Source organism: Saprospira grandis DSM 2844 (genome assembly GCF_000275825.1).
Classification (GTDB): domain Bacteria; phylum Bacteroidota; class Bacteroidia; order Chitinophagales; family Saprospiraceae; genus Saprospira; species Saprospira grandis_A.
Map to the genome: position 1 here is coordinate 2,801,928 of NZ_JH719942.1, position 115,343 is coordinate 2,917,270.

Consider the following 115,343-nt stretch of genomic DNA (forward strand, 5'->3'; position numbering starts at 1 on the left):
TGACTTAACCAATATCTCATTTAGTTCAACAGGAGAGGAGGATAAGAAAGCAGATATAAAGCTTATTCGTGATTACAATGTCAAGACAGCTAAAGAGACATTTACAGTTCTTGTTGATGGAGAAGAGATGTCTCTGCTATCAACTGATGATGAAAAACATATTTTGTTAATCAATATCTAGTGCCTTTAGAAATAGCAAAGTTTGTCTTTTTGATGCAGAAAAATAGCAGAAATAGCCTCGTTAAAACCAAAGGATCAGGCTTTATTGATCAATAAGGCTTTTGGTCAAATATTAGGGCTAGATACATATGAACATCTACTAGCAGATTTAGATATTTATAAAGGGATTGAGCAGAAAGCTGTAGCCAGTAATGATGTTAAATTAAGCATTACCAACCTTGAGGCAGAACTAGCTAAGGTTAAGCTTCAAATCAAAGAGATAAAAAAGGAGCGGAGTAATATTGAAGAAAAAGTATCAGAGTTAGAGGAGGATATTAGTCTATATACTAATGAGCTAATTCGACGAGGACATGGATCTCTTGGTGAAAATATTGATGAGCTTCGGGAAAAGGAACAACAGTTAAATGTTGAGTTAGAAAAAGCCTCTACACGTTTTAATAATGCCACAGAGCTAATACCTCTATCTATTATTGCTCATAAATTAGCTGAGGCTTGCGAACATATTGATAAGGAGGAACAAATTCAGAATGCAGTAATAGAGAAAAATGCAATTGCTGAGAAAACAAAAGAATTTACAGATAAGCTTTTTGGTCAAGCTCCATTGATGCCAGAAGATGATGATATTAACATAGAGCAAAGATTTTTTTATTATGAGTTTGTTTAAAAATTTCGTTTTAGGAAAATAAGTATAAAGGCTAAATAGTGTAGACTCGCCCAGTTGTCGGCTTTTCTTTCAAAACGAATGAGTAAAATTTTGAATGCGTCAATCCATGCGTTAGTTCGCTCAACAGAAAAGCGTTCTTTGTAAAGTTCCTCATCTATAATATCTTGATAATAAGCTTTTTTTCTATTTCTTTTGTTGTGGTCAATATTAGGGATAATGCCCATTTTTTGGCAGTTTTCTCTAAGTTTTTTGCTATCAAACCCTGCATCAGCATTCATAAATAAACCATCAGGAGAGATGTCTGAAAGCTGCAGATCGGCAAGCATTTTTTGGAAATGACTCTCGATTTCAAACAAATCATTATGGTTTCCCGCAAAAGGCGGAGACATAGCGATTGGCAGCCCATTTTTATCTGTGAGAAAGAGAGCATTTGTGGTTTTGGACTTTTTTCGGCCCTGATAACCCACAGCTTCGCCCCCTCTTTTCGCTGGGGTATGACTTCCGTCAAGCTGTATACTAGATAAATCTAAACAAGATTTTTCATGGGCTAGAAATTGGATCCACACTTTTTGCCAAATACCAGACTCGGACCAGCTATTGAAGTAGTAATATACTGTTTGCCAGCAAATTAGAACTTCGTCAAAAAAAGATTGTATCGGTAATTCTCTCCACTGACAACCTGTTTTAAGCCTATAAATTATCGCTTTAACAATTTGCCACAGAGGCGCTTTGGTTTTTCGAGCCAATTTTTTTTCGGGAAAAAATGCTAATATTTTTTCCGTAATAAATTCTTTTGATAAATTCACAACCATGTTGCAAAGCCTTTTTTTGTTTTTGTCGTAATCAACAATAATAAGCGCTTTGCAGCATTTTTTTTTGCCTTAGTCTAGCTGCTGACTAAAAAATTTAAACAAGCTCTATAATAAGGCAAAGGATTTACTTGGACAGCTAGAAAATAGCTCTGAAAACTTAGACATAGAAATTGCTTTTGAACATGATCTTGATAAATCTGAAATAAAGCATATTCGGCAAGTATTTCAGTTTATTCAGGGCAACTCTAAAAGTACTTTTGAGGCTATTTTTAATAGCTATATGAGAGCCAATAATGACTACCAAGAGGCTCAAAAACAGCTGAAATTTGCAGAGTCTGCTTCAAAAGATGCTTTTGTTAAGGACTTTAGGCAGAAGAAACAAGAGGCTGAAAATATCAAAGCAGAGTACAATAGAACTTTGGGGGCTCGAGATAGTGAACTTCACAGTCTTGAGTTTAAGCAAAAAGAGATTAAGGCGGAAATCAAAGCAACCTTAAATAAGGTTCAGAAGTCCGAAGCTGTAGAGAAAAAACTAGAAGTTGTTAAGCGCTATGAAAAAACGCTACGTGCTTTCATTAAGGAGCAAAAGGCTATCAAGGCAAAAGTACTAGAAGAAAAGCTTTTGACAGAACTTAAAAATTTATTCCAGAAAAAGGCTTTTATCTATCGAGTAGAGGTCAATATTTTACCCCAGTTTGGTTTAGAGGTTAAGCTATTTGACAAGTCTGGTAAAGAAATAAGCCAAGCCTCAGATATGTCAAAAGGAGAGCAGCAATTATACATATCAGCATTGCTTAAGGCAATTTTATCAGAATCAGTGCATAGTTTGCCAATGCTTATTGATACTCCCTTGGGGCGTTTAGACCAAGAGCATAGAAATAATATTCTAGAGCATTATTATCCATCAATTTCTGATCAAGTGATTATTTTCTCTACTGATACAGAGATTAGAACAACTGATTTTGAAAAAATCAAAGAAAATGTAGCTAAGACTTATCGTCTACAACACACAGATGGTAAGACAGAAATTCTTGAAGGTTATTTTGAACATACTGACGCATGAACCGAATAAAGACAGCAGAAAGAAATAAACAGGTTGTATATAATCTAACCAAGCATAGGTTTGGGTTTAAAGATGAAAAGGTTATTGCTCAAATTGCAATAGCTTACAGTATACAGCTTAACAAATTCTTTTCTCAGGAGGAACTTGACGCTCCTGCAGATAATAAGGGAAAAGAGTATCCTGACACCCTTTTAGGTGAGTTTAATAGAACTACCAATGATTCAATATATAGAGTCATACTAAATCAGCATTATAGTCGAAAGCTTGATGAAGATGAATTTACTAAGTTGATCAAACTTCATATGGATCATGGCTTAGATGTTTTGAATAGAGAGATTTTAGAAAATAATCAAGGTAGGAATGCACATATTGATTTACTATTAAGCATCATTAACAATGGCCTAAGCTTAGTAAATCCAACAGAGTTTATAGGGGAGTCTCAAACTATAAAAAGCTCCTATAAACCGCTTGCTTTCAATGGGTTGATAAAGGTTGAGCTAGGTAAGGACTCAGAAAGTGGAGAACCTGTAGTTCTAAGAATTAACGATGAAAATAAATTTGATAGCCAACATTTTGCTGTAGCTGGTATGAATGGTTCTGGAAAAACAGAACTTGTTAAGGATATTCTCTATCAAATTAACAAGCAATCAGAAGGGACCGTTAAATATGTATTCTTTGACTATAAAGGAGAGGGAGATGGAGGAAAACTAAAGTCATTCCTTGATGAAACCAACTGTAGTTTTATAGATATACAAAAGGAAGCATTTGATTTTAATCCTTTAGGATTTATCAATATCTCAAATGAAAGAGAGCGAAATTACCATATCAAAACTTTTAGAGATACGATTGCTTCTATCGATAAGAGAATTGGGGTAAAGCAAAGGAATAGTTTGGAAATTGCTATTAAGAACGCATTTGATGAAATGGCAACCTCTGGAGAAATACCAACTATTGAGAATGTATACTCTCATTTAGAAGACTACTACTCTTTATCAAATAGCAAAGAGGATACGCTTACTAGTATTGTTAGGGAGTTGTCTGAAAGTATTTTTAAGAGTGAGTGTAGCTCTGGTGAAACACTACTAAATCAAAATACTTATATCAACCTACCACCAACATTACCAGATGTAGTTCGGCAGGCTTCAGTCTTCCTTATTCTTAATTACATCAAGAATAAGTTCATTGCTTGTGATGATGTTGTTGCTTCTTCAGACAGGGTTAAGCCAATAAGATATGTCGTTGTTATAGACGAAGCACACGCTTATCTTAAGCAGAAAAATATGGCTTCAGTCTTAGAAGACTTACTGAGAATGATTCGTTCTAAAGGTGTTATTGTTGTTATGATTTCTCAAGGTGTACAAGAGTACAAGCAAAAGGAGTTTGATTTTGCTTCACAAGTTAAAATTCCAATTCTCCTCAATGTTCAGAGCAAAGACCTAAAAACAGCTAAGTCATTTTTAGGGACTCCAGCAAACTCGGCTCCTTTAAAAACAGCCTTGAATAATTTAGGTAGTGGTCGAGGAATCATTTCAGTGGAAGCACCCACTTTGTTAGATATAAATATGTATTGGCAACGAAGTAAGTAACTAATAAAACTATATAACATAATGAGTACAAAAATAAATACAGAAGCTCTTTTAGAAGAGGTAGGAACCTTAGCTAAGCTAGAACAAGTAGGTAGAATTGGAGAAGTTATTTTAGAATCTTGTGAAGCAACAAGTATTGAAAATAAAATGTCATCTTCAGAAATTTATGAAATATATCGGCAGCTACTAGAAAAAGAACCAAATTTACCAGATATATCTAAAAATACTTTTGTTGTTTACTTATCAAGAATATCTAGTGACCAACATACAAAAATTATTTGCCCAGGACATAGACAAGGCTATTTCTTAAATGAACTGGTAACAAAACTTGAAGAGTTAGAAAATGATATTGCTTTAAATAATTCAGAAGCAACAAGGGCTGCAATTCAGGAAAAAGACTTGTATCCAATATTAAAAGAGTGGCTTTTTAAGAAGAATTATGATCGAGTGGCGGATATTTCTGCTTATCGCGCAAATGGAAAGTGGGGAAACCCTGATTTAGTCGCATTAAGCATTGAAGAGCTTTACGGAGCTACAGAACTAGAAATAACAACAATAGAGGCTAAATTATTTGAAGATCAATGGGAGCAATGGATTTTTGAGGCAATAGCTCATACAAGATTCTCCAATCGATCCTATTTTGCATTCCTTTATCCTGAAGAATGGATTTCTAAACTAGACTCAACAGATTTGAAGCTTTATGCAGAACATTTTAATATTGGAATCTTAGTTTTGGGAATAGATGATGACAAATATTTAAAAATAAAGTCTAGAGAGGAGACTCAGATTACTTCAGAAGAGGTTACTGTTTTAGAGTATCATCAAGCTCCTTATAATAACACACATGTTAAACTTAGGAAGAAGTTTTTAAGCTCATTAGATATATTAGAGGATAAGAAAAAGCTTTATAGCTTTGGAACAGATTTAGATTAACTTTCGGAAAAGACCAAGAGGGACTACCTTTTGGTCTTTTTTATTATGGTATTACCAGATCCTCAAGCGGCGAAGCCGCTATGGCCGAAGGCCAAGGCCTAGCGATGTGCAGCAGTGGCCCGCAGGGCCAGACCAAGGCAGCGAAGCTGCCGAAGGGCCGAGCAGACCTGCGAGCTGCGAAACGTAGCGCCGACGACCGAAGGGAGGCGGAGGCCCCAAAACAACATCGAGCTGCGACAACAAGAACTTTAGTTCGTCTTCGACGACCCAAGGGAGTAAACGTAGCGCCGCAAGGCGAAGCCGCAGCGACAACAAAGACTTTAGTCTGCAGTTCGACGACTGAAAGGAGTAACGCCCCAAAATAATAGCATCCAGTATATATTTACATTAACTAGCAGCAAGCCCTATTGGGGGAAAAGCAATTGGGGCCAAGCCGCTGCGGGAGCAGTGATTTCGAGGAGGAGAATAGCCCCCTCTTTTTGGCTATCGATTAGTTTTAGGGGAAGTTGTTTTTGGTCCTGATAATAGGCCTGTACCAAAGGGGGGAGCTCCTCCCAGCTAGTATTGCTTTGATAGCGACTAAAGCCATTGAGCAATAAATAATAGCGGGTATTGGGCTGGGGCTGTTCTTGCGCCGCCTGCTGGTAGTCCCAAAAAAGGACCTGAGATTGGGGGGGAAACTGCATATAGTATTCGCCAAAATTGCGCTGTACAGGATTGCTAATGACTATGGCCGCCTGCTGCTGATCGGGAGAGAAATGCCGCAGGATTAGTTCCCGCTGTTCGATATAGCCTTGGGTTTGGGCATATTGCATACTTTGGTAAGTGGGGTAGGCCAAAGCCAAAATAAATAGCGAGATAGAGAGCGCCCTTGCCCCAACCATCAAGCGCTGGGGAGAAAGCGCAAAAAGCGAAAGCGCCAAGGCCCAGCCCCCAATAGATAGGGCATTGCCATAGTCCAGCCAATAGGCCAGGCCGGTCCAAAACCATAAGGGCAGTAGTAGTCCAAACGCATACTGCTTGCGCTGCCAAAAGGCCTGTAAATAAGGGGCGGCGGCAATGGCGGCCAAGGGGGCCAAATATAAAAAGTGACGGACATCCGTGCCGCACATGGGCACATAAGCCTTATAAGAAATCGTCATGAAATAGGCCGAAAAAACACTGAGGCCCAAGCTAAGGCTCCAAAAGGCAGACTCGCTGTCTATTTTCCAGAGCCTGCCTTTTAGGAAAAAGAGACTGCCTAGGCCCATGCCCAAAACAGGCAGCAAACCGCTGCGAAGAAATAAAAGGCCCAAACCATAGCTAATGCGCTCTAGTAAATGGGAAATCGGGAGTTGGTCGTAGCTGCAGGGATTAAAATAACTGCCCAGCTCGATCGCTTTGAAGCGATAGAGGAAACTGCCTGTTTGTCCATAAATCACCCCAAAATAAAGGGCAAAAAAGAGGATCGAAAAGCCAATCGCCCAAGTCCAAAAGGCGAGATATTGGCGGCGGTAAAGATCTAAAAGAAAGAAGACAAAAAAGACCGGCAAGGATAAGATAATAGTCTCTTTGGCCCAAAAAGAATAGAGTAAAATCAGGCTAAAGCTCAGGGCATAGGGCCAGCTTGGACCAGCCTGCCGCCTAAAGCGGAGTCGCCAAAGACAGAGAAAAAGGCCTAGGGTCCCTAAAGCGACTAGAATATCGGGCATGACCTTATCCGAATAAAATAGGCTCCATTCATTGAAGAAAAAGAGCAGAACGCCCCAGATGCCGGCCCCTTTCCAACGGCCCCCCAAGCTCCAAAAGATCAGTAGAGCCGTAGCGCCCGTGATGAGCATGGCGGGCAGGGCCCCCGCAAAATCATTGATGCCAAAAAGGGCATAGGAGAGGGCCGTGGGGAAGATCGTCCCCCAGCGATAGGCATAGTGGTCGTCGCCTAAATGAAACTGCCCTTGTACCAATTGAGCGGCCTGATACATATAGCCCATGACATCATCATAGCCATAGTGACCATAATAGCCAAAGAAATAATGCCCCAACAACAGGAGCGAGAGCAGGGCGCTAAGGCCCAAATAGGAGAGAAGTGATTTCATGCTGCTTGTTCTTGGGCCAAAGGTAAGCAGTGAAGGGCAGAAGAAAAAAAGAAGATATAGATTGCTGTGGGGGAAAACCCTCGGCTAGCAAAAACGGTCCGCAGGGCAAGTTAAAAGCTGTGGAGGGTTTCAACCCTCCACGCTATGGATGTAGGTTGGTTTTTGTTGTCTGGCTGTGGGTTTCAACCCAGAGGTATTATAGTAATTCAAAAGACCTGTAGGGTTAAAACCCTCGGCTCCTAATGAGTAAGGTTGGAGCAGTCAATCATCGCCTAGGGACAAGCCCCTAGGCTAATCCAATGGAGTCAGCCCTGACGAGGGCCTCAACTGCTAAAATATAGGGCTTGGCTCCATCATTATAGCAAAGAAGGGGCTGAATCAAAGGCCCTCTTTAGAGGGCTGCCTGAAAAAGCTAGCCTAGGGGCTTGTCCCTAGGCGCAGAAAAGGGCTGTGGGTTTTAACCCAGAGGTTTAACAATTCCTAATAACTAAAGTATTCATTTTTAAGGACCTGTAGGTTAAAACCTACAGCAAGTGGGTGGCCAATAGGGATGATAAAAAAGGAGCCCAGGGTTAAAACCCTCGGCTCCTAATGAGTAAGATTGGAGCGGCTAATCATCGCCTAGGGACAAGCCCCCAGGCTAATCCAATGGAGTCGGCCCTAAAGGGCCTCAAATACTAAAATATAGGGCTTGGCTTAATCATTATAGCAAAGAAGGGGCTTATCTAAAGGCCCTCGCAGAGGGCTGTCTGAAAAAGCGAACAAGGACTTTCTCCGTCAGTTCGCTCAAGTTTACAACTCTGGGCTTCAGCCCAGGGCGCTAATCACAGCAATTGTTTTTACCCCTGAATTTTTTGTGTGGAGTTGTTTTATGGCCATGGGCTGAAGCCCATGGTTGCTGGGCTATGCAAACTGGCGGGCTAAAGCCCTTGTTTGCTGATGGAGCCTAGTGGAACAGAAAATCCCCTCGGCTGAGGGGATGCTGTTTTTTTAATTAGCCTAGGGGGTTGGGTATATTTTTTAGGGATAAAAAGGTGTAACTTAGGACTTGTAAAAAAAAGAGGTCATTTTACTAAACAAATTACCCATGGGCCAATTATTATATACGATAAAAGAAGTTTTTCAAAAAGAAGGATACCTTTCTGCCTTTAAGAAAGTAGATTATTACATCCCCCTATATCAGAGAGGTTACAAATGGACGTCTAAACAAGTGGATAAATTGCTTGATGACATCCATCGATTTGAACCAGAGGGAGCAAAGTTTTACTGTTTACAAAATATTACACTTGTTCCAGAGGGTACTTGTTTTAATGTTGTTGATGGTCAACAAAGACTGACAACTTTAGTGCTTCTATTGTCTTACTTAGGAGATAAAAATCTTGTTAAGGACAAGCTTAGATTTCCTAAACATTCTATTCGACGTTATACCAATGATTTCTTAAAAGAGATAGTCACTAAGGAGGAGTCTGTATTTCCAAACTCCTCTTGGGAAGATTTTATTCTAACAAGACAATACTATGATCGTCAAGATATCTACCACCTATTTGGGGCATACAAAGCTATTGAAAGTTGGTTTGAAAAAAAGAAGTTATCTAATAATAAAGATAAATCTAAATTTAGTGATAAAATTTTAAACCATGTAAAAATAATTATTAACAAAATTGATAAAGAAGGCAATATTAGTGAAGAAAAAATTTTTGGCAATCTAAATTCTAAAAGAGTACCGTTAGATGGTGCAGATTTAGTTCGAGCCATTATTATTACTCGTGTAGCAAAAGAAGAAGGGGAAAGAGAAGGAGATATAAAGAATATTGTCCGAGTCAATGAGAAGCGAGTAAAAATAGGTTGGCAGCTTGATCAAATCAATAATTGGTGGAGTAGAGAGGAGGTAAAAAACTATTTTACTCAATTTATTAGTATTAAATCCGAAGAAGCTGGAATAGGGAACAAACTTTTTAAAGAAAATAAATATCCCATTAACTTATTGTATTTATTATTTGCTGAAAAACAAGGGGAAAGTGAACTCACCTTAGAGTTAATTGAGCGTTATAATAATAATGCTATAGCATTATATAAAGAGCTTTTAGAACTCAATAACAGCCTAAAAGATTGGTTTGAAGATAGGGGATTATATCACTATTTGGGCTTTTTATTTTTTAATGATAATCGTCCAAAAAATAAAGGTGGAATCAGCTTTTATAAAATTTGGGAAATTTGGAAATCAAGCAAAACTCGATCTACTTTCAAGATACTCTTAAAAAAGAAAATGAGAAGGCTCATCAAAAAAGATGAGGGAGCTTTAGATTTTACCAATATGGAAATAAATTGGTACGATGATAAAGACAAGACCTCGGTGAAAATTCTAGTTCTTATGGATGTGATTCACTGTTCCCAGTTTGAGGGACAGGCTTTCCTACCTCATACAGCCTTTACAAAAGCGAATAATGACATTGAGCATATTTTCCCTCAAAACCCTGCCGAGATCAATAAGAAAAAAGATTACATCCATTTTCTCAATACTCATATTGTTCCCAAAGAGAAGCAATTCGATCTAGCTAATTTTGACTCAAAAAAAGAAGATGAAAAGTACTTGCTTAACGTAGATAATTTCATTGAGGAACATATTTCCGCTATTAAAATTAACTCTATAGGAAACCTTGTTTTATTATATTCTTCCTTAAATAGAAGTTTGGGAAATAAAGCATATACTTATAAAAGGGCAAGAGTTGTTGAATACTTCAATAAAGGGCATTTCATTCAGCCCCATACTTTTAAAGTGTTTGTGAGGTACTTTAATAATGAACTACATGAAAATAAAGATTTGGACTATTGGACGAATCAAGATATAGAAGCCAATGCTATAAAAATTACCCAAACCATTCAAAACTTTTTCAAAACAGAGACAGATGACCAATAAAAAATCTATGGAAGAAGTTTCCATTACAAGATTAATAGAGAGATATGACTTAGTTGTTCCAGAAATTCAAAGAGAATATGTCTGGGGTAATAATGAATATGAAATTTTGGATATATTCCTATCTGACATAAAAGAAGGGCGCAACAATATATCTAGAACCTTTAATATGGATACAAAAATCCAAACACTCCTTGAATTGGCTAAAAGTGCGGACGATAATACTCGAAATGTTCTTTTAGAATCCGTAGAAACACTTAAATCGGACAGCATTAAAAACAATAGCATTAACATTGGGTTCCTATACTCTTATAAACCAAGCTATTATATTAACAATGATAGAGATGAAGATGTTTATCTTATTGATGGGCAACAACGATTCACTACTTTGTTCTTGATTTTGTTCTATTTCGGTTTGAAAGAAAATAGATTAAATGATTTCTTGGATCTTTTTCGTTTTAATTCTTCTTTGGAGAAAATCGCCTTTGATTATCGAGTAAGAACGTTAACGCATCATTTCATCATTGACTTACTAAGTTATACCCAAACACTAGAAGACCTTCTTGAACTAAAAGATAAGAATTGGTTCTTAGCAAATTATCAAAATGATGTAACCGTTCAATCAATCGTAGGGTATTCAGAAGATAAATCAAGAAGAGGAGCCTTTCCTATTATTCATCAACACTTCAAAGATGACAAAACAAACTATTTTGACTTTGTTAAGGACAATATCAAATTTTGGCATTTTAAAACAGAAGAATCTTCACAGGGAGAAGAACTGTATATTACCATGAATTCTCGAGGGCAAGAATTAGCTGATAATGAAACAATCCGAGCTAAGCTTTTTGAACCGCTATCTCCTAAAGAAGCTATAGAATGGAGTGAAAAATGGGAAGAATGGCAAGACTTTTTTTGGAAAAGGAGGAATAAAAAATCCTTGAACTCTAGTGCAGACAATGGCTTTAATGAGTTTTTACGCTGGGTTCAAATCATCAAAATGTCTGTGAGGCTGGATAAAGAAAAAAAAGAGGCTTTATCAGAGAACTCAATTGAAGATGTAATTCAATGGGATACAGTAAAAAAGCTAGATGTCAATTACTTATCCCTTCAAGAAATTTACTTGTATTATAAGGTTTTATGCTATTTGTTTGAAGATTTTAATTTAGATGTTGAGCTTTTGAAATCTAAATATAGTGGTTATTCTAACTTTGATCTTTTAAAGACTGACTGCCTGTCTCCAACTAAAGGTACTATTTCCCAAATAGAATGTTTTCAACTATTGCCAGTCTTACATTACTGCAGCAGAGTCCTAGAAGCTAATGAGAAAATAAACGCCCCCAATTTATTTCGACTAATAAGATTTTTCTTCAATTTGAGCAGAGATACTACCATTAAAAAATCAGCACGTAAGCTGACTATAAATGCTATTGAAATAGTCGATAAGTTAGCAGTTAATGCAGATGTATCAGACATTATTGGCTTGACGGATGAGGTGTCTAAGACTATTCTTGATTCTGAAGAAAAAATAAAGTTTGAAAAATATAAAACCTCTTCTAAGAGAAGAGAATTAGAAGCTTTATTTTGGGAGGCCGAAGATATAAAACAAGTAGAGGGTAAAATTAACCACTTAATTGAATTTGTAAATAATTCTACAACAAGTGATGCTGATTTTTTACCTTCTTTCAAAAAAATTTTAGATTCTTATAAAGAGCTAATTCATTCCGAGGAAGAAATATGGGGCGATTTATTACCAACAGGGGTTTATCATGAAAATGAGCATCGAGTCTATTACGACCAAAAATGGTACAAATCGGATGACTTTTTAAGCTTTACTGAAGATAGAAAATTAGCTAAAGGTCTTACTTTAGATGAATTTCTTATAAATAAAAGAAAAGACTTTATTAAGCAAAGATATCTTAATGCGGATAACTTAAGAGCTGAAACTACTCTTAAATATCAATTGTACCTTTATTATATTTTACACCAAAATATTCTTAATCAGTGGAGATGGAATGGGCGGAATTTTGGGGTTTACTATCAAGAAGAAGTACCTGATGCTGTTTCTCTTTTTAATAATAATAGAATTTATCAATACTATAAGACGCGATGGCGTAGAGGACATACAAATGGAATATGGTTGCAAGATCACTACATCCCCAAAACAAAATACTTTGGCCGCCTCATTACTTGGGCGTCTAAATAAATAGTTGTTCTCTAATTATAGGCTAGACTGTAGCTGAATGAAATTTGCCAGTTATTGCTTAGCCCCCAGACTGTACAAAGAGGGCGGTTGGTTAAAACCAACCGCCCTCTTTGTATTAAGACTCAAAACGGCTATCGAGTTCTTCAAAATTGTAGCGAATAAAGCAGCGGCGACCTCTAGGCGATCGCTCTGGATTTTGGCAGGCAAAGAGTCGATCAATTAGGGCTTGCATTTCCATGGGGCTCAGCCGCTTGGGTTGTTGTTTGGCCATGCGCATAGCCATGGATCTGGCCATATTTTGCTCAAAGGAAAGCGAGAGCGATTGGCCCAATTGATATTGCTCTAAGATTTCTTCTAGCCAGCCATCTTCTTCGCCCAACTGCTCTAAATAGGCGGGCACCGAAGAGATCACAAAGGTAGTTTCGCCCATGGGGACCAGCTCAAAGCCCATTTTCTTGAGTTCGGGCAGCAGCTCTTGTAAGAGCTTGGCATCGCGCAAATTTAGGCTCACACTAATGGGGAAGAGGCTGTGTTGTTGGACCAGCCGCTTATGTTCTAGCCGCTGCAAATAATCATCATAGAGGATGCGCTCTAGGGCGGTCTGCTGATGAATCAATAAATAACCTGCTCTTAATGGGCTAATCATATAGCCTTGGCCCAAATAAAAGAGCTCTTGTTTGGGGCCTTGGCCCATTTGCAGGGTCTCTTCTTCTTCCTGTTCAAAAAGCGGGCTTTGGGTAGACAACTTGGAGGGTAGGGGCTGTTGTTCTTCTTCCTCATCTTCTAGGCCCGCATAGAGCTTCTCCCAATGCGCCAGATTGTTTTTCTCCTGCTCTGTTTTTTGAGGCGGACGATAACCGCCGCCACCACCGCTAGTTGTAGACTTTGAGCTGCTCGTCTTATTGGAAAATAGCTGCTGTTTTTCCATCTGTTCCCGCTCCAATTGCTTACTAATGCTCGATTCCTGATCAAAATCAATGCTGGGCGTCACATGATGCTGGGCCAAAGCATGGCGGGTACACACACGGAGGTAGTTATAGATCAGGCGCTCATCCTCAAACTTAATTTCTTGTTTGCTAGGATGGACATTCACATCAATTTTGGCCGGATCTAGCTCAAAGAAAACCACATAAAGCGGATACATCTTTTGCGGCAAGAGGTCCTCATAGGCCTGAAAAAGCGCATGCTGCAAATAATTACTTTTGATATAGCGCTGATTGACGTAGAAATACTGATCACCACGCATCTTGCGGGCAAAATCGGGCTTGCCCACATAACCCCAAATCTTAATAATATCCGTCTCCTCCGCAATAGGAATCAAGGCTTGGGCGTACTTCTTCCCCAATACCTGAATAATCCGCTGTTTGAGGTTGCTAGCAGGCAGATGAAACTGCTTTTGGCCATTGTGGTGCAAGGCAAAAAAGATATCGGGATGAGCAATGGCAATCTGCTGAAACTCATCGAGAATATGCTTAAACTCTACCTTATCAGACTTGAGGAAGTTGCGTCTAGCAGGAATGTTGTAAAAGAGGTTCTTGACCGAAATACTGGTCCCCGCTGCCGCCTGACAAGGCTCTTGCGAGATCAGCTCAGACCCCTCTACTTGTAGACGAACGCCCAGTTCCTCACCCCGCTTTTTGGTCCGCATTTCTACCTGGGCCACCGCCGATATAGAGGCCAGCGCCTCCCCCCGAAAGCCCATCGTATGCAGATTAAAAAGGTCTTCTGCCTTCTGAATCTTAGAGGTCGCATGCCGCTCAAAACTCATCCGAGCATCGGTCTCACTCATCCCAATGCCGTCATCAACCAACTGAATGAGGGTTTTTCCCGCATCATTAATGATTAGCCGAATGTTTTGCGCCCCGGCATCAATGGCATTTTCCATCAATTCTTTTACCACAGAAGCGGGCCGTTGCACCACCTCTCCGGCGGCAATTTGGTTGGCAATATGGTCGGGCAACAGGCGAATAAGGTCTGCCATAAGGAATATAAATTAAGAAACTAGGAATTGGGAAACCAAAAGTTAAGCAAGCCGGGCAACCAGCGCTCTAGGGCCGCATAGGCCGCAGCCGTCAAGATGCCCAAGATAATTAATAGACGCAAAATACCACCAGACCAAAGCCCACGATGCTCCCGCTTGGCAATCTCTCTGGCCAAACGAAGCTCTTCACGAATGCGCATTTTAGTCACTTCGCGGTCAATATTTCCCGTCTTTCGGCCTTCCGCTGCACGTACGCGGTTCTCCAAGGCCTCTTTTTCCGCATCATAAAAACGCGGCTGATAACCAAATCCACGAGGCTGATGCCCCCCTAGTTTGAAGAATTTAAGCATAATGGTTCCTCTATTAATTGGAATGAAGATAACGAACTTATCTTAAACTAAAAAGCTTTGGCAATTCTCTTAATATCTAAAGTGATTTTAGCTTTTTCTTCTGTTTTTTTTGGGGCCTCCGCAGCAAAGCTGCGGCGCTACGTTTCAGGGCTCGCTATTCGCTCGGCCCTTCGGCGGCTTTGCCGCCTCGGTCTGGCCTGACGGCCACCCTTGCACATCGCTAGGCCAAATGCCCCAGCTTCGCTCTGGGCCTCCCAGCCATAAATAATAAGATTATTTAGACAGAAAACTGGCAATTCTAAAAATAAAAACTTACCCTATTGTTATTAAGTTATTTACGACAAAAACGACAGTTATGAAATTGCCTTCTTTTTATGTTCTTTTCTTCTTGCTTTTTGCTGCCCTTCCTCTTTTGGGCCAAAGCCTTCCTGCAGAGGTCATCGCCGCCGATAGTCGGCTCGCCAAGGCCTCCGAGGCCATGATTGCACATTTGGTCAGTCGGGCCCATGCCTATCATATTTGTGCCGAAAAGCCAGAAATTAGGGCCAAAATCAAGTCCTTTAATCGCCGATCCCAAAAAGCAATCAAGGCCTATAATAAAGCCAAAACCACTAGCAAAAAACTAGCGGCTAGCAAAGAATTACTGCTGCTCATTGAGCTACGGCTTGCCATTTTAGACTGCTTGCCCTATCATGACAATGCGGTGCTCTCTCCTGAAGCAGAACAAGCAGAGTTTTGTAAGCTGCTCGGACGCAGCCATATACCAGAGCTGGACCGAGAATATATGCTGGCCCAACTTGAGCTAAATCTCTATATTTTAAAGCATTTGCCCGGCCGCAAGAAAAAGAAATGGCTGTTGCAGTATGCACAGCAAAGTATTGACTTTATAGAGGCCATGCATGAAGTGAATAAGGGCCTGAAAAAACGAGACTAATCGCTAAATCTCCAAATATGCCCCTGGGCCGTACCCAAATACCAAAACTGCCCGTCATGGGCCAAGGATAGAATTTCTTCGCCCTCCAAACCAGCCAGTTTTTGCCAGTTTTCTCCGCCATCATGAGAGAGGAGCAGGGCCCCATCTTTTCCCCCTACGGCCAGACGGTTTTGGTCTAGGGCCAAAATAGAGCGCCAGCGGTATTTGGGGCTCATGGTGCGGCCAGACAGCAGCTTTTGCCAGCTTTCTCCGCCATCTTCGGTTTTATAAACACTGCCATAATCGCCCGCTACAAAGGCGTTTAGGCTGTCTGGCCAACTGATGGCCCTAAAGTAGTTGCCTTGGGGCGGCATGGGGGTCCAGTTTTGACCATGATCCTCTGTTTTTAAGATCAGGCCATAACCAACGGCTAGGGCTTGGCCATTGGGCCGACCCGCCAAATCGCTAAAGCTGTGCAAAAAGCTATCGGCTTGTAGTAGGTTGGGGAATTCTCCATTGCCCCTTAGGCGATGGATGCGCCCCTGGCCCAGATTTTCGCCAGCAACGAGAATACCCGCAGAGTCAGAAAAGAAATGGCCCGCAGAAAAAAACTCCCAGCCAGGCATATAGAGGCCCGACCAAATTCCGCCTGCTCGATAATAAACCGTGTTGCCAATGGGGTAGGCATATAGTCGGTCTTCTAGCCATTGTAAATCTCGTACGGCATGATCGAGCAGGAGCAAGCTATCCCAACTAGGGCTATCTAAGGCGGTGGCCCAAACTCCTCCTTGGTCAAAAAGGTTGCCCAAACCAATATATAGGCTATCGCCATGAAGCAATAGACTATTTACGGGCAATTGATTGGGGGCCAGCCATTGCGTCATGGGCCGTTCTATGGGCGCTACCTTTTGGCAGGCCAAGCAGCTCAAGCCGAGCAAAAAAAGTAGAAATTTATTGTAGGCCATATTTATCAATCAGGTATACCCAGGCGGCAATACCGGCGGCGCCTAGTTCTAGTTCTCTGCGATGCACATTTTCAAAAACATCAGTTCTAGAGTGGTGATAGTCAAAATAACGTTGAGAGTCGGGACGAAAGCCAAAAAGGACTACACCCAACTTTTTGAGGGGACTAATATCGGCCCCAGAACCTCCGGTAGTGAGTTCATAAAAGCCATAAGGGGCAACCAAACTTCTCCAGTTTTGGGCCTTGGCATAGGCGGGTTTTAGAATATGAGGCAGGGCATCCATGGCAAAGCCTCTAGGGGCATGTCCACCTCCATCAGATTCAATAGCGGCAATGTGTTTTTCGCCTTTGCGCTGGGCTTCGGCAGCATATTTTCGGCCACCCGCTAGGCCACTTTCTTCATTGGCAAAAAGCACGCAGCGAATTGTATGTTTGGGCCGAATGCCTAGGGCTTTAAAGCTATGCAGGACCTGCATAGCATGCACACAGCCGGCTCCATCATCATGGGCCCCTTCGCCCAAATCCCAAGAGTCGAGATGGCCGCCAACGACAATAATCTCATCGGGATAGACCGAGCCCTTAATTTCGCCAATTACGTTATAGGTTTTTCGCTTGCCCAAATCTTGGCAATTTAGCTCGAGCAAAACCTTGGCCTTGGGTTCTTGGGCCAAAAGGGCCGATAGTTTATCGGCGCTTTGGATCCCTAGGGCTGCGGCAGGAATTGGCTTTTCTTGTTGAAAAATGGTCACGCCAGAGTGGGGAACATCATCATTTTTGAGGGTAAGAGAGCGAACTAGGGCGCCCAGGGCTCCTTTTTGGGCGGCCACTTTTGGTCCAGAGGTCCGTTGTGAGCCTGCGGCCCCATAAGCGTGAAACGTATTGATCTTTTTGGGGTCCATAGGCCCATTAAAAAAGACAAACTTACCTCTAACTTGGCTACTGGGCAGTTTGCGCAGCTCGTCTACGGATTTCACCTCGATGACTTCTGCCCTTAGGCCCAAATTTGGGGTGGGGGCCGAGTAGCCCAAGGCCACCACAGAGAGTTCCAAATCGCCTAGAGTATTAGATTGGACCACTTTACATTTTTCTATGTTTCCACGGCTCCAGTGGCGGACCTCCACCTCTTGGGTCCAGACCTTATCGCAGCCAATACTATCTAGAATTTGCTGGCTGTATTCTACGGCGGCGGCGCCAGCGGCAGAGCCTGCTACTCTATGGCCTACTTCTTTGCAGAGGTAGTGCAACCATGGGTAACATTGTCCCTGGGTCAAAACATGATCAAAGAATTGAGCAACCTGTTCTACTTCCTCATCTCCGGTTTGGCAAGATGCCTTTGGGCCAGATAAAAAAAGAGAGCAGAGGAAAAGAGCAAAAAGGGAGCGCATAATGTGGAGAATTTAGGCAAGAAAAAGAAATACGGTAGGCCGTTTATGGAGTTCGGGTAGTTCTCCTTTTTTCCATTCGGCTACAGTTTGGCTTTTAATATATTGGCTGGGCAGGCTAATATCTGCGGCCACGCAAAGTCGGCAATGCTTGGGTAATTGGGCCAAAAGGTCCTCTAGCATGGCCATATTGCGGTAAGGCGTTTCGATAAAGATTTGGCTACGGCCTTCTTTTTTAGATTGGGCATAGAGCTGTTTAATTTTTCTTTGGCGATCTCCTTTTTTGATGGGCAGATAGCCTTCGAAGCCAAAGCATTGGCCATTGAAGCCAGAGGCCATAAGGGCCAATAGGATAGAGGAGGGGCCAACTAAGGGGACCACCTCGATGCCTTTGGCATGGGCCATTTCGATAACGGCGGCGCCGGGGTCGGCCACGCCGGGGCATCCTGCTTCAGACATCAGGCCGATGCTTTTGCCCATCTTGAGGGCGGGTTCTAAGAAAGAGGGCAGTTCGGCTAGGTCGGTGCGTTTGTTGAGTTCAAAAAAGGTCATTTCTTGAAAGGGGATGGGGGTTTTCCAATTCTTGAGAAAGCGGCGGGCGGTTTTGCCTCGCTCCACAATAAAATGGTCCAAACTATGCACCACTTGAATCACTTGTTGTGGGACAGGTAAATAATCGGAGGGGCCCAAAGGGACGGGAATAAGGTATAATTTAGCCGGCATAAAGGCAGAGGGTTGAGATAGTTTAATGCCTACAAGATACGGAAGTCCGTCAAATTCTTAAAACAGAGGGCTAAAAGCGGCAGAACTCTTTTGCTGCAGGGCCAAGCTTTGGGGCTTGGGCGGTGGTTGAGGGATGCTTTGTGCAGAAAACTGAGCATAAGGATGCTTGGACAGAAAGCTATCTTGATAGGGCTTTATGACAAATAGCCATATTGATTTTCTTAGTGGGCATAAGCGGATTGTGCCTAGCCCAATGCTTCTTTTGATAAATTGAGCAATTGCTACAGGGTTGTTTTCGCAAGACGGCTCTATTTTATTACCTTTAACTGTTGAAGGTATGCAATAATGGAACTCATCTGCAGAGATATGAATACCAATGTAATGTTTCATTGTATTATCTTTTTTATTGCCGGCCTAAAAATTTTAGGCTAAAGTGCTTGGCGGCTAGCCCTCGGCTGAGGGATGGATAAGGGTGGCCCGCAGGGCCAGACCGAGCAAAAAAGCGCAGCTTTTTTGCGAAGGGCCGAGCAGACCTGCGAGCCCTGACACAGCCCGACCCGCCCGCAGGGCGGGGCAGCCCCAAAATAAAAAAAGATGAAAATACATTTTGCTACATCCTTGATTATCTGTTTGTTGTTGCTTGCTTGTACTGTAGAGCAAGCCCAAGAACCGCTTGTAGAAGGGCCAGAAAAAGCGCCCAAAACCGCAGACAGCAGTTTGTATATATCGACGGATGGGCGGGGAGCCAGCCTGAGTCTGAGCAGTCGAGAAGGAGAGTTGAAAGCGGCGCCAGATTGGGGGGCAAAGAGCTTGCGAAGCTACCATAAAGGCAGTAGTTTTCGGTATTTGGGGCGGATGAGCAAGGCCGAAAGTTTGATCCGTTTAGAGGGGGTGGACCATAGGGAGCCTTGGCTAGAAGTAGAGGCGGCGGATGGCTATAAGGGCTGGTTATTTGGGGGTTGTTTGAGTTTTGACAGTCTACCCTCGGAGGATTTGCGGCGGCTTTGGTTAGATCGTCGTTTATACTTCTTTTTTGGCGATGAGTTGGCTGCGGAGGTCAAGCAATATCAGCGGGAGGCGGCGGAAATTCGGAGTTTGCCGGCTTTTCGGATGATGTATAAAAAGGGGGGGAACTTAGAAATGGCTTTGGAAGAGCGGGTGAATGAGGCCTTGGCTTTAAGTTCGGCAGATAGTTTGGCGAATTTCTTTTGGTTGCAGCATGTATTGCCGGGTTATTTGGTCTATTTGCCGGCCCCCAAAACCGAATATCAGCTTTATCGGGATTATAGATATTGGGGGAAGTTGGCTGGGCAGACGGCAGACAGTTTAGATGACCAATTGGTGGAGTTTTTTTATGCGGCCTATCCTTTAGACAGTTTGGGTTATTCTTTGGGGAGTTGGAGCATTGCCTTATTGGAAGAAAATCGGGAATACAGCTTATTGGGGCGGGGGCAGCATTTGGCCCTTTTTGAGCGACTGGATGCGCTTTATCAGAGCGATTTGAACTTAGAGGAAGCCTTAGATCCTTTTAAGCAAAAGCTATTGGATGATATTTTTTTGACGGAGCACTACTGGTTGAGTCGGGAAGAAGTTTTGGCGGAGCTCCAAGCTATTTTGGCGGCGGACTTCTCTTGTTTGCAAAAATCGGAGAAAGTAGAATTATCGGCACGCAAGGCTATGTTGGCCCAGGGGCAGGCAGAATTTGGGGGCTTAGAGAAGTTAGAGTAGGGGGGAGTTAAAACAAAGGGCGTACTAAATAGCCTTTTTGTTTGAGGCTGCGCAACAGCCCTTGGCTGCCAATCAGGTGATAGAGGCCAAGGACCATTAGGCTAGGGCCTTTTTCCATGAGTTTTTGCATACGGGGCAAAATGGTTTGGTTGCGTTGGAGGAGGATGACTTTTCTGCTTTTGCCCGAAACCTTTTGTTGTTGTTTGAGGAGGTAGGGCAGATTATTTGCGGCATAAGCGTCTAGACTTTGCTGAAACTTTTTCCATTGTTTGCCTCTTTGGCAGGCAAATTTTTTGAGGGCCCAAATTTGTGGGGGGAGGGGCAGGTTTTCAAAAACCGAGAGCATTTCTTCAAAGGTCTCTAGATTTTCAATTTGCAATTCTTCTGTTTGGGCCAACTGCAAGAGATAATGGTCTAGGGCGATGGGATAATCCTTGGCGCTTTTCCATTGGTTATAGAACTGAGGGATGATCATAGGGCGGCTATGGACCAATTGGTCCAGCAAAAAGGGCATGCCTAGTTCTTGAGTAAAGAGTTGTTGGAGTTTGCGCCAAATGCTAGGCGAAACCAAGTCTGAAAGTTCTTGTCCTTGGGGAAGTTGTTGGGCCAAATGCAGTTGAAGCTGTTGTTCTTCATTTAGGGTTTGGCTATCAAACTCTAGGGCAAAGTAATCCACCTCTTTAAGCAAAGAGGTCAGTTGTTCTAGTCCGCCAAAGACTCTTTGGTCGGTACTGTGCATACTGCCCAAGACAAAAGAGGGAGGCACTTGGCCTCCCTGCTTTATTTCCCATAAAAATGCTTGATGCATAGGGTTATTTTTTCCATTTAATACCACAGCCGGCGCTAGGATATTGTGTTTCGCTAACGCTTTGTTTAGCGAGTACAGCATCTAGGGCGGCTCTTAAATCTGCGCCAGTTAGTGGCGTTCCGCTATTGGGGCGAGAATTATCTAGACGGCCACGGTAGGCCAGTTTTGCTTCCCCATCAAAGAGGTAGAAATCGGGCGTACAGGCGGCATCATAGGCTTTGGCTACGCTTTGGTCTTCATCATAGAGGTAGGGAAAGTCCCAGCCTTCTTCTTGGGCCAGTTCCTTCATCTTTTCGGGAGAATCATCTGGGTAGTTTTCTACATCATTGGAGCTAATGGCGATCAAGCTAATTCCTTTAGCTTGATAGTCTTGGGCTAGGCGTTTGAGCTCAGGCAAGATATGGATGACATAAGGGCAGTGATTACAAATAAAAAAGACTAGGGTGCCTTGATCAGATTGCAGTTCGCTTAGGCTTTTCGGTTGGCCCGAAACGGTATCGGGCAGTTGAAAAGCTGGAGCTGAGCTGCCTAGGGGGAGCATATTAGAATGCGTAAGTGCCATAATTCTTTTTTTGTGAAGGGAGTAAGCTCCACTTCAGTTTTAGATGTTCTTCTCTCTTAAAAGCGGAGAGGGCTGCATTTGTTTAAGGGCTAAGGATTAAATAAACCCTAAACAAAATTCTTATGCCAACTCTCTGCTAGGGGAATTTCCCATTTGCTTTCTAGTTCGGCTTTAGTTTGGACCAAATTATTGAAAACGGGGCTATCCGCTTTGATTTTACCTTCGGCAAAGGCTGCGGCAAAATCAGTAGAGGGCAGCCCTTCAATTTGGCCCGCTTCATTGCGGTAGAGAAAGAACATCCGCTCAAAAAGGTCTTGGCCAGTAGCTTGGCTCATCTCCTTCATAAAAGCAACAGATTTGTCAATAGAACAGCCACTAGCATCGGCTTGTTCTTCATCGACCATCAGGACCACAAAGTAATCCTGTAAAATTCCGCCCCAAGCTTTAAGTTGTCTTTGGTGGCTCAACCAAGCGCTGGCAAAGGCTTGTAGTTTGGGGTTCCATTCTGCCTGTTCTTCTGCAGTAAAAGGGCGCTGGCCCTGATAAATCCAAAGTCGGCTATTGGGCGAAAAGGCATCAAAATTGGCCATAAGGCTTACAGTTTATTGGCTTCTACAATCATTTCAGAAAGGTCGAGGACCATAATAGGACTTTGGCGCTTGTCATTTTCTGCTTTGAGTCCATCCTGAAGCATAGTAATGCAGAACGGACAGTTGGCCGTAACATAGTCGGCCCCTGTAGCAATAACTTCTTCGGCCCGCTCCATATTAATTCGCTTATCACCAGGCTCATTTTCCTTGAACATCTGAGCTCCACCAGCTCCACAGCAAAGTCCCTTAGAGCGAGAACGTTGCATTTCAGTCAATTGGCCATCAATTTTTTCCAAAATAGCTCTAGGCGCTTCATAAATATCATTGGCGCGGCCCAAGTAGCAAGAGTCATGATAAGTAAGGGTCTTACCTGCAAAACTACCGCCTTCTACAGTCAATTTACCTTCCGCCAATAGGTTTTGAATGAGCTGCGTGTGGTGCAACACCTCTACGCCTTCTAGACCCAAAACGGGATACTCATTTTTTAAAATATTGAAGCAGTGCGGACAAGTCGTCACGATCTTCTTCACATTATACATCTTGAGCGTTTCGATGTTTTGCATGGCTTGCATCTGAAAGATGAACTCGTTCCCAGCCCGGCGAGCAGGGTCTCCAGTACAACTCTCTTCTTTGCCCAAAATGGCAAATTCTACTCCCGCCGCCGAAAGCAGCTTGCTAAAAGCAACAGTTACTTTTTTGGCTCTATCGTCAAAGCTGCCTGCGCAACCTACCCAAAAAAGGACTTCGGGCTCTTGGCCCGCAGCAGCCATATCGGCCAAGATGGGAATATGTAGTTTCTTTTTAGTAGACATTTATCATTGATATTTGGTGGTTCTGATTTTTGCTTTGCCTATATATGAAAATATCGGATGATTATACCCTAATTTTCTAGTAAAATACAGCACTTTGTGTAAAAATGTTTTGATTAGTTGACTAATTAGTCGATTCCTGAGGCTTAAATTTCTACCCTTTAAAAATAGCTAAGTCGATTAAATTAAATTTTTTTAAACCAAATTAAACGAGGCTTACACTTCTGATTTTCAATGATTTGTATTAGTTTCCCGTTTAAATCCCGTTTAAATCCCGTTTAAATCCCGTTTAAATCCCGTTTAAATCCCGTTTAAATTAAACGAGTTGCCATTCTCGGTTTTCATTTAGCTTTATTAGTGAGTTGCGCTTCATCTTTTGCAACATATTTCTGATTTTATTTTCTTTCTGTTTGGGAGCTAAAATTTCAGGTAATTTATCGAGTAGTAGTTTCTTAAGGTCAGCGCTACTGGCTACTTGAAATTTATTCAAATATTGAAGAATTAGCTGTTCATAAAAGGTATCGTCAATCCCTCTCTGCTTTATATACCTTGCTTTATCTCCCGATGCTTTAGCTACTTCTGAGGAAATATGAAAGTTGGGCTTTCTTCCCTCAATTAGTTTCTTGGCTTTTAAGGATTTAATTTCCTCATCCGTTAATAGTTTTTGCTTGGCTACCTTATCCAGCAGAATAATTTCCGCTAATGATAGTTCGGGGAGCTGGGCAATTTTTCGCGCATATTTTATATCAAGCACCTTAGCCGTAATTTTTACCTTTACCTGATTGTTGCTAAGATCATAGTCAGGCAAGGGAAAGTATTTGTTTTTCTGAATGACAAACATTCGCTTAATGCCGCTACCAATGGTGTCAATCATATTTAGATTAACCATAGCATTAGCTAAAAAGGAATTGCGATATCTAGATTCAGGGGCATCTGCCTTAATTACTTGTTCTACAGAAACAGGAATAAATGATCCCATATTAGAGAATATGAGTTCACCGGCCTCATTTTCTACAATGTTTATTTTTCCACCTAAGCTGTAATCCTGATGCGCAATACAATTATTTAATGCCTCTCTAATAATATAAGGGTCGTATTGATCAACTTCATCAGGGAATAAGGAACCGTCTTTTATATAACGGTATTTTAAGTTCCGAATCTTTGACTTCAGGTTCTCTACTTCTAATAAGAGTGGACAAGAAAAGTGTTGGTAGTCCTTTTCTAAATTATCTTTGTCTTTTAATATCCATGATATCTTAGCTGTTGCAGGAGAAATGAAGTGCTCCGACTCCGGCTTAGCCAATAATAAAATAGCGGCATGGGTTAATTGACCTTTAATCGTAAGTTTGGCTTTATTTAAAAAAGTGCGATCACTCCAAGTTGGTATCTGTTCTTTTAGTTTAGGGTTTTTTATCGCAAACATTTCCCTCGCCTTCTGAATTGCTGCCAGATCCAAATCATCTAAAGTCGCTTGCTCAATAATCTGGGCAGACCAATCATAACTTTTGTTTTGATTCCGAATATTTTCCAGCTCATTTAAATTTAAAGCACCCAAACTTTCTCCATCTCTTCCATACCAAAAGCCCTTCCATGAAACTGGGTTACCTTCTGGGGCAGCAGGAATTTCAAACATTAAAACATCTCGTCCCTGGTAATTTACCCGATGTACATTTACAAAGGATAGCTTGGGACTACTGTGGTTCGCTATTTCTGCTTTGTAATCATTGATTTGATGATCGTTTATTATTGTACCAATAACAGTTTTATCATTCTTTACACCAAAGACTAACCAGGCCTGAGACTTGCCACTTAGGTTGGCTTCGTTACTTAGGGCAGAGAAGTATTTTCTCAGTTTGTTTTTATCATACTGCCTTCTTGCTTCCTTAAATTCTACTACTTCATTTTCGGTAGTAAGCGACAATAATTTATTCAGCAGATCGATCATTTCGCTGTCTTTTTACGGTAAAATAGAGGCTTTATTTATCACTTATAGAGAACTACTGCACTCATTTTAATTAAAATGACCTAGGCTCTCAAGTCTCCACCTCCAACCTAGTTTTATTTACAACTGCTCAATATCCAGCTTTTTTAAAAAAAAATTATAGCAAAGCGGGCCTTTTCTTCCCCAGAATAAGCCCACCCAAATGCTAGTCTTCTCTCTCGTTTTCTTCTCGCATCATCTGGTTGTATTCCTCCGATTTGCCTCTAGGAATAGAAAGACTTTCCCAAGGATCTTGTTTAAAGATGCGAGCAAAAAGTACAATCTGGCCAATATGATAGCTATAATGGGCTAGTTGCCGGTCTATCGCCTGCCAAACATAATGCTCCTCGCCATGAATGTAAATATTGCGGTCCCAGTCTTTGGCCTTCAACTGATCTAAAGCATTAAAAAGAAAAAGCCAACCCTCCTCCCAATAGTCCATCACCCCTTTGCGGTCCTTGAGGTATAACTCAAATTCATTGTCTCTGTTTCGCCAGTCTTTCTCGCCATCTGTGTTCAAAAAATCGGTCCAACGAGAACGCATGTTGCCCCAAAGATGCTGCACAATGATGGCTATGCTGTTTTGATCAGCAGAAAATTGCCGAAATAACTCGGCCTCGGGCAGCTGCTGCATAGCCCTTTCTCCCAATGCTTTGTACTGACGAAACTGGATTTTCTTAAATTCCATCTGGGTCTGAAAAAGAGCCAATTCCTGAACCGTATAAGGGTTGTCGTCTTCCTCTTCCTCCAATGGCAAAGGCGCCATCGCCAACATATTGGTCAATTCCTCCAGTAAAGAAGTAGGCTCCTGCCAAACTTCCTGCAATTGTGGCCCCAACTCCAATAGCTGTGGCTCCGCAGGCCCCTCCAAGGCCCGGTCCAAGAGGCGTAGCTTCCAAATTTTTCCGTTCAATACCAATAAGGCCTCATCCAAATCCCCCCAAAGCTCTGCTAGACTCAATTCTAAAATAGATTGCTCTTGCTCTCTTTGAGCCGGCCCCGCCGTGATTTTTTGCTCATTAAACAAAAAATGAATGTCCTCTTCCCGATAAAGGTCCAAGATCGTTTCTAAAGAGTTGAGCATGAGGCTGGCCTCAGAAACTTCAGGCAATGAAAACTCTGCCCAAAGTTGCCCATCCTGCAAAAGTCGAATGTGATAATGTGTGTGCATAGGATTAACTTGAGTTCAATGACAAAAAACTAATAAAAAACTTGGATTTTCGCAAAAGGCCCGCTTTCTTTGCCCTTATTCCTTAAAATCACTTGATTTAGAGCGATTAAGATAATTAAAGATGCAACAAATTCTATCACAGCGCTATTATTATGCTGCTCTGCTCCCATTAGAGTAAGCGCTTTATGGCCTGTCTAAAGATACATTTATACTTTAATACAGCCCGCTTTCTCTAGGCAGAAAGCGGGTTTTTTTATGCAAAAAACAATGATTCAGCAAAATTATGAGGCTTACCAAGCCGAAGATCAAGCCGTTTGGCAACTTCTGTTCAAACGCCAATGGGAAAACCTTCAAGATAAGGCAGTCGCCGAACTCTGGCCCAGCCTGAAGGCCGCCCAACCCAGCCTAAATGGCCAAGAAATTCCTAACTTTAAACAACTTTCTCCCCTGCTCCAAAAAGAACAGAATTTTAGTATCGAACTGGTGCCCGGCCTGATTCCCGTAGAGGCGTTTTTTGCCCTGCTCGCCCAACGCCGCTTCCCCTCTTCTACCTGGCTCCGAAAAATGGAGGAACTCGATTATCTCGAAGAACCCGATATGTTTCACGATACCTTTGGCCATATTCCCCTGCTCTTTAATGCCCAATATGCCAATTTTATGCAGGAGTTTGGCCGCATCGGCCTGCAAGTCGCTCATCTGCCCCAAGCCGTGGCCGCTCTCGAACGCCTCTACTGGTTTACTATCGAGTTTGGCGTTTGCCAAAATGCTCAAGGCCAAAAAATTTATGGCGCAGGCATTTTGTCCTCTTTCGGCGAAAGTATCCAGGTCCATAAAGGCCAAAATTGTGAGTTCCGCCCCTTTGTACTCGAAAGCGTTTTGAAACACCATTTTAATAAACACGAAATGCAGTCGGTCTATTATTGCCTAGATGATTTTCAATCGCTTTTTGGCCTGCTCAAAGAGGTAGAACAACGCTTGCTGACCTTGGCCTAATTTGCTCATTATTAGTGGGTTTTGGGGCCCGCGGCCAGCTTCGCTGGCCGCCGCTATGCTCCACAGCTCGCAGGTCTGCTCGGCCCTGCGCGGGCTGCGCCCGCTGGGTCTGGCCCTTTGGGCCACTGCTGCGCAGCGCTGGGCCGCTCATCTCCCTTTTTCAGGCCAAAGGCCGCTCTTCGGCCCCCTAAAGTTTGTAGCTTTTCCATTGCCCGTTCTGGTCCTTAATCCTAAATTGGCGACTGGGGCCCGCCTGCCGCTTCTGGATGTTTGCATATACAGCCCTTAAGGCCACTTCTTGTTCCCGATAATAGGCAAAACGCATTTTGGTCGGCAGGCAGTCTAGATTGGCTTGCTCCTCAGAACGAAGAATGAAGGCCTGACAGCCATAACCACAAACTTTTTTGGCTGGACAACTTTCGCAATCATACCAGTTTTCTGGCTTTTGTGCATGAAAATTGGCAATTTTTTGGGCCAATTCCTTTTTCTCTTTTCGGCTGGCTTGCCGCTGCTCAGAAAGATGGCCAAAATAATAAGCAGGCTCGTTCCAAGCAAAACGCCCACAAGGCAATAAATGCCCCTCTGGCGTAATCCCCAAAGCCGAACGACCCGCCCCACAGGTTTTTTCATGGCAAAGGGTGGGCTTGGCTTGCTCGGGCTCAAAATAACGGCCCAACTCTAAGGCAATATTGCTCTCTATCAGGGCCTGCCCTTGGGTGGCTATCATATAATCAATAATGGCTTTTTGGGCCATAAAAATTTGCTCGGCCTGCAGTGGGGGCTGCCCATGGGCAGCCCCCACTGGCGTGACCACATTGGCCTTAAAAGAGCGCTGCTTGGCCTCGCCCCACAGCCATTCGCAAAGGGTATAAAAGTTGGGGTAGTTGCTGCTGTTGATAGTGGCCAAAACCCCCGCTTTGACCTTGGCGGCCTGCAGCCGCCTAAAGTTCTTAAAAACCTTGGTCTCGCCTCCCCGCTGGCTATCGTCGAGCAAGAAAACGGGCTGGTCCAAACTGACCCCCAAAGCTATCTGATAGCGCCGAAACAACTGAATATACTCCTCTTTAAGACGGACCAAATTGCTTTGCATGGCAAAATGAACCGTTTTTCCCCATTTTTTGGCCTGGGCCAAGGCATAATCTAGGCCCTCCTCATACCAAGCAATGGGCAAGAGGGTAGGCTCTCCTCCATGAAAGAGAAAAGTGAGTTGAGGAGAAGAAGTTTGGCCCAAACTCAAATCTACCAGCTCCTTAAACTGCTCAATAGACATATCTTGGCCCGTTTTGCTTACTTTCTCATAGCAATACAAACAATCTAAATTGCAGCGATAAGTCACTTTGACTATCAAGGTACTCACAGCCGAAAAGGCCGAGGGCGGAGCAGAAAAAAGGCGTGAAAACATGGGCAAAGGATTGGGGAGTAAAGAGCAGCCTGAAAAAAATGGCCCCGGCCTAGGGATGTGTAGGGGGGGCCGAAGGCCAGACCGAGCAAAAAACTTGTTTTTTGCGAAGGGCCGAGCAGACCTGCGAGCCCCGCAACAGCCCGGCGGGCCCTTGCCGCAGCGCAGCAAGGCAAAAGGGGCCCGCAGGCCCCAAAAAAACTTAATCCTCTACTTCTTGCAGATAATTATTGATAAAGCCCTTGAAGACCTGAAGGCCAGCATCAAATTTATGGTTGTTGTTGATCAGCAAATCGGCCTGCTCCTTAATCGGCGCAATATATTGGCGGTAAGTGGGCATCACATGATGCTCATAGCGGTAGAGCACATCCTCGAGCGGATAATTGCGCTCAATGCGGTCGCGCTTAATACGGCGAGAAAGGGCCGTAGATTCGCTGGTGTAGAGAAAGACCTTGAGGTCGATCAGATCGGCGACTTGAGGATAGTGAAAGACAAAAATGCCCTCTAGAATGAGGATGGGCGCCGCCTTAAATTTAAGCATTTTGGGTTGGACCAAAGGATTGTTGAAGGTATATTCCTCTCGCTCAATATCTTGGCCTGCAATCAGCTGGCGGACATCTCGCTCTAGTTCTTCGGCATTGATAGAAGAGGGAAGGTCAAAATTCAGGACCCCCTGATCATCGGCTTTTTGTTCTTCTCTGGGGCGGTAGTAGTGGTCCGCAGAAAGGATACAAATTTGCTCTTTGCCAAATTCTTGTTCTAAAGCAGATAAAAAAGTGGTTTTGCCCGAGCCACTTCCCCCGGTAATCCCTATAACATAAGGTTTTTTCATAGCTGAATGCGCAATTCTCGATTTTTTGATCAAAATTATCGCTGCCAAAGATAGGGCCTTTTTGCGGAAGCCACAAATTTAGCCTAGGGCCATCGGGCAGAGAACAGGCTGTTAAAAAAAACTAATATCCACATATAAATCCAACCTTATTTTGTATTTATGGTTAGTTTGCAAACAATTGCCATCTACAAAAAAGAATAACCCTTATATGCTCAACATTTCTCCTAGTGATTCGCTGCCTATTCAGCGGATTAAGCAATATCCCGCCTTTAAGAAGGTGAGTACGCCCAAGAGTAGGCGTTGGTTGCTCTACTCTCTTATTGTACTGTTTGTGTTATTATTTTCTATAGCTTTTTTGCCTTGGACGCAGAATATTAGTGCCAAGGGAAAAGTAACTTCTTTGCGGCCAGAAGATCGGCCTCAATCTGTTTACCCTATTATTCCGGGGCGGATTGAGCAATGGTATGTGCAGGAGGGCGATACGGTGCATGCTGGAGATACGCTGGTGCGTTTATCAGAAATCAAGGTGGCCTATATGGACCCTGAGCTAGTGCAGCGGACCGACGAGCAGTTGCAGGCCAAATCTTCATCTGTGGTGTCTTATCAGCAGAAGGCGGAGGCTTTGGCGCAGCGGATTCGTTTGTTGCGGGAGTCGCAGCAGCTCAAGTTGGAGCAGGCAGATAATAAGCTCAAGCAGGCCAAGTTTAAGATTGCCTCGGATAGTGCAAAGTTGGAGGCGGCCAAAATGGCCCAAAACATTGCAGAAAAGCAGTTTTTTCGGACTGATACCCTTTATCAAAAGGGCCTAAAATCATTGACCGAATGGGAAGGCAAGCGCAATAAAATGCAAGAAACGGAGGCCAAGCTCAATGCGGCAGAAAATAAGCTAGAGTTATCTAAGAATGAATACCTCAATGCTAAAATTGCGCTCAATAGCATTCGGGCGGATTATGGCGATAAATTGGCCAAGGCGGAGTCAGATCGTCTTTCGGCTTTGACGGCGGGTTTTGATAGTGAAGAGAAGGTGGCCAAGCTGAAAAACACCAAGGCCAATTATGAGAATCGGCAGCAGTTTTACTACATCCTGGCCCCTCAGGATGGCTTTGTCTCTAAGATTTATAAAAAGGGAATTGGCGAGACTTTGAAGGAAACGGAGCAGTTGCTTGCGGTGGCGCCGCTTTCGCCTCCTCCTGCTGTAGAAATATATGTGCGGCCAATGGATTATCCTCTACTTCAGAAAGGGGAAACCGTCATCTTTACCTTTGATGGCTGGCCAGCCTTTGTTTTTGCGGGCTGGCCCAATCAGTCGGTAGGTACCTTTAAAGGGAAGGTCTATGCGGTAGATAATGCCGTAAGTGATAACTCTATGTTTAGAGCCCTGGTTATTCCGGACCCCTATGCAGCCAAAGATTGGCCCAAGGGTTTGCGGGTTGGGGCAGCGGCAGAAGCTCGGATTTTGCTCAAAGATGTCTATTTGGGCTATGAAGTTTGGCGGCAGCTCAATGGTTTTCCGCCAGATTACTACGAAATCAACTATGAAAAAGTAAAAATGAAAGCTCCTGTCAATCAGCTCAAAAAATAAGCATGTCGTTGAAATCCTTTTTTTTAGCGGCGGCCCTTTTGCTGCTGCTTTTTCCGCTTCGGGCGCAAGACAGCCTGAGTTATCAAAGCCTGATAGAAAATGCAAAGCTCTACCATCCCTTGAGTCGACAAATTCAGCTTTTGGAGCAGACCGCCGAGGCCGAGTTGCGCAAGGCTAGGGGAGGGCTAGACCCCAAGCTGATGGCCAAATGGGACCAAAAGCAATTTAAGAGTAAGGAGTATTACGATATCTTTGAAAGCTACTTGCAATTGCCTAGCATTTGGGGCATCAACCTTCAGGCGGGTTATCGTTTGGCGGAGGGCTACTACCTCAATCCTGCGGATCAGTTGCCAGCGGCGGGGCAGGCTTTTTTGGGCCTAGAGGTCCCTATTCTCAATGGATTGATACAGAACGAGCGCCGCAATGCGATTCGGCAGGCAAAATTGCTTCAATCGCGGAACCAGGCTGAGCAATTGGCCCAAATTAACCAATTGCTCTATGATATTTCGGCAGACTATTGGGGCTGGTCCTACAAGCAGGCCTGTTTGGCTATTTATGAAGAAAACCGAGAAATTCAGGCTACACAATTGTCTCAGTTGCGCGACCGCTTTTTGCAGGGCGATATTGCGGCCATAGATACCTTAAAGGGCTTTATTCAGTGGCAGGATGCTGGCCTTAAGCAACTGGAGGCCCGTTTGGCTAGTGAGCAAGCGGCCTTAAAGGTAGAGCGGCACCTTTGGGGCGAAGAGCTAGAAGAAAAGAGTTTGCCCTTGGGCAGTTTGGCCCAATCTATTTTGGCCTTGCCCTTAACGCCCTTAGATAGTAGTGATTTAGAGGAGCTTTTGGCCCGTTTGGAGCAGCAGCCCGAGCTACAAAGTTATGCTTTTCAGCAGCAGGGTTTGGAGTTAGAAGAGCGCTTAAAGGCCAATAAATTATTGCCTAAAATTAAGCTAAAGTATAACTTTTTGGCGGGAGAAAGCCTACAATTTGGCCAAGGGAGTCCTTTGGAGTATTATAAATTGGGCGTACAGCTTGAGCATCCTATTTTGATGCGCAGCGCCCGAGGTGATTTGGCCCTTAATCGGTTGAAGCAGCAGAAGCTAGATTTTAAATTTCGCTTTAAGCAAAGAGATTTGCAGACCAAGCTCAAAAGCTATTTTATGGCCCTACAGCAGGCAGTAAAGCAGGCCCAATTGGCCGATGAATTAGTAGATAATTATCGGAAATTGGTGGTAGCGGAAAGAGAAAAGTTTATGCTGGGCGAGTCAGATATATTTATTGTCAATACCCGCCAACAACAATATGTGGAGGCTCAGCTCAAAGCATTAAAGTTGCGTTACAACTACATTAAGAGCCGTATAGCTTGGCAGTGGGCCAGCAATTGGTAGGGAGTAAGATGAAACTCAAAAGGGCGAGCTAGATTTATCTAGCTCGCCCTTTTTTGGATCTAGAGGGCGCGCAGCGCCCTGGCTGAGGGATGGGCAAGGGGGGCCGAAGGCCAGACCGAAGCGGCAAAGCCGCTGAAGGGCCGAGCAGACCTGCGAGCCCTGAGACAGCCCGACCCGCCCGTAGGGCGGGGCAGCCCCAAATAAAAAAGCTACTGAAATAGATTCCAGTAGCTAATTTATGGTTTTAATACTCAAAAGCGTATTGGACCAAATTGGCCCCCATTTGCAAAGAGAGCAAGCGTTTGTCTTCGGGGTCGTTATGAACCTCTTGGTCCTCCCAACCATCGCCTAAATCCGTTTCATAGCTATAGTAGCAAACCACTCGGCCCTCCCAGAGCAGGGCAAAACCCTGAGCGGGTTTATCGTCATGCTTGTGGATTTTGGGAATACCGCCTTTAAACTTATAATTCATATTATAAATAGGGTGGTCGTAGGGCAGCTCCACAAAATCTAGTTCGGGAAAGACCTTTTTCATGGCTGGGCGGATAAAAGGGTCCATGCCATAATTATCATCGATATGCAAAAAGCCGCCAGAGATCAGATAAGTTCTGAGATTTTCGGCTTCGGCATCTGAGAAAACGACATTTCCGTGGCCCGTCATGTGGAGGAAGGCATAATCAAAGATTTCGGCGCTAGCTACATCTACGGTGGCATAATCTAGCTCGAAATTGCTATAGAGTTTTTGCTTGCAAAAGCTGGCCAAATTGGGCAGTGCGGTGGGGTTGGCGTACCAATCTCCGCCCCCTTTATATTTGAGCAGGCCCATTTTGAGGGTAGCTTGATTATTTTGTGCTTTGGCTTGTATCGTTTGGGCCTGTCTAGAGAGGGTAATTGTAGGCCCTTGAGCCATCAGCTGAGCAGAGCAAAACAAGAAGCAAGCGATTCTGAGTACAAACATTGGGGAGGCGTTTTTTTAGATTAGCGGCGGGCAAAAACCATTTTATAGCGGCGTGGGATATCGCCCGTCTGAATTTTATCGAGCCGCTTTTTGAGCATTCTTTTCTTCATTGGCGAGAGGTAGTCGGTAAATAGCACCCCTTCAATATGGTCATACTCATGTTGGATCACCCGAGCATTGAGGCCATCAAATACCTTTTCTTTGAGCTCAAAGTTTTGGTCGTAGTATTCAATGCGAACTTGGGCTTTTCGCTTCACTTTTCCGTGAATATTGGGAATACTTAGGCAGCCCTCTTCATAGGTCCAAGGCTTACCGGCTTCTTCAATAATAATGGGGTTGATAAAGACCTCTTTCAGGCCTTTTTCCCCATTTTTTTCTTCATCTAGTTGTAGGGTATCTACCAAAAAGAGGCGAAGGCTTTGGCCCACTTGTGGGGCTGCAATCCCCATGCCACCTGCATGGTACATGGTTTCCCACATGTTTTCGATGAGCTCTTCTAGGCCCTTAGAGTTGTTTTCTATTTCTTGGCACTCTTTGCGCAAGACAGGATGCCCGTAGGCATAAATTGCTAATTTCATACTGTTGTATACATCAATCAAATGGAGGCCGAGCCTCTTAAAGAAATCCCATATATTCTTGCAAGATAATGGCGGCACTTACTTGGTCGACTAGGCCTTTTTCTTGGCGCTTTTTCTTTTTCTTGACCGAAAAGCGGATGACCTCTTTGGCCATCTGAGAGGTAAAGTGTTCGTCTTGGCGGTGCACTTCTAAATGGGGGAACCGTTTTTGCAATTTTGCAATAAATTCCAAAATTTGGGCTTCTTGCGGAACGGGCTGCCCATCTTTTTGCAGCACTTGCCCCACCACCAGCGCCTCTACCTCTTCCTCTTGCAAATAGTTGCAAAGGTAGTCATATAGCTTCTCTGTGGCCACTGTACAAAGTGGAGAAGCAATCAGTTGCAGGGGGTCGGTGGTGGCCAAACCCGAGCGTCTTTTTCCGTAATCTAATGCCATTATTCTTGCCATGCCGCCAAGATAAGTATTTTTCCTAAAACAATTTTGTAGGGCTTTGGTTGGCAGGCAGATTCTTTGGACCGATAAACAAGGAAGAAAAAAGTTGGACTGGACCAAAAATAAGTTCTATTTTTGAGCCTGATTTAAACCACCTAAGTCCTCATTCTCATGAAATCTTTTTTTAAGTTTTTATACTATTTCCTAAGCTCGAAGCTCTTCCTCAAGAATATGGGGATGATGATTGGCATTGCGCTGCTGAGCTTTGTGCTGCTCTTTTGGCTTATTCTCCCCTCCTACACCCGCCACAATGAGTCTATTGAAGTACCCGATATTAAGGGCCTTTCTATTAAAAATGCCGAGCGACAACTCAAAAGCCGAAAGCTCCGCCTGGTCGTTACCGATACGATTTATAACGCAAAACGAAATCCAGGCATTATCCTCAAGCAATCGCCTGAGGCCAATAGCCGAGTGAAGCCCAACCGAAGCATCTACCTAACCGTAAACGCCAATAGCGCCCCCCCCGTCAATATTTATTATAATGAGATTATTGGCCGCCCGCTCAATTTCGTCGAAAAGAAATTTAAGGCCCTCGGCCTAAAAATTGGCCAACTGAAGTATGTTGATGGAGGCGGCGAAAATACGGTGGCCGCCGCTTATACCAAAGATAAAACCCTGATCTTTAAGGAGGCCGACCCCAGCAAAGGAGAACGCCGACCCAAACAACCCTATCAGCTCCAACAGGGCGATAAAGTAGACCTAGAGCTCTATAAAGGAAAAGATAGTGGCAAAAAATTGGTCCCCGACCTGAGCTGCAAAACCTTCTCAGAAGCCGAGTTTATCATTAAGGGCAATGCCTTTTACCTAGGAACAGTGAGCTATGGCCCAAATATCATCGATACAATGAACACCTATGTGGTTCGACAGTCGCCTTCTGCCGCTTCTCGGGCCAGTATGGGCGCCGGAATTGATATCTGGCTGCTGGCCGAAAAACCAGAGGTCTGCCAAGAGTTTGAACAGCAAGATGAGCCCACAAATGGGGATACTCATGAAGAAGATTTTGGCGGAATTGGCCAATAGTTACCCCAATAGCCTGCTAGATATCATGACTAGGAGGCTATTTTTTTGGGGCCTCCTGCCTACGGCAGGCGGTTACTCCCTTTGGTCGTCGAACTGCGCCCTAAAGGGCTTGTTGTCGTTTCGCAGCTCGCTGCTGTTTTGGGGCCTCCGCCTCGCTTCGCTCGTCGGCGCTACGTTTCGCAGCTCGCTGTTCGCTCGGCCCTTCAGCGCCCAAGGCGCTTCGGTCTGGCCCTGCGGGCCACTGCTACACATCGCTAGGCCGTTTGGCCTTCGGCCAAAGGGCCGACCCGCCTTGGGCCAATTTTTTTTAAACGCCTGTTAGTTGGTCCCAAATTTCTACATGTAGGCGGCTAGACATTCTAATTTGCTCCCGAATACAAATTTCGGCCACCATTTTATTGCGTTCGAGTAAGGCGGCTAGGCTATCGGCAGCGGGCATAAGGACCAATTGCTCCTTTTTGATGAGGCCTTTGGCTAAGAAATCGCTTTGTATTTCTTCAAAGTCGCTGGCTTGGGCAATCACAAACTTAAAGATGGTTCCAGCTTCTTGGGCCAAGCCCTTTAGGGCCTTAGGAACAATGCGTTTTTTGGCTGGCATGCCCGAGTTTTGGAGTTTTGGGGAACAATTCCAGTAACTGACCCTTTCTAATAGGGGAGCAGAGGGCAGAAAACAACCATTGGTTTCTACCTCAATAATAGGACGAAGCCCTTGCCGCTCTGCTTCTAAAAAGGCCAAAAAGGCCGCAATGCGTTTATCTTGTAAGAGCGGCTCTCCACCCGTAATGACCAAATGCACCCCTTGGGCTAGGCGCTGGCTAAACTGCAATTCATCGTCTAGACGTTGGAGCAATTGGGCAAAGGGAAGACTTTCGCCTTTCATCCAGACCTCCATCGTATCGCAAATCCAGCTAGCGCCATCATGCAATTGGCCGTCTTTTTCGGCCCCTTTGCCCCCACAAATGAGGTTGCAGCCCGAGAGGCGGAGAAAAATGGCAGGCACCCCCATTGTTTGGCCCTCTCCCTGAAGGCTGTAAAAGTATTCGCTAACGGCAAGTAAATTGGGCGTAGTGGACATGATCGGATAAGATTTTAGCTAAAAAAGATAGGGTAGGGCGGGACCAATTGGCCTAGCGATGTGGAGGGGGGCGGCGCAGCCGCAGACCCAGCCAAATGAGCGTAGCGAATTTGGCGCAGGGCCGAGCAGACCTGCGAGCCCCGAAACGACAACAAGTCCTTTAGGACGCAGTTCGACGACCAAAGGGAGTAACCGCCGCAAGGCAAAGCCGCAGCGGAGGCCCCAAAAAAACAAAAAAAATAACTGAAGCCGATAAAATGCTTACAAATTAGTAATTTTGGGATTGGATAACAACCAAAAAGAAAAGCGGTGCATCCTGTTCTTATAGAAGAAGTTTAGCGCATCTTTAGTTTAGATTCACTTGGATAATAAAATGTATTGGTATGAGAAAATCACCCTTATGGATAGCTAGTTTTTTATTGCTCTTGCTTATTCAGTCGTCTGGACTTTGGGCGCAATCGGCAAAAAAAGCGAGCTACAGAAACAATAATGAAGTTCGGACCGTGCGAGGTTGCGAATATGAAGTGCTAAAAGGCTTGGCGGAAATTACGGAAGTAGAAAAGACGCGGAGCAAGTCGGAAAGTGCTTTGGGCTATGATGAATATAGCGTAAAATTTAAATTTACGCCCATGGAAAAAGGGCAGCAACTAATGGCTGATTTTGGCGAGAATAGCTTTGACTTTTTCTTGCGAAGTGGCTATGACCGCCTGCCTGTTGGCCCTAAATATCTTAAGCACTATTATGTGCATAAGGGCCAAAAATTTGCCATGGAGTTTTTACAAACCGATGATAAAACCTGCCGCGAGCAATATACCTATAAGTCGATGGGGGTCCCCAATGATTTGTTTGAGGCGCAGGATAGCATCAAGGCCTATAAAATTCAGATTGCTGCCGAAAAACTCTATAAAAAAGAGAAGGAGGTAAATGAAGCCAAGGGTATTGCCATGGCCGAAGAAGCTGCCACCCAGAGCAGCGGAAACCGCCCCCCAGAAACTGCTCCAGAAGAACAACCCAAAGAGGAAGAAGGGCCAAAAGAAGAGGAACCTAAAGAGGTAGAGGAGCCCAAAGAAGAAGAGCCTGAAGTAGACCTAAATTTGCCTTCTGAAGAGGAATTGCGCAAAAAAGTAGAGGCCGAACTCCGAGAAAAAGAGGGCATCAAGAAAAGCCCCGACGAAATGGATATGGACGCTTTGCGGGCGCAAATTGAAAAAGAAGAGCGGGCCAAAGCCAAGGCCGAAGCAGCCAAACAAGCCGAACTAGACCAGAAAAATGCCATTAAGCGCGAAAAACAGGCCGCCAAAGAACGCAAGAAATTAGAAGAGCAACGCCGCAGAGAAATTAAGGCCAAAGAAGAAGAATTGCGAGATCAGGTAGCCGAGAAATTGGCCGCAGAAAAAGCAGCCCTAGAGGCCCGTAAGGACGCTATTCGAGAGCAGGTAACCAACGAAATCCGTAGAGAGAGCTGTGTCTATAATGAGAAAATATCTGGTACAATTAAGGTGATTTCTGTAGAAGAAGGCCCCACCGAAGTGGAAAGCCTCTTTGGCTATAAGGAGTATGTGGTAACGCTTAAGTTTAAGCCAGATAACTATGCCGACCTCCCCCGAAAAGAGCGCAAGCTCTGGGATAAAACCTTTAGCTTCAAGCTAGACCCCAAAGGGAAAAGCGCCAACCCCGGAGCAACTTATGTACGTATCCATAAGCTCTTTAAGGGCAATAAGTACAATGGTTTTGCCCAGCGTTTGTCTTCTGGAGTATGTAACGATATTATGGTCTACTCGCCAGATTTACCCATTGACGCCAGTCAGGTGCGTAAGTAAATAAGACAAAGACCAAAAGCAAAGCGGGCTGTCGATTTATCGACAGCCCGCTTTTTGTTTAACTTTTGCTTTCAATCAATTGTTCTAAGGCCGCTTGCAGATCTCGGTACCGATGCTTAAAGCCCTCTTCTTCTAGCCGCTTGGGCAATACTTTGGCCGAATAAAGAACCACATTGGCCATTTCGCCCATGGCCAAACGAAGCGCAAAACGAGGAGCAGGCAGAATCAAGGATTTTTTTCCAGTTGCCTTAGCTAAAATATGCGCCATTGTCTTATTTTGTACGGGAGCTGGCCCCACCCCATTATAAACGCCAGCCTTCCCCCGCTGAATGAGGAACAAGAACATCCGACAAAGATCGCTGATATGTACCCAAGGGTAGTATTGCTCGCCATCGCCAAAATAAGCCCCCAAATGAAACTGATAAGAAGGCAGCATTTTGGCCAAGGCACCCCCACGAGTCGAAAGCACAATGCCTATCCGAAGATGACTGATCCGAGCCGTTAATCCCTCAAATGCCTTGGCCGCATCTTCCCAAGCAATACAACTCTGCACCAAAAAGTCGTCTTTTCGCTCTTTATGAATGGCCGACTCCTCCGATAAGACCTCATTTCCCCGATCTCCATAAATCCCTACCGCCGAAGCCGAAATAAAGGCCTTGAGCTCTTGCCTCGCCTCCCTAAAGGCCTTGGCCAATATAGTTAGGCTTTGGCTCCGACTGTCAATAATCAATTGCTTTCGCTGATCACTCCATCTCGCATCAGCAATGCCCGCCCCAGCCAAATGAATGAGGTAGTCAATCGGCTGATCAAAAAGCTGAGGATCTACCCAACCCCGATCCAAATCCCACTCAAAGGCCGTCCATTGCGTGATTTTAGTCGGGCTCCGACTCAGCAAAATAGGCTCAAACCCCTGCTGATGTAGGAGCTTACAAAGTTCTTGACCAATGAGGCCACTGCCTCCCGTTATTAAAATTCTACTCATTATTTTTATATCTTTAAGCGCCCCACTAACAAACAATTTTCTTCAAATTACACCACTATAATGACCAATATGAATATTAGAAAAAAAACAATCTTAGGCCTGCTCGGACTAAGTTTATGTTTTGGCAGTTGCCAGCCCTCTTCTCCCCAAACAAATGGAGAAGCCGCTCAGGAAGTAAAAGAAAGCCAAAGTAGCAACAAAATGAAAGACCCCTCCGTAACGGTCTGGGAACTAGATGACCCCGATGGCTTAAATCCAATTACCTCTCAAGGAGCCGCCGCTACCTATATTCAGAACAATATATTCTCTCGCTTGTTGGAGTTTCACCCCGAAGATCTCAAATTAGTGCCCCAACTCGCCCTCAAAATGCCCGAAGTCAGAGAACTAGAAGAGGGCCCCTATGCCGGCGGTATGTCACTACACTTCGAGATTAGACCCGACGCCAAATGGGATAATGGCCAAGCCGTTACCGCCTATGATTATCTCTTTACCGTCAAAGCAATCAAAAACCCCCTAGTAGAATCGGGCAGCCGACGCCCCTATTATGAGTTTATCGACTCGATCTATATTTCCCCCAATAACGAAAGAGAGTTTACTATCTTCTCTAAACAACGCTATTTTATCGCCGAAGAATCTGCCGGCGATATGCACATTATGCCAGAATATGTCTATGACCCCGAAGGCCTAATGAAAAAAGTAAGTCTGGCCGAACTCAACCAAATGGATTATGAAGCCGCCAACAAAAATGCAAACCTACAACGCTTCGCCCAAAGCTTTAATAGCCCCAAATTTAGTAAGGAAACTGTAGTGGGCTCTGGCCCTTACCGCTTTGTAGAATGGAGCAATGGCCAACATATTATCCTCGAACGCAAAGATAATTGGTGGGCTAATAATGCCAAAAATCCCATGCTGGTCGCCTACCCCTCAAAAATTATTCATAAGGTGGTCAATGACCCCAATACCGCTATTACCGTGGCCCGAAATGAGGAAATTGATGTCCTCCACAATATTAAACCCGTCAAGTTTAAGGCCCTAAAAGAAGATCAAGAGTTCCAAAATCTCTTCGAACTCTCTTCGCCCCCCGTTTTTGGCTACTATTATATCGGAATCAATCTGCGAAACCCTAAGCTGAAAGATAAAAAACTCCGCCAAGCCCTCTCGCATATCGTCAACCGCCAAGAAATTATTGATGTCCTCTTTGAAGGCCTAGCCACCGAAACCGTCGGCCCCATCAACCCCCAAAAAGATCACTACAATGACCAAATTAAACCCTTTAGCTATGACCCCGAAAGAGCTAAAGAACTCTTAACCGAGGCCGGCTGGACCGATTCCGATAATGACGGAATTCTAGATAAACGCATCAACGGAAAACTAGAAAAGCTAAGCCTAGAGTTTAAGTATAATCAAGGCAACGATATCCGCAAAAATATTGGCCTGCTCCTCCAAGGAGAAGCCCGAACCCTCGGTATCGAAATCAAAATCAAAAGTGCCGATTTTCCCGTCTTTGTCAAGGATATCCAAAACCGAGACTTTGAACTCATCTGCTCGGCCTGGGCCCAAGGCCCCAATCTCGACGAACTTAAACAGGCTTGGCACTCTTCCTCAGACCGTAATGGCGGGAGCAACCGCATCGGCTTCCGTAATGAAGAATGTGACCGCATTATCGATAGCATCCGCATTACTCTCGACCCCCAAAAACGTAAGGAGCTCTATTTCCGCGCCCAGGCCATTATCCATGAAGAACAACCCTACCTCTTCCTCTGTGTGCCTAGCAGCTGCTTCGCCATCCACAAACGTTTCGCCGATATCGAAACCTCCCCCCTCCGCCCCGGATATCGCGTTAGCGATTTCCAACTCAAGTAAACTCCACTAAATCAATATAGCCTCTACCAATAATGTAGGGGCTTTTTCTGTTTTGGGGGCCTCCGCCTCCCTTCGGTCGTCGGCGCTACGTTTCGGGGCTCGCAGGTCTGCTCGGCCCTTCAGCGCTGCGCGCTTCGGTCTGGCCTTCGGCCACCCCTGCACATCGCTAGGCCAAAGGCCCTTCGGGCCTTTAATGAACCCTGGCCTAGGGACATAAAAAAAGCATCAAACTCCCCCAAGCTTGATGCTTTAGCTCTTATCATAGAGCTTAAACCCTAAAAACTATCACTATGAAAACCAAATTTACTTTGGTCACAGTTCAAATTTAAGATAGCTCCTTTGGTTTTTATAGCGAATAAAACCTAATGTTTATCTATAGGTATTTTGCTTAGCATTCTTGTCCCTACAATTAAAACCTACTCATATAGTTGCTCGTAGGCGCTTGCCGCAAGCGGAAAAGACCGAATATGATAACTAAATTGCTCTTCCTGCTGCTCTACCCCATAAAAGACCAAGGAATGCCCCAACCGTCGCCTTTCTATAAATCCTTGCCCCAAAATAGGCCCCAACAGACGAAGATCGCCATAGGCATAGCTCTCCAATAAAGGAATTATCCGATGAGCAAAACAAAGGTTCAATTCCTCCAATTGCCGAATCCCCAAGAAGTAAGCATGCCCAATCTCCTGCGCCGCCGAAAAATATAAACGAATCCGCTGGTTGAGGGCCTGCAGTAGCCGAGCCAAGTCAATGCCCTGACAATCTCCCAAGAGCTGCGGCTCTGGTCGTACCGCTATGGCATGAAAACGCCTCCGCAAGGCCCAATCTAAGGACTGTAGACTGCGGTCGCCCTCATTCATGGTCGCCAGAATATAGAGGTTGTCGGGCAGCGCAAAGGATGCTTTAGAATAGGGCAGTTGCAGAAATAAAGGCTCTGTTCCTCCCAATCGGTTTTCTGCACTCAATAAAGAAAGTAGCTCCCCAAATACAGCTCCCACTTCAGCCCTGTTCAATTCGTCAATCAAAAGCACAAAACGCTTGAGGGGTTGGGCCAAGGCCGCCTTGGCCAAACGCTTAAACAAGCCTTCCTCTAATACATAATGAAGCTGCTTGCCTCGCATCTGGGGCTTTAGCCCTTCCATAAAGTCTTCATAACTCATAGCGGGATGAAAGGCAAGCATAGCCAAATGCCCCGCCTGCCGCTGCTCTTCCAAACGCTGCTCTATCTCTTCTGTCGATAACTGCTCTATTTGGACCAAAGGCAGCCCCTCGCAAATGCTTAAGGCCTCCAAACGAGCCGCCCGGGTTTTTCCACAAGCAGATGGCCCATAATAGAGCTGGTTGAGGGGCCGCGCTTTCTCCCGATGATAAATCAATTGGCTTTCTTCCCAATCATCTATCTGCTCTTTGCCTAGACTGTCGTATTGTTTGTCCCATAGTTCCCGAATTAGCGGCAAGAATAGCAGTTGCCCCAATAGAAAGGGGGCGTTTTCGGCTAGCTTGGCCTTTAGCCCCAATTCAATAAATAAATCTAATAGCAAGCTTTGCGAGGCCGCTGGCCCCAAAAAACTATCAAGGATATAGGAGAGGGCTTTTTGCCTGAAAATAGGCAGCCGCTTTAAGGGCTGCTCCAAATAGGCCAGCAAAAGTTGCCCCGAGGCCGATAAGCCTTTGGCATTGCCGTCTCTTTTGTAAATCAGGAGCTGCTCGGCCCAAAAAGAAAGCTGCATGGGCCAAAGATTAATGCCCGGCCCATGGCTCTGCAAGTGTAGCTTTTGCGCAAACTGAGGCTGTAGCTCGGCCAATAATAAACCCAATTGTAGATGTACAGCCTGTAGAGAACTAGAGAGTTGCTCAAATTCTTCTCCCCACTGCGCTCCCTTTTTCCACTGCAGCCGCAAAAGCTGCATCTCCTCTTCTTCTAATAAGGGCAGGGCCTTAAAATTGGCCCATTGCGCAAAGAGCGCAGCCAAAATAGGCCGATCGGCCTCCGCATAACTCGCTAGGCTGATTTGTAGTTGAGGAATCAAGTTGCGGAGGAGCTCCGCATAAGGACTAAAAATCGACATCTTTTATAAGCTGCTTGGTATTAGCCCCAAAACTATAAGTTTAAGACCAGAACATATTGCTTTTAGCTAATTTTAAAGCCCAATAGACCCAAATCTCTCCAAAAATCAGGATAGGATTTGGCCACAACTTCGGGCTGATCCATCTCTAATGGACCAAGCAACAGCGATAAGGGCGCCAAGGACATGAGCATCCGATGATCTTTGTAACTACTAATTAAGGGCTTTTTTTGGGCCCTTTTTACTCCCGACCTAATATGCATCCAGTCTTCCCCAATTTCTACCTCCGCCCCCAGCTTTTCTAACTCCTTTTTCATGGCCGCCAAACGGTCGGTCTCTTTGATGCGCAAACTCTGTAGACCAAAAAGCTGGCAGGGAATAGCTAGTCCCGCCGCTACGGCCATTAAGGTTTGGGCCAAATCAGGATAATGCCGACAGTCGTAGCGCAAAGAGGAGGGCAGCGGCTGCGCTATTTTCTTTAGTTGTAGCTCTCCTGAAGGTGAAAACTGACTCATGACGCCCAGCTCTTTCATCAGCTCCATAATAATAGAGTCCCCCTGCAAGGAGTTCTGCTGCAATTGCCCCAAACGCAAACTAAATCCAGGCTCGGCCAAGGCGACTAGGGCATAGTAGTAGGCCGCCGCGGACCAGTCGCCCTCTACAATAAATTCTTCTTCGGGAGCTTGGTAGTTCTGGGCCTCAATTAAAAAGCTTTTTCCCGCCTGCAGGTAATCAATGCCAAACTGCTCCATCAGGCCTAAGGTCATCTGAATGTAGGGCATGGAAATAATCTCCCCCTCTAGCTGTAGCTTTAACCCCTGAGGTAGGGCAGGGGCAATAAGCAAGAGGGCCGAAATATACTGGCTGCTGATGCCGCCATCTATACGCAAGCTAGGCATTTCTGCTGTGGCCGTCCAAGTAGAGGCCCCAATCTGTAAGGGCGGATAGCCCTCCTGGCCCAAGTAGTCAATTTGGGCCCCAAGGCTGCGCAGGGCTTCTACCAATGGACCAATGGGCCGCTCTAGCATCCGAGCAGAACCCGTGAGCACTTGCTTTTTGTTGTTGAGGCAAAGGTAGGCCGTGAGAAAACGAAAACAGGTCCCCGCATCTTCGGCATCTAGTATTTCTTCTTCTTCTTGCTGTAGTAGTCGGACCAAGCTCTGGCTGTCTTTGGCCCTAGATAAGCTTTTTGGGGGCGCCAATTGGCCCATAATCGCCTGAATAATCAATAAGCGATTACTAATGCTTTTGGAGCTGTTGAGCTGAATATATTGGGCGCCTGCCAAGCTTTTGGGCGCTTCTAAGAGTCGATTTTTAGGCATAATTAGTTGGTTGATCAAGTTTTTTTGGAGTGAAAAGACCCCCAAAGGGGCGGGCTGGCCTAGCGATGTGCAGCAGTGGCCGTCAGGCCAGACCAAGGCGGCAAAGCCGCCGCAGGGCCGAGCAGACCTGCGAGCTGCGAAACGTAGCGCCGCAAGGCCGTAGGCCGCAGCGGAGGCCCCAAAAATAAATGATCATTAGAACAAGCTAGGCATAGAATAGTTTAGGCAAAAAAAAGCCCCCTTCTTAAGGAAGGAGGCCAATTTGTTAGGTCTTAGTTGCGCTTAGAAACGAGCTGATTTACAGCCTTGGCGCTTGCGGCGGCGCTTGCGAGAGCCCACCAAACCGTTGTCAATAAAGTTGTAAGAAATAGTGATTCCGGTAATGAGGTACCAGTCTTGGGCCTTATCGCCACGAGTGGTTTGCCCCCCTCTTTCGGCTACGGCTGCATCATAGGCATCTTGGGCGGGGAAATCGGCCCCAAAGGTGCCCCCAGCCTGATTGACCAGGTACTCATAAGTGCGGTCAGACATCAGTTGCTGCTCCGAGAGGTTGCCAAATTGACCCCCATCATAAGGATTTTGATCGTAGAGGGCGGTGGCGGGATTGGTGGTCACATCATAGGGATAACTCAAAGAAACATCGTCTAGGTAATCCGTAAATGTTTTGCGAAAGCCAATCTCAAAACCAATATTGAGGTGGCTATGAACGGCAAATTTTACCCCCAAACCCATAGGAATAGATAGCTGTGTAAGCTCATAAGGATTTCTGTTGGGTAGGTTGGGATTGCCCTGTCCCTCGGTGGCCAAGGGCTGTAGCGCTACCCATTCGTCATCTCGGTTGGGGTCAAAGTGCTTGGCCTTGGGGTTGTAGTTGAAAACGCCCAAACCAATAAAGGCATAGGGAGAAAATAATTTTTTGTGGCCCATCGTATTGTAGCCCATAAAGTTGATTTCGGCCATCAAGGCCCCTTCAAAAATATGAGAGCGGAAATGCAGGTTCCGAATCTGGTCGCGTAGCTCTTTCGCATCTTGGTCGTTGCCCGAAATATTGCCGTAGCTGGCCTGCAACCTAAAATTGAGGTATTGGTTGAGGTTGTAGCGAGCAAAAATACCTCCCGCCAAATGCAGATGTTTGCTATCGAGCATAGAGTTGACCAACTCCCCCGAATAACTAGAGGTCCCTAGTTGTGCACCTACCTCAAAATAAGGCCTGGCCCAACTGTGCTGAGCCTGAACAAAAAAGGGAAGCGATAAGGCTAAAAAGAAGAGTGATAGTGTTTTCATATAAGCAGTTTTTGAATTGGAGGGCTAGGGGAATAGGGACAGGTCTACCTGAAAATACAATATTATAATGGCATAGCCAAATTCCAATTTACTGGGGAATGATTAGCTCGTAATCCTCATAATGTAGTCCTCCCCAAACGCCTAAGCCGCCCTGAATATTGGATTCAATGCGGACATAATTGCCAAAAGGCCCCTGGCTGCCCGAACTGTACTCAAAGGTTTGCCAAAACCGAAAATGCGGATAATCAATGTTACTTACTCGAACAACGGCGGTGTCGCCCCGCCAATAATAGCCTGCCGTTTCTAGATCAAATTCAGAAACAAAGGACTGCCCCCGCTGTACCGGGATTTCAAAACCTACCCGCCCATCAAAAATCTTATCATCCGTAACCGATTGGCCCAAAAGCGGATAAAAAGGCTCCTCATTCCGCTTGGTAAATACCCGATAGTAGTTCTCCTCTCCCGCAGGATCAGTCACCGAAGCCCGCAATTCAACCAAAGAGTCATTCTCCGGATAATCAGGATGATCGACGTAGTACAGGCTGTCAAAACCCACCAAAGGCACTAAGGTCGTTACCGCCGAAACGCTATCTTCTCCCGCCCGAACCAGCAGGCTATAACTCCGCCCCGGCTCAATCTCTAAAGGAGAAAAGTTCAAAAAACCAAAGATGTCTATATATATGCAGTATTCTAGCTCAGTGACCGAAATGCCCCCCAAACCCAAAAATTCGGCAACAGTTTGGGCCACAGCTGTATCCAAAGCTGCCAAATCACCTAAGCAAAATTCGGTCAGTTGGACTTCGTTCTCTCCATCCGATACCCTAACGTCGGCATCATGCACAAAGAGTTCTGCTAAACGAGCAGGACTCAAATCCCCGATATAAGGCGAGCTTTGGGTCAAAATAACATAGGGCGGCAGGGCCCCCGGCCCATATTCCACATAGCCTTCTACCACCAGTTGAGGCTCATCAAAAACGTCTTCGGGGGTATACTCTTCTTCACAGGCACTAAGGCCCAATAATAACAACAGCAAGGCAAAAATGGGGAGCTGGTTTCGCATGTTTTCTCTTTTACCGCTTTAACGATCTGTAAGACCCAAAGGTTGATGCCGAAGTCGCTTTATTCTGTTTTTTTGGGGCCTCCGCCTCGCTTCGCTCGTCGGCGGTTACTCCCTTTGGTCGTCGAACTGCGTCCTAAAGGACTTGTTGTCGCTTTGGGGCTCGCAGGTCTGCTCGGCCCTGCGTCGCCTTCGGCTTCGCCGCCCCCTTTCGCATCGGTTACTCCCTTTGGTCGTCGAACTGCGCCCTAAAGGGCTTGTTGTGGCCTGCGGCGGCTTCGCCGCCTGCTAAACCGCCTAAGGGCCCAATTGTTACTAATAAGTTAAAGTGCTGACTTAGTGAACTTCTTGCTAAGGTCCAATGAGCTAGCTTTTGGTTAGCTCGAGCTAATACTTTCCTAGCTCGACCTAGGGTTTGGTCAGCTCGACCTAGGGTTTGGTCAGCTCGACCTAGGGTTTGGCTAGCTCGACCTAGCTTTTGCTTAGCTCGACCTAGGGTTTGGTCAGCTCGACCTAGGGTTTGGCTAGCTCGACCTAAAGCGCCACTAGCTCAAGCTAGGATTTGGCTAGCTCGACCTAGGGTTTGCTTAGCTCCAGCTAAGCGGCTACTAGCTCCAGCTAGAGTTTGGCTAGCTCGACCTAAGCGGCTACTAGCTCCAGCTAGAGTTTGGCTAGCTCGACCTAAGAGGCCACTAGCTCCAGCTAAGGTAAGGGGCTTGTCCCTAGGCGCAGGAAAGGGGAAACACAAAATTTTAAACAGTCTCCCCTAAATTCAGCCGCCGAAGAATAGGGCCTAAAGAAAAAAAGACCGCTGAGCGGCCCAGCGCTGCGGAGGGGTGGCCGAAGGCCAGACCAAAGCCGCCGCAGGCGGCTGCAGGGCCGAACAGACCTGTGAGCCCCGCAGCATAGCGGCGGCCAGCTTGCTGGCCGCGGGCCCCAAAACAAGCTCCCCAAAAATTAAATTAGCAAGCGCTCAAAACTTTTTTCCTAAATTGCTTTTCTAAGAACAAAGAATCAATGAAATGTTAAAAGTTGCTTTTTCGCCCATTTACCGCTATGAGCTGCCCCAAGGCCACCGCTTTCCCATGATCAAATATGATCTATTGGCCCAGCAGCTCATTTATGAAGGTTGTCTGGAAGAAGAGAATTTTTTTCAGCCTCAGCCCATTGCCGAAGAATGGATTTTGCGCACACATAGCAAAGATTATTGGGACGCCCTAAAGGAGCAAACGATCTCGGCCAAAGCTGCCCGTAAAATTGGCTTTCCCATGTCCGAGAAATTGGTCCAACGTTCTAAAGTGATTGCTCAAGGGACCATTGATTGCTGTCTGGCGGCCCAAGAATATGGGGTTTCGCTAAATATTGCGGGCGGTACGCATCATGCCTATGCCAGCCATGGAGAGGGCTTTTGTCTGCTCAACGACTTTGCGATTGCGGCCAATTATCTTCTGGACCAAGGCCTGGCCCAGCAAATTCTCATTGTCGATTTGGATGTGCATCAAGGGAATGGCAGCGCCAAAATCTTTGAAAATGAGCCCAGAGTGTTTACCTTTTCTATGCATGCCGCAGCCAATTATCCTTTCCGCAAAGAACGCTCGGACCTCGATATTGCCCTGCCCGACCTGATGGATGATGGCCCTTATTTGCAGGTTTTAGCCGATTGTTTACCCGCTTTGCTCGAAAGCCTTCGGCCAGATATGGTCCTTTATCTCTCTGGCGTAGATGTACTGGCCTCTGATAAGTTGGGCCGCCTAGGCCTAAGCTTAAATGCCTGCGCTCAGCGAGACCAATTCGTTTTTAGCTGCTGCCAAAAGGCAGGCGTTCCCGTGGCGGTCAGTATGGGCGGTGGCTACTCCCCCCAACTGCGCTACATCATTGAGGCCCATGCAAACACTTACCGAATGGCCCAAAAAATTTACAGTTAAAATGAAGAAACAACATATTGCCATCATTGGCGCCGGCATTGGCGGCATTGGGGCCGCCGTACGCCTAGCTGTCGCTGGCCATAGCGTAGCGGTCTTTGAGGCCAATAGTTACCCCGGCGGAAAACTCTCCAATTTGCAAGTAGGAGATTACCGCTTTGATGCGGGTCCCAGCCTCTTTACCATGCCCCAATATGTAGAAGAACTCTTTGCCCTAGCTGGCGAAAACCCCAAAGATTTCGGCTTTGATTATCATCGCCTAGATACGGTTTGTAAATATTTTTGGGAAGATGGGCAGTCTATTTCCGCCTATGCCGATCTCCATAAATATGGCCAAGAGGTAGAAGAAAAACTGGGCTTTCCGGCCCAAGCGCTTAAGGATTACCTAGCCTGGGCCCGCTTTAGATACGAAACTACCGCCCCCATTTTCCTAGAGCATTCTCTGCATCGACTAAGCACCTATTTTCGCTGGAAAACCTTTAAAGGGGTGCTGGCCATGCCATGGCTGGGGCTGCATCGCTCTTTGGACCAAGAGAATAAAAAGCGCCTAAAGCAGCACCCCAAAATGGTCCAACTCTTTAATCGCTATGCTACTTATAATGGCTCTAGCCCCTATAAAACCCCAGGGATCATGAGCCTAATTCCGCATCTGGAACAGGGTTTTGGGGCCTTTATGCCCAAGGGGGGGATGAAGGAAATTAGCCATTCATTGGTTCGTTTGGCCGAACATTTAGGCGTTAAATTTCATTATGGACAAAAAGTAGAGGAGATTTTGGTCCAGAACAAAGCCGTAAAAGGCATCCGAATTGGCCAAGAAGAACTCGCCTTCGATCAAGTCGTTTGTAATATGGATGTCTTTTTTGCCTACGACCGCCTTTTGCCCAAACAGCCCAGACCTAAGCGCATTTTGGAGCAACCCAAATCCTCTTCGGCCCTCATTTTTTATTGGGGGATGGACCAGAGTTTTCCCGAACTAGATGTGCACAATATCTTTTTTAGCGATAATTATCCAGAGGAGTTTCGCCAACTATTTGAGGAAAAAAGTCTTTATGAAGATCCTACGGTCTACATTCACATCAGCTCCAAAATGGAGCAAACAGACGCCCCCTTGGGCCATGAAAATTGGTTTGTCATGATCAATGCCCCACAACTTAATGGCCAAGACTGGGAGCAATTGATTGCCCAAAGCAAAAAGCGGATTCTCGAAAAGCTAGAGCGCATTTTGGGCCGGCCTATTCAAGCCCATATTGTCGAGGAGGAGCTGCTTTCGCCCGCTCTGATTCAAGAGAAAACCCAATCGCATTTGGGGTCTTTATACGGCACCTCCTCCAACAACAGCATGGCGGCTTTTTTCCGGCATCCCAATTTCTCTCGGCAGCTATCGGGCCTCTATTTTGTGGGCGGCAGTGTGCATCCTGGGGGCGGCATTCCCTTAGCCCTTTTATCGGCCAAGGTGGCCACAGAAGACCTCATCAAAAACCTAAAATAGATGTCCTTAAGCTATTCGCAAAAGCAAAATTGGGTGCTCATTCTGCTCTGTGGCCTCTATGCCGTGGGTTTAGTGGGCGTTAGTTGGCCCTTGCATCCCGAATTTATGCGGCTAACCCCCCTCAATTTATTAACTACTTTTGGCCTCTGTCTTTGGGCGGAAAAACAGCAAGACAAACGTTTATATTTGGCCCTTTTGGCGGTCTATTGGGGCGGCTGGTTTCTAGAATTGGCGGGGGTGCAAACGGGCCTTATCTTCGGAGAGTATAGCTATGGCGCCACTTTAGGCCCTCAGTTGGGCGGCACGCCTTTCATGATCGGCCTCAATTGGGCCATGCTGGTCTATGCTTCTAGCTCGATCATTCTGCGCTTTTTTTCTAGCCGCCCGCTTTGGCTGCGCAGCCTACTGGCCGCCAGCCTAATGGTCAGTCTGGACCTCTTCATTGAGCCCGCTGCGGTCCGTTACGATATGTGGAGCTGGGGCAATACGCCCTACAACAGCCTATTGGTTGCGCCTTGGCAAAATTATGCCGTCTGGTGGTTGGCCGCCTTTGGACTACAGCTCTTTTTTGGCCATTTTTTGGGGCCTAGGCGCAACCCCGCCCTCGAATTTTTGTTTCTTTGGCAGTTCGTTTTCTTTCTCTGGATCTACCTCTTTTTATTGATGTAGTTCTTTTTTGGGGGCCTCCGCCTCCCTTCGGTCGTCGGCGCTACGTTTCGCAGCTCGCAGGTCTGCTCGGCCCTTCAGCGCTAAAGCGCTTTGGTCTGGCCCTTCGGGCCACTGCTGCACATCGCTAGGCCATAGCGGGCTTCGCCCGCTTTTGGAGCCGATAATTTCTACTTTCTCATAATACCTTTAGTATGCAGATTTTACTCTATACCTTAATTACGCTTGCTAGTGTCATCGCCATGGAGTTTGTGGCCTGGTTGGCCCATCGCTATTTGATGCACGGCCTCTTATGGATTTGGCATGAAGATCATCATAAGCCTCATGAGGTAGAAGGCTTTTTTGAGAAAAATGATCTTTTCTTTTTGGTCTTTGCGGTCCCTAGTGCGGCCTCTTATATTGTTGGTTCGGCTGTGCCGGGCTATTTTCCCCTCTTTTTTGTGGGGGTGGGTATTTCTATTTACGGGCTGATCTATTTTCTGATTCATGACGTATATATACACCAACGCTTCAAATGGTTTAAACAATTGGATGGCTGGTATTCTAGAGGGATTTTGCGTGCCCATGGCGCCCATCATGCCAAACAGGAAAAAGAGGATGGCGTTTCTTTTGGCCTCTTGCTGGTGCATCCCAAATATTTTCGCAAAAAAAAGAAGTAATATGCCTTGGATGATTTGTTTTCTTATTGCTTTTAGCCTTAGCTTAACGAGCTGTGGAACAGCCGTTAAGGGCCAAGAATCTAGCAAAATAACGCAAGATAGCCTGATTGACCCCCAACTCATTTTTGATGGCAAAACCATTGAAAAGCCGGAGAAGGAGTGGCAAAACCAACTGACGGAGCTAGAGTATAAAATCCTTCGCCAAAAGGGGACCGAAAGGGCCTTTACAGGTGCTTTGCTGGATAATAAAAAAGAAGGGACCTATTGCTGTAAGGCTTGTGCGCTGCCGCTTTTTAAGTCGGCCCATAAGTTTGATTCGGGCTCGGGTTGGCCGAGCTTCTGGGATATTTTTGATCCCAAAAATATTGAGGCCCAAGAAGAGTATGGCTGGACGGGCAAGCAGATCGAAATTCATTGTCCCCGCTGTCAAAGCCATTTGGGCCATGTTTTTGACGATGGGCCCAAGCCAACGGGCTTGCGCTATTGTATCAACTCGGCCTGTCTGCAGTTTGTCGAGCAAAAGAAGTAAACAAAAAATGCCGCTCCTAAAAAGGAGCGGCATTTTTAATATTGGCCCAAACTCCTCCAATGGATTCCTTAGGGAATCCATTGGGGGGGAGGGTGGGCGGGTTATGACAAGGAATGAGGAGCGAAGCGACGAATACCGCTTAAAAGGGGCCAGTTTGGGGCCAAAGAAAGAAGCTCCAAAAAATGCTTATTGGATGAGCGGCCTAGGGATATGCAGCAGGGCCGCCAAAGGCGGCAGACCCAAGCCCGAAGGGCTGCAGGGCCGAGCGAAGAGCGAGCTGCGCAATAGCCCGGCCGCCGAAGGCGGCAGGCCCCAAAACTTAAATCAACTCATTCATAAAGGCTAGTAAAACATCTTCTCGTTGTTTGGCCGAAAGAACATTGAGCAACTGATTGACGGCGCCCATATCGGCAGGTAGGCCGCCTTCTGCAGACTCTAGGCCCATCAATTCTTGAAATTGGCCCAACATAGCGGGATCAAAATCTTCCATTAGAAGGGCCAACATAGAATAATCGAGCGCGGCCAAAAGCTCATTTTCTTCTACCGGATTACTCATCAGTTGGGCTACAGTTTCCTGCAAATCGGCCACAAAACTTGGAATATGCGGGCAATTAAAATGGCTGATGCTCAAATGAATAGCTGCAGGAGAATGTGGGCTCTCCAATTGAACTTGCACATACCAGCCCTTTTGATTGAGCTGATCGGCCAAATCAAAAATGCTGAGGTCTTCATCTTGGCTAGCAAAAGCCAGCAAACTCATATCGGGCTGACCGATCAGTGCTAAGCTAGGCAACTGCTCCAAAGCTGCAATCACGGCATCTCTAGCCGCCTGGCAATCGGCCACTGCATTTTGGTAGCCGGCTAGGCCCATATATTGGAACATGGCCCAGGCGGCCGCCATAGGCGCCCCTGTTTTACTTGATAAAACCGTGGGATTGATTACTGTATAGCCTGGCCATTGCGAGCAACTAAAAATTTGGTGTTGGCGGAGCTCCTTATTGCGGTACAAAATCGTAGAGCAGCCCTTGGGCACATAGCCAAACTTATGCAAATCGCAAGAGATAGAAGTTACGCCTGGCAGCTCAAAGCCAAAGGGCGGCACCTCATGGCCCAACTGCCGCAAAAAGGGCAAATACATACCGCCCACGCAAGCATCTACATGCAAAAGCAAATCTTTTTCTAGGGCCAAATCAGAGAGCTCTGCAATGGGGTCCATCACGCCATGCGCATAAGAAGGCGCAGAGCCCACCAACAAAATCGTCTTTTCGCTAATGGCCGCCCGCATATCGGCCACTTTTAGGCGCTGCGTTTGTGGGTCTACAGCTATAGATTGGATGCCAATATCTAAATAATGAGCGGCCTTATAAAAACAAGGATGCGCCGTAGAAGGGACCAAAATTTCAAACTCCTTTTGATCGGGGTACTTGGCTCGGGCATAATCTCGGGCCGCCTTGACTGCTAAAATCACGCTTTCGGTCCCGCCAGAAGTACAATTTCCCTTCACCTCTTCATTGCCGCCCAACAAAGGCGCTAGCTGTCCAATAATTTGCTGCTCCAAATGCAAAAGAGAGGGAAAAGCCGTGGGGTCCAAGCCATTTTCGGGCAAAAAAGAAAGGTAAGCCGCCTCGGCCACCGCTTTGGCCTCGGGGGTAGTTTGGTAAATATAGGCAAAGATTTTTCCATCTTGCCAGGGTAAATCTTTCCCTTTAAAGGCCTTTAATTGCGCTAAAATTTGCTGCTGATCTTGGCCTTTATTCGGTATCTTGTTCATAACTTATAGTATGTAGTGAAAAACTCCTTAAAAATAAACTAAATGTTTGTTCAAAAAAAGTTTTCTATGAATTTCAGCTAGGAATTGGCCCAAAAAATGACCCCTCAGGCTTGGACCTCTATTTATGAATTAAAAAAGTAAGCAGCATGATTATTTTACTCAATCAATTTCTCTTTTTCACGGCGCTTTTGTTCCAGATGCAAAGCCCTATTTTGGCAGAGGAAGCTCTTTTGGAGTTAAATTTTAAAAAGCAGAGTTTCAAGATGGAGTTTGTTCATCTTCAATATCCCGAAAAAGCGGAGGTTCAAGCCCAAGAATTTGTGGCTCGGCTAGAGAGCAAGGCGCCTTTTTATCATGAGGAACTGGGCCTAAAGATTGAAAAAATCAAGCTCAAGAAAATTCAGGGTCGGGCTTTGCTGCGGATTCAGGGTCATTTTGAGGATAAAGAGCGGCTGTTGCAGGCGCTACAGTTCGAAATTGATGAAAATCAACATATTTTTTACACGGCCCTATCGGAGGAGCGGGTCCTGAACAGCAATAAGGGCGCTCGTTGCGAGTGGACGCCCAAAGACCGAAAGCTTTTTTTGCATCTTGGCCGACGTTTGGAGCAAAGTTGGGAAAATGAGATAGAGGAGAAGTTAGGGCCTTTAAAAGGGCTAGAAGAACTCTACTAATCTTTTAGACGAGCTATTTTAGCTCGTCTTTTTTTTGGGGCTGCCCCGCCCTTTGGGCGGGTCGGGCCATTTCGCAGCTCGCAGGTCTGCTCGGCCCTGCAGGCTTTTCGCTGCGCTTAAAAAGCCTTTGGTCTGCCGCCTTTGGCGGCCCTGCTACAGCCCCTCAGCCTGCGGCGGCTTTGCCGCCTGTAGGACCGTTAGCTACCAGCTATACTTTAGGGCCCAAGAGGTGGTATAATAAAACTTAGCGAGTGGAACAGGCGGTTCTAGTTCGTAGTTGAGTTGGGCGCCAAAGGCCAGGGCCCAATGTTTGGCTATTTTCCAGCTCCATTCATTAGAAACAAAAATGCGGGCTTTTTGCCATTCGCTATCGGGCCTTGTTTGTAGATAAAGGACCAACTGCGTGCGCAGTTTGGGGTTAAAATCCTCCCAATAGCTCAAGTAAAAATTGAGTTTGCCATATTGGGTATAAAAATCACTAATATCGGCGGGGAGCAGGCTATCTTCTACGGCGGAATAGGTCCATTTTTCTGATTCATACATTGCCCCTAGGCCCAAAAAGAGGTTGCTTTGTTCTTTTTGCCGGAGCTTTAAGCGCAGGTTTCCGCCCAATAGATAGCGCTCTTGCATCCCTCGGATTTGGTCGCCTTGAAACTGGGCAAAAAGCTCATATTGCAGGCCTTCTTCGGGGGCTAAGCGGTAGCGAAAATGCGTATAACCGCTATTGAGTGTATTTTCTCCAGCCGATCGAAGCAGGCGGTAATAATTGCTATGCATCAGCTGGTGTTGGCCAGAGTGGTAGGCCCATTCGGCTTGGCCAGTAAAGCTATAGACGGGGGTATAATTTCGTTTTGTGATGCTTAGGTTTCCTTGGCCAAATAAGTGAAAGGCTCGGCTAGAGTCTAGTTTTGGGGCCAGTGCATCGGCATTTAAGATTTGGGCCTTTAGGGGGAGGGCCAAAAGTAGCAGTAAAAATAGCTTAATAGTTTTCAATAAATTCTTTTCTAAATTGACAGTTAATCCAGCTTTCATCAAGTTGAGCACCTAGTTTTTTATAAAAAGCAATAGCGGGAGCATTCCAATTGAGCACCTGCCAGCTCATTCGGCCCACTTTTTTAGTTTTAGCAATTTGCAGGAGTTCATCAAAAAGGAGTTGGCCAATACCTTGGCGGCGGCAAGCTTGCTTCACCACCAAATCTTCTAGATAGAGGCAGGGGCCTTTCCAGGTAGAATAACTAAAGAAATAAAGCGCCATTCCCAAAATTTGGCCCTGTTCATTTTCGGCCACTAAGAAAGAGAAATAGGCTTGGGGCCCAAAGGCATGTTCTTTCATTTCTTCTCTATTTACGGTATGCTCGGCTTCTGCTTGCTCATAAATGGCGAGTTCTCGGACCAGGGCATGGATGGCGGGAATATCTTGGGGGATACCTGGGCGAATTTGAATAGACATCATTAGGTATTTATCATGATAAAAAGGGCCCGCTGCAATTGCAGCGGGCCCTTAAAATTAAAGCTTAAAGAAGCAATTATTTACAAAGGTTGAGGTCCATTTCGTCCCACTCTTTGATTTTCTTGCTAGTACGCTTACGAAGTACGTACATTTTCTTTTTCTTCTTATACTTAAGGTCAGTCAATTTCACCTCAGCATAACGCTTTTTCTCAGCTTTCTTCTTGTGCTGGTAGCGCTGAAGAACGATGATATCATCCATGTTCTCATCTTGGCGGATGTGGTACTCTTTGGTACGAGTTTTACCTTTGCGAGTTACATTTTTCGCGCGGTACACATAGCCTGTTTTCTTGTTGGCCACAAGGATAGTAGAGTTACGGAGTACACGAGTTTTGAGTACATAAGTATCTTCACCTGCAGCATCGGGGTTTTCGTTCCATTCGCCCAATTTGTAGTTACCAGTAGCGGGAACATCAAAAACGATATAGTCACAGTTGATAGGACCAAGGCAAGTAGCTTGCTCATACTTAGAAGTTTCCCATTTCATGTAGCCTTGCTTTGTGAGGCGGCCAGTAAGCAAAACAGGATTAGTTTCAGTTACTTTATCGCGGGGAAGCATAATGCGCATGCCACGGTTGCCATCACCTTGCTGAGCTTCGCCAGCAGAGTTTTTAGCCTTAACGATTACGTTTTTGCTATCATTCATGTTGGCAAAAGCGGGGAACCAATCTTCGGTAGCGATACCGTACTGGAACTGATCACAGATGTCGCAATCAGATTCTTTGTTGGGCTCATCTACTACTTGAACATCCATGTTGGCGATGTCTTGAGTATAAGTACCATTTTTGATTTGGGCCACAGAACCTTCACTGCTATAGCGGATATCGGCAGATTCTAGGTTAGGTAGACGCTCACCACCGAAGGGGTCTTCGCTACAATCTTCTTCACAAGCGCGGGGCTTTAGGCAGCCACAGTAGCCGTTTACTTCCATTTCGAAGTTATAGGTAGAGCAATCGCCTTCTTTTACTAGGCTACCACAGGGCTTACCTGTGCTTTTCCAAGTAATGGTACCGCCATTATCTACGCCAGTATAGAGCATAAAGCCTTCGGCATCTTGGCCAACTGCGGGCATTTTTACCTTAAGGGTTTTGCCAGCTTTTAGGGCATTGCCATCTACTTTAGCATCAAAGTAAGCGATAGCATTGGCATAAACGCCTTTGCCGTTTTCGTCTTCCATTTTGATACCGGCTTGAGCTACTTCACGGGCAGTAGACAAGCTTTTGTAGGTAAAGGTAATGTCTTTATTCTTTTTAGGCTTGAAGGTTCCTTTTTCAACGAAGACTTCCAAGCAACCTTTTTGCAAAAGGGTATCGCGATCATCATCTTCTAGCGTGAAGAGGAAATACACACGGCGGTTTTCGGCTACACCGCCCTGACCGTACTTAAGGTCTTTTTCTCCGTAGAAAAATAGCTCCATTTTATCTTCGGGTTCTCCAACTTCCTTGAGGTATTCAAAGGCAGATTCGGCACGGCGCTCAGAGAGGCCCATGTTGTAGTTTTCGGTTCCGATATCACAAGTATAACCTGCAATACGTACCGCAAGACGGCGGCCTTTAGTGGCCTCCAAGAAAGAGTCGATCTGCGTTTTACTTTCCTGTTTTAGGATAGCACGATTAAACTCGAAGTAAAGTTCAAAGCTATCTTGCAAGTCTTGGGCAGAGGCCATGCCAAAGCTCAAGAGCATCAATAAGCAGCTTAAATATAACTTCTTCATTCTGACAATTTTTGTATGAAATAAAATGATGGACAACAGTTTTGTTTGTTACTTTAACAGTGGGCAAATATAAGAAAACTTGCCGAAAAGCAGGGCTTTAGCCTGATTTCTATATTTAATCTATAAAATTTATGCTTTGGCCTTTTGCGGCTCTACAGGCCCGATAGGGCCGCAGGCTGAGGGATGGGCAGCAGGGCCGCCAAAGGCGGCAGACCCAAAGCTTTTGAAGCGCAGCGAAAAAGCTTGCAGGGCCGAGCAGACCTGCGAGCTGCGAGACAGCCCGACCCGAGCGAAGCGAGGGGCAGCCCCAAAAAAATAGGAAAATACTTTTGCCTTTGCCCCTGATTTTGGATCTTCGTCTTTAAGAAATCATCAAAAAATATATTCATGTCTATAAAATCTTTCCTTATTAAGCAGCTTGCTCGCTACATTAGTAAGCAAAAAAATGGGCAAGCACTAAAGGGGCTGGACTATCAGGAGAAAATCCGGCGAGAATTGGTGGCGGTGGGCCAAACTACAGCTTATGGCAAGGACCATCAGTTTGATAAAATTGTAGATTATGCCAGCTTTAAGCAGCAGGTGCCTTTGGTTGATTATGAGGCTTTGCGGCCTTATGTGGATCGCATCAATGCGGGGGAGGAAAATGTGCTTTGGAAAGCTCGGCCCAAATATTATGCAAAAACTTCGGGCACAACTTCGGGAGCCAAATTTATTCCCCTAACCAAAGAAAGTATTCCCAATCATTTTGGAACAGCCCGAAATTCGGTCTTTAATTATATTGCCCAGACGGGCAAGGCCGATTTTATGGATGGGAAAATGATCTTTTTGTCGGGCTCTCCTGAACTAGAAAAAAAGGGAGATATTTTGCTCGGTCGGCTTTCTGGAATCTCTAACCATTTGGTGCCCAGTTGGTTAAAGGGTAATCAGCTGCCTTCTTATGAGACCAATTGCATAGAAGATTGGGAAGAAAAATTGGACCGGATTGTAGAAGAGACGATGGATGCAGATATGCGTTTAATTTCGGGGATTCCGCCCTGGGTACAAATGTATTATGAGCGTTTGTTGGAGCGCACGGGCAAAAAGACCGTTTTAGAGGTTTTTCCCAATCTCTCTATCTTTGTTTATGGGGGCGTCAATTTTGAGCCCTATCGAGAGAAATTAGAATCTTTGGTAGGGGGGCGGATTCCTTCTGTAGAGACTTATCCTGCCTCTGAGGGCTTTATTGCCTATCAGGACCAGCAAGATGCGCCGGGGCTTTTGCTCAATATCAATTCGGGCATTTTCTTCGAGTTTGTGCCTGCCGACCAATACTTTTCTGAACATCCGCCCCGTCTATCTTTGGCCGAGGTGGAGCTGGGTGTAAACTATGCCCTAGTATTAAATACCAATGCGGGGCTTTGGGGCTATAGCATTGGCGATACGGTGCAGTTTATCTCTAAAGATCCTTATCGAATTTTGGTCACGGGCCGCATCAAGCATTATATTTCGGCCTTTGGCGAACATGTAATTGGCAAAGAAGTGGAACAGGCCCTTTTGGAAGCCCTAGAAGTAGAACCCGCCAAGGTGGTGGAGTTTTCGGTGGCCCCAGAGGTAAATCCCCCTGAAGGCGGTAAGCCCTATCATGAATGGTGGATTGCCTTTGATCAGCTGCCGCAAAACTTGGAGCTGCTAGCCGAGCGCCTCGATTTGGCCATGCGCAAACAAAATATTTATTATGAGGACTTGGTCCGTGACAAGGTGTTGCAGCCGCTGAAAATTCGCCCAGTTCCAGCCGATGCCTTCCGACAATATATGAAGTCTATTGGCAAATTAGGCGGACAGAATAAGGTGCCTCGTCTATCCGATGATCGCAAAATTGCCGATAAACTCCGAGAGTTGTTTCCCTCCGCTTAATCGACAAACCAAAAAAGGCCAGCGAAATTCGCTGGCCTTTTTTCTGCTCAGTAGAGACTAGACTACTTCTTTTTTGGGGCACTTTTGTTGGTGGCTACATTCTTCTTGCCCAACTTGTGGTACTTCATAACCGCCTCGCGGAGTTCCTGAAGCGTTACGCCTTCTTTGGTGCCACGTATGCCTACAATTTGTGGATGGAGGCGGGTCTTTTCATCATAAATTTTATACTTGATAATGGTAATGGCTTGCATGACCGACTGAATAGACGCCCCGCTAATTTCGCTAGGCAAAGGAATGACCGAAGTGATTTCTGGATCGTGCAAACCAATGGCTTCTACCCGCACAGAACCATACACTTTTTTGTCTGTGGCAGCCATACCAATACTAAAAATATCACTGAGGTTGATGTCCTTGGCCCGAGAAGAAATGTTTAAAATGACCCGAAAACCCACGCCAGCAGCAGCTTCGCCAGCTAGATCGCCCTCTTTTTTTACCTCCAAGGTGGCAAACTTGAGGTAGTCCATGGTCACAATATATTGCATGCCCTTATCCGATACTCGGCCAGGAATAAAACTCATTTTTCCTGTCGGATCTACCTCTGCAACAGAAACCAAAACCGTTTCATTGGTCAAGTACTCTAGTAGTTCGCGCTTGTCCATGCTCTTGATGTACTTCAGATCTACATTGCCCTCATTGTCGGCTACCTCTACATTGTCATAAAACTCAATGGGCTCTACCGGAATAAACTCACTATACTGTAAGGTATTGGCCCCACTGGCCTTTTCCTTCTGAGCAAATGCCCCACTGCCTGCCAAGAGCAGCAATACTAAACAAGTCAAGGTTCTCATACTGTGTTTTTTTTTGCCGGCCTGGCTCTGCCAATGGCCGCAGATTGAAATATAATTTTTGATTTTGGGGAATGGAGTGAGCTCTGAGAGACTAAGGACAAGATAAAAAAAAATTGATTGTCCCTTTACATTAGTAAATGTATTTGTATTTTTGGATTTCGCTCCATAATGGCCCCTTCATTATTAGCCCCTAATGCTTTTGTGAGGGCCCTTATTGTAGCCCCTTTTAGCTTTCGATTTTATTTAAATAAATGTAATATATAATGAACCTAGAACGACTCGTGGCGGTAAGCGGACGCCCAGGCATTTATCGCATGGCTGCCAACCGCCCCAATGGCCTTATTCTAGAAGAGCTAGATAGCAAAAAGAGAATGTTCGCCTCCGGACGAGTACATCAGTTTACTCCTCTAGAATCTATCTCTATCTATACAGAAGATGAACAAGATTCCGTAGACCTTAAACAGGTTTTTCGCAATATGTTGAGCCAACTCGAGCAGCTGCCTACGCCTACCTCTAAAGCCAAACCTCAAGAACTCCGTAGCTATTTTCTAGAAATTTTGCCCAGCCACGATACAGACCGTGTACTGATCTCTGATATCAAGAAAATTATTAAGTGGTTCAATTTCCTCAACGATCGTGGCATCATTGACCTAGAACCCGACCCTGTTGTAGAAGAAGAAGCTACCGAAGAAGAAAATACAGAGGCCTAAGCCGCCTTTGCTTCTATAAAGTTTTAGCCAACTCTTTTTTAGGGTTGGCTTTTTTATGTTTTGGGGCCTCCGCAGCAAAGCTGCGGCGCTATGTTGCAGGGCTCGCTGCTCGCTCGGCCCTTCGCTGGCTTCGCCAGCTCGGTCTGGCCTGCGGCCACCCCTCCACAGCGCTAGGCCACAACAAAGGGCAGCCGCAGGCCGCCCCAAATGCCCTGCATGCAGGGCAAAAGTTTTGGGACCAAATTCTCCCCTTTCTTTAAACTGCTTGCTATCTTTGACGTTTCTTGTTGGAGCGCAAAATAATTAGCCCTCCACACAAAAAGTCCCTAACTAAGACTTTTTTCCAACGAACTGATTCTTTACTGCCCTATAATTTTTCTATTTATGGCCATCATTATCACTGACGAATGTATCAACTGCGGAGCCTGCGAACCCGAATGCCCCAATACCGCCATCTATGAAGGCGGCGTAGAATGGTCCTATGAAGAAGGCACCGAAGTAGAAGGCGATTTCCAACTGCATAACGGCAAAACCGCCAATGCAGGCCTCATGAACGAACCCGTTTCCGATGATTTCTATTTTATCGTAAGCGATAAATGCACCGAATGCGTCGGCTTTCATGAAGAACCCCAATGTGCCGCCGTCTGCCCCGTAGATTGCTGCCTGCCAGACCCCGAACATGTAGAGACGGAAGCTACCCTGCTCCAGAAAAAAGCAATTATGCACCCTAGCGAAGAATAATTTTCCTGCAAAATTTGGTCTTTTCGTTTTGCTAACTTATATTTGTGCCGCTTTCAAGATGGAGGGTGTAGCTCAGTTGGTTAGAGCGCCAGATTGTGGTTCTGGAGGTCGTGGGTTCGAAACCCATCACTCTCCCTACATTTAAGAGCAAAAGCGAGATACTATTTAGTATCTCGCTTTTTTTTTGGGCCAAAACTTGGATTATCCAAAAAGCTGCTTTATATTTGTACCGCTTCAAGATGGAGGGTGTAGCTCAGTTGGTTAGAGCGCCAGATTGTGGTTCTGGAGGTCGTGGGTTCGAAACCCATCACTCTCCCTACATTAAGAGCAAAAGCGAGATTGTGAAAACAATCTCGCTTTTTTTTTGGCCCAATTTAGGGCTAGGGAGGCGGCGAAGCCGCCATGGCCGTTAGGCCAAAGGCCCAGCGCTGCGGAGCGGGTGGCCCGAAGGGCCAGACCAAAGGCAGGCAAAGCCTGCCTGCAGGGCCGAACAGACCTGTGAGCCCCGCAGCATAGCGGCGGCCGCCCCTCCTAAAAAGGGCGGCCGCGGGCCCCAAAAAAAGAATTAAGGTAAGCGATATTTTAGGCCCACCAACAACTGAAAATGATGAGCGGCCATCTGTTCGTTTTGGGCCAATTGGCGGAGATAATGGGCCTGCAAAGACAGGCGGTAGTGATCGCCCAATTGGCGATCGAGGCCCAAGCCCAACTGCAAGGCAAATTGTTGATTATTGGCCCAGCTCCCCTCTTGCAAAAGGGCCGAATTGGGAGAATCTGTAGGTAGATAGCTTCTTTGGAGGATTTGTCCCGCCGCCTGTTGCCCAATTAGCTCTTCTTGGCCCCGCTGCTGCCGCTGCAAAGACAACTGATAAAGGCCGGCAGCCAAGGCTTGCAACTCCCATTTATTATCAATATATAGGCTATAGCGAAGCTGCAAAGGCAACTGCAACAACTGCAAGCGCTCCTCCTTATTGATTTGGCGGCTGTAGCTTAGGCCATCGGGCATGAGGAGGCTAGACTGCTCAAAAAGCGCATAGTTCTGCTGCTGCCAAAATAGGCCCAAAGACAAGCCCCATTTTTTGTTGAGCTCCTGCTCTAGCTGTAGACCAAACTGCAAACCCGCTTGTCCACTACCCAAATTGGCCGTTTCGCCTAGGCCCAAATTGAGGCCCGTATATAGGCCCAAATGACGATGGCGATTATAGACCTTGGGAAAGCTATAGGGACTTTTGAGCTGAAAACTGAGGTCCCCTTTCAATTTATCCAAATCATTGCTGTCCTTTTTGGCCAAATAATTAGCCAAGGACAGCCCCTGATCTTCTAGGTCGAGGGCCGCAAAAACAGCGGCTTCCTTATTTTGCTCTTCCTTTTGGTTGCTGTCTTCCGGACGAGCGTCTTCTTCGGTTCCCTCTACCTGACCGCTGTTTTCTGCTTGCTTAGCGGTTTTCTCTTGGCTTGTGGCCAAGAGATTAGCCTGAGCTCCAGCGGCTGCTTTTGCAAAGTTTTGGCCCTGAATAAAGGGCGGTAATTTTGCGCCAGCCCCAAAGCTTGCCGAAAATGCCCCTGCGGGCTGCTTTTGTAGTAGGGGACTGCCCATCGCAATCTGCTGCGGCTCCTCACTAAGGCGAAGCGCATTAGTTAGGGCCGTATTTTCTCCAGCCGAAAAGGAAGCTTGCGAATCTTTTTGACCGCTTTGCGTCTTAGCTGAAGGACTATTTTGGGCCAAATCATTGGCGGTATTTGTCTTGCTAGATTGGCCTTTATCCCCAGTGGCTTCTTCCTGCATCGGATGCAAATAAAAGAGGTTAATTAGGGTAAAGAGCGAGAGCAACAGCAGGCCAGCCTCCATAGTTTTGAACCAAAAAACAGCGGGCCGGTCCTTTTTTTCCTCTAGGGCGGCTTCTAGGCGGCTCCAATCCTCGGGCATTTCTTCCTCTGTAGCAGCATAGGCTGCCAAGGCCTGCCTAGCGAGGGCATCCAGCTCTTCGGTCTCCTCGGCATTGAGGTCCAAGTCCGTTTGTAGGCGGTCCCAATCCTCTTCCATGCTCAGCTCATTGGCTTCAAAATCGCCCAAAGCGGCAAGGACCAATTGATCTAATTGCTCATCTTTCTTTTGGCTAGCGTCCAAACGGGCTTCAAACTTCATCCAATCCTCTTCCAGATGATGGGCCTCTGCCTCAAAATCATTAAAGAGTTTTCGGCTATATTCATCGAATTTGTCAAAATCTTCTTTCATAAGCGAACTAGCTCTAGCGCTTAGTGATATAATTGTTTAATGTACTCTCTTAGTTTGGCCCGGGCCTTCACTAAATTGGAGCGGGAGGTACTTTCGGTAATTCCTAATTGTTGGGCCACTTCTCTATGCGAGTAGCCCTCTATGGCATATAGATTAAATACGGCCCGATAGGAGGGCGGCAGTTTTTGGATCACTGCCATAATTTCTTTGGCAGAATAGCGACTAATGGCGTCGGCATCTTCAGAAATTTTGTGTTGGGCGGTCTCTATATTTTCGCTGCGGTGGCGAATTGCCTTGCGGTAAAAGTCAATAGAGGTGTTAATCATAATCCGTCTGATCCAAGCATCTAGGGAGGTCCCTATTTTGTAGCGATGCAGATAGCGAAACACTTTGATATAGCCTTCATTGAGGATATCGCGGGCATCTTCACTATTATTAGAATAGCGCAGACAGACCCCTAGCATGCGCCCATAAAAGCGCTCGTAGAGTTCTTTTTGGGCCCAACGCTTTTCTTCTAAGCAGGCTTTGATGAGCTGAGCTTCTTGCTCTTTGGCGGTTCGCTCTCGCTCTTTTTTAGATGATATATTCAAGGCAAAATCCATAGCAGATAATTATCGGTGGAGGGAAATGGGGTGCATTCTCTCGATCTGGGGCAAGTTTTCCCAGTTGTTTCTAATACGTTGAAGATAGGGGCTTTGCTGCCTAGCTCTATGGTTTGGCCTAAAAAACAGGGAGATAATGTTGTAGTTTTTTTGGGGCTGCCCACTCGCTTCGCTCGGGTCGGGCCATTGCGCAGCTCGCAGGTCTGCTCGGCCCTGCGGCGGCTTTGCCGCCTGGGTCTGCCGCCTTCGGCGGCCCTGCTACAGCCCCTCAGCCGGCGGCTTCGCCGCCTCTAGATGCAAATAAGTGCATCAAAAAAAGCCCCTTAGCTGGGGCTAAGGGGCGGGGTATATCAATTGTTTGTAAGCTGTATTTTGGAAAAGCGGGCGGGGCGTTTAGATAGCGGTTACCTTTCGGTCCACCTTCATAATTTTGCGTACTTCTGCGACCTCCACCATAAAGGGGTCATGTTCTAGGTAGTTATCAGAAATAAGTTTGAGATGAGTTAGTCGATTTTTGTTAAAGACCTTTTGGATGCGTTTAACTTGGACGCCATGGCTACTGACGATGGCGTAGACTTCATTTTCTTGAACCCTTTCGATACCTTCTAGGGGGCGGCAGATGACCAAATCTCCATTGCTGAGAGTAGGTTGCATAGAGTCGCCACTAATTGTAAAGGCCACATAATCGCCTTGAGAGAGGCCGGGCAGGCTAAAATACTGTCCTTCCTCATAGGAATCTATGCCTAGGGCCGAGCTAGCAAAAGCGGCCTGGCTAGAATATAAGATTTGGGAGCCATATCCATAATCGGAGGCTAATTCGCCATTGGCGAAGGCGGGAGCGTCTTCCTCGCCGAACATGGGGCCTTTTCCTTGGAGCAGATAATCCTTATTGACGCCAAATTCTTCACAAAAGCGGCTGGCTTTATCAAAATCGATAGCGCGGCTACTTTGGGGGTTGAGAAATGCGCGGACTAGATGCCCGTTTCCTTTTTTGTCCCAAAAGAGCAAAGAGAGTTTGGTCATCCCTTTATCGTGGCTATTGGGGACAATATCCCCTTTTTCCTCTAAGGCTTTAAAGGCCTTGATAAAACGACGATTCATGGCTAAGCGCTTCTCCTTTTTTTGATTTTTCATAGTGGATCATTTGGCGAGCAGAGGAGGAACAAGTCCCCTTGCGCTACAAATCTAAAACAAATCCGTTTAAAAACAAATAGTTGCATATATTTTTGCAAATAAAAACAGGAAGTTGTATCTTGTTGGAGATAAGAAGGGGAATCCTAAGCCACTATTATTAAATGAATTGATTAAGTCTTACTTTTGGGCGGGGTTTTAAAAGCGCTGCTTATATTCTGCGGCAGGGGCGAGCGAAGCGAGCCGGCTGAGGGATGGACAGCAGTGGCGCGTAGCGGCAGACCCAGGGCTTTTGAAGCGAAGCGAAAAAGCCTGCAGGGCCGAGCAGACCTGCGAGCTGCGAAACAGCCCGACCCCGAAGGAACTGAGGGGGCAGCCCCAAAAAACAACAGGCTAAAAAACAGTATGAAACGGATTCTTTTTGTGGCTTTACATCGGCCAAATCGCTCGCCTTCACAGCGTTTTCGGTATGAGCAGTATTTAGATTTTTTGGAGGAGCATGGTTATGAGTATGAGCTCTCTTATTTGATTGAGGCGGAGGATGATCCTGTTTTTTATGGAGCGGGGCAGTATTTGGGTAAAATGAGGGTATTGTTGAAGAGTGTTTGGCGGCTTTGGCGGGCTTCTGGGTCTTGGGCCAAGCAATTTGATGTAATTTATGTGCAGCGGGAGGCCTTTATGTTGGGGACTTCTTTTTTTGAGCGTCGTTTTGCTAAGCGGGCGCCCTTAGTTTTTGACTTTGACGACTCTATATGGTTGCAGAATGTATCGGCTAATAATAGTGCTTTAGGGTTTTTGAAGAATGCGAATAAGACGGCGGAGTTAATTGCTTTGGCGGATATGGTATTTGCGGGGAATTGTTATTTGGCGGATTATGCTAGGCAATATAATGATTGTGTAAAGGTATTGCCGACGACTGTGGATGAGCAGCGGCATCATCCTAAATTTAAGCCGGCTAAGGCGGCGGATGCGGCGGTTTGTATTGGTTGGACGGGGAGTTTTTCTACGGTACAATACTTTGAGCAGTTGTTGCCGGTTTTGCGTCGTTTGAAGGAGAAGTATGGGGATAAGATATACTTTAAGTTGATAGGGGATGCGAATTATAGTTTGCCTGAGTTGGGCATTCGGGGGGTAGCTTGGACTGAAGCGGATGAGATGGAGCAATTGGTGGAGTTGGATATTGGTTTGATGCCTTTGCCGACGGATGAATGGACCAAGGGGAAATGTGGCTTGAAGGGTTTGCAATATATGGCTTTGGGTTTGCCTGCGGTGATGTCGGCAGTGGGGGTAAATACGGAAATCATTGAGCAGGGCGTCAATGGTTACTTGGCGCATAATGAGGAGGAGTGGTTTGCGCAGCTTTCGGCTTTGATTGAATCGGCGGAGTTGCGGGAAAAGCTGGGCCGGGCGGGTCGTCAAAGGGTGTTGGAAGAGTATGCTGTAGTGGCTCAAAAGGAGCGTTATTTGGCCTTTTTTGATGAATTAGTGGCAAAGAAAAAGTAGGGGAGGGGAGCGTTGGTTATTTAGGGCTTGTGAAATCTGCTTGAAAAGTTAAGCGTCTAATTGGTTTTTTGCTATTGATTTCTGTATCTTTCTGGAGAAGAATTATAAAAACAGTAAAGAACAGTTATATGGCAGATTTAGGTAAGATTCAGGGGCTTATTGGGCAGTACAATGCTCAGTTGACCACCTTAAAGGAATTATTTTTGGCCGATGGTAAAATTGACCAAGAGGAGCAAGATCAATTGGATAAAATTGAGGGCTTGATTAACAGCTTGGGTGATTTATTGGAGGATAAGATTGATTCGGCTCAGGCCGAGGCTGGTGAAGATGAAGAAGCTGGGGCTCCTCCTGCGGAGTTGGAGAGCAATCAGAAAACGATAAAGGCCTCTGTGGGTCGTGGTGGAACCAATGACAAGGCCGATGTGCAGTTGGTTCAGGAATTATTGAAGGCCAAGGGGCATAATTTGGCCGTAGATGGATTGATTGGGCCGGGTACTATTGGCGAGATCAAAGCTTTTCAGCAGGCGGCTTTTGGTTGGGCTGATGGGCGGATTGATCCTGGAGGGCAGAGTTGGCAGGCGCTTAATGGCGCAGCTTCTGCGAGTTCGGATGACAGCAGCAGTAGTTCGGATAGTTCTTCGGCTACAGACAGTAGTGAAGAGGGGGGTGTTTCGGGCAAAGACTTTAGCCACCCCAATGCGGGGAATGTCAGTTTGAGTTATGGCTCGAAGGCGGTTAAGTTGAACAGCAGAGCGGAGAAGTTACTCAAGAGTATTTTGGCGGCTTGTGGTATGACGGGCGCAACAGTAACCTCTACCATTAGAACCTATCATGATCAGGCTCGGATTACGATGACGCAGACCTTGCCTGGTCGTGGGGCGAAGACTGTGCGTAAATGGTATGGCCAAGATGTATTGGATGCTTGTCGGAAGTACAGCGGAAACATTCAGGCCTTTGCTGACTGGTGGCAGAAAAGAGATCAGAACAGAGGGCGGGTATCGAGTAAGCACTTGAGTAATCAGGCTTTGGATGTGGTACCTAATGGGAATCGTTCTGTATTTGCGGACAAAGTAGCGGGGCTAGTGCCGGTATCGGGTTCTGGTGTTCGTCGGATCATTAAGAAAGGGCAAATGAATGAGCCTGTAGACCATGTAGAGTTTACCTTTAAGGTTACTGGATAAAGCGGGACTTTAAATGAAGAGAAAAGCCCCAGCCGAAATCGGCTGGGGCTTTTGTTGGTTTTGGGGGTGTGTCCGGTTGATGTCTGCATGTGGTCTGGCTGTGGTCCTTGGGCAGATTCGTTTTAAGAAAGAGGCTGGGATAAATTTGTAGTAAGTTTTTAGTGGGCTTAAAACAAGATAAAATTATCAGCTATACCTTAAAATGATTATTATGATTAAGAGATCATTAGACTATTATTTACTACTAGTCCTATGTTTATTTTCTGGCAGTCTATGGGCGCAGGACTTAAAGTTAGATTGGGCCTATGACATTGGTGGGGGAGGCTCTAACTCGGCCAGCCATATCATGACAGACAGCAGTGGGAACATCTATGTTTATGGGACGGTTTTGGATTCATTGGATGCGGATCCTTCTGCAGGGAGCAGTATTATTTACAACAGTCAGTTTTTGGCTACTGGGCAGGTTAATCCTTCTGCTCAGGAGGGATATTTAGCGAAGTACGATGATCAGGGAGGGTTAATTTGGGCGATTAACACGCCCTTAGTGGCCAGTTTATACTCGTCTATAGTATTTCAGGTTTCTGCAGTTGGGGACATCTATCTAGCTGGAGGTTTGAGTGATACGGTAGACATTGATCCGACGTTGGCTGTACAGAACTTAGCAGGTTATATTTTGTATGAGGATGCGAATCGGGGGACTTTTCATGAGACCTCATTTTTGGTGAAGTACAATACTGATGGGAGTTTAGCTTGGGGTCATTTGTATCCGGAATACATTCAGGCGCCTGCGGCTAGTGGCAGTAATCTACTAGGGATAAGAGGTCTTGCCTTTGATGAATTTGGCGATGTATATATTGCGGGAAACTTTTTTGGGGACATTGATTTAGATCCGGGGTCTGGGGCAGATTTATACTCGGCTCCATTTACGTCAGGGAGCACATTTCCGCCAGTAAGTGCGACCACTGAGAACTATGGTTATTTGGCCAAGTTAAATCCTTTGGGACAATTACAGTGGGCCTTTAGTTTAGAGAATGATGGGGCGGAGATTGCGGCTTTAGCTATACATGAGTCTAAGATTTATTTGGCGGGAACGGTAGAGGGGCGTCCTACTTTTCCTTCTAGTCCAGATTTTGACCCATCTAGTGACACGGCCCATCTATATCCAGCATATGATTATGCCAACTTTTTGGCTTGCTATAGTCCTTCAAAGACCTTAGATTGGGTGAAGATGATGCCTCAGTTGGATCCATCTATTGCTACGGCTCGTTTTAGAGGAGCATTGGCTACTGCAGAGGGGCTTATATTGAGTGGAGAGGTTAACGGGCAGACTCAGGCTGGTGTAGCCTTTGGTTTAGTGGGCACGGACAGCTTTGATGTAAGTGTAGGCAATGCGCCAAATGGGTTACAATATTTTACGGTAGCTTATCGGGATGATGCGAGTCTTCGTTTTGGACAGGCGCACAATGGATTTTTAGAATACATGGCCAAGGATCATCAGGGAGGTGCTTATATTGGATATAGTTTTGAGAACAGCATGGATTTGGCGATTAGCGATACCTTTTTGACACAGGTGGTGCCTGCTTTTGGTACTTATGGTAATGTTGTTGCTCGCTATGACAGCTTAGGGCAACTACTATTTCATCATGTATTGGCTAATCCATTTGGTCAATTTTATCCAGCTTCTGAGGATATTATTTTGTTTGCGGGATCGTATGTATCTTCTATTCCGGGTTTTCCCAGTAATGATTTTGATTTGGGCCCCAATAGCTTTAGTTTGAGCAGCACTGCGCCTCAGGTTACATCGGCTATTGCCAAATATGTAAACTGTCGGATGGTTTTAGACTATCAGTTGACGGATGTATCTTGTAAGGCTAGTGTGGATGGTAGCATTACGGCTACGGTAGTAGAAGGGGGCACTGCTCCATTTAACTACCTTTGGTCGGATAATCAGACTACGGCTACTGCGGCTAACTTGAGTGCGGGCAGTTATATGTTGACCTTAACGGACGACAATGGTTGTCAGGCTTTTGACAGCTTATACATTTCGGAGCCAGACTCGGCTATTTCGGCCTTAACGAGCAGCCAGATGGCGAGTTGTTTTGGGGCTACTGATGGTTCTTTGGCGGCTCAAGCTTTTGGGGGAACGGCTCCTTATAGTTTTGCTTGGTCTTCTTCTGTGGCTACGGCCAATGCGAGTAACTTAGCGGCTGGTATATACAGCTTAACGATTACTGATGCCAAGGCTTGTGAGTTGGTAGTTCAGGATAGTGTGCTTCAGCCAGACAGCATTGAATTGAGTTTTACGGCTACGATGACCAGCTGTTTTAGCAGTCAGGATGGGCAGGCTGTTGTATTGGCTAGTGGTGGAACTGCGGGCTACAGTTTTCTTTGGTCTAATGGAGAGACTACAGCAGCTGTAAATAACCTAGCTCCGCTTAGTTATATGGTGACAGTAACAGATGCCAATGGTTGTGAAAACATGGATAGTGTAGTCATCGACCATCCATCTTTTTATGGTGCGAATATCAGTGTGGATCATGTAACTTGTCGAAACGACAGTGATGGTAGTGCTATGGCTGCTGCTTATGGGGGAACTCCGCCCTATAGCTATCTTTGGGATGATGCTAGTGCGACTGCAGATGCTGTGGTGAACAACCTAGCTGCAGGAAGTTATTATGTAACGGTGACTGATGCCAATGGCTGTCCTCAGGTGAACCTTGCGGAGATTAGAGAGCCGGGTAGTGATTTGGTTGCTGTCTTGCTTAGTGGTTCGGGGACAAGTTGTCATAACAGCAGCGATGGTGTGCTCTATTTGGCTACCTCTGGGGGATGGCAAGACTCTAGTTATGCCTCTAGTTGGTCTAATGGGGTGAGTGGTATTGGTTTTGACAGCTTGAGTAATTTGGCCGCAGGAAGTTATCAAGTGACGGTAACCGACTTTGAGGGTTGTACGGACACGGCTTCTATTGAAGTGTATTCGCCGGATCCTTTGGTGGTGAATCTTACTATAATTGACGCTCCATGTTTTGCTTGTGAGAATGGGAGTATTGGCGCGGCTAACTTGACTGGTGGAACGCCACCTTATCAGTATAGTTGGCCAAATGGGACCTCTGGCGACAGTTTGACCAATCTTTCGGCTGGAAATTATACCTTGACTATTACGGATGGCAATGGTTGTGAGTTGATCACGACAGCTACTGTAAACGAGCCGCCTGTATCGGTAGCGCATTTAGATTTGGCTGAGCTGCAGCTATTTCCCAATCCGAATAATGGGCAGTTTAACTTGCAGTTTAGTGCGGGGATTTATCGCTTGGAGCTTTTTGATGGTTTGGGGCGTAAAATCTTTGATCAGAAAATGGGGGGCGAGCAGCAATTGCAGTTGCATATTCCGAAGCTAGCTGCGGGTATGTATTGGCTTCGATTAAATGAGCAAATTAGCAAGCGGGTGATCATAAAATAGTTGGACAACAACTGGTTGTGCGCGAGACTACTGGCCTTGTCCAGTAGTCTCTTTTTATTTGGCCTAGCGATGTGCAGCAGTGGCCGCAGGCCAGACCGAGGCGGCGAAGCCGCCGAAGGGCCGAGCGAACAGCGAGCTGCGAAACGTAGCGCCGCAAGGCCGTTAGGCCGCAGCGGAGGCCCCAAAACAGCAGCGAGCTGCGACAACCAGCCTCGAAGAGGCGCCAGTTCGACGACCAAAGGGAGTAAACGTAGCGCCGCAAGGCCGCAGCAGAGGCCAAAAAAATAGGCCTGTCCGGTGGATGTCCGTTTGGGGTCCGTTTGGGGTCCAGTTAAAAATGGGGGGGGTATCGATTTAATGAAGCTTCTTTGTCTTGTACTCATTTGGGAGCTAGACTGGGGAGGGGCTGTTTGTGATGAGTATGTTTTTTTTTATTAAAAAAATGAATTTATGAAAAAGATGTATTACTTACTTCTGCTCTTTCTTTTGTTTGGGCCGATAGTTTGGAGTCAGCAAATAGGAGGCGCTCCGATTGTACCTTATACTTTGACGGTAGATGATACTGTAGCTTGTAGTTATGGACAGACCATAACGGCCACCTTAGCAAGCTCTCAGATTAAGACGGTATACAACCTGCGTTCTGTGACAAATGGGGCCTTGATAGATGGGCCAGTTCAGGGTACAGGAGGGCCGCTTCAGTTTTCGATTTCTCCTTATCGAACAGATAGTTTTTATGTAGAGGCGGTAGCGCCGGGGATTGGGGTTGAGTTGGATGCCACAGACGATGCCTTAGAGATCAATCCGAGTCCGGACATTAGTTCGGGAGATTTCAGTTTGGTGGGCTGGATTAAGATTCCGCAAACAGCGCCTAATTTTGGGTACATCAATACCTTTTCTCGTCCAGTAGGCACTACTCGTTACCTTCAGTTTCTCCATTTTTATGGCAGGCTGCGTTATCTTTCTGGAACGGGAAGCACCCCCACAGCCAATAGTTTGATTGGGAACAGAAGCATAAAAGACAACAAATGGCATCACTTTGCTTTTACGCGTACAGCGGCTACGAATGAAGTGAATATTTATATTGATGGGGTTTTGGATGCGAGCAAGGTAATTCCGGCTTTAGAGACAGGTTTGGATACTTGTTTTATAGGGCATGTTTGGGCGAATGGTCAACGTCAGGGGCAGTTGGGAGCGAGTATAGATGAGCTCAGTTTTTGGTCTCGTCCGTTGAGTTTGACCGAGATTCAGGATGATATGGCCAATGGGACCGATTCTACGGATACGGATTTGGCCTACTTTTACAACTTTGAAGAGGGGCAGGGGAATTCTGTACATGATATTTCGCCTAATAACCCGCCAGCCAATAGCCAATTTGAGAATGCAGACAGCAGTGCAGTTTGGGTAGATGGAGCGCCTAGGTATAGAGGTGAGATGTCTAATCAAGTTGTGATACACTTTACGAACAACCCTCTTCAGATTGTTCAGATCAATAGCTCTGCCACATCGGTTTGTGCTGGAGATAGTTTGATTTTGGAGGCAGAATGTCGCAGTTTTGATGTAGTGAGTAGTTACCAGTGGAGTTCTGGGCAAAATAATGGGGCGGCATTTGTGCCTAGCCAGTCTGCTTATTATACGGTAACAGCTACCGATGCTTTGGGCTGTACGGATGTGGATAGCATTCAGCTAACGGTTAATGCGGCTCCAACTATTCAGTTGCAGGCTTCTGATACTGCAGTTTGTCAGGGCGAGTCGGTTATTTTGACGGCTTCTGGGGCAGACAGCTACCTTTGGAATAATAGCGTACAAAATGCACAGTCTTTTCAGCCCAGTCAATCGGCTTATTATAGGGTGGTGGCCACAGATAGCAACACCAACTGTAGTGTTGTGGATAGTCTATGGCTAAGCGTTTACAGTCTGCCTAATATCAGTTTGCAGCCTTCTGCCTCGGCCATTTGTGCGGGGGATTCTGTACAGATTCAGGCGCCAACTTCTTTGACTTACAGCTGGCCGCAGGGCTTGGCCAATGGGCAAAACTTTGCGCCAGATAGCACCGATGATTATACGGTTATTGGCACTGATGCCAATGGTTGTCGTGATACGGCTATAACCACTATCGTAGTGAATAGCTTACCTCAAGTTCAACTACAGGGCCCAGCCAACAATGGCCTTTGCTTTGGAGAAAGTATGACCCTCAGCGCTAGCGGGGCCAATAGTTACAGTTGGGATAATGGGGTAGTAGATGGCCAATCTTTTACGCCTCAGTCAGCTCAAAGTTATACGGTAACGGCTACGGATGCCAATGGTTGCCAGAATACGGCCAGTATTTTTGTAGATGTTTATGCACTACCTGCAGCTAGTATTGTTCCTGACTTGAGTTTGTCTAACCCCAATCAGCTCTGCCCTGGCGACAGCCTTGCCCTTTTTGGCGCGGGCGGAACTAGCTACAGCTGGAGCCATAACTTAAGCGATGGACAAGCTTTTGTCCCTCAATCTACCGATAGTTATACCGTAACGGCCACCGATGCGAATGGTTGTAGCGATACAGCCAGCATTTATGTTCCTTTACTCACTGCGCCTAGCCCAAGTATTCAAGCTACTGCTATGGCGCTTTGCCCAGGCCAAAGCCTGAGCTTAACGGCAATAGGAGCCGATACTTACAGCTGGGATAATGGGCTGGTCAATGGCCAAAGTTTTGTTCCAGACAGCAGCCGTCGATATACCGTAACGGCTAACCTAAACAATGGCTGTAACGATACGGCACAGGTTTATATTACGGTTTATCCTCGCCCAATGGTACAGGCCAATGCCTCTGCTTTTAGTATTTGCCAAGGCGAGCCTTTGCTGCTCTACGGTAGTGGGGCCAATAGCTATAGCTGGGACAATAATGTGGTTGACGGACAGGCTTTCTACCCGCAGTCTAATGGCAATTATTTGCTGACAGGAACAGATCTGAACGGCTGTACGGCTATGTCTGGCATTAGTATTACCGTAAATCCAACCCCTACAGCAGCTATTCAAGCTTCTGCAAACAGCCTTTGTGAAAGCGATTCTTTAACGCTCTTGGCTACAGGCGGAACTAGCTATAACTGGAGCCATGGGCTGCCCAATGGCCAGGGGTTTGTCCCCGATAGCTCTGCTACTTATACAGTAGTGGTAACAGATGCCAATAATTGCAATGATACAGCTAGCTTATCCGTGACGGTACATCCTTATCCACAGCTTGCAGCTATGAGCAGCCAAGATTCTATTTGCCAAGGACAAATGCTGAGCCTCAGCGGCCAAGGAGCTACCAGCTACAACTGGAGCAATGGCGTAATTGATGGACAAGCTTTTCCCATTTACAGTAGCCAAACTTATCTGCTTAGCGGAACAAGCGCTCAAGGTTGTACCGCCCATGATAGCATTTATATTCACGTATGGCCTTTGCCTACGGCTATGGCGCAGGCTTCTGCCGATACCGTTTGCCAAGGCGATAGTATTAGTTTGTCTGGAAGCGGAGGACAAACTTATAGCTGGGATAATAACGTAGTTGATGGACTGGCTTTTGTCCTCCAAACAACAACGACTTTCACGCTTATCGCCACCGATGCCAATGCTTGCCAAGATACTAGCCAAATTGAGGTGCTGGCCAGAGCGCTTCCACAACTTAGTATCCTCAACCTAAATAGCCTTTACTGTAGCGCCGATAATAGCATTCAGCTAGAGGCTAGCCCCGCTAATGGGCTCTTTTCTGGCCCTGCAGTGAGCCCCGGCGATAGCATTTTATTCAATCAGCTAGCCAACGGAAGCTATACCGTGAATTATGCTTATACCGATGAGTTTGGCTGTAGCAACGAGCTGAACCAAAGTTTTGATATGGATAATTGCGCAGGCTTAGCAGAGGCAAATCGCTGGAGCCAACTAAAGGTTTATCCCAATCCAAGTCATAATGAGGTCTATATTGATCTGTCTGATTTAGAGCAGCAGCCTCTACAGCTTCGTCTCTACAATTTGATGGGGCAGTTAGTTTTGCAAGAAGAGCAAATGGGCGGCCGCCTGGCTAGCCTTTCTATGGCCGATTTGCCCGCAGGAACCTATATTTTGCAGCTTCAACAAGCCGATCAACAAATTCAGCTTACTGTGGTCAAACAGTAATCAATTATAGCTGATAGCCAGCACTTAGCTGCCTTATCAAACCACTTCCTACTCTAGGGAGTGGTTTTTTTTGGGCCCGCGGCCAGCTTTGCTGGCCGCCGCTATGCTTTGGGGCTCGCTCTTCGCTCGGCCCTTCGTTTTTTCGCTGCGCTCAAAAACTCGGTCTGGCCTGCCGGCCACCCCGCCGCAGCGCTGGGCCGCTCAACAGCTGGTCTAGCTCCAGTAAATCAATCTTTGGCCGCCAATCTTCCCCAAAAGCGGCATTCGTCGCTTCGCTCCTCATCCGTTAATAGATCCCCGCCCACCCACCCCTCCTCGAGATTCCCTAAGGAATCTCTCAGGGGGGCACTTGGGCTAAAAATCAAGAATATACTGCTCCAAATCCGCAGAAGAAGCAAAACCCAACTTGTTCCGCAAGCGCAGCTTCTTCTTACTCACCGAGTCTAGCGCAATATGCAAACTATCCGCAATCTCTTGGTTGGGCGATTTCACCCGAATCAAGGCCGCTAACTTCAGGTCTCCCACAGAAAGCTGTGGATGCTTCTCCTCAAATTGCCGCAAAAAATTCTCATAGGTTTTATTCACCTTATTCCTTAGCCCCTCCCATTGGCTTTTGGCCTGTATCTCCCGTTGCAACTGACGAAGAAGAAACTGCCCCCGCCTGCGAACTTCTGCATTCACTTGCTCTTGCACAAAGGCGCCCAGCTCCCGCTCAAAATTCTTCAAAAAACCATTCTTTTCTTCTAGCCAGATCGCATAATGCAAGAGCTCTTTTTGCTTTAGCTCCAAGCATAAAGCTGCTTTTTCGCTCTCTAGTCTAATTGTTTCTTGCATATACGCCTGTCGACTCAAAACATTTTCTAAACGAGCCAACAGTTCTGTCGAATCTACAGGTTTACGCAAAAAATCTATGGCGCCCAATTCAAAAGCCTGTTGTAGATCTTTGCTGGCCGTATGCACTCCAGTGTGCATAATCACTGGAATATTCGCAAATGTCACTGTTGATTTTAGCAGCTTTAGGGTCTCTAATCCATTGAGTACCGGCATGTCCCAATCCAATAAAATGAGATCTATGGCCAGTTCTTTTAAAAGGTCCAAAGCTCTTTGCCCATTGTTGGCAAAAAGAAGTTGGTAATCTTGAGCCCGAGGATGTAGGGCCTGTAATACCTGCTCAATATATTGTGGTTGGTCGTCTACAAGAAGAATTTTATACATATTAGATCCTGTTCTGATTTTATGAGGGGAAAATAACCTAAGCCATTAATCTAGCAATTAGCTGCTGCTTTTCGGCTTCAAAGTCGGCGGTTTTAGCCTGATACTGCAACTGCAATAATCTGTTTAGCGCCTGATAGATAGGACCATCTGCAGCCTGCTCTTGCCGAAGTTGGTAAAGTCGGCCCACTTCATAGGCATTGAGCGCCTCCAACTCTTTCCGAAGCCCAGAAGCAGCCGTTAGTTGCTGCACCGAAGGGGCCTGCCCAAATTGCCGCTGCTCGCTCTGCTGCGCCGCAAAAGTCCCCATTTCTTCTTGAGGCAAAAAGATGGAAATCAAGAGCCCATTTTGGCTCTCTACACTAATTTTTCCACCCAAAAGCTGCACAAAACTTTGGACCAAAGATAAACCCAGACCACTATTTCCACTCGATTGCTGCTCAAAAAAATGGGCTAGAGCCTCTTCACTAAGGCCTTCCCCCTCATCTTGAATCACTAAGCAAAAACCCTCTTGTTTAGCCACTAAACTTAACCGAATTTGGCCCTTTTCTGGACTAAAGCGTATGGCATTGCTCATCAGGTTGCGCAAAATGGTTTGTAAAAGGTAGGCATCGGTATAAATTTCGGCCTGAGAAGGCGCTTGGACCACTAAGCTAATTTGCTTATCGGCAAGCTGCAACTGAAGAGGGGCCAAAAGATCCCTTTGCAATTGTTCCCACTTATGAAGCTGCAACTGTGGCCGAATCCCCCCCCTTTGCTGTTTAATCCAAGCCAGTAGTTCCTCAAAAAGAAAGTAGAGCTTTTGGGCCGATTCCTCCGCCTGCTGCCCCCACTTCTGCCAACTACTGCCCAAAACGGCCTGGGCCAAAGTTTGGTTGGCCTGCAATAGTTGCCCAAAAGGCCGACGAAGATCATGGGCCAAAATAGCATATAGCTGGTCTTGGTTTTTACTGTATTGCTGCAACTTCGCATAACTCTCCCTAAGCAAACTCCTGTTTTTGGCCAATTGCTTATATAGCCAAAATAAGAAAAATAATAAAAGGAGCAAAGCCACTAAAGCCGATAAATATAACCGGTTATAAGCCTCTTTTTCTTCTCTTAATGCCTGTTCATAACGCAGTTCAGCCTCCTGCTCCCGCAATTCTATATCCTTTTTTAAACTGATGGCCGCCTGCCCAATTTCTAACTCTTTAAGCATGTTGGGCGCCTGCTTCCTGTCCTGAAGGTACTGATTATAAACCTTAGCATAAAATAGAGCTTGCTGAGGCTGCTTACTGGCTTCATAGGCCCGCATGAATACCTCCCAGGCCTTACGCCTCTCATTTTCTTGCATAGCCTGCAAACGCTCCTGCTGGTCCAAACGACGAACAATGTTCATGGCAGCCTCTATGTTCTGGGCCCTAAGCAAGGCGCTCGCTTTATTGATTAGAATAAAGTCTTTAATCGGAAGATAAATCAAGGCACTGTCATAATGTGCTACCGAAGCCAAGTAGTTGCTGTCTCGCTCCAAATAAACCGCTAGGTTCAAATGGGCCAAACCAATTTGTGGACCGATTTGCTCAGCATGCTCTTGGGCTAAAACTAAAGCCCGTTTTGCATAATCTACAGCCTTATCATAGGCCTCTTCTAAATGATGAGCAAAACCATAGTAGGTCAAAAGATTAAATTGCTCCAGCAGTTGGTCCTCTTGTATGTAGGGAGCCGACCTGTCTAAAACCACAAACATAGAGTCAGCCATCTTTAAACGCTTATAGATTAAGGCTAAATTCCGATAGGCCAAACTAATCCCACTCACATCTTCTTGCCGCTCAAAACCTGCTAAAGCATACTGATAGTACCTTTTGGCTTCTTCGCCATAGCCCCGCTTGTAGTAGAGGTTGCCAATGTCAATGTAAATGTAGTTGTTGATTTCTTCCTGACTGACTTTATCCCGCATCAACCTAATAGCATCTTCAAAGGCTTGCATGGCCTTTAGTAGTTGCTCTCGGTCCAAAAGTAATTGTCCCCTTAAAGAGATAAAACCAACCAGCTCACTCCAGTCTTCCAAGGCGCTAGATAGTTGCTCTCCTTGCTCATAAGCAAAAAAGGCTTCCTCAAATTGTCTGAGCTTCTCTGCTTGGCGACCCAGCTCTTTGTAATAGGCGTATCTAGCTTCTGTGGAAAGCTGCTCTGCGGCTATGGCCCTTAAACTATCTAGGCTGGCTTGTTGGCTGTACCCAAAGTAGGGAAGAGCTAATATATAAATAAAGAAGAGGTACTTTTTCATACGATAAGACTTGAACTAGCCAATTTAATGAATCTTTAGCCATTCGCTGACTTATTGCGAAAGTAGACTGAAATATATACTAGGTCCTTGACTAACTAAGCTAGTTTTATCCGTCTAATTTGCCCATAAAAAAAGCTTGTCGAACTAATCGACAAGCTTTTTTACCCTAAGCCAGAAAACTTCTAGTTCTCCTGATAGGTCTGTGCAAAAAAGCGCTTGTAATCAGCAAAGTTGCGCTTTTGCAAAATGGTGCGGTAGTTATTCTGACCAATAAAATAGACCTGATGCGCTGGCGCATCTTCGCCTAAAAACTCTTTGTTTCCTTCTACCGTTTTGTAGTATTCTTGGGCCTCTTTACCCGTTTTGAACTTACGAACAATTAGGGTCGGAAATTTACCGTCCAACATCAAGCTCGATACATTCAAACGAAGCAGACTATAATATTTTTTGTTGTAGTTGCTTATCGCGCCCTTAAAGCTATTGACCTTGGCCGAGGGATTATCAAAACTAATGAGGATGTAGTGGCCCTGAGCCAAGTCATTCTCAAATATTTTATTGAGCTCTTCATCGGCTTCTCCTGCGGCAATGGGCTTCTTCCCGCTGCCTTTAACCTCCTCTCCGGTCAAAATGGCAATCATTTCTTTGGCCTTTTGCTCTTCATCTGTATTGGGGAAGCTAGTGACCACCGCTCTTAGTGCTTGTACATAGGCCTTTTGTCCCTGCATACCACCCTGACAAATAGCGCCCAATAAGGCAAAACGAGCTTTAAGTGGGTTATTGGCCCCATATTTTTTCGCCACCTTTTCTAGGTCCGCATAGGCCGCTTCCGATTTTCCTGCCCGAATCATGGCATAAATGCGCTCATAGTCTGCATTGATGGCCTTGAGATCTTTCTCTTTGGCATTGAGGAAGTTGGGGTCCTGCAATGATTTGGCAATGTCCGAATCGGCATATTGGTCCAAAATACGCCGCTTACATTCTGCCGCTAGGGCCGTTTGGCCAGTTGCACCTGCAATATTGTACATGCTAAATAGGGCCTCTAGCTCTCTAGGGTGGCCTGGAAACCGCTCTTGCAATTCCTTAAATTTATTAAGCGATAACTCATTTTCTCCCAAACGCTCATAATAAAGGGTCGCCACCATAAATAAGGCGTCTCTTAGCTCTTTTTCTGTAGCCTTTTTGCTGGCCTCATCTGCAGGGACACCCGCTTTTTTAAGGAAGTTGCTCACATCTTGCTCCGTAACAGGAGGCAACTCATTGCTGGCAAAATCTGGCCCTTCTGTATCAAAGCCATCACCACTGCTGCGCCGCCAGTTGTCGGCCCAAGGACGATCCCCCCAACGCTTCTTAAAGTCGCGCTCGCCACGCTTGAGCTGGCTGGGGCTATAAAGCGCAAAATTAGATTTTGCAATTTTATTGGCATTGATGACCGAAGGCCCCGCCGCAGGCTTTTTGTCCTGGCTGGCATTGGCCGCCTCTAGCTCTTCTTTACGCTCTTGCTGCACCCATTCTCGCTGCTTTTCATAGGGCCAATTGCTCAACATCAATAAGCTGTCTTTGAGCTCATAGGTTTGCATATTAGTTGCCAAGTCCTTAAGCTGCTGACTTCGGGCAGTTACTGCCGCCAAACGCTCATCCGCTTTTTGCATGCTTCTGCTGGTGGTGTCGTAGTAGTTATAGGCCGGAATATAATCCTTGCGCTTGTAGTATAGCTCTGCCAACATATAGGCGGCTTCTGCTCTTTGGAAACTACCTTCTGGGCTGTTGGCCATGGCTTGCTTTAAAGCCAAAATACCATTTTCTTCACTGCCCGCTCTAAATTGTACTTGGGCCAAAGCAAAGTAAATTTGGTCCTTGTACTCGGCATTTTTACCCTCTCTCAACATCCGCTTGAGGGCGTATTCTGGATTGAATTTTCGGTCTTCTACCGAAGCAGCATTGGTCGCTCTTTTCAAACGAGCATTAAATTCCATCTCATATTTGGGCCGCAACCGAAGTACCCGCTTATAGGTGTCCATGGCCAGTTTGTTCTGCCCCTGCTGCTCGTAAAGCTGCGCCAAAACATAGACATAGCGGTTCTTTTTTCGCTTGCCTCTGGTCAGTTCGATAGCCTGCTCCAATTCTGGAATTGCCTTTTCATATTCTTTCCGTATCAACCAACTATGGGCCAAAACAGCATAGGCTTCAGCCTTGATTTTGCGGCGCACCCGACCATCTTCCAATAACAACCGAAGGTAGGTCCCGGCCTCATCATGACGCCCCAATTCTACATAACTTTTGGCCAACCAAAGCATAGCCTCATAACGCACCGGCGGATGCTTGAGGAAATAGGAGGGAGGGTCCAACTCACTAATGTCTTCTTCCTCAACAGCCTTTTTTTCGGTCTTTTTAGTGCTCTTTTTCTTCTTCGAACGCTTCTTTCTTCGCTTCTTCCGACGACGCTTTTTCTTCCGCTTTTTCCCTTTCTTCTTTTTGGCTCGCTCTTTTTTCTTATAAGCCTTGCGCTCATCAGCCGTCATAGCCGATAGGGCCTTATCTGGATTGTATTTGTCTACAATGTACTTAAAGGTCTCGGCAGATTTCTCATATTCTTGCTTCAAAAACTCGGACTGCCCAACCAAAAAATAACTATCATCTACCCAATGACTAGGGCGGTGCAGCTCAATGTTAATGGCGCATTTCTTAATGGCATTATCTAAGGCCGGAGAAACTGCCTGCCCCGATTCTGCTGCAGCATAGGGATAAAGGGCCAGCAACTGATTGTAGTTGTCTCGATGGCTTTGATTTAAGCTCTTAAAACTTTCATCAACCAAGAGGCCCGCATTATAATAGGCATTGTAGCGGCCAGTTACATTATGATAGGCCTTGCCCAGCCCTGTGGTGGCGCCGTCTTTGGTCTTACAAGCGGCTAAAAGAAACAGTAGGCTGATGCTCAGCCAAATAAATTTTAATGGTCGCATAAGGTAGTTACTAGTAAATTGCTATCTGTACAGTGATTTATTTTTGGGGCCTCAGCTGCGCTGCGCTTGCTGCGGTTACTCCCTTTGGTCGTCGAACTGCACCCTAAAGGGCTTGTTGTCGTCCGGCAGCTCGCAGGTCTGCTCGGCCCTGCGGCTGCGCCGCACTGCCTACCATCGGTTACTCCCTTTGGTCGTCGAACTGCGCCCTAAAGGGCTTGTTGTGGCCAAGGACCGTCTGGCCCTATTTTTTGCCCCAAGTCAAGGGCAGACTAATTTAGAAACGTAAAAAAAGGCTTTTTCTGTTGGTTTAGGGGCAAAAAAGCGAGCTTTTGGGCAGCCAAAGGCTGCCTTTCAAGGACCAAAGGGAGTTTTTGATCGGCCTAGCGATGTGGAGGGGTGGCCGAAGGCCAGACCGAGCCAGCTTGCTGGCGAAGGGCCGAGCAGACCTGCGAGCCCCAAAACGTAGCGCCGACGAGCGCAGCGAGGCGGAGGCCCCAAAAAACAGAAGAATTGAACCGCTTTATTGAAAAAAGCCCTAAGGCCTACAAAAATAAGGGCTTTGTTCGTATTTTCGCCATTTCTGGGCCCTTTCCTTAAAGAGTGGCCCTAAGCATCCCAAAATTTAGATCAAGAGCTTTATGAGCGCTACGCCTAATCATAAAAAGAAGAAAAAGCCACTAATTCCCTGGATCTCTGCCCATCATAAACTGGTGGTGGTCAATGAGCAGACCTATGTAGAGGAGAAAAGTTGGCGCCTGAGTCCCCTCAATGTGGCCCTGGTTTCCAGTAGTATTACCTTGGGGATTATTTTGCTAACCGTTTTGGTCATTCGCTTTTCGCCACTTAGCTATTTGTTATCTTCTAGCAATAAAACGGTGGCTGATTCTGGGGTCCGCAAGGAGCTCAAGCAGTTGTTGTTGCAAATGGATAGCCTGAAAATAGACATGGAAAATAATCAGGCTCAGACCGAAAGCATTAAGCAGCTGGCCAATGCGGAATTTGAGTACGAAAAAGATGTAAAAAAGCCTAAATCGGGCGGAAGCACCGAAACGGGTCAAAAAGCTTCGGTTCAAGGCGTGCCCGAGCAATCTGATGCCACCAAATCGGTAGTGGAAAGTGCCGAAATGGAGCGAGAGCTGGGTTCTTTGATTCAAAGTGTCTTTTTGGAAGATGAGGACCGTCTAGATAAAGAAAGCTTTGTGCCGCCTGTAAAAGGCGTCGTTTCGGATAGTTTTGCTCCTTCTCGGGCGCATTATGGCACCGACCTAGTGGCGCCCAAAGGCTCGGTGGTGCAGGCTGTTCGGGCGGGCACCGTCATTATGTCGAGCTGGTCTGCCGATACGGGCCATATGATTGGGGTGCAGCATAGCAACAACCTGATTTCTTGGTACAAACACAATTCGGCTCGCCTCAAGAAAACGGGCGATCGGGTAAAGGCGGGAGAAGCCGTGGCCATTATTGGCAACTCTGGAGAGATGAGCTCTGGGCCGCATCTGCACTTTGAGCTCTGGTATAATGGGCAACCGATTGATGCACAGAATTATATTGAGTTTTAGACTCCCCAAGCCGCCTTCGGGCGGCTTTTTTATCTCTTTCCCTCAACCCCCGCCCCAAAAACTTGTTTCCTTAAAAAAAGCTATGCAAAAACATAAACTCGTCGTTGCCATTGCTGGGGCCAGCGGCTCTATCTACGCCAAAGTATTATTTGATCGCCTGCTACTTTTGCAAGCCCAATGGGAAAAAGTGGGGGTCGTCATGAGCGATAACGCCAAATACAATTGGGAGCTAGAGCTAGAGAACCAAGACTATAAAAACTACCCCTTTGATTTTTACGACAAAAGGGATTTTATGGCGCCATTTGCTTCGGGATCAGCCCAATATAACAGCATGATTGTTTGCCCCTGCTCTATGGGGTTTTTGGGCCGAATTGCCGCGGGCATTTCCGATGACCTCAGCAGCCGAGCCGCCGATGTCATCCTCAAAGAGCGCCGCAAACTGATTTTGCTGAGCCGAGAAACGCCCCTTAGCCTCATTCATCTGCAAAATATGCAGCGATTAACAGAAGCGGGCGCCATCATTTGCCCTGCCGTTCCCTCTTTTTACTCCAAACCCAAAACCTTTGAGGAACTAGCCGCCACCGTGGTCGATCGGGCCCTAGATTTGGCCGGTTTTCAGTTAAATGATAGCTATCGTTGGGGAGAATCTGCGGACTAGTCGATAAAATCCTTTGGGGCCTCAAGCATTCCTGAAAATCATCTTATATTTGCGGGTGTACCCCTAATTTTTTATTCTATCCAACTTCACTTTATGAAACAGCTCATCACTGTAGACGAGTTTATCATCCGTAAGCAACAAGACCTTCCTTATGCCACTGGCGAACTCTCTGGCTTGTTGAGAGATATTTGCCTAGCTTGCAAAATTATTAGCCGAGAGGTCAATAAGGCAGGCTTAGCCGATATTATTGGCTTGGCGGGCGTAGAAAATGCTTCTGGAGAAACGGTCCAAAAATTAGATATTTTGGCCGACGAAATTCTGCAGGCTTGTCTGCAAAATAGCGGAGAATGCTGCGGCATCGCCTCCGAGGAGCAAGAGAGCTTTGTGGCTTTTGAGCATTGCAAAAAGGCCAAATATGTGGTGGCCTTTGACCCCCTCGATGGCTCTTCTAATATTGATGTGAATGTTTCTATTGGGACCATTTTCGCCATCTATCGCCGCAATTCTCTGGATGGACCCTGTACCCTAGAAGATTTCTTGCAAGATGGGGCCGAACAAGTGGCCGCTGGTTATGTGCTCTATGGCTCTTCTACCATGCTGGTTTATACAACGGGTCAAGGCGTCAACGGCTTTACCCTCGATCCTTCTATCGGAGAGTTTTGTCTCTCTCATCCCGATATCAAGATTCCCGAAAGCAAGAATTATTCAGTCAATCAAAGCCGCTATAAAACCTTCCCCGAAGGGGTCCGCCGCTTTATCGATACTTGCGTAGAAGAAGATATGCGCTTCCGCTATACGGGCTCTATGGTGGCCGATGTGCACCGCACCCTCATCAAAGGAGGTATTTTTATGTATCCCAGTAGCCCAAAATCAACCTCTGGCAAGTTACGCCTACTCTATGAGTGCAACCCTATGGCTTTTGTGATTGAACAGGCAGGGGGAGCCGCTACCAATGGCCAAGAAAGAATTATGGAGCTGGAAATTCAGCAGTTGCACCAACGTACGCCAGTTTATATCGGCTCTAAAGACTTGGTGGAACGCCTGTCTGAAAAAATGGAGCTGTTGCCCAATTTCTAAGCTTATGAGTCAGTCTTTTCCCACTTTGGCCCTAGACCCAGGAAGTGGCCGCAATCTAGAACGGATCAAAAAACAGTTGCCGCTTAGCCATGGACTCCGAGGCTATTATATCATCGGAATTAGCTTCTTGCTTTTTCCCCTGCTGCTTTTTGTTCTCCTTTTTGCCCTGAAAATATTGCCTTCTTTTGCCCTGATGACGGCCTTTATGCTGCTTTTTGAGTTGGCCGCTTTCTATTTCCTCTTTCAGGGAAATAAGATTTTGCAAAATCGGAGTAGCTGCCTAGCCGATGGCGAACTCATAACCGCCCAGCTTATCAGCCAAAAAGAAAAATGGAACTGGGGCAGCTTATCTAAACAATATCAAATAGAGTTGCAATTGGCCAATGGAAAAACAAGCCGCTTTTTTTGGCCCCAAAAAAGTACAAGCGCCCCGCTAAGCCCAAATACTAGCCTCTGGGGACTCTATAACAACCAAAAGGAAATGGCCTGCTTTGTAGAAGAAATTGGCCTGCAATTAGCCGAGGAAATGCTCCCAAAAGGACCTAATCGACGAAGATAAGGAGCCTGCTGTTTTGGGGCCTCCGCCTCCCTTCGGTCGTCGGCGCTACGTTCCAGGGCTCGCAGGTCTGCTCGGCCCTTCGCCGCTTTCAGCGGCTCGGTCTGGCCTACGGCCACCCCTCCACATCGCTAGGCCAATTGCCCCGCCTCCGCGCTGAGCAGCATAAGATAAAAATGCCCCTTTACAACTCAGCGTAAAGGGGCATTCTAGCTATTTGGATAAGGCCCTTTGGAGAAGGCCAAAAACAAGAAAGAACATTAAGACTTTTTTACAGGCACCTTATAGCCAATAGACAACTGCATAATAGGCGTGTTGAGGTAGTCTGTAGTATTGTAGCTGTCGTGTTGCTGCATATAGGCCAATTCAAAGCAAAGCTGTGGATTGAGGTCGTACCCAAGGCCCAAATATAACCAGTTGCGTCCCAATCCCTTAAAACGGAGATTGTCAGCCTGATTAACCCAAATCTCATCAAAAATATGTAGGTAGATGTCCTGATTATCTCCAAAGTTAAAAAGCTTAGATTTAATGGTCATCCGATAGCGAAAGCGGTTGCGGAAAACATTATCTGTTTTGCTCCACTCATCTGTAGCTAAGTTGTGCTCCCACTGATCAACAAAACGATGTTCAAAACGGTACCTGTGAGATACCTTAATCGCCTTGTTGAGCTTATGATGAAAACTGACTTGCTCCCAGATGTTATGCTCATTGCTATGAGGGGCTTTGTCGCTACCCGGTAACGCCCAAGAACCAATATAGGTATAACCTACCGTAGCAGAAAAATGCTTGTTTACGGAATAAGTAACATAGGGACGCTCCAACAAATTTCGCCAGTTCTCTACCCAGTCATCCCGACGGATATGAAACTCATTGCCCAACTTCCATTTGCTATTTAACTTGGCCGTCGTATGCAGAAAAAACCAATTGTTAATTTCATCGGTCTCCTGGGCTTGCACGTTCTGAGAAAAGGAAAAACAAAAGAGGAAAAAAATGCTGAGATAGAAGGAATAATTCTTCATGGAATAAAAGCTTTTAAATGTGCGTAATGTTTTTAGCGTATATTACCTGATTGGTAACTTATACTTTGCAAGTGTAGCCCAAAAAGCTGGGAACTTCTGTGGTATTTCTCACTTTGTAGTTTATTTAGACTAGCTTAAAGTCTTGTTAAATATTAGTTGTACTAATTGTTCAACTTGAGAGAACTGCCTTTTGAGGCCTATTGTCTACCTTTGTATTGGCCCAACTAACCTAACTTTCCAGAATTCATGCGAAACTATATCTACAGCCTTTGTTGCCTATTCTTTAGCTGCACGCTTTTAGCCCAACCCAAATTAACCCCCGAGCTTTATCAGGATAGTCTGGCCCAACTGACTACACTCAAAGAGCAGCAGGCGGTCCTTATGCGCTATTATCAAAAGAGCTTTGCTCAAGCAGAGCCCATACTCCCTTTTTGGCGAAATAGCAGCTTCCAAGAGGCCGCCGATTGGGCCTTGGTCAATCTTGCTTTTGCTTATGTAAGTATGGAAGGAAAAGAAATCAAGGGAAAAAAACGCTACCTAACCGAGCTAAAGGCCTTTGTCTTAGAGCAAGAGCGCTGGGCCGAGCAAGAGGCTGCCGCTAGCTTGCCTTATTACTATTTTGCCGATTATTATCTGGGCTACCTAGAAAATCGACCTGTTTTAGAACAAAAAGAGCGCTTAGAAAAAGCCTTGAACTGGCTAGAAAAAAATCCAGATCGCTATTCGGAAAAGCTGAAGTTCTCTCTCTATAAAGAAGGCGCTTATTTCCATTTTGGCCTAAGCAACGAAGCCGAAATTTCTCTAAAATGGGCCAAGCAGTTGGCCAAGCTGGAACAACCAAATGCCCGATTTGTCGCCTACTCTCTTATGGCGCAAATCTATCGAAAGAAAGGAAACTTTGAACGCACCCTAGAGGCCCTAGCCGCCCTAGATGGCGAACCCCTACCTGCTGGGGTCCAAGCAAAAAACTTGGCCAGTAAAGGAATCTGCTATTATGAGTTGGGCCAAAATGAACAAGCCTTACCCCTCCTAAAAAAGGCTAGCCAACTATTTACAGAATTAGGCCAAAAAAATAGCTTTTTTGCCCTAGAAGCAACCGCCTATTTGGCCCTCTTAGATGAGGAGAGTAGCAGCAATATCCAGCTAACCAAATTGCTGCTGAGCTACGGAGGCCATGCACAGTTTCCCCTACTCAAAGCACATATTCATCAACTAAAGAAGGATAAGAATATCCAAGGCCTTGAAGATCTGGCCAACAACCTAGCCCAAGCCCGAAAACAAGGGGCTGTTTTTAGAGAACTAGCCAAAAATCAAGAAGTCTATATCGCCCTCGGCCAAGCCGCCCTCAGCCTAAATAGAGCCGATCTAGCCAAGCCGTATTTTGAGGAAGCTATCCGCTTCCAAACCGCTGGCTTAGGCCAAAAAGAGGGCCTGGCTCAACTTAAAGGCCAAGAAGGCCTCGCCATTTTATGGGGAATCTATCAAACCCAAAAGATAAGCTCCGCCCCTCTGCTAGAGCAATACCACAGCTGCCAAATGGCTATTTCCTTGGCCAAAGAATTAGAAAAACAACTGGGCTCCAAAGGCGGAAAAGCCGCACTGAAAGCCCAAACAGAAAAAGTCTATGAGGCTTTTATCAAAACAGCCATGGCCCTAGATCAAGCAGAAAAAAATCCCATTTATATCCAACAGGCATTTATCGAAATTGAGCTGGCCAAGGGCAGCTGGCTCCTTAGCTCTTTACGCAATAAGGAAGCTCAACAGCTAGGCAAGATCTCTGCCGAACTCTTGGCCGAAGAACGCAGCCTGCGCCAAGATATTAGTTATTATCAGGCCCAGTTTAGCCGAGCCAAACGAAAGATAGATAGCCTGAAAGCCCAAAAAATACAGGCCGTCCTTTTTCAAAAACGCCAAGCACTAGACGAGCTGTTGAGCCAGTTGGCCCAAAAGTACCCTAGCTATACCAAATGGCAAGAGGAACTAAAACAACTCGATATTAAACAACTAAAAGAAAAATTGAAGACAGAAAAATATAGCCTGCTAACTTATTTTATGGGGCCCCAAAATAGCTATTGCTTTTTGCTGGAAAATGAAGAAATTAAGCTCTTTAACCTCGGCCCAACAACAAACCTTCGTGAACAGTTACAAGATTTTCAACAACTCGTCCAACAACCCAGAGAAAGCCTAAAACCTTTCAAAAACAAGTTTATTCGCCTCGCCCATAAACTGTATCAACAGCTGATCCCCCAACGCCCAAAATATGATTTACTCATTTCACCTCATGCCGAATTATCCCAACTCGCTTTTAGCTGCCTGCTGCCCAAGGCCGAAGAAAAACCCTTTAGTCGCCTAGATTATCTCATAAGATCTTATGCCATTAGCTACCTCTATGCAGCCAATTTTTATCTGCAACCAGCCAAAAAAACTTCCGCAAAAGGCTTTTTGGCTATGGCGCCTAGCTATCAGGGCCAAGGACAAGCCATTGACCGACAAGCACTGGATTGGAGCCAAGCCCGAAAACAATTGCAGCCACTAGCCGGCGCTACCGCCGAACTCGATTTTCTAGAAACCCATTTTAAGGGCCAGTTTTTACGCCAAGAACAGGCCAATGAACAAGCATTTAGACAGCTAGCACCCCAAGCACAGTTTATCCATCTCGCTATGCACGCCATTACCGACCCTATGGCGCCTAGCTATTCGGCCCTCTTTTTTAGCAAAACTCAAGATAGCCTCCAAGATGATTTATTGCTGGCTTATGAATTGCCCAGCCTTCAGCTGGCCGCCGATTTGGTGGTGCTCTCTGCCTGCCAAACTGCCGCAGGCCGCTATCAAATCGGAGAAGGAGCCCAGAGCCTCGGCCTAGGCTTCCGTTATGCCGGCGCCGCTAGCACGCTGAGCACCCTTTGGGAGGTCAATGATGAGAGTAGCCGCCTTTTGATGGAGCTCTTTTATAGCTACCTACAGACCGGCCAACGAAAGGATAAGGCCCTGCAGGCCGCCCAAATTCGCTACCTAGAGTTGGTGGACCAAAATGAGGTGGCCGCCCAGCCTTTTTTCTGGGCCGCTTGGTGGCTGAGCGGCAATAGTAACGCCCTCGAGTTACCCCAAAAAACTAATTATGGGCCATTTGTTTGGGCTGCCGTTTTTGCCCTCTTTTTAGTTTTCGGCTGGCTGATTTATCAAGCCAAAAAGTAGTGTTCTCTTTATATTTTGGGGCCCGCGGCCAGCTAGCCGAAGGCTAGCTGGCCGCCGCTATGCTGCGCCGCTCGCAGGTCTGCTCGGCCCTGCAGCCGCCTAGGGCGGCTTTGGTCTGGCCCTTCGGGCCACGGCTGCGCAGCGCTGGGCCAAGCCAGCCCTTGGCCCAATTCCCTTGCGCTTGGCCAAAAAAAAAGACCTCCAACTCTGGAGGTCTTTTTTGTTTCGCCCGGTCTAGCCTAAAACTGATATTGTAACTGAATAGATAGGTCGTTGTTGTATAACTTATAAGGCAATCTGCTCAATTTTAACTCATTGCCATTTTGCTCGGGCAACAGACATTCATCCTGCGGAAGCTTATCTTCTTCTAGCAATTGGGCCGAAACCTCTTGGTTGGCCTGATGCGCTTTTTGTCGGCTGTTTTTGGCCAAGTTGGCAAAAGCCAAATTGCACTGTACCCCCAACTTTAATTGCTCATTAAGCTGATAATGATAGCCCAAAACAACAGCAGAAGACCAACTATTAAAACCCAAATCATCTGCAGTACGCTGGCCATTGGTCATCTGTACAGGCAATAGGTAGCTAACTTTTGCCCCCATCTGCAACTGATGCTTAGGCAACAGCTTGTAGTTGAGCAAAATAGGCAGCTCCAAAAATTCTAAACGCTTAATGGCTTGAATTTGCTCCTCCTGAAGCTCTCCATTCCACTCTAGCATCGCCATTTCACTTCTGTTGCCTAGCTGCTGCATATTCTTATACTGCAAACCCATTTCTAGCGAAAACTGATCATCTAGCTCTTGCTGCAGCTGTAGCCCTAGCTGAACACCTAAGGCCTTAGCTTGCGCATTAAGGCCCAAATTAGCCGATAGCTGTAGCTTTTTGCCGCCCTTGTGGTAACGGTCCAAAACAATCATTGGCGTATCAAGAGTCGTTTTTTGGCTATGGTGAAGCTGCTGCTGAAAACTGCCCTTTTCTAAAAAAGACAAATTTTCTAAACGCTGAATCTCGCGAAGCTGCTCGGCTTTGGCGCGGCTACTAGCAGAATATACATAGCGGGTGGGCAAAATCGTTTGCTTCACCTCTGGATGCATATTCTGGCCCTTTTCTGTAGCGTTTTGCTCTTCTTCTAGCAAAATAACTTTTTGGGCCTTAGGGGCCAAGCTCGCCACTACTTTTTCTTTAGTTGGTTTTTCTGGGGGAGGAGGAGGCGTACTATTCGCCGTTGCCAAAGGCAATACTTCTTCTGAAGTTGTAGCCGCTAGCGCTCGCTCTTCTAGTTGAATGAGCTGGGGCTCGGCAGCTTTTTCTAAGAGGGCTTCTTTTTGGGCCATCTTTTGGGGCATCCCTAAAAAGGGTAGACAATATTGATAGGCCAAAACGCCAGCTCCACTAGCAAGCACAAAAGCACCCATCACCAACCAATTGCTCCAGGCAGAATTGCCCTTGGCGCCCGTTAGCTGGATTTGGTCGAGCCTTTTGTCCATATCCTCCCAAGCAGCAGGCGGCATCTCAAACTGATGGCCTTCTAATTGAGAGCGGATAAAATCATCATCTTGTTCGTAAAACTGCTTCATTTGCTAAAGCGATTTATTTTGGGTGGTTCATATAATGTTTGTACAAAAAATGGGGCCAACTTAGCGAGCAGTTTCATAGCGCTTTTGCTGTTCGAGCAAAGACCGAAGTTCTTTGCGCGCATTGGCCAAATGCCATTTGGAGGTCCCTACAGAAATGCCGAGCATCTCTGCAATTTCTTTGTGCTTATAGCCATCTACTACATAGAGGTTGAAGACACTACGGCTAGCATTAGGGAGCCGATGAATCAAGCGGAAGAGGTCCTCGGCTTGCAGTTGCTGCAAGCTGCCATTATGGACCGCCCCATCTCGCTCTATATTATAGTTAATGACTTGCTTGTACTTGGTGTTTCGGCGAACATGGTCAATAGCACTATTAAAGACAATTTTGGCAATCCAACCTGCTAGGTTGTTGCTATCTTTATACTTGTCTAAAGAAGTAAACACCTTGAGAAAGGAGGTGTTAAGTATATCTAGAGCCTCTTCCTGGTTTTTGGTATAACGCATAGCAATGCCATACATCCGTCCGTAATACTTTTCGTACAAATGCTTTTGGGCCAATCGGTCGCCTTTGCGGCAGCCTTGGATGAGTTCTTTATCTGTACTTTTGTTAGAATATCTCATGCAATAAATTGCTTTTGGCAAGGTGATTTATAACCAAGATGCAAGAACTGCAGCTTTTGGTCATCTTAGGGAGGACTGAGAATAATTTTTTGCCCTATTTTAGAGGCCTTCTCATTAAGTAGTAGAGTTTGTGCTATAACGTTCTTTTTATAGAATAAAGAAAAGAGGGCCCTAGGGGCCATTTTGTTTAAGAACGGAGGCTAGGCTCTAATGGTTGGTGAGCAAGATCTTAAAACTGAGCTTTTTCTGTTGGGCCAGGCGCTTTTGGCCTAGCGATGTGCAGGGGGGGCCGAAGGCCAGACCAAAGCGCTGAAAGCGCTGCAGGGCCGAGCGAAGAGCGAGCCCCGAAACGTAGCGCCGCAAGGCGAAGCCGCAGCGGAGGCCCCAAAAAAATAAACATTCTTTTGAAGCTCTTTCTCCAACGCCTATCTATATAAATTAGTCTATGCGATTTCTATATTATCTTGTTTTTGCGCTCTTTTTTTGCAGTTTTTGGGCCTGTGATGCCCCGCTTTCGCTTAGTATTGCCGAGGCCAAGCAGCGAGCTCAAAAAGAGTTTCGCCTAAAAGACACTTTGGGCATTGGGATTAAGCAGGTGATGCAGGATAGTCAGCACCATTGGTTGGTGGCCTATAATAAGGTGCATAAATTGTCTGCTATCTATTTGTTTCGGGCCGAAAATGCCCGGGAGCATAGCCATCATATTTCTCTTAAGCATAAGCAAAAGGCCAAAATTACAGAACTGCATTTTGAGGATGTGACCTATGACGGCAACTTGGAGCTCTTGGTCTATTTGCACTATGATTTTGACCTCTCTTATCAGGGTAAGGAGCTGGTCATTTTTCGCTACCCTTTTGATACGCTTCGGCAAGAAGAAATTTTTAGCTTCCCCCTGCAACAACAGTGGGAACATGTAGATTCTTTTGACCAAAAATACGGCCTGCCCCTACATGAAAGGCGGATTGATTATTTGGTGACCCCCGAGTTTTTTGAGGGCAATATTTTGCTGCGTGGAACCATTGAGGGGCGGCAAAATCATTTGCTAGAGTTTAGCTGGGATAAGGGCATCGAGGAGTTTAAGAAGGTGCTAGATGAAGATGTGCATGAAGAGGAGGAAGAGGCCCATAAGGGCGGCATTTTGGGCAAGATCAAGGGGGCAAAACGCCTGTTTGAGGTGGTGGCCCATGAGGAGGGCTGCAAGGCTTATATTATAGAGGATCTGGCGGGACATGTGATTAAAATGCCCAAAAATATTCATGATGCCCTGCTTTGCTCGCCCATTACTTCGCTCTCTAATGATGGCCATTATTTGCTGTATATGGACCATCCCCACAACCAGTTTCGGCTCTATGATTTTAATGCCGATAAGCAAGAGGTCATTTTGCCTCAACTCTCTACCCTAGAGGGCTTGTCTACCGTGATTTGGCGCAAAAAAAATGGCCGCCTGAGCTGCTTGTTTGTGGCCGTGAATTTTGAGGAGTATAGCCAAAAAACAGCCCTTTATTTTTGCGAGGAACAAAAAGAAGGGCCTTGGCGCATCCAAGTTTTTGACCTGCCCATTTATTATGAATGCAATCATGAGGGCGAATGTGCCCCGCTCAAAGATTATCATTTCAAATTGGGCCCCCGCAAGAATTTTCTCTATCGCCGCAGCAAAAACGATGATTGGCAACTTTTCCCTTTAGAGCAGAACTAGATGATTTTTTTGGGGCTGCCCCTTCGCTTCGCTCGGGTCGCTCCCTTCTGGGCTCGCAGTTCTGCTCGGCCCTGCGTTTTTTTCGCTGCGCTCAAAAAACTGGGTCTGGCCTTCGGCCCCCCTACAGGCAGCTCAGCCTGCGGCGGCTTTGCCGCCTGCTAGACGCAATTGGGCCAAAATCTGCTTTTTTAACAAACTTTTTTGATCCCTTTTTGCTAAAGAGAGCAAAGGAAAGCTGAAAACAAGCCTACCTTTGCGCAACTATTACATCCCTTCCCCCCCTTTTTATCATCTCTATTAAAGTAGTTAATAATGCTCACGCAAGCAATTCTGGAAGGTTTGGGCCTTGGCCTATTACTTAGCATCATGACCGGCCCCATTTTCTTTACCATCCTGCAAGTGAGTATAGAAAAAGGCAGCCGCTCAGGAATTGCCCTAGTGGCAGGCCAATGGATCAGCGATTTTATTTATATTGGTATTAGTAGCTATTTAGCAAAGTTCTTAATTTCTTGGACCAAAGAAAGTGAGTTAGGGCAAGACCTAGAGTTCTACCTGAGCATAGGCGGCGGAGCTTTCCTTATTCTTTTAGGCCTGTTGCTGCTGTTTAGCCCGCTGCCCAAAGCAAAAACAAAGGAAAAACCCCTAAGCAATAAACAAGCGGGGCAGTATTTTCTACAAGGCTTTCTAATTAACAGCCTAACCCCCTTTCCGCTCTTCTTTTGGTTCACTAGTATCGGAACAGCCTATAGCAGAGGCTACAGCCAAACAGATCTCGTCTTTTTTGGTGTGGCCATTATGCTCATGGTGATCTTAACCGATTTTTTAAAAGTTTTTCTGGCTAGCCGACTCCGCCAATTGTTAAATGAACTTTGGCTCAAGCGAATACGTTGGGTCGCTAGCTTTGGCCTAATTATTTCAGGTTTATTGTTTTGGCTTCGCCTACTTTGGCTAAGCTAAAGTTCCCCATCACATACAAAATTAGCACTATGAAAAAACGTCTTTGGAAATCCTTTTTATTTGCTGCCGCCACCCTCGGAAGCAGCTTGGCCCAAGCACAAACTGCTAGCGAAAATATTCTGCTCTTTGATGCCAATTGTATGCAGGAATATGAATATCAGGCCGTCGATAAATATACAGAATCAGCCTTTCATGATTTTATGTTGCAAGTTTCCCCAAAACAAAAGTTGGCCTTTAGAGTAAAGACCAACAACCTAAATGCAGAACTCTTAGAAGCGCTTCCCCAAAAAGCCCTAGGCTGTGCAGATTTAAGCAGCATCAATGGCCAGTTTATTCAAGAGGTCAATAGCCTGAAAAAATCAGTGAATATTGCCGTCTATAATGAACAAACCAAACGCTACCATATCCATCAGGTGAGCCAAATTGCTAGCTATACCGAAAATGATAAGCAGCTGAGCTATAAGGACCGCCGACATAGCTTTGTCTATGCCGCCAACGAAATCAATAGCGGTGAAGACCTAGACGCTACCCCCGAAGGAAAGGTCCTCTTTGTCGATAATGACCAATTGAGCTGCCTCAAACAACGACAGTTTCGCTCTTTTGACCGCCTGCAAGCCCGCCTTTCTGAAAACCTCTATTTTTTAGAGGGAATCGGACTCTACCTAGTTCAACAACAAAGCGGTAGCCTGCAACTGAAAAGAATAGACAAGAAGACCATCCCCGAACATATCCGAGCCCTTTGCTACCAAAAAATGCAGGAAGAAAATGGCATCGCTAGCCGAGGAACTAAGTCAGCCGATGAGCAAAAGAAAAGAGCTGGGGCGACTTCTGCCGAAGACCAAAAAGCACGAAAGGGGGTGATGCATGGTGGACTCCGTTCTCCCTTTGATGCCGAACCTATTCCAGCCGAAACAAAAAAACAAGCGGGCCCTGCCGAGAAGAAAACTAGCGAAAAAACGCCTGCTGTGGTCAATAATGACCCCAACTATTATATTGTGCAAGAGAATGATAATCTCTATAAGATTGCCGAGAAATATAATACAAGAGTAGATGTTCTCATGGGGCTCAATGGCCTGAGCTCGACTAAAATCGATAGAGGCCGCCGAATTAAGGTGGTCAATGATGGAAGTTATGTAGACCCCAATCCTTATATCCGTACCGATGAGAAATCAGGGAAGAAGTATAAGGTGCATGTGGTCCGACAAGGTGAAAACCTTTATGATATTGCCAAAAAATACGGCCTGACCATGACGCAATTGGTCCAAGTTAACAAGCTGCCTACCGAAAAGGCGAGCATCGATCAAGAGTTAATTGTGGGCTTAGCCAACTAAATTATCTTTGCCCAAATAGAAAAGGGGCGCTCGCTATTGGCGAGCGCCCCTTTTTGCGTTTTCGCTAGGGCCGTTGGGCGCCCAAAGCAAACACCATAGGAATTTTATCCTCTAGGCCCTTGATTTGGTAGCCTTTGGGATGCGCTACAGTATTATTAAAGCAATTGTAAGGCGAAAACTTATACTCTTTGAGGTAGCTGAGTTGCCAGCCTGCTCCTTCGGTTAGGGCGGCGGTCATTTCGGAAAGGCTGTGGTTCCAGCCATAAGATTTTCCTAGGATCTCGGCTTCTCTGTTGGCATAGCTGCCCTCTTCTTCGGTTTCAATAGCGCCCTGGTCAAAGTAGCTATATTGGATATAGCTAAAGTTGTCATCAAACATCCAGACGATAGGGTGAAACTCGACCAGCATAAATTCTCCCCCCCTTTTGAGTAAGGGCCCAATTTCTTGGCCCCATTGCAGCAGATCGGGTAGCCAATAGACCACCCCATAAGAACAAAAGATGAGATCAAAGGGGGCTTCTTGGGCCAAAACCTCTTGGGCGTCTAGTACATTACCCTGGTAAAAACGGGCATTGAGGTTGAGCGCTTTGGCTAGGCTTTGGGCCTTGGCAATGGCGGTTTCGGAGAGGTCTAGGCCCACGACTTCTGCGCCCATGCGGGCCAAAGACAGACTATCTTGCCCAAAATGACATTGTAGATGTAAGACTCGTTTGCCCGATAAGTCGGTCGCCAATAAGGAGCGCTCTATAGACTGCAAGCTCGTTTGCCCTTGCATAAAAGCGTCTTGCTGATAAAATTCAGTTTCGGGATGCAAAGCCGCTCTTTGCTCCCAAACGGCCTTATTGGCCAAAATTTGTTCTTGGTAATTCATGCGATGGATTGATTTTTTTGGATGGGACAGGCCCGAAGGGCCGCAGGCTGAGGGATGGAAAGGGTGGCCCGCAGGGCCAGACCCAAGTTTTTTGAAGCGCAGCGAAAAAAACTGCAGGGCCGAGCAGACCTGCGAGCCCGGCACAGCCCGACCCGAGCCGATAGGCGAGGGGCAGCCCCAAATCCTACTTCTTATCTGGCATCTCCTCCATAAACTCCACCTTCTTTTCATGGCCGATATTCATGGTAGGTGTCCCTTTGTAATCTGTAATTTTCCCCTTTACACAAATTTGCTTGCCATAGAGTTCCGTCTCTGGCGAATAAGAAAAATGCTTGATATCCTTGCCCCAGATGGTTACGGAAAAAATCTGGTTGGGAAATTTTGTGTCCAGATTGATAAAGACAGAGCCCGATTTGGTTTTCTTGGTGGATACCACTGTGCCGCAAACGCAGGCTTTTTGGTTCATAAAGACGGGGGCATCGGCGGTGCTGATACAGTCTTTGGGCAACTCCTCATTGCTGAGGGGAGGAACATCGGCCAGGCGACCTTCCGTTGTTTTCTCCCAGCTAGAAGGGTCCTTCATGGCTTCTAGGCGCTTTTCTTCCGCTTCGGGCAAATTGCTAAAGAAATCTAAGCCCGTTTGGGCCTCCACCTCATCTACCGAGACGGCATAGCTGATTGTGGGGTTGTTGCAGTGGCCATTTTTCATGATAAAACCGATGGCTTTGGGCTGCTCGGCCTCTAGGTCCAAAACCACCTTGAAAAAGGCCTCGGGAATGCTCACTTTATTTGGGCCTTGCGTAATTTGCGGCAAGCCCTCTTTCAAAATAGGGCCAGTAATGACCAAGATCGAGCGTTTGTGAGAAAAGACAGCTCCTCGGACCCAGCGCTCCAAATCGGCCCAGCCCTCTCGGTTAAATTCGGGCAATTGGGGGCTCATGTTAGAGTAATAATAGGACTCACTAATGGCCGTTTTGGACCAGCGGAAATCCGCAGAAGGGGCCAAATGCCCACGGTCGTAACCACTATACCAGTAGTCGGCTTTTACCGCAGTTCCGCTACTCACCAGCTCATCTTCTCTAAAATCATTGGTTCGGCTAAGGTTGCCTTCCATCATGGCGGGCGGAATAATATGGGCCACCCAGGCGGCCTGTTCATGGGCCTCCGAATAGTTCAGAATCATGGCGGCATGCTCTACCAATTCCCCTTTTACGCCATCTTTGGGCAATCCCACTTTCTTCAAATCGGCTCTAATCTTTTGTAGGCGGATGTTTTCAATTTGCTCAATAAGGGCGGCTTTTTGTTCGTCTAGGCTTTGCTTTTGGGCTTCTAGTTTTTGTAGTTCTTGACCAAGGTTTTGGCTCCAAAGGCAAGCCGGTAGGGCCAAGATAAAGGCCCATAAAGTAAGTTGACGCATAAGCGATGGTTTGTTTTGCTGAATGAGCTACTAAGATACAGAATCAATAAAGGGATGCGGGCATTCTGCAGTTATTTAAAGGAAAGTTTATTTTGATTTTTATGTTTTTGGGGCCCGCGGCCGCCCCAAAAAGGGCGGGCGGCCGCCGCTATGCTACGGGGCTCGCTGCTCGCTCGGCCGTTCGCTGGCTTCGCCAGCTCGGTCTGGCCTTCGGCCACCCACTCCGCAGCGCTGGGCCCTCAGCGGCCCTTCGGGCCTTCGCAAAAGCGGTATTCGTCGCTGCGCTCCTCATTTGTTTTCACGACCCCGCCCACCCGCCCCTCCTCGGGATTCCCTAAGGAATCCCTCAGGGGTGCTGTCGGCGGTTTTTTTAGAGAAAAACAACCGTATCGCCTAGCTCTTCAGCCAGAAATAGGCCAGAAACAACCGTCTAGGGCGCTGCTGCAGCCCACAAACAGCCCTAGCCTTGCGCCAGCCTTCCTCTGCAGTTGCAAAATGGCCCAGAGAAATCCCCAGAGCTAATCTGCAGTTTACAAACTCCTCCGGGCGTATCTAGAATGTCCTATCTTTTTTTTCTGGACCCAACCTACTACAGTTTAACAATAGGCGCTTAGCGGCAAAATATATCAGCCCTTTGACTTTTTACCCTTCTTTTTGCAGCGAGAAAGAAAAACCCCCATTTTTTTGCTTAAAAAAATCGCTAATGTCATCAAAAAGCGATAATATGAGCTACAAATTAAGACCAGAGCCCTAAAAAGCCCATTTTATCCTTTTGCCGATGAAGCTAATAGAACAAAAGCGCCTGCATTTTAAGCAGGGCAATTCTGATAAAGTATATGAAGTAGACCTTTGCGAATTGGAAGCAGGGGCCTTTCTAGTAAATTTCCGTTATGGGAAAACGGGCGGCCCTTTAAGAGAGGGCAGCAAAACGCCCAGCCCTGTAGATGAAACCAAGGCCCGCAGTCTGTACAATAAATTGCTACAGGATAAAATGAAAAAGGGCTATTTGGATGTCTCTGAAAAGAGTCAGGCCAAGCAAGTAGCGGCTATTCAGCCCCCAGCTAAATCTCTAGAAGGAGAGGACGCCCAAATAGCTTGGATCCTATACCATTTGCAGCTCGCTCAACTAGATCCAGCAGCCCAAAAGGCCCGCAACTGGAAGTTGTCTAGGGTCGCTTGGCGTGCCGCCAGCCTCAACATCAAAGCGGCTGGACCCTATTGCTGGGCCCTTTTTGAGCAAAACCATAGAGGCAAATCTATAGACGATATGGAGCTCTATAGCCTACTTTGGGCAACCGCTCAACTCGATACAGCCGTAGAGGACCCCAGCAACTTATTAACTTTTTGGCGAAGCAAGAAAAAAGCGCCTAGCGCTAAAAAACTAGCGCCCTTTGTCTATTGGGAACTAGCCGATGCCGCCAGACAGCAGGCTTTGCTCGAAGAGGAGCTGCCCAAACTCCCTGAACTCTGGCAAAAGGCCTTGGATCGTAAAGATAATGATGCTTTGGCCTATCAGCTACGCAAGGCCAAAGGAGATAAAAGCATGGAGGAAGCATTTGCTATGCTTTATTTATTGTCTCCTGCCATGCCTTATTGTCGCAAGCCCTTAGTAGAAGTCATTTGCGAAATGGAGTTCCGGCCCAATAGCTTCCGTTTGCTGCGTCGCCTCTTCAAAATGGCCACCTTTCGCAAGGATGCACAGTTTTGGGGCGCCTTGGCCTACCGTTTTGAAAAAGCGAGCCCGCAGTATAGAATGCCCCGCCGCAATAATCAATATGTTTGGGTCAGCTATAATCGTATGCGGCCCAAAGATGAGTTGAAAAAAGAAAATAGCCGTCTGGCCTTCTCAAATTTGACCAAGGACTACTTTAGCGATTATATGCGTAAGGAGTTGGACCAATTGGGGCAAAAAGGAAATATCGCCTATGTCGCTATGGCCACAAGCCTCCTCCTCCAATATGATGATAACCGAGATGGCCGCACAGATCGCCGAGAAAAGAACTGGCGATTTGATAATAAAAAACAACGCTGGATTGCCAGCGTATATCATTATCCTAGCTATTCTAAGGAGCTAATATTTAACGAGATTCTTTATGCCAATAGCCAGCGATATGTTTATTCTCCCATGAAACAAGAATGGGTGTATGGCGAGCATTATGATCCAGATATGCCCTTGCCGGCCCCACTTTCAGAAACTAAATATGCCGAGCTCTGGCAGCAGGAACCCAAGGCCTTTTTGCACCTAATGGCCGAGGCCAAAAGCCAAAAGGTCCTAGAGTTTGCCCATACGGCATTTATGGCCCATCCCATGGCCAAGAGCTTGCAAAAGCGACTGGGCTTATCTTACTGGAAACAGCTATTGAGCCGCCCCTATCAGCCACTGCAAACTTGGGCCCTCCAAGAAATTGTGGCCAATTATGAAAAGTCAGGCAAGCCCACGGCTATCCTACTTTACCTTTTGGACCATGATTATGTAAAGGCCAGAGAACAGGCTTTGGCTTGGCTAGAAGCTGATTTCTTTGACTATTTTGCCGACCTAGATTTGGTCTATAGTCTCTTATTGCACCAACGCAAAGATTTGAGAAATTGGGCCCAAGAGGCCTTGGGACGTATCGTGGAGCTGTATGAAGCCGCCAAACGTCAAGCGCTTTTGGGCCGTTTGCTGGGCTTCTTGCTCCGCTCGGGCCAAGATCAACAGCTCCTAATGACAGAGGTGGAATCGCTGCTGAAGAGCTACTTTGTGGACGAAACTCAACAACTCAGCCTAGATTTAATCGGGAAGTTTTTACGCCTGCCTTTGGCACAGCAACAAGCCTTCGGTTTGTATTTGCTTAAGGGCCATGCAGCAGAAGCTACACAAATTCCCTTTGAAGATATTCAATATCTCTTTGGCAAAACAGCCGATTATTGGCGCTATGGCTTAGAACTGCTCCGCCATTCTTCAGAGCAAAAGCTCTTGCAAGAAGGCGACTTCCTTTTGGGCCTTTTAGAACATCGAGAAGAGGATGTGCGCTTGGCCAGCCGTGAAGTTTTGGCCCCACTCTATGCCCAAAATCAAGCTTTTGCTGTTGATCAAATGCAACAGCTCTTGCGCAAACTGATCCGCAAAGAAAAAATTGAGGGCTTACACGCGCTCTTTGCCGATATCTTAACTAGCGAACTAGAGGGCCATTTGGCGGAGGTAGACCGGAAGTTTATTTTCCGTCTGCTCAATGCAAAATATGCCCCAGCACAAGAGTTGGCCGCCGTCTTAATTGATCGCTATATCCCTTATGACTCTTTGTCGGTAGCCAATACCGTTCGTCTGGCCAATCATGAAATTGTAGCCGTTCGCGAGCTCGCCTGGAAGATGTTTAAGGAGCAAAAAGATCGTATGCGCTACGAAAGAGAAGAAGCTTTGCGTCTACTAGATGTAGATTGGGCCGATTCTCGACAATTTGCCTTTACTTTCTTTGGAGAAGCTTATACCGCAGAAGATTGGAACCCTAGTTTGATGGTGGGCATCTGCGATTCGGTTCGCCAAGATGTACAGCAGTTCGGTCGCCAGCTCATTACTCGCTTCTTTGAGGAAGAGGATGGCCCCATGTACTTGGAGCAATTGAGCCAGCACCCCCGTCCAGAACTACAACTCTATGCAACTAATTATTTAGAGCGCTTTGGGGCTGGACATCCTGAGCGGATTCTATCGCTACGCGATTATTTCTATACCGTTTTGGCCCAAGTCAATAAGGGCCGAATAGCCAAAGATCGCATCTGGAGCTTTTTGGCCAAAGAGGCCAAAGCTTCTTTTGAAGTAGCGCAATTCCTTTCTGATCTAGCTACTTTTATCTCGGCCACCGCAGCTATTGGCGATAAGGAGCAAGCCGTTATTGTGCTACGCGATTTGCAAGACCAATATCCCCTGCTCGAACAGCCTATTGCGATTCACGATTATCCCACTCAATCTTAGTCTAGCTCAATATGTTATTTAATTATAAGTATGGAGGAACTTCCTCTGTGAAGAATAAAGCTGGGCAAACGGCCATGTCTTTTGCCCCCGATAGTTTGCGCGAGCCTACTTTTTTTGTGGGCCAATTGCATAAGAAAATTGCCTTTAGAGAAGCCATCTCTGCCTTGAATGCCGTAGTCGTTTCTGACCTTCGCTTCAAACCCCGAGATAAATCTGCCTATTTGGCCTGGGCCAAAGAACAAGAAGAGGTTTGGCTGGCACAATACCTTGGCGAAATCGCCGGAGATGAGGCCAATATCAAACAACGTATCGAAGATATTTCTGTAGAATTGGCTGGGGTAGAAGAGCAGGAACGAGGCGTGATGCAACATTTCTACAAAAAACAAAGAGAGTATTTTAATTACCTCTATAAAAAGGATTTTGATGCCTGGATCGTACTAGATCCCGTCATCACTACTCATCCCGATAGCATTTTCTTTGAGTGCTTTAGCCAAGATGAATCTACTTATGGTAAGCTCAGCTGTGGCTATAATGTCTTTAAAAATATTGATGAGTTTTCTTGCGGAACAACCAATATCGATTACTCCGCAGCCCTCTATAATGAGTTTCAAAAGATTCGAAACTATAAGGAAACCGATTTTCGGGTAGATCCTTCTGGCTTTGAAATCCAAACGGAGGACCAAGACTTATATAAGGAGGTCAAAATTGACCTGCCCGAAAGCTGGGTCCGCGGCTTCCTTCAAGTGAGCTCTGCCATGACGATGCCGCTCATTCGCTTTGATTTGCATCCTATGGATATTCACAGCATCTGCCAGCTTTTGCGCCGCTTTAAAGAAACACATGGCCCCCGCTCTTTGCGCTTTCAGCTTCGCCCCGGCCAGCCCGTTAAAGTAGTGGTAGAACCTTGGAATAAAGAAATTATCTGCCGCCGCTCTATTTATCATGGGCCAAAAGCAGAGGAGGTCCGCATTTGGGGCCGCCGCCGCTTACTCATCTTAGAGCGCCTGATTCCACAAGCCAAAAAGTTTACGGTCAGCTTTCTCGGATCTGGTTTGCCTTCTTTTTATGAGGCCCAACTCGAGGGAGATATGGTCTTTACTTTGGGCCTTTCTGGCTGGACCGATAACGATTGGTCCAGAGCGGGCAACTTTGATCTGCTCGCCCCTCGCTTAGAGGTAGACGATTGGACCAAACAAACCGTTTTTGAGGCCCTCAAAACTACTTATTTCGAATCCGTAGATAGCCTGGCAGAACGCCTGCAGTTAGGTACAGATATCGTCAGCGCTTCTTTACAAGCCTATACCCAAGCGGGCCGAGTGATTTTTGACCCTACCTTGGGCGTCTACCGCCTGCGAGAATTGCATCGGGAACCGCTCGATATGAAATTACTCCGCTTTGCTTCGCCTCAAGAGGAAAAAGCCAATAAGATTTTGGACCAAAACCGCCTCAGCAATTTATCGGCAGAGGCACAGCAAAATGGCCAAACTCGACTGTCAGCACAGATCAAAGGAGAACAACGCAATTACCAATGCCAACTCCTGATCGATGCCGATGACCGTATGGTCCAAGCCGAATGCAATTGCAATCATTTTCAAATGAATAAATTGCGCAAAGGCCCCTGCGAACATATCCTAGCCACTCGTATGGCCCATAATCGCAAAACTGGAAAACTGATCTAGCAACTTTTTTGGGGCCTCCTGCCTGCGGCAGGCGCTACGTTTCAGGGCTCGCTATTCGCTCGGCCCTTCGGCGCTTTCAGCGCCTCGGTCTGGCCTGACGGCCACCCTTACACATCGCTAGGCCTGCGGCGGCTTCGCCGCCTGTCTACCGCAAAAAGGACCAAAGCTTCACTATTTTGATAATTTTTTGAAAAAATTTAAATAAAAACTTGACAAGCTGCTAAAGAATATCTATCATTGTAACAGACAAATGGGGATGACAAGCATCTCTATATAGATATTGAAAAGAAGGATCAAGAGAAGACAAAGTCTTGCAAAAAGAGCGCTGTTTCGGCGTTCAAGCGATATTACTCTTCACTGTTCACTAAGGAAGAATCTTTATGATGCGAACTGCCGTAGGTGCCCCTACTACGTCCCCTACGCGGTTTCGAGTCGTAGACTCTGTAGGGGACGTAGTAGGGGCACCTACGGCAGTTCGCTGGAGTTGATTCTCTTAGTTCTAAGATTGTACGAAGTAAATCTTCTCTCCTTCTTTTTTTCTTTTGCAGCTACTTTCAATTTTGGACCAGCTAGGCTTCGGCTTTAGTTCTCCCAAATTGAAAGTAGTTTTTTTTTGCCTTAATCTGCTCCCTATGTCTGACCACAGAATGACCCGTCAACAGATTTACGACCGTATCCGCCAAACTTCTAAAGAGGAATATATCTTAGAAGAAATGAAACGCCTTGGCTTTTGGGATACAACTGAAGAGGCTCCAAAAATCTCTGAGGAGATTATCCAAAAGAAGGGCGCTCTCCGAAGAGAACTGCGTGAGCTGATGGAAAAGCAACGCATGTTCCGAGATAAGGAGCGCATGCTGGCCGAAATGCGTAAAAAACGCATGGCCGATGCCCTAGCTCGCCGAGAGGAGACCAAGGAGCGCCGTAAGGCAGAGAAAGAAGCCCGCGCTAAAGCTTGGCAAGAAAAGAAAGAGCGGAGTATTGTCTTTTTGGGTAAAGACTATTCTGCTGGCTTGAGCCAAGAAAAAGCGGATCTGGAGAAATTGGCCGCTTTGAATTTACCGGCCTTTCAGGATATAAAGGAATTGGCAGAGGCTATGGATATTTCTGTAGGCCGTTTGCGCTACCTTTGCTTTCAACGGAAGCTCTCTACGGTATCGCATTATGAGCGCTTTTATTTGGCCAAGAAAACGGGAGGGAAACGCCTGATCTCAGCGCCTCGTCCTATGCTTAAAAATGCCCAATATTGGCTGCTAGAGAATGTGCTTTCTCGCTTAGAGATGCATGAAGCTGCTCATGGCTTTGTGCCTCAGCGCTCTATTGTGAGTAATGCTAAACTGCATGAGAAAAAAGAGCTGGTCATCAATATGGACCTCAAAGACTTTTTTCCTACCGTAACCTACCCTCGAGTGAAGGGGATGTTTAAAGGATTGGGCTATTCGGAGCAACAGGCCATTATTTTTGCCCTATTGACTACAGAGCCAGAGGTGGACCAAGTAGAAATAGATGGGCAATTGTATTATGCCCAAAAGGGAGAACGCTATTTGCCGCAGGGTGCCCCTACTAGTCCAGCTATTACCAACTGGCTTTGCCGCCGCATGGACCGCCGCTTTGAGGGCGTAGCCAAAAAACTAGGCTGGACCTATAGCCGCTATGCCGATGATCTGAGCTTTTCTGCTAATGATACGAGCAATATTAGCCGTATAATTTGGCAGGCCCAGCAGATTATTCAAGATGAAGGCTTTGTGATGCACCCCAAAAAACTCAAAATTATGCGTAGAGGTCGCCGCCAAGAGGTAACGGGCCTTACGGTAAATGAGAAAGTGGCTGTAGACCGCAAAACCTTGAAGAAATTTAGAGCTTGTTTGCATACCATAGAAACTAAAGGCTATCAAGCCGCAGAATGGGGCCAAGGATTTATTTTGGCTAGCATTAAGGGCTTTGCAAATTATGTTCGTATGGTACAGGCCGATAAGGGCCAAGTGCTTTGTGAGCGAGTGGACCGCATTTTGGCCAAGGAAGAAAACAAGCAAGCATGGAAGGCCTATTTTGCTAATCCTAGCACCAAAAAATATGCTTATGAGGCCCAAAAACAACAAGCTAAAACAGAAGAGAATGCCGTAGATTTGGGCAGCTCTGGTTTGGCAGAAAGCTTAACCCCCGTAGACCCTCAGCAAAAAGATGAGGAGCAATGGTGGAGCCTTTGGTAAATTAGCCGAGGCAAAAAGAAAGCCCCCGCAGTCATTTGACTGCGGGGGCTTTTTGTTGGCCCAAAAGTACATATCGTTTAGGGCGCTAGAGGCCGACCGAAGGGAGGACTGGCCACAACAAGCCCTTTAGGGCGCAGTTCGACGACTGAAGGGAGTAACCGATGTGCAGCAGTTATTAAGGCCGAGCAAAGGGATCTAAGGCAAATAGCGAGCGGCAATAAGCAGTCTTGAAGAGGCGCTAGAGGCCGACCGAAGGGAGGACTGGCCTAGCGATGTGCAGCAGTGGCCCAAAGGGCCAGACCCAGCCGCCAAAGGCGGCGCAGGGCCGAGCAGACCTGCGAGCTGCGCAACGTAGCGCCGACGACCAAAGGGAGGCGGAGGCCCCAAAACAGCAGTATCCTAGGCCCTAAATCTGTTCGACAGCAGTGGCAAACAAATAATTGAAGGCGATCATTTGGCCCATAAAGCCAGAGGCATAGCCGCCATAGACCTCTTTTATTTTATGGGCGCCGAGGAGTAGGCGAGCTGTACCTACTAGGCCGGCCAGTAAAACCACCCAAATTAACAAGTAGCTTTGGCCATCATAGCTTCTGCTAACGGCAAGTAGCGTCATGGCCACTAGGCCGCCCATGCCTGTAGTATGCACACTAATTTTACTAAATAGATTGAAGAAAAAAGAGATGAACAGCGCAATTGTGCTGCCCAAAGCAAAGGCCGTTAGTTCTAGAGGGACGCCGGGATTATTCTTGAAATTGACAAAAATGATCATATATAAGAGGCCCACTACGATATAGGGGCCGATGCGTTCCATGCGGCCAGGCATCTGCAGGGAAGAGACAAAATTGAGGGCCCGCATCATGAGGACCGTGAGCAGAGGGACCGCAAAAGAGAAAATGGCCAGCCAAATAAAGAGCATACTATTGACCTTATTCTCGAAAACGGCGGCAAAGCTACTGACCCGAAACAAAAAGGGATTGCAATAGGCCAAAAGGACAAAGGCGTAGAGCAAAATCAGAAAAGGGTGGAAGGCCAGAGAAAGAGCTTGGGCCAAAAGGACCAAAATGGCTGGTTGTTGGGCCTGCATATACTCTGCTTGAAGGACCTCTTGTTCGAGTTCTATATCTTCATTTTTCATACTCATGAGCTAAATTATTTTTTACGGAAGGGTTTGACAATGCTGGCTAAAGCCAACCAGGCCGCCAAAAAGATAGATAATCGCCCAGGTAAATCGCCATATTGGGCAAAAAATGTAGGGCTCCATATTTTAGGTGTGCAACTTTGGCCATCTTCTAGGGCTTGGTAGTCGCCATTGGCCAAAAAATGATGAGCTTTCTTATTTTGGACCAAAATAATATCGCTGCCACTCTCTTGGGCGCGGGCCCTAGCCGAGCGGTATAAAATCGGCGATAAACTGCTGTCTGGACTAAAGGCAATAACGGTTTGTGCTCCTTTTTGCAGGCCCTCTCGGATAGGGGCCGTACGGTTTAGGCTATGGGCATTGAGCAAAAGCAGGCGAGAGCCCTGCCAATCGATAAACTGAAAAAAGCGCTGCTCTACCCCCAATATGGTCCGAACAGAAAAGGCTTGGCTACTCAGTTGTTGGCGTTCTCCTTTTTGCCAAAACCGAAGGCTGCCCAAGCTATCTTGCCCAGCCAAATAGGCCCAATCATTTAAGGTTTTTTCTTGAGCATAAAGGGCATTTTCTGGAATCTCTTCTTTTGGTGCTTGGCCCAGCAGCAAGCGGCCCTTTTGGTTTGTATAAGTAGATTGATAGGTAAAACTGCCCGAATCTCCCTTTTGCCCTGGCCCCATAAACAAGCTGAGGACAAAGGGAAGGAGGAGCAAAGGAATGCCGGCCCAAATAGCGCCTTTTCTACTTTTGGCTTGGGCCGGAAAGAGAAAGCGAAATAACTGAATATTCAGGCTGAGTATCCATAAACTAGCGCCTCCAGTACCCACAACCGTTAAGGCCTGCCAGCTATTTCCAAAAAGTAGGGGCAAGCTCCCTAGCTGCCAACCGGCCCAATGCCCACTAAACTGCCCTTGCATCCACTCTAGGGCCAAATAGCTACTCACAAAAGCCCAATAGCCCAATTTGGCATTGTGCCGATGATGAATCAGCCAAAGCATGGCCCAGGGAATACTAAACAACAGACTTACAAAGGCCCAAGAAAAGAGCCCCATAGATAGGGTTACGGCCTCTACGGCCTCGGGGGCCAAGAGGCCATAAGTAAGTAGGTTGCTTAAGATACTAAAGCCTACAAAAGGCCAAAAGCTCTGCCTTCTACTAAGCCAAAGCAAAGGAATAAAGGCAAAGAAAGCCGTCAATAGAATACTATATGTCGAAAGGCTAAAGGCCAGCAGTAATCCACTGCCCAAACTAGCCACTAAGGCCCAAATAAGAGGGGCTTTTGCTTGCTGCGTCTCCAATAATCTCGATTTTATTCGCTAAAAACCATAAAACAACTGAAATCGCTGGCAGTTGTCGGCATTTTCAATAGACAGCTCATAATGACCAGCTGCCTGTCCGGGCAAAGTTAATTGATATGTGGGTAAATCCAGATAGATTTCTTGGCTTTGAACGACTTTACCGCCCCTTTTCCATTTTATTTTTAGCCATTCTCCCTTTAAGGCCGATAAATAGAGCCGTAAATCTTCTTGGGCGGATAAAATATTGGGACCTAATTGGACCTTAGGGCAGGCTGGACCTAAACAGATTTCTTGTAAGTAGCGCTTATGGCCCCAAGGATTAACCGCTAGTAGGCGGTAGCTCGTAGCCTTCCCCCTTTTTCGACTATCATCTAGGGCATGAAAGCCGGCCTGATGAGGTGGGTTGTAGGCGTTGAGGCTGCCAATAATCAGCCAGGGGCTGTCGGGTCCCTCTTTGCGCTCTAGCTCAAAGTGGTCAATTTCTGGACTAGGGTGCTGCCACCAGCTAATGCGCCCCCCTCGCAGGCCTTTGCCCCAATACAAACGGCTGGCTGTAGCGGGCAGAAAGCTTTTGAGCTTAGGGCCATTGAGGCTAAGGACTTCGGCCTTGGGTTGTATGCCCTGAACGGGGCCCAGCTTATAGGCTTCATAATTGGCCATATTGAGGAGGTAGAGCTCCTGGCCCCCTACACTAAAGTATAAAAACTGCTCTGCATCTATGGGCCAAAGTTGTCCCTCGGCCTGGCTTTGCCCCCGAGCAAAATTTCTAAACCAGGTTTTTTTTGGCCGTTCAATGACGCCACTCTCTGGCTCAAAAAATATAGGCGCTCCACTAGATTGCATAGCCCAAAAACGACCCTGATTAGGCAGATAGCTCCAGTTAGACAACAGCAGCGGCAGCCCTCTTTTTACTACAGATAGCTGGGCCTTGGCTTCTAGCCCTAGGCTGTAGAGCAAGGCCCCAGATTGAAAATATAGCTGCCCCTTATAAATAAAACTCCTTTGAATGAGGGCCGGAAGAGCTTCTATTGGGCCTAGGTTTTTCCAATAGGCTCGACTTCTATTGTAGTGCAATAACTCATTGGCCAAACTAATGGCCCAAATATCTTCTCCTTGGCCAGCTACTGTTTTTAAAGAACTAGGCAACTCTAAAAATGGCCTCCAGCCCCAGTCTCCACTAGCTAAAGGGACCAGCTGCTCTAACTGTCGATCGGCCAAACGCAAGGGCTGCTGAGCAAAAAGAAAAAAGGGAAAACAAAGCAAAATAAGAAAGTGGATAAGCTGTGGCATATGACTGATTTTTGCTCAAGGTCTGCTTTTTATCTTAGAAATAAAAGAAGGGGGCTTTTAGCTAGGGCCTACTAAATAGACTGTAATTGGAGTCTGTTTAAAATTTTGTGTTTCTCCTTTTTGCGCCTAGGGACAAGCCCCTAGGCTAGCTTTTTTAGACAGCCCTCTAAAGAGGGCCTTTGGATAAGGTTTTTCTCTGCGATAACAACTGAACAAGGCCTTGTATATCAACAGTTGAGGCCCTCGCAGAGGGCTGACTCCATTGGATTAGCCTAGGGGCTTGTCCCTGGGCGACTATTGGCTAAATCCCAACAAGCTAAAGGCCCAAATTTTATTCTAATACACAAAATCCTGAAGAGCCCCACAATTGGCCGTTTGGACTACTCTACCCCCTCAGTTGCACTTTAATAGGTCCTCTGTTGATGTTGCTTAAGTCCTTCAATGGACCTAAGCAAGTCCTCGCTTCCATTTTACTACCTCCTCCAATGGACTTAGGCAAGTCCTCAATTGCCACAGACTAAATGGTCTTTAGTGCTTATTAAAGCCCTCTTTTGATTAGCCCCTAGTCCTCGCTAGGACCTGTTTAGGTCCTCTTTAGGGCTGCTTAAAGTGAAGTTCTGGGGGGGCATGAATCCCCCTGAGGGGTAGCGCAAGCCCTCAGGATGGGTAGAGTAACCCCTTTGGATGGGTAGAGTAACCCCTTTGGAGGGGTAGAGGAAGCCATCAGGAGGGGTAGAGTAACCCATCAGGAGGGGTAGAGTAACCCCTCGGGAGGGGTAGAGTAACCCCTTGGGAGGGCTACGGCAAGCCTTTCGTTCAAATAAAAGGCAAAAGCCAGATAGAAATAGGGCTTATTCCTTGGCTTTATCTAAATTTTCCTTAGCTTTTTGGCCTAACAAATTACTATATAATCATGAGTCAGAAAGTAGCAGAATTGGCCCCAAAAGCACTATGGGAGGCCTTTAGTCAGCTAAATGCGGTGCCTCGGCCCTCTAAAAAAGAGGAGGCGGTATCTGCATTTATGCGTGAATATGTATCCAAATTGGGATTAGTGGCCGAGGAGGATGAGGTTGGGAATATTTTGGTCCGAAAGCCAGCCACCGCAGGTCTAGAGAACCGTCCTACTATTCTTTTGCAGAGCCATTTAGACATGGTACATCAGAAGAATGCGGATACCGATTTTGATTTTTTGAGCCAGGGCATCGAGATGTATGTAGAGGGCGATTGGGTAAAGGCCAAGGGCACCACTTTGGGGGCTGATAATGGCATTGGCGTGGCGGCTATTATGGCCCTATTGGCTAGTAGTGATATTCCGCATCCGCCTTTGGAGGCCCTATTTACCATAGATGAAGAGACGGGGATGACGGGCGCTTTGGGATTGGGCCCCAACTGGTTAAAGTCAGACTACTTGCTCAATCTGGACACAGAAGACGACAAAGAATTGACCATTGGTTGTGCTGGCGGGGTAGATATTTCGGTAGCGGGAAGCTATACGCCTATGGCCTTGGCTAAGGAGGAAGATTTGGCCCTAAAAATCAGTTTGAAAGGCTTGAGTGGTGGACATTCGGGGATGGATATTATTAAGGGTTTGGGCAATGCCAACTTATTGTTGGCCCGTGTTCTTCGGGCGCTTTCTCCTTTATCTTTGGCCCAATTTGATGGGGGTGGATTGCGCAATGCGATTCCCCGAGAGGCCTGGGCCATTGTGGTTTTGCCCAAGGCAGAAGCGGCCCAATACAAAGAACAACTAGCTGCTTTGGAAGCGGAGCTCAAGGCGGAGTATGCCAGTACTGACCCTAGCCTTAGCCTCACTGCAGAGGAGGTAGCTTTACCGGCCATCAAGTTGGGAGAAGCGGAGCAAAAGGCCCTTTTATCGGCGGTATTGGCTACGCCCAACGGCATCTTCAGGATGAGTCCAGAGATAGAGGGCTTGGTTCAAACCTCTAATAATTTGGCGCGTTTGCTGGTCAAAAATGGGGAATATACTGTGCTTTGCCTTTGTCGCAGCTCCGTAGATACGGAGAAATGGGCCTTGGCCGAGAGCATACAGGGATTGTATGAACTATTGGGGGCCGACACGCAGTTGTCGGGCAGTTATCCGGGTTGGGAGCCTTTGCCGGCTTCTAGTTTGGTGGACCAAATGCGTCAGTTTTTCCTTGATCGTTTTGAGGAGGAGCCCGATGTAAATGCCTGTCATGCGGGTTTGGAGTGTGGTATTTTGGGTCGTCATTACCCCAAGATGCAGATGATTTCTTTTGGGCCCAACATTCGGGGGGCGCATTCTCCTGATGAGCGGGTACAGATCAGTTCGGTACAGAAATTCTGGGCTTATTTGCTAGATGCTTTAGGGCAGTTGAAGTAGTCTGTTTTGGGGCCTGCCGCCTTTGGCGGCCGGGCCCTTGCAGGGCTCGCAGGTCTGCTCGGCCCTGCGCCAGCAAGCTGGCTGGGTCTGGCCTTCGGCCACCCTTTCAGGCCCCTAGGCCAAATAGAAACGGACCGCCAAGTTCTTGGCGGTCCGTTCTGCGTTTGAGCAGGCGGCGAAGCCGCCGCAAAGGCGCGCAGCGCCTCGGCTGAGGGGCTGTAGCAGGGCCGCCGAAGGCGGCAGACCGAGGCGCTGCAAGCGCCGAAGGGCCGAGCGAACAGCGAGCTGTGCAATGGCCCGACCCAAGGCCGCAGGCCGCAGGGGCAGCCCCAAAAAAGCAGAAGAAAAGAAAACTTAGGCAGGGCTATCCTCTAGAAACAGCTCGGCAATAATATGGTCGCTCAGGAGTTTGCCTGCATTGCTGAGATAGATATGTTCATTTTGGAGTTGGGCCAAATCATCTTGGATAAAGGGTTGGATAGTTTGCAGCAGTTGATTTTTAGTGCTTGTTCCCCAGCGTTGTTCCACCTCTAAGAGAGAGAGGCCCCATTTGGTGCGCAGGCGGGTCATAAGCAGCTCATTAAATTGTTCTGTGGGGGAGAGCTCTTCTTTTTCGAAGAGCAATTCATTATTTTCTAGGGCCTTAATATACTTCATATTATGAGCAATATTCCATTGTCGGCTATGGCCATTGAAGCTATGGGCCGAGGGGCCGATGCCGAGATAGGGTTGGCTTTTCCAGTAAGCCGAATTATGTTGGGCATACTGTTCATTGCGGCAGAAATTAGAAATCTCGTACTGTTCATAGTCGTGAAGTTGGCATTCTTCGAGGAGGATTTCGAAATGTCGGGCGGCTTTATCTTCATCTAGGGTCGGCAACTTCTTGCGTCGGATAAGATGTTCGAGGGGGGTATTGGGTTCTAGGGTGAGGGCATAGGCGGAGAGGTGAGGGACTTGGAAGGCGAAGAGTTTTCGGATTGTTTTTCGCCAATCCTCATTAGAGAGGAAGGGGCCGCCATAGATAAGGTCTACAGAAAGTTGGTTGAAGCCCACGGCCAGGGCATTGGCCAGGCAGTTCTCGGCTTCTTCTGCGGAGTGGGCGCGGTTCATATAGCTCAGTTCTTTGGGCAAAAAGGATTGCAGGCCGATGCTAAGGCGATTGATGGGGGTATGTAACTTATAGCTACGGAGTTTATCGAGGCTCATATCATCTGGATTGGCCTCTAGGGTGACCTCCATATTTGGGCCGAGGGGGTAGTGTGTTTTGATAATGGACCAGAGTTGGTTAATCTCGGCGGCGGAGAGCAGGGAGGGGGTGCCACCACCAAAATAGACCGATTGCAGTTTGGCGCCTTGGAGATAATCTTTTTGCAGAAGCAGCTCTTTGCTAATGGCTTCAAGCATCTGCCCTTTATATTTTAGGGAAGTAGAGAAGTGGAAATTGCAATAGTGGCAAGCTTGCTTGCAAAAGGGGATATGGATATAGAGTGCCGACATAGAGGAGAGGTCTGATGGTTAGGGCACAAAATTAAAATAAAATATTGGAAAAGGGGGATTTGCTCCGCCATCAATACTTCTTCTGGCAAGCTTGCAAAAATATTGATTATTAGCTTTTTAATGGAAATGATAAAGTTCTTTTAAAATAAGGGCCTATTAAGAATAAATCCTTATCTTAGCTAAGCAGCAAAGGGTAAGAAATAAAGCAGCTTGCCCTTACAATTAGTAGATTTTTCATGAGAATAGGTGTATGCCTATTGGGCATCTTGGTGTAGCAGCGCCAGGATGCTTTTTTTGTGGAAGCTACTACATTAAGCAGACTATAGAGGGTGTATTAAATGATTACTAAATATACAGCTCTGGCGAAAAGCCTCTTTTTTAGTTGTATTTTTGAAAAAATAAGAGCCAATGATCAAGAAAATAATTAGCCAGTTCTACCTCAAACTAGCGGGCTGGAAAATTCACCCCAGTATTCCCCAAGAGGCCCAAGGC

The 115,343-nt window shown here is 46.2% G+C and carries 87 protein-coding genes and 2 tRNA genes (1 of these 89 only partly in view); 43 read left to right on the forward strand and 46 right to left on the reverse strand.

The annotated features are described in order from the left end of the window. A partial coding sequence (locus SAPGRDRAFT_RS23120) for a hypothetical protein (RefSeq protein ID WP_037350223.1) occupies positions 1–181 on the forward strand: 181 nt, incomplete at its 5' end. Between the two features lie 84 nt (positions 182–265). Then, a complete protein-coding gene (locus SAPGRDRAFT_RS12865; protein WP_037350224.1) occupies positions 266–844 on the forward strand; it encodes a hypothetical protein in 579 nt (192 codons plus the stop codon). Here SAPGRDRAFT_RS12865 and SAPGRDRAFT_RS12870 read toward each other — a convergent pair. Further along, positions 841–1,656: an IS5 family transposase gene (locus SAPGRDRAFT_RS12870; protein WP_002657728.1), complete on the reverse strand. Its 816-nt coding sequence runs from the start codon at positions 1,654–1,656 to the stop codon at positions 841–843. The genes SAPGRDRAFT_RS12865 and SAPGRDRAFT_RS12870 overlap by 4 nt on opposite strands. A gap of 280 nt (positions 1,657–1,936) precedes the next feature. On the opposite strand from SAPGRDRAFT_RS12870, the gene SAPGRDRAFT_RS12875 reads away from it, so the two are divergent. The 3 genes from SAPGRDRAFT_RS12875 to SAPGRDRAFT_RS12885 are packed head-to-tail and all read left to right on the forward strand — an operon-like array spanning position 1,937 to position 5,238. Then, a complete protein-coding gene (locus SAPGRDRAFT_RS12875) occupies positions 1,937–2,719 on the forward strand; it encodes a hypothetical protein (RefSeq protein WP_037350226.1) in 783 nt (260 codons plus the stop codon). Then, positions 2,716–4,305, forward strand: coding sequence for a DndE family protein (locus SAPGRDRAFT_RS12880; RefSeq protein WP_002659646.1), 1,590 nt, complete (start codon positions 2,716–2,718; stop codon positions 4,303–4,305). Before SAPGRDRAFT_RS12875 ends, SAPGRDRAFT_RS12880 begins: the two co-directional genes overlap by 4 nt. A 21-nt stretch (positions 4,306–4,326) precedes the next feature. After that, positions 4,327–5,238 (forward strand): hypothetical protein, encoded by a 912-nt coding sequence (locus SAPGRDRAFT_RS12885; protein ID WP_002659647.1) that lies wholly within the window; start codon positions 4,327–4,329, stop codon positions 5,236–5,238. 404 nt (positions 5,239–5,642) lie between these two features. Here the strand turns inward: SAPGRDRAFT_RS12885 and SAPGRDRAFT_RS12895 are convergent, their stop codons facing one another. Further along, on the reverse strand, positions 5,643–7,313 hold the full coding sequence (locus SAPGRDRAFT_RS12895; protein ID WP_002659648.1) for an ArnT family glycosyltransferase: 1,671 nt from the start codon (positions 7,311–7,313) through the stop codon (positions 5,643–5,645). Between the two features lie 1,087 nt (positions 7,314–8,400). On the opposite strand from SAPGRDRAFT_RS12895, the gene SAPGRDRAFT_RS12900 reads away from it, so the two are divergent. Both SAPGRDRAFT_RS12900 and SAPGRDRAFT_RS12905 read left to right on the forward strand, forming a co-directional pair. Beyond that, a complete protein-coding gene (locus tag SAPGRDRAFT_RS12900) occupies positions 8,401–10,230 on the forward strand; it encodes a DUF262 domain-containing protein (RefSeq protein ID WP_002659649.1) in 1,830 nt (609 codons plus the stop codon). Beyond that, positions 10,220–12,430 (forward strand): GmrSD restriction endonuclease domain-containing protein, encoded by a 2,211-nt coding sequence (locus tag SAPGRDRAFT_RS12905; RefSeq protein ID WP_002659650.1) that lies wholly within the window; start codon positions 10,220–10,222, stop codon positions 12,428–12,430. The genes SAPGRDRAFT_RS12900 and SAPGRDRAFT_RS12905 overlap by 11 nt, the downstream gene beginning before the upstream one ends. 115 nt (positions 12,431–12,545) lie before the next feature. On the opposite strand, the gene mutL is transcribed toward SAPGRDRAFT_RS12905, so the two are convergent. Both mutL and SAPGRDRAFT_RS12915 read right to left on the reverse strand, forming a co-directional pair. Next, a complete protein-coding gene (gene mutL / locus SAPGRDRAFT_RS12910; RefSeq protein ID WP_002659651.1) occupies positions 12,546–14,411 on the reverse strand; it encodes a DNA mismatch repair endonuclease MutL in 1,866 nt (621 codons plus the stop codon). A 20-nt stretch (positions 14,412–14,431) separates the two neighbouring features. Next, positions 14,432–14,761 carry a hypothetical protein gene (locus tag SAPGRDRAFT_RS12915; protein WP_002659652.1) on the reverse strand — a complete coding sequence of 110 codons (330 nt, stop codon included), beginning with the start codon at positions 14,759–14,761 and terminating at the stop codon, positions 14,432–14,434. Between the two features lie 355 nt (positions 14,762–15,116). Here SAPGRDRAFT_RS12915 and SAPGRDRAFT_RS12920 point away from each other — a divergent pair, with 355 nt between their 5' ends. Beyond that, positions 15,117–15,695 carry a hypothetical protein gene (locus SAPGRDRAFT_RS12920; RefSeq protein ID WP_002659653.1) on the forward strand — a complete coding sequence of 193 codons (579 nt, stop codon included), beginning with the start codon at positions 15,117–15,119 and terminating at the stop codon, positions 15,693–15,695. Here SAPGRDRAFT_RS12920 and SAPGRDRAFT_RS12925 read toward each other — a convergent pair. The 4 genes from SAPGRDRAFT_RS12925 to SAPGRDRAFT_RS12940 are packed head-to-tail and all read right to left on the reverse strand — an operon-like array spanning position 15,692 to position 19,133. Further along, on the reverse strand, positions 15,692–16,639 hold the full coding sequence (locus SAPGRDRAFT_RS12925; RefSeq protein WP_002659654.1) for a WD40/YVTN/BNR-like repeat-containing protein: 948 nt from the start codon (positions 16,637–16,639) through the stop codon (positions 15,692–15,694). The two genes, SAPGRDRAFT_RS12920 and SAPGRDRAFT_RS12925, sit on opposite strands and share 4 nt — an antisense overlap. Continuing rightward, the gene (locus tag SAPGRDRAFT_RS12930) at positions 16,626–18,023 is read right to left on the reverse strand and encodes a M20/M25/M40 family metallo-hydrolase (RefSeq protein WP_002659655.1); all 1,398 of its coding nucleotides are present in this window, start codon (positions 18,021–18,023) and stop codon (positions 16,626–16,628) included. The genes SAPGRDRAFT_RS12925 and SAPGRDRAFT_RS12930 overlap by 14 nt, the downstream gene beginning before the upstream one ends. Positions 18,024–18,035: 12 nt before the next feature. Further along, positions 18,036–18,743 carry an SAM-dependent methyltransferase gene (locus tag SAPGRDRAFT_RS12935; RefSeq protein WP_002659656.1) on the reverse strand — a complete coding sequence of 236 codons (708 nt, stop codon included), beginning with the start codon at positions 18,741–18,743 and terminating at the stop codon, positions 18,036–18,038. A 57-nt stretch (positions 18,744–18,800) separates the two neighbouring features. After that, positions 18,801–19,133 (reverse strand): hypothetical protein, encoded by a 333-nt coding sequence (locus SAPGRDRAFT_RS12940; protein ID WP_002659657.1) that lies wholly within the window; start codon positions 19,131–19,133, stop codon positions 18,801–18,803. A 204-nt stretch (positions 19,134–19,337) separates the two neighbouring features. On the opposite strand from SAPGRDRAFT_RS12940, the gene SAPGRDRAFT_RS12945 reads away from it, so the two are divergent. Next, positions 19,338–20,471, forward strand: a complete 1,134-nt coding sequence (locus SAPGRDRAFT_RS12945; protein ID WP_002659658.1) for a hypothetical protein — start codon at positions 19,338–19,340, stop codon at positions 20,469–20,471. Between the two features lie 7 nt (positions 20,472–20,478). Here SAPGRDRAFT_RS12945 and SAPGRDRAFT_RS12950 read toward each other — a convergent pair whose 3' ends face one another. From SAPGRDRAFT_RS12950 to SAPGRDRAFT_RS23285, 7 genes are all read right to left on the reverse strand, one after another. Continuing rightward, complete coding sequence (locus SAPGRDRAFT_RS12950) at positions 20,479–21,279, reverse strand: TraB/GumN family protein (protein ID WP_002659659.1); 801 nt, start codon at positions 21,277–21,279, stop codon at positions 20,479–20,481. Between the two features lie 4 nt (positions 21,280–21,283). Further along, positions 21,284–21,841 (reverse strand): thioredoxin family protein, encoded by a 558-nt coding sequence (locus SAPGRDRAFT_RS12955; RefSeq protein ID WP_002659660.1) that lies wholly within the window; start codon positions 21,839–21,841, stop codon positions 21,284–21,286. Positions 21,842–21,948: 107 nt separating this feature from the next. Then, entirely contained in the window at positions 21,949–22,431 is a 483-nt protein-coding gene (locus tag SAPGRDRAFT_RS12960; protein ID WP_002659661.1) for a hypothetical protein, read from the reverse strand. Positions 22,432–22,436: 5 nt separating this feature from the next. Beyond that, a complete protein-coding gene (locus tag SAPGRDRAFT_RS12965) occupies positions 22,437–23,243 on the reverse strand; it encodes a (Fe-S)-binding protein (RefSeq protein ID WP_002659662.1) in 807 nt (268 codons plus the stop codon). A 313-nt stretch (positions 23,244–23,556) separates the two neighbouring features. Then, positions 23,557–25,185: an RNA-binding domain-containing protein gene (locus SAPGRDRAFT_RS12970; RefSeq protein ID WP_002659663.1), complete on the reverse strand. Its 1,629-nt coding sequence runs from the start codon at positions 25,183–25,185 to the stop codon at positions 23,557–23,559. A 202-nt stretch (positions 25,186–25,387) separates the two neighbouring features. Continuing rightward, entirely contained in the window at positions 25,388–26,392 is a 1,005-nt protein-coding gene (locus tag SAPGRDRAFT_RS12975; protein WP_002659664.1) for a DUF1572 family protein, read from the reverse strand. A 29-nt stretch (positions 26,393–26,421) separates the two neighbouring features. Beyond that, positions 26,422–26,562 (reverse strand): hypothetical protein, encoded by a 141-nt coding sequence (locus SAPGRDRAFT_RS23285; protein WP_002659665.1) that lies wholly within the window; start codon positions 26,560–26,562, stop codon positions 26,422–26,424. A gap of 85 nt (positions 26,563–26,647) precedes the next feature. On the opposite strand from SAPGRDRAFT_RS23285, the gene SAPGRDRAFT_RS12980 reads away from it, so the two are divergent. Beyond that, on the forward strand, positions 26,648–27,385 hold the full coding sequence (locus SAPGRDRAFT_RS12980; RefSeq protein ID WP_002659666.1) for a phenylalanine 4-monooxygenase: 738 nt from the start codon (positions 26,648–26,650) through the stop codon (positions 27,383–27,385). Between the two features lie 187 nt (positions 27,386–27,572). Here SAPGRDRAFT_RS12980 and SAPGRDRAFT_RS12985 read toward each other — a convergent pair whose 3' ends face one another. Next, on the reverse strand, positions 27,573–28,787 hold the full coding sequence (locus SAPGRDRAFT_RS12985) for a radical SAM/SPASM domain-containing protein (RefSeq protein WP_002659667.1): 1,215 nt from the start codon (positions 28,785–28,787) through the stop codon (positions 27,573–27,575). A gap of 199 nt (positions 28,788–28,986) precedes the next feature. Then, positions 28,987–29,664, reverse strand: a complete 678-nt coding sequence (locus SAPGRDRAFT_RS12990; protein ID WP_253271326.1) for a uridine kinase family protein — start codon at positions 29,662–29,664, stop codon at positions 28,987–28,989. Positions 29,665–29,824: 160 nt separating this feature from the next. On the opposite strand from SAPGRDRAFT_RS12990, the gene SAPGRDRAFT_RS12995 reads away from it, so the two are divergent. Together SAPGRDRAFT_RS12995 and SAPGRDRAFT_RS13000 are read left to right on the forward strand one after the other, a co-directional pair. Further along, entirely contained in the window at positions 29,825–31,198 is a 1,374-nt protein-coding gene (locus SAPGRDRAFT_RS12995) for an HlyD family secretion protein (RefSeq protein WP_002659669.1), read from the forward strand. A 2-nt stretch (positions 31,199–31,200) separates the two neighbouring features. Further along, on the forward strand, positions 31,201–32,586 hold the full coding sequence (locus SAPGRDRAFT_RS13000; RefSeq protein WP_002659670.1) for a TolC family protein: 1,386 nt from the start codon (positions 31,201–31,203) through the stop codon (positions 32,584–32,586). A gap of 244 nt (positions 32,587–32,830) precedes the next feature. On the opposite strand, the gene SAPGRDRAFT_RS13005 is transcribed toward SAPGRDRAFT_RS13000, so the two are convergent. From SAPGRDRAFT_RS13005 to ruvX, 3 genes are read right to left on the reverse strand one after another with little or no spacing between them, the layout of a single operon-like run. After that, positions 32,831–33,544, reverse strand: a complete 714-nt coding sequence (locus tag SAPGRDRAFT_RS13005) for a DUF4159 domain-containing protein (protein ID WP_002659671.1) — start codon at positions 33,542–33,544, stop codon at positions 32,831–32,833. A gap of 20 nt (positions 33,545–33,564) precedes the next feature. Continuing rightward, on the reverse strand, positions 33,565–34,122 hold the full coding sequence (gene def, locus SAPGRDRAFT_RS13010; protein ID WP_002659672.1) for a peptide deformylase: 558 nt from the start codon (positions 34,120–34,122) through the stop codon (positions 33,565–33,567). Positions 34,123–34,159: 37 nt separating this feature from the next. Continuing rightward, on the reverse strand, positions 34,160–34,570 hold the full coding sequence (ruvX, locus tag SAPGRDRAFT_RS13015) for a Holliday junction resolvase RuvX (protein WP_037350850.1): 411 nt from the start codon (positions 34,568–34,570) through the stop codon (positions 34,160–34,162). Positions 34,571–34,726: 156 nt separating this feature from the next. Between ruvX and SAPGRDRAFT_RS13020 the strand changes: the two genes are divergently transcribed. After that, positions 34,727–35,635, forward strand: coding sequence for a PASTA domain-containing protein (locus SAPGRDRAFT_RS13020; RefSeq protein WP_002659675.1), 909 nt, complete (start codon positions 34,727–34,729; stop codon positions 35,633–35,635). Between the two features lie 307 nt (positions 35,636–35,942). Here SAPGRDRAFT_RS13020 and SAPGRDRAFT_RS13030 read toward each other — a convergent pair whose 3' ends face one another. Beyond that, on the reverse strand, positions 35,943–36,710 hold the full coding sequence (locus tag SAPGRDRAFT_RS13030; protein ID WP_002659677.1) for a 7-carboxy-7-deazaguanine synthase QueE: 768 nt from the start codon (positions 36,708–36,710) through the stop codon (positions 35,943–35,945). A gap of 383 nt (positions 36,711–37,093) precedes the next feature. On the opposite strand from SAPGRDRAFT_RS13030, the gene SAPGRDRAFT_RS13035 reads away from it, so the two are divergent. Continuing rightward, positions 37,094–38,530, forward strand: a complete 1,437-nt coding sequence (locus SAPGRDRAFT_RS13035; RefSeq protein ID WP_002659679.1) for a hypothetical protein — start codon at positions 37,094–37,096, stop codon at positions 38,528–38,530. A gap of 58 nt (positions 38,531–38,588) precedes the next feature. On the opposite strand, the gene SAPGRDRAFT_RS13040 is transcribed toward SAPGRDRAFT_RS13035, so the two are convergent. After that, complete coding sequence (locus SAPGRDRAFT_RS13040; protein WP_002659681.1) at positions 38,589–39,512, reverse strand: TIGR01777 family oxidoreductase; 924 nt, start codon at positions 39,510–39,512, stop codon at positions 38,589–38,591. 69 nt (positions 39,513–39,581) lie between these two features. On the opposite strand from SAPGRDRAFT_RS13040, the gene SAPGRDRAFT_RS13045 reads away from it, so the two are divergent. Beyond that, entirely contained in the window at positions 39,582–41,375 is a 1,794-nt protein-coding gene (locus SAPGRDRAFT_RS13045) for an ABC transporter substrate-binding protein (protein ID WP_253271327.1), read from the forward strand. A 416-nt stretch (positions 41,376–41,791) separates the two neighbouring features. On the opposite strand, the gene SAPGRDRAFT_RS13050 is transcribed toward SAPGRDRAFT_RS13045, so the two are convergent. The 4 genes from SAPGRDRAFT_RS13050 to SAPGRDRAFT_RS13065 form a co-directional block, all read right to left on the reverse strand. Next, positions 41,792–43,441: an McrB family protein gene (locus tag SAPGRDRAFT_RS13050; protein ID WP_002659683.1), complete on the reverse strand. Its 1,650-nt coding sequence runs from the start codon at positions 43,439–43,441 to the stop codon at positions 41,792–41,794. Between the two features lie 62 nt (positions 43,442–43,503). Next, positions 43,504–44,778, reverse strand: coding sequence for a 3-phosphoshikimate 1-carboxyvinyltransferase (locus SAPGRDRAFT_RS13055; RefSeq protein ID WP_253271328.1), 1,275 nt, complete (start codon positions 44,776–44,778; stop codon positions 43,504–43,506). Between the two features lie 264 nt (positions 44,779–45,042). Continuing rightward, complete coding sequence (locus SAPGRDRAFT_RS13060; protein ID WP_002659685.1) at positions 45,043–46,044, reverse strand: DUF6089 family protein; 1,002 nt, start codon at positions 46,042–46,044, stop codon at positions 45,043–45,045. Between the two features lie 88 nt (positions 46,045–46,132). Continuing rightward, entirely contained in the window at positions 46,133–47,104 is a 972-nt protein-coding gene (locus tag SAPGRDRAFT_RS13065) for a DUF4249 domain-containing protein (RefSeq protein ID WP_002659686.1), read from the reverse strand. A gap of 1,019 nt (positions 47,105–48,123) precedes the next feature. Here SAPGRDRAFT_RS13065 and SAPGRDRAFT_RS13075 point away from each other — a divergent pair. From SAPGRDRAFT_RS13075 to msrB, 5 genes are all read left to right on the forward strand, one after another. Then, complete coding sequence (locus SAPGRDRAFT_RS13075) at positions 48,124–49,026, forward strand: histone deacetylase family protein (protein WP_002659688.1); 903 nt, start codon at positions 48,124–48,126, stop codon at positions 49,024–49,026. A 1-nt stretch (position 49,027) separates the two neighbouring features. Further along, on the forward strand, positions 49,028–50,512 hold the full coding sequence (crtD, locus tag SAPGRDRAFT_RS13080) for a 1-hydroxycarotenoid 3,4-desaturase CrtD (RefSeq protein ID WP_002659689.1): 1,485 nt from the start codon (positions 49,028–49,030) through the stop codon (positions 50,510–50,512). Further along, positions 50,513–51,181 (forward strand): carotenoid biosynthesis protein, encoded by a 669-nt coding sequence (locus SAPGRDRAFT_RS13085; protein WP_002659690.1) that lies wholly within the window; start codon positions 50,513–50,515, stop codon positions 51,179–51,181. It begins immediately after the preceding gene. A gap of 191 nt (positions 51,182–51,372) precedes the next feature. After that, positions 51,373–51,837, forward strand: a complete 465-nt coding sequence (locus tag SAPGRDRAFT_RS13090; RefSeq protein ID WP_002659691.1) for a sterol desaturase family protein — start codon at positions 51,373–51,375, stop codon at positions 51,835–51,837. Position 51,838: 1 nt separating this feature from the next. Next, positions 51,839–52,366 carry a peptide-methionine (R)-S-oxide reductase MsrB gene (msrB, locus tag SAPGRDRAFT_RS13095; RefSeq protein ID WP_002659692.1) on the forward strand — a complete coding sequence of 176 codons (528 nt, stop codon included), beginning with the start codon at positions 51,839–51,841 and terminating at the stop codon, positions 52,364–52,366. Between the two features lie 319 nt (positions 52,367–52,685). Here the strand turns inward: msrB and SAPGRDRAFT_RS13105 are convergent, their stop codons facing one another. Beyond that, complete coding sequence (locus tag SAPGRDRAFT_RS13105) at positions 52,686–54,137, reverse strand: pyridoxal phosphate-dependent decarboxylase family protein (protein ID WP_002659693.1); 1,452 nt, start codon at positions 54,135–54,137, stop codon at positions 52,686–52,688. A 146-nt stretch (positions 54,138–54,283) separates the two neighbouring features. On the opposite strand from SAPGRDRAFT_RS13105, the gene SAPGRDRAFT_RS13110 reads away from it, so the two are divergent. Beyond that, entirely contained in the window at positions 54,284–54,811 is a 528-nt protein-coding gene (locus SAPGRDRAFT_RS13110; RefSeq protein ID WP_002659694.1) for a hypothetical protein, read from the forward strand. A gap of 201 nt (positions 54,812–55,012) precedes the next feature. On the opposite strand, the gene SAPGRDRAFT_RS13115 is transcribed toward SAPGRDRAFT_RS13110, so the two are convergent. The 3 genes from SAPGRDRAFT_RS13115 to SAPGRDRAFT_RS13125 all read right to left on the reverse strand — a co-directional run bounded on the left by SAPGRDRAFT_RS13115 (position 55,013) and on the right by SAPGRDRAFT_RS13125 (position 58,032). Continuing rightward, the gene (locus SAPGRDRAFT_RS13115; protein ID WP_002659695.1) at positions 55,013–55,843 is read right to left on the reverse strand and encodes a DUF481 domain-containing protein; all 831 of its coding nucleotides are present in this window, start codon (positions 55,841–55,843) and stop codon (positions 55,013–55,015) included. Further along, positions 55,791–56,261, reverse strand: coding sequence for a GNAT family N-acetyltransferase (locus SAPGRDRAFT_RS13120; RefSeq protein WP_002659696.1), 471 nt, complete (start codon positions 56,259–56,261; stop codon positions 55,791–55,793). Before SAPGRDRAFT_RS13120 ends, SAPGRDRAFT_RS13115 begins: the two co-directional genes overlap by 53 nt. 76 nt (positions 56,262–56,337) lie before the next feature. Then, positions 56,338–58,032, reverse strand: a complete 1,695-nt coding sequence (locus tag SAPGRDRAFT_RS13125; protein ID WP_002659697.1) for an OmpA family protein — start codon at positions 58,030–58,032, stop codon at positions 56,338–56,340. Between the two features lie 387 nt (positions 58,033–58,419). Here SAPGRDRAFT_RS13125 and SAPGRDRAFT_RS13135 point away from each other — a divergent pair, with 387 nt between their 5' ends. Continuing rightward, positions 58,420–59,925, forward strand: a complete 1,506-nt coding sequence (locus tag SAPGRDRAFT_RS13135; RefSeq protein WP_002659698.1) for a GH3 auxin-responsive promoter family protein — start codon at positions 58,420–58,422, stop codon at positions 59,923–59,925. Between the two features lie 62 nt (positions 59,926–59,987). On the opposite strand, the gene SAPGRDRAFT_RS13140 is transcribed toward SAPGRDRAFT_RS13135, so the two are convergent. Beyond that, positions 59,988–60,773 carry a hypothetical protein gene (locus SAPGRDRAFT_RS13140; RefSeq protein WP_002659699.1) on the reverse strand — a complete coding sequence of 262 codons (786 nt, stop codon included), beginning with the start codon at positions 60,771–60,773 and terminating at the stop codon, positions 59,988–59,990. Positions 60,774–61,036: 263 nt separating this feature from the next. On the opposite strand from SAPGRDRAFT_RS13140, the gene SAPGRDRAFT_RS13145 reads away from it, so the two are divergent. From SAPGRDRAFT_RS13145 to SAPGRDRAFT_RS13165, 4 genes are all read left to right on the forward strand, one after another. Beyond that, positions 61,037–61,483, forward strand: coding sequence for a DUF5606 family protein (locus tag SAPGRDRAFT_RS13145; RefSeq protein WP_002659700.1), 447 nt, complete (start codon positions 61,037–61,039; stop codon positions 61,481–61,483). 384 nt (positions 61,484–61,867) lie between these two features. After that, positions 61,868–62,224: a 4Fe-4S binding protein gene (locus tag SAPGRDRAFT_RS13155; RefSeq protein ID WP_002659701.1), complete on the forward strand. Its 357-nt coding sequence runs from the start codon at positions 61,868–61,870 to the stop codon at positions 62,222–62,224. A gap of 61 nt (positions 62,225–62,285) precedes the next feature. Continuing rightward, positions 62,286–62,359, forward strand: a tRNA-His gene (locus SAPGRDRAFT_RS13160). A 107-nt stretch (positions 62,360–62,466) separates the two neighbouring features. Further along, positions 62,467–62,540: transfer RNA gene (locus SAPGRDRAFT_RS13165), tRNA-His, on the forward strand. A gap of 249 nt (positions 62,541–62,789) precedes the next feature. Here SAPGRDRAFT_RS13165 and SAPGRDRAFT_RS13170 read toward each other — a convergent pair. The 3 genes from SAPGRDRAFT_RS13170 to SAPGRDRAFT_RS13185 all read right to left on the reverse strand — a co-directional run bounded on the left by SAPGRDRAFT_RS13170 (position 62,790) and on the right by SAPGRDRAFT_RS13185 (position 66,196). Further along, entirely contained in the window at positions 62,790–64,460 is a 1,671-nt protein-coding gene (locus SAPGRDRAFT_RS13170; protein WP_002659702.1) for a hypothetical protein, read from the reverse strand. A gap of 20 nt (positions 64,461–64,480) precedes the next feature. Then, entirely contained in the window at positions 64,481–65,062 is a 582-nt protein-coding gene (locus SAPGRDRAFT_RS13175) for an RNA polymerase sigma factor (RefSeq protein ID WP_002659703.1), read from the reverse strand. A gap of 393 nt (positions 65,063–65,455) precedes the next feature. Continuing rightward, positions 65,456–66,196 (reverse strand): S24 family peptidase, encoded by a 741-nt coding sequence (locus SAPGRDRAFT_RS13185; protein WP_002659704.1) that lies wholly within the window; start codon positions 66,194–66,196, stop codon positions 65,456–65,458. Between the two features lie 402 nt (positions 66,197–66,598). On the opposite strand from SAPGRDRAFT_RS13185, the gene SAPGRDRAFT_RS13190 reads away from it, so the two are divergent. The 4 genes from SAPGRDRAFT_RS13190 (at position 66,599) to SAPGRDRAFT_RS13205 (ending at position 76,471) form a co-directional block, all read left to right on the forward strand. Continuing rightward, on the forward strand, positions 66,599–67,696 hold the full coding sequence (locus SAPGRDRAFT_RS13190; RefSeq protein WP_002659705.1) for a glycosyltransferase family 4 protein: 1,098 nt from the start codon (positions 66,599–66,601) through the stop codon (positions 67,694–67,696). A 128-nt stretch (positions 67,697–67,824) separates the two neighbouring features. Further along, on the forward strand, positions 67,825–68,877 hold the full coding sequence (locus SAPGRDRAFT_RS13195) for a peptidoglycan-binding domain-containing protein (protein ID WP_002659706.1): 1,053 nt from the start codon (positions 67,825–67,827) through the stop codon (positions 68,875–68,877). A 211-nt stretch (positions 68,878–69,088) separates the two neighbouring features. After that, positions 69,089–72,337 carry a T9SS type A sorting domain-containing protein gene (locus SAPGRDRAFT_RS13200; RefSeq protein WP_002659707.1) on the forward strand — a complete coding sequence of 1,083 codons (3,249 nt, stop codon included), beginning with the start codon at positions 69,089–69,091 and terminating at the stop codon, positions 72,335–72,337. A 450-nt stretch (positions 72,338–72,787) separates the two neighbouring features. Next, positions 72,788–76,471, forward strand: a complete 3,684-nt coding sequence (locus SAPGRDRAFT_RS13205) for a LamG-like jellyroll fold domain-containing protein (RefSeq protein ID WP_002659709.1) — start codon at positions 72,788–72,790, stop codon at positions 76,469–76,471. Between the two features lie 354 nt (positions 76,472–76,825). Here the strand turns inward: SAPGRDRAFT_RS13205 and SAPGRDRAFT_RS19890 are convergent, their stop codons facing one another. The 3 genes from SAPGRDRAFT_RS19890 to SAPGRDRAFT_RS13220 form a co-directional block, all read right to left on the reverse strand. Continuing rightward, complete coding sequence (locus SAPGRDRAFT_RS19890) at positions 76,826–77,686, reverse strand: response regulator (protein WP_002659710.1); 861 nt, start codon at positions 77,684–77,686, stop codon at positions 76,826–76,828. 37 nt (positions 77,687–77,723) lie between these two features. Beyond that, the gene (locus tag SAPGRDRAFT_RS13215; protein WP_002659711.1) at positions 77,724–79,949 is read right to left on the reverse strand and encodes a sensor histidine kinase; all 2,226 of its coding nucleotides are present in this window, start codon (positions 79,947–79,949) and stop codon (positions 77,724–77,726) included. A 182-nt stretch (positions 79,950–80,131) separates the two neighbouring features. Then, positions 80,132–82,909 carry a tetratricopeptide repeat protein gene (locus tag SAPGRDRAFT_RS13220; protein ID WP_002659712.1) on the reverse strand — a complete coding sequence of 926 codons (2,778 nt, stop codon included), beginning with the start codon at positions 82,907–82,909 and terminating at the stop codon, positions 80,132–80,134. Positions 82,910–83,547: 638 nt separating this feature from the next. On the opposite strand from SAPGRDRAFT_RS13220, the gene SAPGRDRAFT_RS13230 reads away from it, so the two are divergent. The 4 genes from SAPGRDRAFT_RS13230 (at position 83,548) to SAPGRDRAFT_RS13245 (ending at position 86,759) form a co-directional block, all read left to right on the forward strand. Continuing rightward, positions 83,548–84,465: a M23 family metallopeptidase gene (locus tag SAPGRDRAFT_RS13230; protein WP_002659713.1), complete on the forward strand. Its 918-nt coding sequence runs from the start codon at positions 83,548–83,550 to the stop codon at positions 84,463–84,465. A gap of 82 nt (positions 84,466–84,547) precedes the next feature. Then, on the forward strand, positions 84,548–85,123 hold the full coding sequence (locus tag SAPGRDRAFT_RS13235) for a UbiX family flavin prenyltransferase (protein WP_002659714.1): 576 nt from the start codon (positions 84,548–84,550) through the stop codon (positions 85,121–85,123). A gap of 93 nt (positions 85,124–85,216) precedes the next feature. Further along, positions 85,217–86,200 carry a class 1 fructose-bisphosphatase gene (gene fbp, locus SAPGRDRAFT_RS13240; RefSeq protein WP_002659715.1) on the forward strand — a complete coding sequence of 328 codons (984 nt, stop codon included), beginning with the start codon at positions 85,217–85,219 and terminating at the stop codon, positions 86,198–86,200. A gap of 4 nt (positions 86,201–86,204) precedes the next feature. Further along, positions 86,205–86,759 carry a hypothetical protein gene (locus SAPGRDRAFT_RS13245; protein WP_002659716.1) on the forward strand — a complete coding sequence of 185 codons (555 nt, stop codon included), beginning with the start codon at positions 86,205–86,207 and terminating at the stop codon, positions 86,757–86,759. A gap of 257 nt (positions 86,760–87,016) precedes the next feature. Here SAPGRDRAFT_RS13245 and SAPGRDRAFT_RS13250 read toward each other — a convergent pair whose 3' ends face one another. After that, on the reverse strand, positions 87,017–87,775 hold the full coding sequence (locus tag SAPGRDRAFT_RS13250) for a DUF2490 domain-containing protein (RefSeq protein WP_002659717.1): 759 nt from the start codon (positions 87,773–87,775) through the stop codon (positions 87,017–87,019). Between the two features lie 246 nt (positions 87,776–88,021). On the opposite strand from SAPGRDRAFT_RS13250, the gene SAPGRDRAFT_RS13255 reads away from it, so the two are divergent. Beyond that, on the forward strand, positions 88,022–90,970 hold the full coding sequence (locus SAPGRDRAFT_RS13255; protein ID WP_002659718.1) for a CHAT domain-containing protein: 2,949 nt from the start codon (positions 88,022–88,024) through the stop codon (positions 90,968–90,970). Positions 90,971–91,209: 239 nt separating this feature from the next. Here SAPGRDRAFT_RS13255 and SAPGRDRAFT_RS13260 read toward each other — a convergent pair whose 3' ends face one another. Both SAPGRDRAFT_RS13260 and SAPGRDRAFT_RS13265 read right to left on the reverse strand, forming a co-directional pair. Beyond that, on the reverse strand, positions 91,210–92,544 hold the full coding sequence (locus tag SAPGRDRAFT_RS13260) for a hypothetical protein (RefSeq protein WP_002659719.1): 1,335 nt from the start codon (positions 92,542–92,544) through the stop codon (positions 91,210–91,212). A gap of 60 nt (positions 92,545–92,604) precedes the next feature. Further along, the gene (locus SAPGRDRAFT_RS13265) at positions 92,605–93,165 is read right to left on the reverse strand and encodes an RNA polymerase sigma factor (RefSeq protein WP_002659721.1); all 561 of its coding nucleotides are present in this window, start codon (positions 93,163–93,165) and stop codon (positions 92,605–92,607) included. A 445-nt stretch (positions 93,166–93,610) separates the two neighbouring features. Between SAPGRDRAFT_RS13265 and SAPGRDRAFT_RS13270 the strand changes: the two genes are divergently transcribed. The 3 genes from SAPGRDRAFT_RS13270 to SAPGRDRAFT_RS13280 all read left to right on the forward strand — a co-directional run bounded on the left by SAPGRDRAFT_RS13270 (position 93,611) and on the right by SAPGRDRAFT_RS13280 (position 97,149). After that, positions 93,611–94,861 carry a hypothetical protein gene (locus SAPGRDRAFT_RS13270; RefSeq protein WP_002659723.1) on the forward strand — a complete coding sequence of 417 codons (1,251 nt, stop codon included), beginning with the start codon at positions 93,611–93,613 and terminating at the stop codon, positions 94,859–94,861. Between the two features lie 312 nt (positions 94,862–95,173). Beyond that, the gene (locus tag SAPGRDRAFT_RS13275) at positions 95,174–95,818 is read left to right on the forward strand and encodes a LysE family transporter (RefSeq protein ID WP_002659724.1); all 645 of its coding nucleotides are present in this window, start codon (positions 95,174–95,176) and stop codon (positions 95,816–95,818) included. A gap of 29 nt (positions 95,819–95,847) precedes the next feature. Further along, positions 95,848–97,149 carry a muramidase family protein gene (locus SAPGRDRAFT_RS13280; RefSeq protein WP_002659726.1) on the forward strand — a complete coding sequence of 434 codons (1,302 nt, stop codon included), beginning with the start codon at positions 95,848–95,850 and terminating at the stop codon, positions 97,147–97,149. Positions 97,150–97,213: 64 nt separating this feature from the next. On the opposite strand, the gene SAPGRDRAFT_RS13285 is transcribed toward SAPGRDRAFT_RS13280, so the two are convergent. Together SAPGRDRAFT_RS13285 and SAPGRDRAFT_RS13290 are read right to left on the reverse strand one after the other, a co-directional pair. Next, positions 97,214–98,020 carry a class I SAM-dependent methyltransferase gene (locus SAPGRDRAFT_RS13285; RefSeq protein ID WP_002659728.1) on the reverse strand — a complete coding sequence of 269 codons (807 nt, stop codon included), beginning with the start codon at positions 98,018–98,020 and terminating at the stop codon, positions 97,214–97,216. 184 nt (positions 98,021–98,204) lie between these two features. After that, complete coding sequence (locus SAPGRDRAFT_RS13290; protein WP_002659730.1) at positions 98,205–99,437, reverse strand: DNA/RNA non-specific endonuclease; 1,233 nt, start codon at positions 99,435–99,437, stop codon at positions 98,205–98,207. A 778-nt stretch (positions 99,438–100,215) separates the two neighbouring features. On the opposite strand from SAPGRDRAFT_RS13290, the gene SAPGRDRAFT_RS13300 reads away from it, so the two are divergent. The 3 genes from SAPGRDRAFT_RS13300 (at position 100,216) to SAPGRDRAFT_RS13310 (ending at position 107,272) form a co-directional block, all read left to right on the forward strand. Then, a complete protein-coding gene (locus SAPGRDRAFT_RS13300; RefSeq protein WP_002659735.1) occupies positions 100,216–103,386 on the forward strand; it encodes a WGR domain-containing protein in 3,171 nt (1,056 codons plus the stop codon). 11 nt (positions 103,387–103,397) lie between these two features. Continuing rightward, positions 103,398–105,065 (forward strand): SWIM zinc finger family protein, encoded by a 1,668-nt coding sequence (locus SAPGRDRAFT_RS13305; protein WP_002659736.1) that lies wholly within the window; start codon positions 103,398–103,400, stop codon positions 105,063–105,065. Between the two features lie 632 nt (positions 105,066–105,697). Continuing rightward, a complete protein-coding gene (locus tag SAPGRDRAFT_RS13310; RefSeq protein ID WP_002659739.1) occupies positions 105,698–107,272 on the forward strand; it encodes a reverse transcriptase family protein in 1,575 nt (524 codons plus the stop codon). A 406-nt stretch (positions 107,273–107,678) separates the two neighbouring features. Here SAPGRDRAFT_RS13310 and SAPGRDRAFT_RS13315 read toward each other — a convergent pair whose 3' ends face one another. Genes SAPGRDRAFT_RS13315 through SAPGRDRAFT_RS13325 form a run of 3 tightly spaced genes read right to left on the reverse strand, consistent with a single transcriptional unit; the run spans position 107,679 to position 110,992 of the window. Continuing rightward, a complete protein-coding gene (locus SAPGRDRAFT_RS13315) occupies positions 107,679–108,413 on the reverse strand; it encodes a hypothetical protein (RefSeq protein ID WP_002659741.1) in 735 nt (244 codons plus the stop codon). A gap of 8 nt (positions 108,414–108,421) precedes the next feature. Beyond that, on the reverse strand, positions 108,422–109,702 hold the full coding sequence (locus tag SAPGRDRAFT_RS13320; protein WP_002659743.1) for a hypothetical protein: 1,281 nt from the start codon (positions 109,700–109,702) through the stop codon (positions 108,422–108,424). An 18-nt stretch (positions 109,703–109,720) separates the two neighbouring features. Then, the gene (locus SAPGRDRAFT_RS13325; RefSeq protein WP_002659745.1) at positions 109,721–110,992 is read right to left on the reverse strand and encodes a hypothetical protein; all 1,272 of its coding nucleotides are present in this window, start codon (positions 110,990–110,992) and stop codon (positions 109,721–109,723) included. A 913-nt stretch (positions 110,993–111,905) separates the two neighbouring features. On the opposite strand from SAPGRDRAFT_RS13325, the gene SAPGRDRAFT_RS13330 reads away from it, so the two are divergent. Next, the gene (locus SAPGRDRAFT_RS13330) at positions 111,906–113,354 is read left to right on the forward strand and encodes an aminoacyl-histidine dipeptidase (protein WP_002659748.1); all 1,449 of its coding nucleotides are present in this window, start codon (positions 111,906–111,908) and stop codon (positions 113,352–113,354) included. 354 nt (positions 113,355–113,708) lie between these two features. On the opposite strand, the gene hemW is transcribed toward SAPGRDRAFT_RS13330, so the two are convergent. Next, positions 113,709–114,851 carry a radical SAM family heme chaperone HemW gene (gene hemW / locus SAPGRDRAFT_RS13340; RefSeq protein ID WP_002659750.1) on the reverse strand — a complete coding sequence of 381 codons (1,143 nt, stop codon included), beginning with the start codon at positions 114,849–114,851 and terminating at the stop codon, positions 113,709–113,711. A gap of 408 nt (positions 114,852–115,259) precedes the next feature. On the opposite strand from hemW, the gene SAPGRDRAFT_RS13345 reads away from it, so the two are divergent. After that, positions 115,260–115,343, forward strand: partial view of a 1-acyl-sn-glycerol-3-phosphate acyltransferase gene (locus SAPGRDRAFT_RS13345; RefSeq protein WP_002659751.1) — the 5' portion only. 519 nt of this gene lie beyond the right edge of the window; the window shows 84 of its 603 coding nt (coding positions 1–84); the start codon lies at positions 115,260–115,262; the stop codon falls past the right edge of the window.

Coding starts and splice junctions, on each gene's coding strand:
- fbp (WP_002659715.1), top strand. CDS start 85,217: ATGAAACAGCTCATCACTGTAGACGAGTTTATCATCCGTAAGCAACAA.
- SAPGRDRAFT_RS12895 (WP_002659648.1), bottom strand. CDS start 7,313: ATGAAATCACTTCTCTCCTATTTGGGCCTTAGCGCCCTGCTCTCGCTC.
- SAPGRDRAFT_RS13235 (WP_002659714.1), top strand. CDS start 84,548: ATGCAAAAACATAAACTCGTCGTTGCCATTGCTGGGGCCAGCGGCTCT.
- SAPGRDRAFT_RS12885 (WP_002659647.1), top strand. CDS start 4,327: ATGAGTACAAAAATAAATACAGAAGCTCTTTTAGAAGAGGTAGGAACC.
- SAPGRDRAFT_RS12875 (WP_037350226.1), top strand. CDS start 1,937: ATGAGAGCCAATAATGACTACCAAGAGGCTCAAAAACAGCTGAAATTT.
- mutL (WP_002659651.1), bottom strand. CDS start 14,411: ATGGCAGACCTTATTCGCCTGTTGCCCGACCATATTGCCAACCAAATT.
- SAPGRDRAFT_RS13135 (WP_002659698.1), top strand. CDS start 58,420: ATGTCTATAAAATCTTTCCTTATTAAGCAGCTTGCTCGCTACATTAGT.
- SAPGRDRAFT_RS12905 (WP_002659650.1), top strand. CDS start 10,220: ATGACCAATAAAAAATCTATGGAAGAAGTTTCCATTACAAGATTAATA.
- SAPGRDRAFT_RS12925 (WP_002659654.1), bottom strand. CDS start 16,639: ATGGCCTACAATAAATTTCTACTTTTTTTGCTCGGCTTGAGCTGCTTG.
- SAPGRDRAFT_RS12930 (WP_002659655.1), bottom strand. CDS start 18,023: ATGCGCTCCCTTTTTGCTCTTTTCCTCTGCTCTCTTTTTTTATCTGGC.
- SAPGRDRAFT_RS12995 (WP_002659669.1), top strand. CDS start 29,825: ATGCTCAACATTTCTCCTAGTGATTCGCTGCCTATTCAGCGGATTAAG.
- SAPGRDRAFT_RS12965 (WP_002659662.1), bottom strand. CDS start 23,243: ATGTCTACTAAAAAGAAACTACATATTCCCATCTTGGCCGATATGGCT.
- SAPGRDRAFT_RS13140 (WP_002659699.1), bottom strand. CDS start 60,773: ATGAGAACCTTGACTTGTTTAGTATTGCTGCTCTTGGCAGGCAGTGGG.
- SAPGRDRAFT_RS13040 (WP_002659681.1), bottom strand. CDS start 39,512: ATGAGTAGAATTTTAATAACGGGAGGCAGTGGCCTCATTGGTCAAGAA.
- SAPGRDRAFT_RS19890 (WP_002659710.1), bottom strand. CDS start 77,686: ATGTATAAAATTCTTCTTGTAGACGACCAACCACAATATATTGAGCAG.
- SAPGRDRAFT_RS12985 (WP_002659667.1), bottom strand. CDS start 28,787: ATGTTTTCACGCCTTTTTTCTGCTCCGCCCTCGGCCTTTTCGGCTGTG.
- SAPGRDRAFT_RS13115 (WP_002659695.1), bottom strand. CDS start 55,843: ATGAAAGCTGGATTAACTGTCAATTTAGAAAAGAATTTATTGAAAACT.
- def (WP_002659672.1), bottom strand. CDS start 34,122: ATGAAATTAGCAATTTATGCCTACGGGCATCCTGTCTTGCGCAAAGAG.
- SAPGRDRAFT_RS13105 (WP_002659693.1), bottom strand. CDS start 54,137: ATGAACAAGATACCGAATAAAGGCCAAGATCAGCAGCAAATTTTAGCG.
- SAPGRDRAFT_RS13285 (WP_002659728.1), bottom strand. CDS start 98,020: ATGAATTACCAAGAACAAATTTTGGCCAATAAGGCCGTTTGGGAGCAA.
- SAPGRDRAFT_RS13220 (WP_002659712.1), bottom strand. CDS start 82,909: ATGCGACCATTAAAATTTATTTGGCTGAGCATCAGCCTACTGTTTCTT.
- SAPGRDRAFT_RS13125 (WP_002659697.1), bottom strand. CDS start 58,032: ATGAAGAAGTTATATTTAAGCTGCTTATTGATGCTCTTGAGCTTTGGC.
- SAPGRDRAFT_RS13060 (WP_002659685.1), bottom strand. CDS start 46,044: ATGAAAACACTATCACTCTTCTTTTTAGCCTTATCGCTTCCCTTTTTT.
- SAPGRDRAFT_RS13185 (WP_002659704.1), bottom strand. CDS start 66,196: ATGAAAAATCAAAAAAAGGAGAAGCGCTTAGCCATGAATCGTCGTTTT.
- SAPGRDRAFT_RS13045 (WP_253271327.1), top strand. CDS start 39,582: ATGAATATTAGAAAAAAAACAATCTTAGGCCTGCTCGGACTAAGTTTA.
- SAPGRDRAFT_RS23285 (WP_002659665.1), bottom strand. CDS start 26,562: ATGGGAGCAGAGCAGCATAATAATAGCGCTGTGATAGAATTTGTTGCA.
- SAPGRDRAFT_RS13120 (WP_002659696.1), bottom strand. CDS start 56,261: ATGTCTATTCAAATTCGCCCAGGTATCCCCCAAGATATTCCCGCCATC.
- SAPGRDRAFT_RS13330 (WP_002659748.1), top strand. CDS start 111,906: ATGAGTCAGAAAGTAGCAGAATTGGCCCCAAAAGCACTATGGGAGGCC.
- SAPGRDRAFT_RS13075 (WP_002659688.1), top strand. CDS start 48,124: ATGTTAAAAGTTGCTTTTTCGCCCATTTACCGCTATGAGCTGCCCCAA.
- SAPGRDRAFT_RS13315 (WP_002659741.1), bottom strand. CDS start 108,413: ATGAGTATGAAAAATGAAGATATAGAACTCGAACAAGAGGTCCTTCAA.
- hemW (WP_002659750.1), bottom strand. CDS start 114,851: ATGTCGGCACTCTATATCCATATCCCCTTTTGCAAGCAAGCTTGCCAC.
- SAPGRDRAFT_RS13275 (WP_002659724.1), top strand. CDS start 95,174: ATGCTCACGCAAGCAATTCTGGAAGGTTTGGGCCTTGGCCTATTACTT.
- SAPGRDRAFT_RS13065 (WP_002659686.1), bottom strand. CDS start 47,104: ATGCGAAACCAGCTCCCCATTTTTGCCTTGCTGTTGTTATTATTGGGC.
- SAPGRDRAFT_RS12935 (WP_002659656.1), bottom strand. CDS start 18,743: ATGCCGGCTAAATTATACCTTATTCCCGTCCCTTTGGGCCCCTCCGAT.
- SAPGRDRAFT_RS12960 (WP_002659661.1), bottom strand. CDS start 22,431: ATGGCCAATTTTGATGCCTTTTCGCCCAATAGCCGACTTTGGATTTAT.
- SAPGRDRAFT_RS13325 (WP_002659745.1), bottom strand. CDS start 110,992: ATGCCACAGCTTATCCACTTTCTTATTTTGCTTTGTTTTCCCTTTTTT.
- SAPGRDRAFT_RS13005 (WP_002659671.1), bottom strand. CDS start 33,544: ATGTTTGTACTCAGAATCGCTTGCTTCTTGTTTTGCTCTGCTCAGCTG.
- SAPGRDRAFT_RS13255 (WP_002659718.1), top strand. CDS start 88,022: ATGCGAAACTATATCTACAGCCTTTGTTGCCTATTCTTTAGCTGCACG.
- SAPGRDRAFT_RS12975 (WP_002659664.1), bottom strand. CDS start 26,392: ATGCACACACATTATCACATTCGACTTTTGCAGGATGGGCAACTTTGG.
- SAPGRDRAFT_RS13265 (WP_002659721.1), bottom strand. CDS start 93,165: ATGAGATATTCTAACAAAAGTACAGATAAAGAACTCATCCAAGGCTGC.
- SAPGRDRAFT_RS13230 (WP_002659713.1), top strand. CDS start 83,548: ATGAGCGCTACGCCTAATCATAAAAAGAAGAAAAAGCCACTAATTCCC.
- SAPGRDRAFT_RS13110 (WP_002659694.1), top strand. CDS start 54,284: ATGATTATTTTACTCAATCAATTTCTCTTTTTCACGGCGCTTTTGTTC.
- SAPGRDRAFT_RS13050 (WP_002659683.1), bottom strand. CDS start 43,441: ATGTCGATTTTTAGTCCTTATGCGGAGCTCCTCCGCAACTTGATTCCT.
- SAPGRDRAFT_RS12945 (WP_002659658.1), top strand. CDS start 19,338: ATGAAAATACATTTTGCTACATCCTTGATTATCTGTTTGTTGTTGCTT.
- SAPGRDRAFT_RS12980 (WP_002659666.1), top strand. CDS start 26,648: ATGCAAAAAACAATGATTCAGCAAAATTATGAGGCTTACCAAGCCGAA.
- ruvX (WP_037350850.1), bottom strand. CDS start 34,570: ATGGCAAGAATAATGGCATTAGATTACGGAAAAAGACGCTCGGGTTTG.
- SAPGRDRAFT_RS13245 (WP_002659716.1), top strand. CDS start 86,205: ATGAGTCAGTCTTTTCCCACTTTGGCCCTAGACCCAGGAAGTGGCCGC.
- SAPGRDRAFT_RS13020 (WP_002659675.1), top strand. CDS start 34,727: ATGAAATCTTTTTTTAAGTTTTTATACTATTTCCTAAGCTCGAAGCTC.
- SAPGRDRAFT_RS13290 (WP_002659730.1), bottom strand. CDS start 99,437: ATGCGTCAACTTACTTTATGGGCCTTTATCTTGGCCCTACCGGCTTGC.
- SAPGRDRAFT_RS13170 (WP_002659702.1), bottom strand. CDS start 64,460: ATGAAAGAAGATTTTGACAAATTCGATGAATATAGCCGAAAACTCTTT.
- SAPGRDRAFT_RS13030 (WP_002659677.1), bottom strand. CDS start 36,710: ATGTCCACTACGCCCAATTTACTTGCCGTTAGCGAATACTTTTACAGC.
- SAPGRDRAFT_RS12880 (WP_002659646.1), top strand. CDS start 2,716: ATGAACCGAATAAAGACAGCAGAAAGAAATAAACAGGTTGTATATAAT.
- SAPGRDRAFT_RS12970 (WP_002659663.1), bottom strand. CDS start 25,185: ATGATCGATCTGCTGAATAAATTATTGTCGCTTACTACCGAAAATGAA.
- SAPGRDRAFT_RS12940 (WP_002659657.1), bottom strand. CDS start 19,133: ATGAAACATTACATTGGTATTCATATCTCTGCAGATGAGTTCCATTAT.
- SAPGRDRAFT_RS12920 (WP_002659653.1), top strand. CDS start 15,117: ATGAAATTGCCTTCTTTTTATGTTCTTTTCTTCTTGCTTTTTGCTGCC.
- SAPGRDRAFT_RS13085 (WP_002659690.1), top strand. CDS start 50,513: ATGTCCTTAAGCTATTCGCAAAAGCAAAATTGGGTGCTCATTCTGCTC.
- SAPGRDRAFT_RS13200 (WP_002659707.1), top strand. CDS start 69,089: ATGATTAAGAGATCATTAGACTATTATTTACTACTAGTCCTATGTTTA.
- SAPGRDRAFT_RS13310 (WP_002659739.1), top strand. CDS start 105,698: ATGTCTGACCACAGAATGACCCGTCAACAGATTTACGACCGTATCCGC.
- SAPGRDRAFT_RS12955 (WP_002659660.1), bottom strand. CDS start 21,841: ATGGCACTTACGCATTCTAATATGCTCCCCCTAGGCAGCTCAGCTCCA.
- SAPGRDRAFT_RS13155 (WP_002659701.1), top strand. CDS start 61,868: ATGGCCATCATTATCACTGACGAATGTATCAACTGCGGAGCCTGCGAA.
- SAPGRDRAFT_RS13270 (WP_002659723.1), top strand. CDS start 93,611: ATGCGATTTCTATATTATCTTGTTTTTGCGCTCTTTTTTTGCAGTTTT.
- SAPGRDRAFT_RS13035 (WP_002659679.1), top strand. CDS start 37,094: ATGAGAAAATCACCCTTATGGATAGCTAGTTTTTTATTGCTCTTGCTT.
- SAPGRDRAFT_RS13250 (WP_002659717.1), bottom strand. CDS start 87,775: ATGAAGAATTATTCCTTCTATCTCAGCATTTTTTTCCTCTTTTGTTTT.
- crtD (WP_002659689.1), top strand. CDS start 49,028: ATGAAGAAACAACATATTGCCATCATTGGCGCCGGCATTGGCGGCATT.
- SAPGRDRAFT_RS13280 (WP_002659726.1), top strand. CDS start 95,848: ATGAAAAAACGTCTTTGGAAATCCTTTTTATTTGCTGCCGCCACCCTC.
- SAPGRDRAFT_RS12915 (WP_002659652.1), bottom strand. CDS start 14,761: ATGCTTAAATTCTTCAAACTAGGGGGGCATCAGCCTCGTGGATTTGGT.
- SAPGRDRAFT_RS13300 (WP_002659735.1), top strand. CDS start 100,216: ATGAAGCTAATAGAACAAAAGCGCCTGCATTTTAAGCAGGGCAATTCT.
- SAPGRDRAFT_RS12950 (WP_002659659.1), bottom strand. CDS start 21,279: ATGCATCAAGCATTTTTATGGGAAATAAAGCAGGGAGGCCAAGTGCCT.
- SAPGRDRAFT_RS13190 (WP_002659705.1), top strand. CDS start 66,599: ATGAAACGGATTCTTTTTGTGGCTTTACATCGGCCAAATCGCTCGCCT.
- SAPGRDRAFT_RS13145 (WP_002659700.1), top strand. CDS start 61,037: ATGAACCTAGAACGACTCGTGGCGGTAAGCGGACGCCCAGGCATTTAT.
- SAPGRDRAFT_RS12900 (WP_002659649.1), top strand. CDS start 8,401: ATGGGCCAATTATTATATACGATAAAAGAAGTTTTTCAAAAAGAAGGA.
- SAPGRDRAFT_RS12870 (WP_002657728.1), bottom strand. CDS start 1,656: ATGGTTGTGAATTTATCAAAAGAATTTATTACGGAAAAAATATTAGCA.
- SAPGRDRAFT_RS13305 (WP_002659736.1), top strand. CDS start 103,398: ATGTTATTTAATTATAAGTATGGAGGAACTTCCTCTGTGAAGAATAAA.
- msrB (WP_002659692.1), top strand. CDS start 51,839: ATGCCTTGGATGATTTGTTTTCTTATTGCTTTTAGCCTTAGCTTAACG.
- SAPGRDRAFT_RS13260 (WP_002659719.1), bottom strand. CDS start 92,544: ATGAAGCAGTTTTACGAACAAGATGATGATTTTATCCGCTCTCAATTA.
- SAPGRDRAFT_RS13090 (WP_002659691.1), top strand. CDS start 51,373: ATGCAGATTTTACTCTATACCTTAATTACGCTTGCTAGTGTCATCGCC.
- SAPGRDRAFT_RS13195 (WP_002659706.1), top strand. CDS start 67,825: ATGGCAGATTTAGGTAAGATTCAGGGGCTTATTGGGCAGTACAATGCT.
- SAPGRDRAFT_RS13175 (WP_002659703.1), bottom strand. CDS start 65,062: ATGGATTTTGCCTTGAATATATCATCTAAAAAAGAGCGAGAGCGAACC.
- SAPGRDRAFT_RS13205 (WP_002659709.1), top strand. CDS start 72,788: ATGAAAAAGATGTATTACTTACTTCTGCTCTTTCTTTTGTTTGGGCCG.
- SAPGRDRAFT_RS13215 (WP_002659711.1), bottom strand. CDS start 79,949: ATGAAAAAGTACCTCTTCTTTATTTATATATTAGCTCTTCCCTACTTT.
- SAPGRDRAFT_RS13000 (WP_002659670.1), top strand. CDS start 31,201: ATGTCGTTGAAATCCTTTTTTTTAGCGGCGGCCCTTTTGCTGCTGCTT.